The sequence below is a fragment of the uncultured Mobiluncus sp. genome (assembly GCF_947087965.1).
In the GTDB taxonomy this organism is placed as follows: Bacteria; Actinomycetota; Actinomycetes; order Actinomycetales; family Actinomycetaceae; genus Mobiluncus.
The window spans coordinates 1-115,343 of record NZ_CAMUES010000001.1 but is presented as its reverse complement, the minus strand read 5'-3'; the positions used below and the strand labels follow the sequence as shown (position 1 = coordinate 115,343).

Genomic DNA, 115,343 nt, shown 5'->3' with positions numbered 1-115,343 from the left:
ACCGCGGCTTCAAAATACAAATTCGCATCTGTGCGGGCGGCGGCCTCATAGAGCTCCGGGCCGTATTGCGCGAGAACCGCTTTGTTGCCGGTCACCACCGTTTTGCCCGCCTCCAAGGCTTTCAACATGGCACTGCGAGCCGGCTCTAGGCCTCCCATCAGCTCGATGACCAGGTCGGCGGAGTCAATCACCGCATCAATATCGGTGGTCAACAGATTTCGGTCCAGGCCCTCCCGAACCTTGCTGGTGTCGCGGACCGCAACTCCGCTGAGCACCAGGTTTGCTCCCGCCCGTGCCGCGAGTTCCTGCTGTTGGTCGTGCAAAATGCGCGCAACTTGCAGTCCCACCGTGCCAGCACCCAGCAGTCCAATTTTTACGTCTTGCTTTTGCGCCATCTTTGTTTCCCTTTCGGTGTCCCTCTATACGTTCACTGTACCAGCAGGGTGGGTGTCTAAAAATTTGCGGTACTGCGGGTCAAAATGAGCCAGCATCGTATCAACAGCTTCCGGTTCCAAAAGCCACTTTGTAATGACCGTTCCACTGTTGTCTTGATCTACTCCCAGCACTCCCGGGCGCGTAAACCAGTTATAGTTCGAACTCATGGCCCACCCATAGGCTCCTGCGGCGGGTACCGCCAGCAGGTCGCCCTCAATCAAGTCTGTAGGCAGGGCCACGTCTTTAACCACGATGTCACCTGATTCACAATGAGAACCCACCACTCGGCAGGCCGTCAGCGGGGCCGTTGAACGGCGGTTGGCCAAAGCAATCGTATAGTTGGCACCGTACAGCGCGGGACGAATGTTGTCGCTCATTCCACCGTCTATCGACACATAGCGACGATAGCTGAGACTGCCGTCTCCATGCTGACCCACCGGCTGATCCTTGATATTGACCACTCGGTACAAAGTAATGGTGCTGGGACCAGCAATAGCCCGTCCCGGTTCTACGGAAACCCGCGGGAAGGATTGTTCTAACTCATAGCAGGTATTTTGTATCACTTGGTACAGTCCAGCGGCGAAGTCGGCGGCACTAGGAGCGGGGGCATCGGCGGAAGTATAGGCTATGCCGTAACCGCCACCCAAGTCGATTTCTGGAATGAGATAACCGGTCGTTTGTTTGACCAGACCCCGAAACTCCAGAATTTTCCGAGCCGCGGCGCAAAAACCGTCAAGATTCACTATCTGGGAGCCAATGTGAGAATGCAGACCGCTCAGCTCCAAGCGTTCATCAGCCAAAATGGAGTGCACTACGCGCCAGGCAGGGGAATCGAAAGCCGAGGTCGCACCACAGGGAGAATCGGAGCCATCGATAGGTTCCAAACCGTGGGCCCCAGGAGTGAGGGACAACCCGAACTTTTGGTCTTCGTGGGCGGTAGCAATAAATTCGTGACCGCCGGCGTGAACTCCTGTGGTGATACGCACCATCAGCGGCACCCGGCTTTGTGGCTTCAAATCGTCCAGGATGCGTTGAATACGCCGGACTTCCGCGGGGGAATCAACGATAATCCTCCCCAGATGCGCCTCGATTGCTTGGCGCAGCAGTTCAGGGGATTTCCCGTTCCCGTGCAAACCAATCAAACTCGGTTGACAGCCCGAAGCTAGCGCCAAAGCCATCTCCCCAGCAGAAGCCGTATCCAAGCCGAGTCCTGCCTCCGCCGCCAGCCGGGCTATTTCCACGCATAGGAAAGCTTTTCCGGCATAGTGTACCTGCACCTCATGCTCGCCAAACGCGGCGGCAAAAGCTTCGCGAAATACCTTGAGACGGTCTCGAAAATCCGCCAAGTCCAGCACAAAAATCGGGGTTTGCCCGCCCCGACCGTCCACCTGCGGAGCCTGGCTCAAAAGCTCGCTCAGGCTTTGTCCGTGCAGAGTCAGTTCTCCCCGTGAATCGCGCTGAAGCCCACTGGGCCACAAGTCCGCGCGCACCTGCGGGTCCGGGGCAACCCAAGTTCTTAAGCCAGAATCCCCCGGGTGTAAACGTGCTGGGTCATCAGCCGCCAAATCCACCGCCCGTTCCTTCCTTACGTGGCGCGGCTTCCTCGAAAAACGGCGCCGCTCACATCCGCTCGGGTGCGGTCACGCCCAACAGATTCAAGCCGTTGCGCAGGACCTGACCAACAGCGTTGTTCAGCGCCAGCAGCGCCGCGTGCTCGGCCGTCACCGGTTCATCACCAGCGGGGGTGACCCGGCGTTTGCCATACCAGGTGTGGTAAGCCCCCGCCAAGTTCTCCAAGTAACGAGGCACCAGGTGCGTGGCGTTTTCAGCCGCGCCTGTCGCCACTACGGACGGGAACTGCGCCAGAACACCGATTAGGGCCGCATCTGCCGGATCGCTGAGTTCTTTCGGGTCAAAACCATCCGCACAAGAAACCCCGTGTTCAGCAGCGTTCTTGGCCACGTTAGCAGTGCGGGCGTGCGCATATTGGACATAGTAAACAGGATTTTCGTTGGTATGCGAAGCCAGCACATCCAGGTCGATTGCCAGCTGGGTATCCATCGAGGAACGCACCAGGGCGTAACGGGCCGCATCGACACCTACAGCTTCGACGAAGTCCTCCAGCGTAACAATGTCTCCGGCGCGCTTGCTCATCCTTACCGGTTCACCGTTCTTAAACAAGTTCACCAGCTGCCCGATGATAATCTGCATATTCTCGCCGGGCTTGTCGCCATAAGCGGCGCACATTGCCATCATGCGTCCAACGTAACCGTGGTGGTCAGCACCGAACAGGAACACGGTACGATCTGCCCCGCGCCGGCGCTTGTCCTGATAGTAGGCCACGTCAGAAGCGAAGTAGGAGGCGTTACCGTCAGACTTAATGACCACACGATCCTTGTCGTCTCCATGCTTGGTTGTCAGCAGCCAGGTCGCACCGTCCTTCTCGACCACTTCGCCACGTTCCCGCAAGTAATCGAGTGCCTTGGTGACTGCCCCGGTTTCATAGAGGGAATTTTCGTGGAAGAACACATCAAATTCGGTACGGAAACCGCGCAGTGATTCTTTAATCTCATCGAACATCATCTCGACGCCGTGAGAACGGAAGTATTCTTGGGCGGCTGCATCGTCCAGAGTTACCGGGTCGGGGTCGCCCGCGGCTTTCGCTTCGGCTTGAACCTTGGCCGCAATGTCAGCAATATATTGCCCGCCGTAACCGTCTTCGGGGGTTTCCTGGCCGCGAGCCGCTGCCAGCAAAGAAACCGCGAAGCGGTCGATTTGGGAACCGTGATCGTTAAAGTAGTACTCGCGTGTGACTTTCGCACCGCTGAACTTGTACAGACGTGCCAAGGAATCCCCCACTGCTGCCCAGCGCGCACCGCCAATGTGCAGCGGCCCGGTCGGGTTAGCGGAAACATACTCCAGGTTGATATGGATTCCTTTGAGGTTTTCACCATGACCATAGTCGTTGCCGGAGGTCAGAATCTCAGCCACCAAAGCACCGGCGGCTCCGGCCTCAAGACGGATGTTGATGAACCCCGGACCGGCGACTTCCGCAGAAGACACACCGTCAATTTGGGCGATGGCAGAAGCAAAGATTCCCGCCAGTTCTCGAGGGTTGCGGCCCACAGACTTGCCTAACTGCAAGGCGATATTCGTCGCCCAATCTCCGTGGTCGCGATTCTTGGGACGCTCCACGCGCATTTTTTCGGCCAAGACGCCGTCTGCTATATCGATATTGTTTTCCGCTGCTGCGGTGCCAAGCTGCGCAATCATGCGCTGAGTTAATTCTTCAGGAGTCACCCCATAAGCCTAACGTTTTGCCTGGAGTACATCAAAATTAGCCCGTGTAGAGGGGCGGGAAATTCGGAAAACAATGCCGTGTCCATTAAGTGCGCGTATCGCACCTGATTCAGCGCCCCGGATGGGATTCGAACCCATGACCTTTTGCTCCGGAGGCAAACACTCTATCCACTGAGCTACCGGGGCTTGCTACAACCAGCTCCAACAGTTTACCGCTTTGCTTCCAGAAGGTAAATTTTAGCCACCTATCCCCAATGCCAACAGCGCTAAAAGTCCCAGATTTAGGGCAATAATCAGAGCAGCTACCAAGATGTTAATGGCCAGCAACCATTTGGGGTCAGCAAAAGGTCCCATAATATCCTTTTTTGACGTATAGATAACCAGGGGCAGCAACGCAAAAGGAATTCCTAAGGACAGCAGGGCTTGGCTGAGTACCAGTGCCCAGGTGGGGTCGAAGCCGAGCGCCAAGATGGCCAATCCCGGTATCAAGGTCACCACGCGCCGCGCTAGCAGCGGAACGCGAATATGCAGCAAACCGGCCATAATCTCTGACCCCGCATAAGCTCCCACCGAAGTGGAAGCTAGCCCCGAAGCCAGCAGCCCGACTGCGAACACCGTAGCTACCCCACCACCGAGAGCGCCGGCTATGACGTGGTAAGCGCCCTCAATAGTGTCCGTGTCCTCCTGTCCAGTTCCGGAGCCGTGCAACGAGGCGGCAGCCAGCAGTACCAGGGCAATGTTAACCGAACCGGCCACCAGCAACGCCCAGAATACATCCAGTTTCGTCGCCCGGAGGAGTCTGCGCTTGTGGTCGTCCGTGTGCTCTGAGCCGTGACGGTCTTTCGTCAGGGAAGAATGCAGGTAAATCGCGTGTGGCATCACGGTGGCGCCGAGCATGGAAGCAGCCACTAAAACTGAGTCAGCATTAGGGAATGTAGGCCGCAGTCCCGCCACGGCAGCTTGCCAGGAGGGCGGCGCGACCACCAGTCCCCCCACGAAACCCAGGGTGATGACCAGGAGCAGAGCGATGATGACCCGTTCAAACACAATCTGACCGGAAGTATTTTGTAAAAACAGCAGCCCTAGAGACACCACACCGATTATCAAGCCGCCGACCAGCAGCGGAGTTCCAAATAAAAGGTTGAGGGCGATGGCTCCGCCGATGACTTCGGCCAGGTCGGTGGCACCCGCCACGATTTCGGCTTGAATCCAAAAGGCGAGTCGACTCGGTCGGCGTAAACGATCGCCTAAGACCTGCGGCAGGGACCGGCCGGTTACTATTCCAAGTTTCGCGCTTTCGTATTGCACCAGCATGGCCATCAAGTTAGCCAGCACCAACACCCACACCAACGCGTAACCGTAGCGAGCTCCGGCAGTGATATTAGCAGCGACGTTACCCGGATCCACGTAGGCAACAGCGGCCACGAAAGCGGGCCCCATCAGGGCAACCAGAGACTTTTTAGGGGTTTTCTGCTCGTCAGTAAGGTAAGGCATACCTAACATCATACGCGAAACTGCTAGGCAGTGAAATCCCGATGGGAAACGCGTAGGTAGAGGTGGGAAACTTAGGCTTCAGTGTCCAAGGCTCGCCCCACCGAGCCGTTGCCCAGCATGGCGCGCATAGAAGTGAAAGTGGCCAAGCGATCATGTTGGCTCAGAGGTTGCGGACGACGCATCAGCAACTGATGGTTTTGGGTACGCGCGGAGGAAACAGAAGCCTGGTTTATCCGCGATTCAGCCAAAGTCAAAGCAAACAGAGAGGCAGAATCAGCACCCGGTTCAATAACCTCACCGGTGACGGATTCAATCAGGTCACGATCGCTTCGAGAAAGATGTGACAGTACCCACTGGGTGTGTTCATCGACAACGGTCTGCGCCCCGCGCAACGCATCGCTGCTTTGGCGCTGCTTAGCTACTACGGCTGCCAAACGAACTGCCGAGCGCTGCTGTTCCATTGCCTAACCTTTCATTGAAAGTATGTCGATGTCAGTAATCTATCAGTTACCTTCGTCAGTTCCAAGGCTATTCTTAGATTTCTCTGATATTTCATTCAGATTACGTTAAGTGTTCCTTGATATTTCAACAGTTTTCGCCGATTAGCTGGAAGATTCCTCAATGCCGGTTTGGGCTAATGTACTGACAATATCGGTATAAATCCCATCAACGCCGAGGGAAACTAGACGTTGATATGAGGAGGTGTCATTCACCGTCCACACATAAACCGGACAGCCTAGGGTGTGCGCGGCCGCCACAAACCGTGGGGTCACGATTTTCACCCCCCGGATGCTTTCCGGTACCGCCAGCGCACAGTGAAAATCCCTGAATAGACGCGGCACGATACCGAAGCGGTAAAGCCGTTCCAAACGGCGCTTTTCCGCTAACCCCGACATCACCCGGTGAGCGTTGACTTCGATTTGAGCCATTGCCGCGGTTCCCTGTTCCCAGGTCAAGAAAGTTTCCGGGGGAATTCCTACGCTGCGAATTTCCGGGCGGATTCGCCTCACCAAACCGGAGGAGGATCCCCCCCAGATTCGCGCAACGTCCCGCGCTCCCGGTAAATATCCACACACCGGTCCCAGGTGTCGGGCCATTCGCCAGACTCGACGGGCCGAAAAGGACGCTAGGGCGAGACGCCCCAAGTCACGACGCCCCTGTAAGACGCGTAGCGCACCGGGGACAACCGCATCGGTTTTGGCGTCTATATTCAAGTAAATGTCAGGGTATCGGTCCAAAAATTCTTCCAGATTCAAGGGCCGTTCGCCGTTAGGCAGTTGATGGCGACACAGTTGCGCCCACGTGACTTCGGTAATTGCCACTTCCCCATCGACCGCGTGCCACATCGGGTCATGGCTGATGACAGGAACCCCGTCGGTGGTGGCATGAATATCAGTTTCCAGCCCAGCTACCGACCTGCAAGAAACAGCCCAGTCAAAGGCAGCTCGTGAATTTTCCGGAACCGAACACCCCACAGCCGCGCTGGCGGACACTGCTGACCCACGATGAGCCAACAGCACCGGCCGATGACGCGAAACAGGAAAAACAGGAGCGGGTCGCAAAATTGGGCGTGAGTCTAGGAGCAAATCTGATTGACGAACCGGGCACCATGACGCTTCATCCAGCCCATCGGATCTACAGATTCCTTGTCTGAATTGCGAATCTCAAAGTGCAAGTGCGGCCCGGTAGAGCGACCGGTCGAGCCCACCCCGGCAATAACATCTCCGGCTTTCACCTCATCGCCTTCATGCACGTAAATCCCGTTACCGTACATGTGCAGGTAGCGAGAGTAAAAGACTTCACCGTCCTGAACATGCTTGATAGTAATCATGCCGGTGGATCCCTGCATTCCTGATTCGGTGACAATCCCGTCCGCTACTGCGTAGATATTCGTACCAGTAGGGGCCGACAAATCAACGCCCTCGTGCAACAATCGAGTTCCTGTCACCGGATTGACTCGCATCCCCCACGGGGATGTAAACGTGTAACTTCCCGATGATAGCGGCCACAGCAAGAGATTTTTTTCCGGAGCGGCAGAAGCATCACCGTTAGCGGAGCCCTGCGCGGCACACTGGCCCAATGCGGTGGCTTCCACCACCCGGGAACGCGAACTAGCGGGAACCGCGTTTAAGTCGGAGTCATAATCGGTAGCGTCGCTGGCCTTAGCCACAACGGAGAGCAAAGTTTGATTGGTACTGAATTCAAAATTCGGAGAGGCAATAGATAAGTTGGGTGAAACTATCCCGGATAGAGGAGCGACCACGGTGATAGCTGAAACCACACCCAGCAACACCAGACGCGGAGCATTGAAAACTTGTGCTTCTTTACGGATACGCGCGGACTGGGCTCTATTGCGCAATTCGCGTGCTTCCCGACGAGTGCGAGGCCTTTCGCTTACCACGGATTACCTTCCGACTTTGGATAACAACTCGAACTCAAGTTTATAACAAGTAGATAACGATTTACAATTAAATGCGTGTATCAATTTTCACTTCAGTAACATTTGTTAACACCAAATACCCTTCCCCGACAATTTCCTGAAAGAAACGTGGGGGTTTAGTGTCAAATGGTGCCGCGCATGGTTGCACCTGTTCAGAGCAAATCCCGAACCTCACCGACCAGTTCCTCCAGGATATCCTCCAGGAAAATCACTCCAATCACCGCTCCAGGACTCACTGAATCGACCACCCCAGCCAGGTGAGTACCTTGCTTTTGCATCACCCGCAGGGCATCTTCCACTTCCATTTGCGGAGTCACAGTAATCAACGAGCGAATCCGCCAGGATTCCAACGATTTCTCACGAGATGCTTTCTCGACCGCAATAACATCTTTAATGTGCAGGTATCCGGTAATGCTCCCAGTTTCATCAACAACCGGGAAACGCGAGAACCCTGTGCGCGCCACAGTCTTTTCGGCTTCTACGGGAGTTACGTTGGTTGGCAAAGTCACCAAGTTCTCCAAACCGACCATCACTCCCGACACAACTTCCGCAGAAAACTCCAATGTCCCAGAGAGCAACCCCAAGTCGTCCTCCAAAACCCCTTGCTCACGGGATTTCTCGACGATTGACGACATCTCTTCGACTGTAAAACTCACCCCAACTTCATGTTGAGGTTCCAAACCGAACAACCTCACCACCGAGTTCGCAAAGCGATTCATGGCGCTGATAACGGGACGTAGCGACTTTTCAATCGCCACCATCGGGGGTGAGTAAATCAAAATGAGCCGGGTGTGAGCCGAAACCGAGGTATATTTCGGAATCATCTCGCCGACCACTACATGCAGATACAAAACAATCAGCAAAGCGACAACAATGGCTACGGAGTGGGCACTGACTGGGGGTAGACCCAACCGCAGCACCAGCGGTAATAGCAGGTGCGCGATAGCCGGCTCCGCCACTACCCCCAATCCGGTAGACGCCAAAGTAATTCCCAACTGACAAACGGCGAGCATCTCGGAAACATTTTCTACCGCGATGAGCGCAGAGGCCGCTCCGCGTTTCCCGTCTTTCGCCAGGGGTTCAATCTCGGCTTTACGCGAAGCCGTAAACGAGAATTCTGCCCCGACAAAGAAAGCATTGATGGCCAGGAGTACCACCATTAAAACTAAGGCAACCCAATCACTCATGCGTCACCTCCGGGGAATTCAGCGGCTCGTCAGGACTCGGGTTGCGGGTGATGCGAACCCGGTCGATACGCCTACCGTCCATCTGTTCGACACGCAAAAGGTATCCGTTGACCAGGACGGTCTCACCTTGCGAGGGAATGTGGCCCAGTTCGTTCATAATCAAGCCCCCCAAGGTTTCATAGGGGCCCTCATCAGGCAGCTCCACTTTGGTTTGAATCAACAGTTCATCGGGACGGATTAGCCCCGGAACCAGCCATTCGCCTTCCACGGGATGATTAATTCCGGCAGCGTGTTGATCGTGTTCATCCGCGACCTCGCCCACGATTTCCTCAACTGCGTCCTCCAGAGTGACGATTCCCGAAGTGCCTCCGTACTCATCGACCACCACCGCCGTTTGGCTGCCGGCATCGCGCAATAGCACCATCAAATCCGCCAGTCCCATCGTTTCGGGAACCCTGGGTACTTCATACATCAGCGAGGACGAAGTGACCACGACGTCACTGCGGCGTTCATAAGGGACGGATACGGCACGGCGGAGGTTGGCGAATCCCAGGATGTCGTCCAAACCGTCCGGTCCAATGACCGGAAAACGGGAATGGCCTGTTTCCCGCGCTTTCGCAATGAGGTCATCCGCAGTTTCATTCTGGGTCAGATAGTGCACCCGCCCACGGTCAGTCATCACATCTTTTGCAGCCAAGCCGGAAATATGCACCGAACGGGTAAACAGGGAAGCGGTTGATAAATCCAGCAGCCCTTCCTCGGCGCTTTGGCGCACCATCGCCACGAGTTCCTGAGCTGAATGAGCCCCGGACAGTTCTTCCACAACTTCCACGCCCATCCGATCCAACACGAAGTTCGCCGAAGCCTTCAGCGCCACAATCAGAGGCTTGAAAATAAAGGTGAATGCCCGCTGCGGACGCACCACAAAAGCGGCCGCTTTCATGGGGTCAGCCAGCGCCATGTTCTTGGGAATGAGCTCGCCAAAGACCATGGAATACAGGTTCGTAATGACCAGGGCGACCACCGCACCCAGGGCCGTGGCCGCGGCTAGAGCCATCCCGGTGTGTCCCAAACCACGTGTCACCAGGTTTGCGATGGCTGTTTGGGTGGTGTAACCCACCATAATTGTGGACAGGGTAATGCCCACCTGGGTACCAGACAGCTGGGTAGACAGATTAGAAATAGAGTCTTTCACGAGGGCGGCCCGCTTGTCGCCGTTAGCCGCGCGCCCCGCAACTCTGGCGGGGTCGACAGCAAGGAAGGCAAACTCAGTGGCTACAAAAAAGGCCGTGACCAAAGTCAGAATCAGCCCCACCGCCACCAACAGCCAGTCAGCCACGACGGGACTCAACCGACCCACCGTCCTTGTGCAACTTCAACAAAAACCGGGCAGAAAGAACCGAAGCAATAACGGTGCACTTGACCAGGACAAGGGCAAGAAGATAATCGCGGGGTATCTTGCAGTTTAACCACCGTACTTATTTGCCAGCTGTAGCGGTACGGATGATTTCGCGGCGAATCCGCAGAGACGGCTGGCCGTTACCATCAGCCAGAACCATTCCTAGGCCTCCCGCTAGAGAGCCTCCCGCGACCAAGCCGCGCGTATACTCTTTGCGTTCCTCTGTGGAATTAGCTGCCCAAACCGGATTGTTTACCACGCTGATAGGAAGATTCACCACCGCCAGAATGAGAGCGCAAATCCGGGGGGATTTCCCCAGAGCCAAGCCTATTGCAGTCACCGCCGTAGCCGCTCCGGCCAGGCGAGACAACAATTTTGCGTCCGAAGTCAGCATGGGAGGCAGGCCAATCTTTTCCAGGGTCGGCTCCATCTTGCGGAAACGTTCCACGTGGTCTGCGGGGTTACGCAAAGCGTCGAGACCGTCATGAATGAAAACCGCTGCCAGCAGCGGGCGTGAAATAATACGCAGCAAAGTTCTCATAACACTATTGTCCCCATTTTTCGACCAGTTAGCACCTTTTCAAAACGTTTTTGGGTAGCACGGAATAAAAACCACCCTTTATGGTTAGAACAGATGTGAGACAAACTTTAGAAAAAACTCTCGCAAAGCCTGCTCGTGCCAGGAGCGCGACAAACCGGACGCAATCTGTCCCGCCCGTGCCCTGCACAGGTCTAGACTGGGCAACGATGAGCGAAACAGTAAACTCCGCACCCCCTGGGATGCCGAATGAAACTGAGCAACGTTTTGAAACGGAAGTCATGCCGTTTTTGAATCAGCTCTATTCCGGCGCGCTGCGTCTGACCAGGAATCCACACGACGCCGAAGACCTGGTCCAAGAAACCTTTTTGAAAGCCTTTCGAAGTTTCGATTCTTTTCAGGAGGGAACGAACCTCTTGGCATGGCTTTATCGCATCATGACCAACACTTTCATCAATTCTTATCGCAAGAATCAGCGTCGGCCGCGCACGGAAACTATGGATGAGATTACGGATTATCAACTGGCTCAAGATGATTCCAATCGAGAAGCCCGTTCGGCGGAGTCTCTAGCTTTGGATCGTCTGGGAACTCAAGATATCCTCGATGCCCTCGACGCCCTACCCGATGAATACCGCGAAGCGGTGTATCTGGCCGATGTGGAAGGTCTAGCTTACAAAGAAATCGCGGAAATCCTCGATATTCCCTCCGGGACGGTCATGTCCCGTTTGCACCGGGGACGGGCGAAGCTGCGGAAAATGTTGAGTGAACGTCTGGAAGCTGAGGTGAAGGTGTCATGAGCGAAGAAAACCTTGATTCACAAATGCCCCCCGAGTCTAAGTTCGACTGCAACTGCGATACCGTGACGCAAAATATGCGTGAAATCATGAACGGGGAAATGGACTTGCACACTGCCCAACATTTCCACCAGCATCTGCGCCACTGTCCGGACTGCCACGAGGAATCCCTGCGGGTGGAGCGTTACATCACGTTGCTGCGGCAATCCTGCCGCTGTGAAGCCCCGGTTGAGCTGCGAGAACGCATCATGATAGAGATTCGTAAAATCGGTTAGCCGTACGGATTTTTCGAAGCGCCACGACTTCTCCGGGTTTGCGGGAAGGCGGGGAATGTGTGAAAATAGGCAGGTTGATTACGAACTTCAGAAGGAGGCTGTTATGTCGAAACGCGGTCGCAAGCGTCGGGCGCGGTCCAAGAGTGCCGCTAATCACGGCAAACGCCCCAATGCTTAAAGCTTGAACGGCGGGTGCGGGATAGTGAAAACTTCCCCGCACCCGCAGTGTTTTTTAGACTGAAAGACCCAAAACGCAGTTTTCCCCGGAAGAAACGACATCTTCCGGGGAAAACTATGACTGCTCTTAGCGGGCGAAAGCGCGCGACACTAGGTCAGCGGCCTGCTGCTTGTGTACGGAAGCCAAACCGGTAGAGGGAGCGGCCATTGCCGGGCGAGACACCACGCGAATCGGACGGTCGCCGATGAAAGCATCCTGGTGTATCTTCAGGAAGCTCCAAACCCCCTGATTTTCCGGTTCGTCCTGCGCCCACACCAGTTCAGCGTTGGGGTACTGTGCCAAGATTGGCTTCAAATCCTCGTGTAGCGGGTAGTACTGTTCCAAACGCACGATTGCCGTAGTTGTGTCCCCTGTCTTGGCGCGTTCGGCCGCCAAGTCGTAATACAACCGGCCAGTGCAGATTAGCACGCGAGTCACCCCATTGGGATCCAGATTACCCTGGTCGCCAATGACTCGTTGGAACTGACCGGAGGTGAAATCTTCGACCGAAGACACCGCCGCTTTCAAACGTAGCAACTGCTTGGGGGTAAAGACGACCAGCGGGGTCCGCGGCCGGCGATAGGCCTGCTGACGCAACATATGGAAGTGGTTAGCTGGAGTGGAAGGCTGGACAATCCACATATTGTCTTGGGCAGCCAGACTCAACCAACGTTCAATACGCGCCGAGGAGTGGTCGGGGCCCTGGCCTTCAAAACCGTGGGGCAACAACAGCACCAGAGAGGAGTGCTGATGCCACTTCTGTTGAGCCGAACAGATGAACTCGTCAATCATGGTCTGGCCGCCGAACGAGAAGTCGCCGAACTGGGCCTCCCAGATGGTGAGAGCTTCCGGGCGTTCCACCGAGTAGCCGTACTCGAATCCCATGGGTGCGTACTCGGACAGTGACGAGTCGTAAATCATGAACTTGCCCTGTTTTTCACTTAAGAATTCCAGCGGGGTCCATTCCTCACCGGTATTGAAGTCGTGAGCAACCGCATGACGCTGCACGAAAGTTGCACGACGAGCATCTTCACCGGACATCCGAATGGGAGCTCCCTCCATCAGGATTGACCCGAACGCCAACAGTTCGCCGAATCCCCAGTCGATATTGCCTTCACGAGACATCTGTTGACGCTTTTCGTAGAGCTTTTTAATCTTGGGGTGCATGGTGAAGCCTTCGGGGTAATCCACGTGCGCATCACCGATAGATTCCACCACATCCCGCGGAATAGCTGAGGTCCAAGCAATCATATCGTCGGACTCGTCGGTCTGAGCGGCGGGCAGAGTCCAATCCCAATCGTTGCCTCCCTGTTCGCCTTGTCGCGTCGGGGTGTAGCCCTTTTCCTTGGTTTCCTCAAAAATCTTTTCCAGTTTCTGGTGGTAATCCTCTACCGCCGCTTGCGCTTCCTCATCCGAGATATCGCCACGGCCAATGAGATTATTCATGTAAACAGTACGGGTGGTTGGATGGGTTTCAATGAGGTGATACATCACCGGCTGAGTCATCGACGGATCGTCGCCTTCATTGTGTCCGCGGCGGCGGTAACAAATCAGGTCAATGATGACATCCTTATGGAACTTTTGCTGGAAACGGTAAGCCAAACCAGCCACCCGCGTGACCATCTCAGGATCGTCAGCATTCACGTGGAAAATCGGCACCTGCAAACCTTTAGCTAGGTCAGTGCAGTAGTTTGTGGAGCGGGCATTGGTCGGAGAAGTCGTGAAACCAATCTGGTTATTCACGATGATGTGTACCGTCCCGCCAGTGGCGTAGGCCTTGAGCTGGCTCATGTTCAGCGTCTCATAGACGACGCCCTGACCGATGAAAGCCGCGTCGCCGTGAATCAACACGGGAAGGTAACCGTAGTCGCCCTCGATACCGACTTTATCCTGTTGAGCTCGGACAATGCCTTCAACCACCGGGTTCACGGCTTCCAAGTGGGAGGGGTTGGCCGCGATATAGACGCTGGTAGTTTTGCCTTCGTAAGACTCGTAGATGGACTCGGTTCCTAGGTGATACTTCACATCCCCGGAGCCCTGAACTGAACCAGGATTCATGTTGCCTTCAAATTCGGCGAAAATCTGGTTGTTAGTTTTGCCGGCCACATTCACCAGCATGTTCAGCCGGCCACGGTGCGCCATCCCGATGGTCACCCCAGCCAAGCCATCGTGAGCGGCATCGTCCATAATCCGCAGCATCAGGGGGATTAGCGATTCGCCTCCCTCCAAGCTGAAGCGCTTTTGGCCGACATACTTGGTCTGCAAGAAGTCCTCGAAGGCCTGAGCCGCATTCAAACGGTTCATAATGGCGTGACGGACTTCTTTGCTCGGCGGCTCGTAGGGCCGCTCAATTTCCTCCTGCATCCACGTGCGCTGTTCGGGGTCTTGAATATGCATGTATTCAATGCCCGCAGTACGGGTGTAGGTATCGCGCATCTGGGTCATGATGTCGCGCAGCTTCATGTTGACGTTGTGTTTGTCACCCAGTCTTCCTACGGGGAAATACCGATCCAAATCCCAGATAGAAAGCCCGTAGGCGCCGAGTTTCAAGTCTGGATGGCGACGCACCCGATAATCCAGGGGATCCACATCCGCAATCAAGTGCCCACGGGAACGGTAAGCGTGGATGAACCGCGTGATTCGCGCGTCTTTGGACAGCTCCCCGGGCCCGCTGTAATCGTTGTTACGCGCCCAGCTGAAAGGTGCGTAGGGAACCTTCATGGAATCAAAAACACGTTCATAGAATCCGTCTTCGCCTTTGAGTTTCTTTTCGATTAGACCCAGGAAAGAGCCGGACAAAGCTCCCTGAATGACCCGATGGTCATAGGTCGAGGACATGTGCATAATCTTGCCGATACCGGCCTGAGCCAGCTGTTCTTCCGAGGCGCCAGCCCATTCTGCCGGGTAATTCGTCGCCCCGACCCCGATGATGCAACCCTGGCCCTGCACCAGGCGCGGCGATGACATAAGGGTACCCAAGGTCCCCGGATTGGTCAGGGTCACCGTGCAGCCGGAATAGTCTTCCATTCCCAGCTTGCCGTCACGAGCCTTTTTCACGAGTTCTTCGTAGGCGCGGACGAATTCTTCAAAAGACAGGGTGTCGGCATTGTGCACGACCGGCGTGACCAGTAGACGCGAACCATCGTCCTTGGGCAAGTCAATCGCCAGTCCAAAACCAACGTGCGCGAAATGGTCAATATACGGTTTACCGTCCTCCAGACGGTAACGAACGTTGACGTCAGGAGTTTCCACCAAGGCTTCCACGATGGCGTAGCCGATCAAGTGGGTAAAGGATACTTTGCCGCCGCGAGTCCGCTTCAGGTGGTCATTAATCTGGGTACGATTCTCAATCAACACTTTTGCCGGAATCTGGCGGTAAGACGTTGCGGTCGGCACTGACAGCGAAGCATCCATATTTTTCGCAATCGCGGCGGGGATACCCTTCAGCCGTTCGGAACGGTCTTCCCCTTTGACGGTGGACTTTGCCGCATCATAGTGCTGCTTTGCCACCATTGCGGCGTAGGGCGAAGTCGGCGCGTGAACGATTGAACGCGGCAGTGGCGGGCGATCAGAGTGTTGGGCATCAAGACCGGTAGGCCGGGATTCCTCACCAGATTCAGCTGTTTCGCCGGCTTCTGTGAGCTCGGAGGCGGTGCCAGCGGTGGCACCTGGCAGCAATCCCAGGCTTTCCATCTGTTGGAAATACGACTGCCATTCGGGGGGAACTGAACTTTTATCCGCAAGGTATTGGGCGTGAAGCTGTGCAATAACTTCTTCGGAGGCTGAATTATTCGACGACTGTGTCTCGGCCACTGTATTTTCCCTTTCAAGGTCATTGGAAATTTTTTCCGTTGTGCTCTTAATTTAGGACTTTTAGCCTAGGAATTTCACCTTATTTCTCAGACCTTGACAAAGATTTACTATAGTTCGAGTTATCCTTGGGGATTTGCGGACTTTCCCTTTTCAGTAGGCTGACGGAATCTCGGTCAAGAGGCTTCGGAAGGACGCCAAACGCAGCGCTAGTTCCGGGTGTTCATCCAATAGGCAATCCGGGGAGTCCGCGGCGTGGGTGCAGCCTCGCGGACAGTCCCGGGCTATCGCGTAAAGTTCCGGGAATCCGCGCAGTAATCCCGCCGCATCAACATGTGCCAAGCCAAAAGAGCGCACTCCGGGAGTGTCGATGAGCCACCCTTGTGCAGCCACCGGAAGGGCGACCGCCGAGGTCGAAGTGTGCCGGCCTTTACCGGTTACTTCGTTGACTGTCCCGGTTGCCCGATTTGCACCCGGCACCAGCGCGTTCACCAGGGTAGATTTGCCGACTCCCGAGTGGCCGAGCAGGACCGTGATTTCACCGGTCAGCTGTTTCTGGAGCGCCACCAGTCCCGGGGCGACAGCAGGGGCCGGTGCGGTCTGGGGGCATGTCTCGGTTAGCGCTAGCACCGGAACAGCGGGCTCGTAGAGGTGTCTGTTCAGGGAAAATACTGTTATTCCGATAGCTTTGTAGTCTGCGATAAGTTCCTGAGCGGGATCCAAGTCCGTTTTCGTCACCGCCAGCAGCGGGGCGACTTTCGCGTCCAGAGCCGCCGCTATCGCCCGGTCAATCATGCCGCGTTTCGGTTCTGGGTCACGCGCTGCGACCACGATTAGCATCTGGGTGGCGTTGGCGACTATGAGTTTTTCGCGTGCTCCGGCATCGGATTCGTCAAAGCTGCGGCGTAGGACGGTTTGGCGATCTTCCAGGGTGACGATGCGAGCCAAAGTGTCGGGAGTGCCGGAAGTGTCTCCTTCCACCCCCACCCGGTCACCCACGATAACACCCTTTCTCCCCAATGCCCGCGCCTTAACGGCTTGCACTATGCGGTTTTCGTCAATCGCTACCGTAAATCGACCCCGATCCACGGCGACGACCAGACCGGGCTCAGCATGTGCAAAACTAGGACGTTTCTTAGTGCGGGGCCGGCTGCCTTTCCCCGGACGCACGTGTACTCGCGGATCATCCGTGCCAATGTCGCGGCGACTCAAGAGGCTGCTCCCAACAGACGTTCCCACATTTTTGTGAAATCCGGCAGAGTTTTGGAGGTGGCGCCGATATCATCAATTTGTACCGGATAGTACAATCCTAGGAGCGCCGCAAAGGTCGCCAGCCGATGATCCCCATAGCTATGCAGCAGTAGCGCGGGAGATTCCGGGTCTTTATTCACAAGCACGGAGGGGCTGACACCGGTAATCACGAGGTCGTCCTCCGGGGTGATTTCGCAAGGAATCCCCACGGTCTTGAGTTCGGCACGTAGCGCTTCGAGACGATCCGTCTCATGACCCCGCAGGTGGTGCAAACCACGCAATCGGGAAGTTCCGGGGGCGAAAGCAGCCAAAGCGGCCACGGTGGGAACCAGCTCGCCCACCGCGGTGAAATCGGCGTCTATCGGCCACAGCGGACCTCGACTGGAAACCGTCAATACCCCGTAGTTCCACTCCACATGCAGTCCCATTTTTGGCAAAATCTCCAGCCAGGCCGCTCCTGCCTGCGTGGTGTGCGCGGGCCAAGTGGGGATAGAAATCCGCCCCCCGGCAATACCTGCCAGAGCTAAGAATGGTCCCGCGTTCGAGAGATCCGGTTCGATGCGGACGTCCTGGCCGATAACCGGCTCTGAGGCCACGTGCCAGAACGGCTTGCCGTCCTCGGAGCGTCCCGGTACAACGGTAACTCCATGTTGAGACAAACACTCTAAGGTCATCTCGATGTGCGGTAGCGAAGGCAGCGCCGCAGTTTTGGAACGAACGGTACAACCATCGGGTAGCAGCGGAGCCGCCAGCAACAGTGCTGATACGAACTGTGAGGAAGCCGTAGCGTCTATGGTGACTTCCATAGCGGGGCTCCCCACGGGAGGATAAATAGTACAGGGAAATACGCTCCCATCCGGGGATTCGTACTCGATATGGGCTCCGAACTGAGTCAGAGCATCCAACAAAGGCCGCATCGGGCGCGTATTTGCTTGTGCATCGGCGACCAACCGCACGGCGCGCCCCTGCGCCACCGCCACGGCGGGGATAAAACGCATGACGGTTCCTGCCAAACCGCAATCCACTGTAACGGGAACATTATCCCCAGAGCCTCCCGGAGAAACTGTGGAAGTTGACTGCGACCACAGGTGGGGCAAAGGCGTAATCTGTACCGGTTGATCCACAACTGGGGGCCACGGCTCGATAACCGCCCCCAATGAGCGCAGCGCTTGCACCATGAGTTCCGTATCACGAGCATACAGAACTCCCGTGAGAGAGGCCTCGGTATCGCTGATGGCACCGAGCAACAATTCTCTGGCACTCAAAGACTTTGACCCCGGCAGGGTCACCGCTCCAAAAACGGGACCTCTCGCGCGAGGAGCCTGCCAAACTGTTGCTTGCATAGGTTCAGCTTAATGGAAAAATCGCGCCGTTGACCGTTTTACAGCCCTTCAAGGGATAGGTTTAGAACATGAGTAGTCGCTGGGAAGAAGATTTACAGTTAGCCCTGATTATGGCAGACCAGGTAGACGCCCTGACCACCAAGCGTTTCTTGGCTCCCGATTTGGAAGTCAGCGATAAACCGGATTTGACGCCGGTAACCGATGCGGATAAAGCTGCTGAAAAACTCATCCGGCGGCATCTGTCACATTCACGCACTCGAGATGCCATTGTGGGTGAGGAAGAAGGCAGTACCGGTTTGGCAGCCCGGAAATGGGTCATCGACCCGATTGACGGCACCGCGAATTTTCTCCGCGGGGTTCCGGTGTGGGCTACTCTCATTGGGCTGATGGAGGATGGCAAGATGGTGATGGGGGTGGTTAGTGCGCCCGCCCTAGGGTTTCGGTGGTGGGCCGCCGCGGGCAGCGGGGCATGGACCGGCCGGTCGCGTACCTCGGCGCGTCAGCTGCAAGTTTCACGTATTTCTAACCTGAATCAGGCTTCCTTTTCCTACGCGCTCATCGGTGAATGGGCCGAGGCTCGTCGTTTGCGGGGCTTCATGAATCTCTCTCAGCAGGTATGGAGGACTCGTGCCTACGGCGATTTTTGGTCCTATATGCTGCTGGCGGAAGGCGCGGTGGACGTTGCGGCGGAACCGGACTTGAATCTGTGGGACATGGGGGCGCTGTATCCCATCGTGACCGAAGCTGGCGGTAAGTTCACGTCCCTCACCGGTGAGGATGGCGTGAACGGGCCGGGAGCAGTAGTTACTAACGGCCGTCTGCATTCCCAAGTTTTGCAGTATATCGGCTCGGAAACAGACTAATTTGTGAGGTTTGCAAAACTCTTAAATTTTCGCCTTCGGGGTTGCTCTTATGCTTGAGTCATGAAGTTTTTACATACCTCTGATTGGCATCTCGGCCGGGACTTTATGAACTATGACCTAGCCCCCTACCAGGACTACTTCCTGGAGCAAATCCTGACGCAAATTGAAGCGCACCGTCCTGATGCTTTGCTGATTACGGGCGATGTATTGGACAAGCCCAATCCGAGTGACGCGGATTTGGACAAACTGTCCGGTTTTTTGAATGAGGCACGACAAATGACTCGAATCATCCTCATTGCCGGTAACCACGATGGAGCTTCCCGGCTCGGTTTTGCCAAGGGATTCACTCTGCCGGAAGTCAATATCGTGACTAAAGCTGCCCAGGTTGGTACCGCTATCGAGGTTCCAGGACCCGACGGTGAACTCGGCGCGCTGGTCTACCCCATCCCTTACCTGTCTCCCTTCCAGAATCGCGCGGAGCTATCCACGTGGGTTGATTATGACGGAGTTCGTCATCTTGATGACACTTTGAAGCAGCCCGCCAGCAAAGACGACCCGGAACCGTTGCTGGCGGGAAAACCGGAAGTACTGTTTGGCGCGGCACTGCGCCGCATCGGGAGGGATTTGGAACGGAGGAACACGGACGTGCCGATTCTCGCGATGGCTCATGACTATGTAACACAGGTAGATCCGAATAAGGAAGTGGAACCGCTGGGAAATCTCTATCCGATTCCGGTTTCCCTGTTGGATGAGCTCGCCGGTGGACTGAAAGGGGGCCGCGGCATTGACTATCTAGCTCTGGGACACATTCACGGGGCGTATCCGATAGATGGCACTGAAGTCACGGCCTGGTACGCGGGGTCTCCTCTGCCTTATCGGGTTAGTGAGAACAACGAGAAATGCACCCTTTTGGTCGAGGTTCACCCCGATCACCAGGTGGACGTCGAGAAGCTACCCTTGATAGTGCCTTATAAAGTGACACGACTTCAAGGCATTATCGAGGACCTCACGAACCCGGACGACTCCCGCTACCAGTCCTGGCATCAGGCCTTTTGCAGCATCAACCTGACTGAAACGACCTTGCCGCCAAATGCTTATAACCGACTGAAAGCGGTTTTCCCGCGAATGTTGAAGCTCACTCATTCCCAGGGCACTCTGAACGGGACGCCGCAATCTGGCGCAGAGTTTCGGGAGCTTTCTGAGTTAGAGATTGCCACCGAGTTCTTACGTACCTGCGGCATTGACGCGGAGGAAGACCTCGCTTTGCTGACCGAAATATATGAAGACACCGTTGGGGGGACAGAGAAATGAAATTCCATAAACTTACCCTTGAAGGGGTGGGGAGTTTTTACGAGCGCACCACCTTGGACCTGGATGCATTGGCCGAGTCGGGACTGTTCTTAATTACGGGCAATACCGGATCGGGAAAGTCCACTATCCTGGACGGAATTGTCTACGCTTTGTATGGAGACGTAGCCGGTGAGAGAGATTCCACAACAGATCGTATTCTCTCCTACTACTGGGACAAGGACTACCCTCCTGAGGTCGTACTGGTGTTCTCAGCCCACGACAAGTTCTATGAGCTGCGTCGTACGGTAACCTTTACGAAGCCAGGGCGTAAGTCTTTCACTCAATCCATAGCCCAGCTCAAGGTCTCAGATACCCCGGATTTTGACAACGTTACCGAACCCATTGCGATAGGTAAAGACGTAACGAAAAAGGTAGTGAGAATCCTCGGCCTGGAGAAATCACATTTTCTGCAGACGGTCATACTTCCCCAAGGCCAGATTCAGCAGTTTCTGACCGCAGGGGCTGCCGAACGGCATGAGGTTTTATCCAATCTTTTCGGGGCGGAATGCTTTATTGCCATGGAAAAAGCCGCTAAGGAACGCGCCTCTCAAGGCAAGGAAACCACCAAAGAGTACACCAGGCGCCTAGGTGAGCTTCTCACAACCGTGTATGCGGATCTTTCCAACATTGAGATTACTGGTGAAAATGAAACCGCTTGGAGCAAAGCATTGGAGGAATTTGCAGCGGCAAAGGGCGGGGCGGCGCAGTCGATTTCCGCCTTGGAGCAAGCTGGAGAGCCTCTCTTTGCTAGCACCGCAAAAATTTTGCGCGAAGAAGCCACTAAGGTTACAGATGCCGCCGAGCAAGCTCAGAAAAATTACCAAGCGGCTCAGACAAAACTCACTACAGCGGAAACCGAGCAGAGCGTCATCTCAGAGGCACGACGGATGACTGAAAGACTTGCCGAACTTTCCGAAAAGACAACCGAAATTGAACAACTGGACCAACGCAACCAGAAAGCCGCGCATGCCAACGCCATCTTGGACACCGAGAAAGCAGAGCAGAAACCTTACCGGTCAGCTGAGCACCAGCGTACCAGTATTCTTGCTACTTTGACTCAGCTGGTCGATAACGATACGGATTTAGCCGAATTTAGGGACCAAGTATCCAAGCTGTCGGACACAAAATTGCAAACCTGGTTAGAAGGGGAGGAACCCAGCACCAATTTGTCTAACCTGCGCGATGAGATGAGCGAAAAGATTAATGACAACCAAAAGAGGCTGGAGGACATCAAAGCCAATCTCTCCCTTCAGAGTCAAAAAACTACCGCTGCCAACAGTAAGGAAGAACAGCTGAAGTCTCTGCGCAGTCAGATTAGCCAGCTCAGCGACACTGCTAAAAAAACCACAGAAGCGCTGGACAAACAGCGCCAGATACTGCGAGAACAGAAGCAGCTTGCGGACGGGTTGCCCAGCCGGCAGACAGAGCTGAAAAATGCTCAGGAGCACCACGATTGGGCAAAATCGGCTGAAAAGTTAGCCAAGGATTTGAAAGCTGCCACGAAAAACGCTGCCCGTCTGCAAGAAAGCTACGACCGGGCACAGGAAAACGCCGAGTCCGTTTTGCGAAAATGGTCTGATACAGCGGCGTCTCGCTTGGCGGCACAGTTGCAGGACGGGGAGTCCTGTCCGGTCTGCGGTTCTCTGGATCATCCGCATCCCGCAGCCGAAACGTCTGACAAAACAACCTTTCAGGACTATGAAGCAGCTGCGAGCGAAGCCAACAAAGCTCACGACAAGCTCTCTGAGGCAAACAATAAGGAAACTGAGATTAGCACCAGATTGCAAACAGTTACGGATCAGCTCCAGGGCCGGGATATAAAGTCCTTGGCTGCTACCCTCGCTGACGCCGAGAAGGCCGTCAATGAATCCGCTGCAGCTAGCAAGCAAGTACCCAAGTCGGAAAAGAAAATTTCCGAACTGGAAGAATCAGACAAACAAAACCAAACCGAGCGTGAAAAACTCATCAAACAGGAAGCAGGATTAAGCGCGGAGGTTGAAAACCTCCACGGGGATATTCAGTCACTTGCTGACAAAATTCGAGCGGAGTTGGCAGATTTTGATTCCGATTCCGACCCGCAAGACTTGTTAGATACGAACCTGCACAGTCTGGAAGCGGTCAAACAGCTCGCCAAGTTTTATGATTCCTGGCTGCCAATCCGCCAAGAGTGGATTAGCGCTCATGAAACGTTGCGCAAGTCATTGACAGACCACGGTTTCGAGTCAGTAGCCGAAGCCCAGACCTACGCCAAGCCTCGCCAGCTTCTGGAGACTGACCAAGATACAGTTTCTTCTCACCGTAACGAAGTAGCTGAACTGCGCGCGAAACTAGATACCGACGTGTACCGAAACAAAGCTGCAGTCAAGCCTCCCGACCTGGAGAGCCTTCGAGCAGCTACCGAAGCCAGCAAGCAGGAGTATCGCTCTCTCACCCAACAGTCGGCGTCTTTGGACAGCTCCCATCAGAATTTGTGCACCCACAAGGAAAGGTACGAACAGACCAAACAGGAATGGGACGCAAAAGCGTCAAAGATTGCCGGCTATGAACGCTTATCTCAAGTACTCAATGGTGAGAACACAATGAAAACTACTTTGAGCGCTTACTACTTGAGCAAGCGTCTGGGACAGGTGACTTTTGTAGCTAACCAATTGATTTCTGATGTGTCCGGGGGGTACTACGAAATCAGGCATAACGAAAACTATGAGTCGGACCGCAATCAGAAATATCACGGACTGGGCATCGAAATGTACAACGGCGCTCAGGACAAGGTGGTACCGCCAAAGTCGCTGTCCGGGGGCGAAAAATTTTACTGTTCACTCGCTATTGCCTTGGCGCTTTCCGAAGTCGTGCAACGAGAAAGGGGCGGCATCACCCTGGAAAACATTTTCATCGATGAAGGTTTCGGCACCTTGGACAATGACACCAGAGAGGCAGTCATGTACACGCTGCATAGTCTGCAGAAGGAGGGAGGACGTTGTGTAGGAATCATCTCACACGTCAGTGAACTGCAAGAGGAAATTCCCCTCCAGGTTCAGGTGCGAAACTACCACAGCGGCAACACCACGGAACTGAAACCAGGCGGGAAACGCAAGATTGGCTCCTACCTACAAATCAACGGTTTGGATACGGTCTAGCTCAAGCCCAGGAATTCTCGCAGGACCTCGAGTTCGGAGCCGTCGAACCACAACAGTTCCGGAAACTCTAAGTCCTGGGGGGACTCCCCCGCCCCTGCCGCACGGGCGGCCTGCCCCGCACGTAGCTGCGCCAGTTTTGCCACTTCTGCGCCAGCCGCCGGCTCGTCTACATGGTAGGAAACCACTTCAGAATACTGAATCGGTCTGGTCAGGATGTATCCTCCAGCCAATTCCGGGTGGCAGGGTTGTAGGTCCGTGTCCGCGACTTCCGCCACCGCCACCACCCGGAGCGGCTGGGAGCTTTCGGTTTGCGCGTCTAAAGATTTCAAAGCGGCGGCGTGTAAAGCCTCGTCTTCCGCCACCTCTCGATCCTCCCCGTGCAGCTCGCTGGGAGCAGGAAAACCGGCAGCGGCGCACCAGGCCCTGTCCACGACCGTGACCAGCGCACCCTCCCAGGTCTTGTCCTGTAGGGATTGGGGACACAGCGCGATGTAGGCACGAATCGTTTTCGTCCGTTGGAGGGCTTCACTCATTTTCTGGTTCCTTCTGTTCGCCACGTTTGAACTTCAAAAGTTTGCTCTCCCGAATCCTGCTCCGTCCCGAGCCGCGCCGAGGAAGCAAACCGAGTTGTTTAAAAATTTCATTCTGCAGCCCTTCCAGGTCCTCCAGAACCGCAGCGTGAGGATTCGCCGTCATCACATCACAAGCAGCCACCAGAGCACGGTCAAAATCTTCTCCAGCTTCTCGCACCACCGTCACCGGCAGGTTTGAAACCGAAGCGGACACCACACGAACTATGGAATTGCGCCAGTTCGCCCCTCCCACGGAAGCCCTCCCGCGATTCACTACCGCCAAGGTCGGGCAGCTCCAAAGTTCCTGTTCACGAGCCCAATTATGGTTGACCAGCAGCCGGCGAATCCCCACCGGGTCAGCCAGACCAACTTCCACCACCAAGTCGGCAACGTCAAACGCTCCTAAGGCAGCCCCGTAACGAGTCGGCCCCATAGCCGCCAGCAAATCCGACTGGTCGTCTGCACCACTCGCCAAATCCACCAGAATCCAGCGGTAGTTAATCCGAGCCATCTCTAAAAGAGCTGACAACGCGTGCTGGCCGACCTCACGCCACCGCTCCGCCTTGGTCAGTCCGGTCAACAAATCAACTCCGAAGCCCACCCGCGTCACCAGCTGCGGAAAACTTTCTGGCTTTAGCTTTCCTTGTTCCGCTAAACGACAACCAGTCACCACCCCGGAAGTGTCTAAAGCAATCCCCAGCATCTGTACCAGAGACGACTCGACCGTATCGGCATCGACCAACAGGACCCGTCCAAAGTTACGTAAACGCGAGGCGATGTTCAAAGCTAGCGTAGACTTTCCCGGCGCGCCCACCGGACCCCAAAAAGCGACAATCTGACCTATTGAACCGGCCAATTCAGCATTATCGTTACCAAATTCCTCGCGAGGATTGGGGGGCGGCGGAGGCATCAGGGTGGACATCATCTGTTCCAACAGACGCGCTGCCTCACTCTGTTCAGGCTCTTCCACTCGGGGATCCGCTTTGGCTAAAACCGAAATCCCCCCGTGGCTGTTCAACTGATCCAAGTCCTCTAGAGGGGCGAAGGCAATGATAGCAACATTTTCAGCGGCTAGTTCCTGGACGGTGGCCCCTTCCAGTTCCAGCATCTCGGTATCCACCGCTACCAGCTGCACCAGGTGCGCCTTGGCTATCGATAATAGCTCCGTGGCGTCACGGCAGCGCCGGATGACTTGCAGGGGCAGAGAATCTGACTCAATGGTCCTGATGATGTCCGCTTCCAAATCCGGATGCAGGCAAGTCGCCACCCCGATGAAACTCATGATGCCACCGGTATCGCCATCAGCGGGGTTTTTGTACCGATAGCAGCCAAGATAGGCGACAAGTCCTCTTCCGGTACGCTAATTTCTACATTCGTTTTATTTTTCGACCCGAGCGCCGTTTCCGAGCTTTTTTCCGCCAGGAACACGGCTTTATCTGCCAGCTTTTGAGCATTTTTCAACGGGAGAGTCTTGTCAAAGACACTGGCGGATTTTTCGTCAGGGAGTTGCCATATTTCGAGGTAATCTCCCTTTTTTACACTACTTGGCAGGGGTGCTGCTAGCTCAAGAACAATCCGTTTGTTGTAGGGTTCGGTTTGGCTCAGAGAGGTTTTGGGGAGCAACTGTCCGCCGGCAATAGTTTGCACGACCACGCTGCCTTCCTTTAGCTCGCCTTCACGCAGGTACAGACCCGCTGCCCGCCCCGGGTTTGCCGAAATAACTTCAACATCACTGGATTGCACGGTATGTCCTGCAACGAGGGTTGTTTTTGCCACCAAGTAACCTTCCAGGTGGCTGGCCAGCCGCACCGTCACTATGACCAGGATTACAGCCAGTACCATCAGACCGATTCCCAGTGCGGTACGCCGATTCAAGTACCGAGATTTACTTGATATTTCCGAACCAATGGGCATACAGGCCTCCCTGAATTCTCCTTAATAGGCTTTATATCATTAAATTATCGAAGCATAGGAATGTTTTTGTTGTGGTTTTGTGTCATTTGATGTACCATAAACTCATGGGATATAATTTTTACACTATTGCTGATGTTGCTGACATGCTGAAGGTTTCTCACGGCGCAGTGCGTAACCTCATCAATAACGGAGAGCTCAAAGCTATCCAGATTGGCGGGCGCGGCCTCTGGCGCATCGAGGAATCTGCAATGGAGGAATATATCAAGGGACAATACGCCCAAAGCGAGGAAAAAATCGCTTCCGGGGCAGCCTTGGTGGACTAGCCCTTTCTTTCGCAGCCCCCGCTTGATTAACCGCTCCTGGTTACACACTTGGCGGGGGCTGACGTTTTTTATTCCCAGTAGTGCTCCTCAACGCGGGCAAGAGACATAGAGAAGTCCAGACAGTGCAATGGCTTCATGGCGACCGTGATCGACAATATCCACAAAGTCCGCACCAACTCTCTCAATGTAGCCTTTCAAAGTCTGGTTGTGAGTGGTGAATTGGACTTCGCGGCGGGTGGCGGCAAACTCGCGCAGCTTCACTGTGCCTGGAATTCTCGCTTCAACCAAAGTGGGCCATTGCGGTACGGTCCCCAGGCCGGAAACGACTTCGATGGCCGAGTACCTTATGAAGATATCCATACGCAGCAAGCGCAGTATCAGCCAACTCGCTGCAGCATCAGCGACTTCACCACGCAGCGATTCCCCATTGATGAGCCTAATCTCGACCGCAGTGCCCTTACTAGCTAATAAACGGCCAGAGAGCGTCACCTCCGCTGCATCCGCCGCTGACAACTCAGTCGCTTCGGCTTGCCGCTGTACGCGCAGCTTCGCCGCAAAATCAGCCGAGAGATCGTCAAGATAATCGTCATGCTCCACGCACTGTAGTCTAACTCACCCACCGTAGCGAGAGTAGCAAAACATATTTCTAACTACCAAAAATGCTGTAAACAGCCTTAAAAAGCCGGATGTTGACAAAGAAACAAAAAAAATCTTAGGATAAGGAATCAAACGCTATCAAACGTGTAATAACTAAATAAAACTCGCTAACAAAGGGAAATACTATGAAAACCGCACTTCTTGAACCCAATACTGTCGAAACCAATGACTCTGCTGAGGCGACTCGCCCTACGCCTAGCACCGCCCCCGCATCCGTACCCTCAATATCCCTCTCCTCTGACGTGAGCTCGCAGCCGATAGCCACCGAAGTTACCGAAAATCTACTGATGGAAACCGAACGGGGATTCCAGCAGGAGGTCAAGCATCATGAGTCTGGCCAAAATGATCTGAAGCACGCCGCCGCACTCGTGACGAACCAGCGACTCCAGCCAGTAGTCGGTCCCGCCTTGAAACGCCGTCAGGTAGCCAAGCCGTCCTTGCGGAGTTTGGTCAAGGCAACTTATGCCCAGAGGGGTCAGACATGGCACTCGATAGATCCGCAACACCGAACAGAGAAATCCGGACACCCCGGTACAGCCCCAGACCCCGTAAGGACCCAAGGGAAATCTTTCATTGAGGATGTCCAACATTCCCCTCGAGTTTGGGCCGCTCAGATGGCTCGGTGCGGGCTAGAAATCATTGAGGGCATGCGCCCTTTGTCCCAAATGACTCGCTGGGCCTCGCCACAGGCTTATCGTTACCTCGAACAGCGCCGAAACGCTATTGGTTCCAAACAAAAGCCACAGCCGGGACTCATCGGAGGTAAGACACGCCGGGTGTCACCAGTGAGGGTGCTCAGTGCCCACAGCCGGGCTACCTCCGCGACCACCCACGAAGCGGTTGTCGTACTCAATGATGGCCAGCGGACTCGTGCCGCCGCGCTAACCTTAGAAAATCATGGCAATCAATGGATGATTGCCGCGATTCGCCTGGGCTAAAATGAGACCCTCAGCCCCGCCGTTTTGCCGCACGACGCTGCGCTCTGTTGCCCTGCGGAGCTTGTTCAGTGGAGCCATCGCTGGAATAAGAGATTTGTGAGTTCATAGCCTGATGTCCGGTATCGCCCATAACCGTGCGATTCGCGGATACCGATTTCAGACCGGCTCTGCGCCCGGATTTCTTAAAGTTGCGGGCTTTCTTTTTTGCCGCGCTCTTAGAGAGAGGCGCTTTGCTGTCCGGTGTCGGCTCTTCCGTTACTTCCGCCTGGCCTTCGCCAGCCTCCCCAGCTTCCTGAGCTGCGGCTTCAGCGCGCTCCAGGGCATCGACAAAGGCCTTGACGTACCCAAATACATTCTGGACAGTCTCTTCCTTAATACGTCCCATCATGGCGCTGAACATGAGGTAGCCCTCAGTCTTATATTCCACCAGGGGGTTGCGCTGGCCCATCGCCCGCAGCCCGATGCCTTCCTTCAGGTAATCCATCTCGTACAGATGCTCACGCCACAGCCGATCCACCACCGAAAGCAGAACTCGCCGTTCCAACTCCTTCATCGGTTCATCGCCCAGCTGGGCTTGCGCAATGGGATTTTCCGCCAAAGACTTACCGGCTAGCTCATACTGCAACTTGGCGTCATCAACCAGCTGCTCGGTGATGAAATCCGTGGTCAAAGCCGATTTACCGCCCACCGCGTTTTCCAAATCCTCCACCGAAAGCGACACCGGGTAGAGATTCTTTAGCCCCGCCCACAAGGTCTTTAGATCCCATTCGCTGGTATCGGGAAGGTCCGTGGCCTGCGCAACCGCATCCGCAATTGTGCCCTCGATGAAGGAGTCAACCGTGGCCGAGAGGTCCTCCCCACGCAGCACTCGTCCCCGTTCCCCGTAGACAGTTTCGCGCTGCTCAGTCATCACATCGTCGTACTTCAAAACATTTTTACGGATTTCCGCGTTACGACCCTCCACCTGGGTTTGCGCCGAACGAATCGCGCCGGAAACCATCTTAAACTCCATGGGAATGTCCTCGGGCAGACTCGAACGCATCACGTTGCCGAGCCAGCCTTGGTTGGCAAAACGCATCAGCTCGTCTTCCATCGACAGGTAGAAGCGGGAGCGGCCGGGGTCTCCTTGACGTCCCGCACGACCGCGCAGCTGGTTGTCGATACGGCGCGACTCGTGGCGTTCCGTGCCCAAGACGTAGAGTCCACCAAGTTCCACAACCTCGTCGTGTTCCTGAGCCACCTTGGCTTTGGCATCCTTCAAGGCTTGGGGCCAAGCAGCCTCATATTCTTCAGAGTTTTCCTCCGGATCCAGCCCGCGGTCTTTCAAATCCTGTACCGCCAAGAATTCGGCGTTGCCGCCCAGCATAATATCGGTACCGCGTCCGGCCATGTTGGTCGCGACTGTGACCTGACCCTTTCGGCCAGCCATCGCCACAACTGCAGCTTCACGTTCGTGCTGTTTCGCGTTCAACACCTGGTGGGGAATCTTCCGCTGGTTCAGCAGGTGCGAGAGGTATTCGGATTTCTCCACCGAGGTGGTGCCGACCAGGACAGGCTGGCCGCGGTGATAGTTTTCTTCGATGTCCTCAACGACCGCGTTGAATTTCGCTTCAGCGGTTTTGTACACCACGTCGTCTTTGTCCTCGCGAATCATGGGTTTGTGCGTGGGAATCGGCACCACGCCCATCTTGTAAACATCGTTAAATTCGGCGGCCTCGGTCTCAGCGGTACCGGTCATGCCAGCACGCGAACCTTTCGGATAGAGACGCACGTAGTTCTGCAGAGTAATCGTGGCCAAAGTCTGGTTTTCAGCCTTAATCTCTACGCCTTCTTTAGCTTCAATCGCCTGGTGCATCCCTTCGTTGTAGCGCCTTCCGGGCAGGACACGCCCAGTGTGCTCATCAACAATCAGCACTTCCCCTTCCGGGGTGACAATATAGTCTTTATCCAGCTTAAACAGCTCTTTAGCCTTAATGGCGTTATTCAAAAACCCAATCAGGGGCGTGTTGGCGACCTCATAGAGATTGTCGATACCCAGGTAGTCCTCAACTTTGTCAATACCGGGTTCCAAGACCCCCACGGTACGTTTCTTTTGGTCCACCTCGTAGTCTTCTCCGGGGTGCAAATCCTGGACAATCTTGGCGAAATCCGTATACCAGTGGTTGACATCGCCCTGGGCGGGACCGGAGATAATCAGGGGGGTACGGGCTTCGTCAATCAGAATGGAGTCCACCTCATCGACGATGATGTAGTTGTGTTCCCGCTGCACTAGGTCTTCGACTCGTTGTGCCATATTGTCGCGCAGGTAATCGAAACCGAACTCATTGTTGGTGCCGTAGGTAATGTCGCAGTTGTACTGTTTGCGGCGTTCCTCGGGATCCATCTGAGCCATGATGATGCCGGTGCTCAGACCCAAGTAACGGTATACGCGTCCCATCAATTCGCCCTGGTAAGACGCCAGGTAGTCGTTCACAGTGACAACGTGTACGCCTTTGCCGCTCAGCGCCCGCAGGTAACACGGCAGCGTAGCTACCAAAGTCTTGCCTTCACCGGTCTTCATTTCGGCAATGTTGCCCCAGTGCAGGGCCGCCCCGCCCATAATCTGTTCCCGGAAGTGACGCAGCCCGAGCACTCGATCGGAAGCTTCGCGAACGGTCGCGAAAGCCTCAATCATGAGGTTGTCGAGTTTCTCACCCTCTTCCAGGCGCTGCTTGAACTCGTCAGTCTTCGCTTTCAGTTCGCTATCGCTCAACTCGCGGTATTCGTCTTCAAGCAGGTCCACCGCATCAGCTACTTTCACCAGCTTTTTAAGGACTTTACCTTCACCGATGCGCATGAACTTATCAAGTAAGGACACGTTTTGCCTTCCTTTTCAGGTCTATGGGATGGCCTTATGGGGCTATCCATTGAGGTCAACAGCCTTTTATCGACGATTGTCAGGGGTTTGTCCCGACCGTGACGACTCAGCCTTGACCATTTTAGTTGAAAGCGCCTAGCTTCGCGAAAGCGAGGCGCGAAGCTCCGTTTTTTTGGGGGGGGGAGCAGTTACTTTGGCTCACCGAAGATAAATAAAGAGGGACCCTGGGACTGCGTCCCAGGGTCCGGCCTTAAACTTAGTCGTTCAGCTTGCAGGTTGCGTCTAGGCGAATCACGCCATAGGTCCAGCCTTTCCGGTGGTAAACCACTGCCGGCTGCGCAGTCTCGGAGTCAATGAACAGGTAGAACGGGTGACCCACCAATTCCATCTCATCCAGGGCATCCTCAACACTCATGGCCCGGCTTTCGTGTAGCTTTTCACGCACAATGACGGGAGAATCACCCAACTGCTCCTCGCGAGACTCACCCAGTTTCAACGGCGGCTTGGCGACGGGAGCCTCAGCCGTTTCCGGAATCTCCACATCCAATTCCACGTCCGGTGGAATCTCATATTTGCGGTGATCCTTAGCCCGATCCCGAGCTCGACGCAAACGCTCAAAAAGTTTTCCGGCGGCAATATCCACAGCGGCGTAGCGGTCTGACGAAGACGCCTCCGCCCGCACCACCGGCCCTTTGCCGAGAACAGTCAGTTCGATACGTTCCGCAGTATCAGCTTGTCGCGGATTCTTTTCATGCGTCAGTTCCACATCGACACGTTGCGTACGGGGAGCCAGCTGCTCCACCTTGGCCATTTTTTCCTCGATATATTCCCGAAAATTCGGGTGGATTTCAGCATTACGTGCTTTCACGGTGATTTCCATGAGGGCCTCCTTAGGTTAGGAATTGGGTTCCAACTATCATTTGCTGGGACGGAGTGTTCGGTTCTCACCTCTTTCTCACGCAAGTGCACTCCGGTGTGTCACCTGCGATTTTTGCATGTGCTTTATATTTTAGAGCACACCGCAAAGCCGTGCAGGACTTCCACTTACTTTTCGGAATTCTCCGTGGATGATACTGGCATTTCGCGCCGTGATGAAGCGAAAACCAGCCCCGCAAGGACGGCTGCGTCTAAACCGGACAAAACGCGAATCATTTCTCTCAAAGTCGCCCCGGTGGCGCTGACATCATCGATTATCAGCAGGCTCTTGCCGGCAAGTTCGCGTTTTGCCACCGCTGTACTGCCACGAACCTGCATTTTGCCGTGCCGATTCAAGTTGCGAGATTCCCACCCCAAACCAGCTTGAGTCGTGGAGCCTGCCTGCAGTTCCAGGATTTCCAGCACCGATGCCTGGCGACACAGCCCCGCTCGCACCAGTCCCCGCACCGCACCCTGAGCGAATGAGGCGGCAACCGCAGAAGGATCACGAGGATGGGTGGAGGGGGCTGGGACTACGAACATCTCCTCCCAGATTGTACCGTCCGTTCCAGATTTGTCCCTAGCTAGCAGGCCTTCTGACACCAAGCCCTGCACTGCCGATTGACCCGCAGCGGTGAAATACCGGCGCAAATCCCGCCGTTTATCATGCTTACCAGTCAAAACCACGCGTCGCATCGGGCCGTCATATTTGGCGATGGCAAATATTGGAACGTTTGTTACATTTTCTTCGTCCTCAGCTATCTGCAGCGGGAACGGCCGTCCCAGCATCTGCGCCAAACAGGTGTCACAGATTTCTTCATCCCAAGCTCCACAGCCGACGCATTCCGTGGGCAACAATACCTTTCCCAGTTCCCCTGCGGCGTCCCAGAAACCCGAGAAAACCACCATAGCGCGTTCTCTCCCTGACTATCCGGGGTAGCTGGGATCGGCGACCCCGTTGAGGACTTGCTGCCAGTTCCTACCGGAACGCTTGTATAAATCGCCACTCATAGTAATCAGATAAATCTGGTTTTCTTCCTCGCCGGCGGCCAAATCTACAGCGTTCTTAACCCCCGGCAAAGTTGATACCGGTCCAAAAAGCGGAGCAATTCGAACGGTAGTGTTGTCTCCTGAACCAGTCAGCAACACCAGGGAATCTCCTTGCAACCATGCAATTGCGGGAACAATCTCATTCCCGGCCTGCAACGTCACCGGAGCGGAAAACGATTTCGGAGCGCCCGAGCCGTCCCGAATGACCACCGCGACACTCACAATGTCTGCCTGAGCTACGTGGCGTACGAAGGCGACCCGTGTTCCGTCGGGGCTAACGGTAAAGGCATGGACCGGGTCTCCGGTTTCCCACGGCACTTCCAAATTCGTCCTGGTTCCATCGGGACGCAACGCAATAACTTGGCGCGGATTAGCTGTATCCAGAGTCCAAATCCAACCGTTTCTATCGATGGAAGCAGCCAACAGCTCTCGACCGTTATACAACTTCGTCACCGCACCGTGCCCCCACATATAAAGCCGGCGATAACTGGAATCTGTAAAGACGATTTCGTTGCCAGCGGTAGAAATAGCCGGGTTCGTGATATCGCCGGAAGCCACCACCCCGGCAGGCACCAGGACCTCGGTGGCTCCGGAGTTCAGACGCACCACGTTGCCGTCTTTGACCATAATGGGGAATTGCGGCGTGGTACTTTGCGTGATTGGATTCGTGTTCTCCAAAGGCACTTTGCCGATACTCAAACTGACGGTAGAGATTCCCGAAACATCGCGCAGTGTCGACTCTATCTGCCAATACGCCAAGTTAATCGTGGTGGGATCGCTGAAAGCATCCGGGACATTTAAAGACACGTTAGCGACCCCGTCAAAAACATCGACCGCTCCCCCTGCCAAAGTGCTACCGGCGGGGAAAGCAGAGCGAACCGCCCCTTTAAAGCCAGCTTGCGGCCCCGCCAAGAGCGCATTAACCAGGTAGGTAGGCAGCCGTCGACGCGGATACCAGCGCAAATCCGGGACCAAAGCTCCCGCATCGTTGGTGAGGAAGTACACGGGAGCCGAAGCGTAAATCGAGCTGAAAGCCGATTGGGAAAGCATCACTCCGTCCTCCAAAGCCGCGATACGCCACTGATTGTCGGCGGGCTTCACCAGAGAAAACACAGTACGAACCCTCTCGGAGGGACCTGCCACGGTATAGTTTCCATGCTCGTCGACGCTTCCGAGCGCGCGAGCGGTCACTTCGACAGAGCCATCGCCCAGTTGACGAGTCTCCAGCGCGGAATCCGTATCGAAAATTTCGACTTGAACATCGGGGCGCCAGTCTATCGCCGCTTTGGGAGCGAGGAACGAACGTGCCACGGTGAAGTCATCGGAATATCCCGCCGAACAGGCACGAATAAAACCGGTCACAATTTGTTCCACGGTTGCGTTCGGGACGGGCCCGGGGGCGCTCAAGCCTAGCAGCGGCTGATTCATGCCGACTCGTACTTCAGAATCATTGACAGGACCGGCAGTTGGTAACGCGGCACAACCGACCAGGCTGAGGGCAGAAATGCCGCCGAGGACAGCGCCCCACCACGGAGTTCGATGTTTGTTTAACATGGCTACACCTCCCCATTTTTCCCCAGAGCGTCCGACACGTTCGCAGGCGTTATTGCTTTTTCCGGCACAGGTTGAGGCGGAACGTAACTATCCAAGGTAGGTTCCACATAGTCAGTAATATCCAGAGGCGAAGGGCCAATCTCCATATCGTGACGCCGTGGCAGGGTCAGCAAGAACGACGAACCATAGCCGGTTTTGCCCCATGCCTGCAGAGTGCCCCCAGACAGGCGAGCATCCTCTAGAGAGATGGCCAAGCCCAACCCGGTACCGCCCGTGGTCCGCGCTCGTGCCGGGTCAGCACGATAGAAACGATCAAACACTCGGCTGGTCACTTCCGGTGACATCCCCACCCCGTGATCAGAAACCCGCAGAGCCACGGCAGTTTCGCTGGAATCGGTAGTAATTACTACGGGATTTCCTTCGGAGTGCTCAATGGCGTTAACCAGCAAATTCCGCACGATACGGGTCACTCGGCGGGTATCAAGCTCCGCTGCGCAAGGGTACTTTGGCGGGTTAAAGATGACCCGGCACCCCACCTGTTCAGCCAAAGTAGCGTTATCCTCCACAACTTGCTCAACGAGTTTGTTCAAGTTCACCATCTCAAAATCGAGCCGGGCAGACCCGGAGTCAATACGCGAAATTTCAAGCAAATCCGCCAGCATGGCATCGAACCGATCAATCTGGTCATGCAGCAGTTCCGCGCTTCGCAGCGCGGCAGGGTCAAGTTCTTCGCGGGCATCATAGATGACGTCATCGGCAATCCGCATCGTGGTCAACGGGGTGCGCAACTCGTGGGACACATCGGAGACAAAACGCTGCTGTAGCCGGGACATCTGGCCCAGAGTATCAATCTTGGACTGCAAGGAATCCGCCATTTTATTGAAGGAATCAGCCAGTTGCGCGGTTTCATCCTGGCCTTGTGAGAGTACACGTGCGTTCAAGTCCCCAGCTGCCAAGCGTTCCGCCGTGCGCACCGTGCGGCGCACCGGCACCAGCACGGAATAGACCACTACCCAGGTCATGCCCGCCACCAGCACCAGCACAGCGAGGCCGCCACCACCTAAAACCCCCATCACCAGGTTGATTGCCGCCTGTTCGTCAGCCAGAGAGTACACCAGGTAAAGTTCGTGCGCCCCCGCTAAAGGCAGGGTCACAGCAGTTCCCACCGCAATACCGGGATGCCGCTTGCCTTGTGCGTCCGTAATCTCAATAGACTGCCAATGCTGGCCGGTCTTTTGCTGTACCGCCTCACGCAGTTGGGAAGTAATGACTTCCCGCATGTTTTGGGTAGCGATTTCGTTAATGACAAAGGAGGAGGTTTCGCTGGGGTTGCGCAAAATCAGCACGGCGGGGGCACTAGAACCGGAAGTGAGGGTGGAGATTGAGGTGACTACGTCCTGAGCAAGGGACTGTACCTGTTCCACGGTCGAGGCCGGAGCCTGGTCGAAACGATTTTGCGCCGTCCTCGCTTGGGTGGCAGCCTCCTCCAACACCTGATTCAGCCGCTCTTGAAAGATGCCGTTTTTGATGGATGCGGAAGCATAAATCCCTACCGCGAACAGAATCGCAAATGTTGCGACCAGCATGATACTAGCCATCCGCAGAGCCAACGAACGCCGGAGTCGTTTCGGCACCCACGTCGCTTGAGTAACTCCAACTAAATAGCGGGTGGCGCTACCGAAGAATTGCGAGATTCTTCGCTGCCGGCGAGTCCGGCGAAACACCGTGTATTGCGAGGAACTCACTGAGGTTCAGTCCCGATTCGATAGCCCACCCCACGGACTGTGAGAACCACAGTAGGATTATCCGGGTCAAGCTCTACCTTGGCGCGCAACCGCTGGACATGCACGTTGACCAGACGGGTATCGGAAGCGTGACGCAGCCCCCAGACCTGTTCCAGCAATTCTTCGCGGGAAAACACCCGCCCGGGCTTTGTGGCGAGGGCAACCAGGAGGTCATACTCTAGCGGGGTAAGGTTTAAAGGCTTTCCGTCCCGGCTCACCTCGTGAGATGCCAGATTAATTTCCACCCCTGCAGCTTTCAGAATGTCATGTTCTGCCGCTTCTAGGTTGCGCAGCCGGGCGGCGACTCGCGCCAGCAGTTCTTTGGGCTTGAAAGGCTTAGGAATGTAGTCATCTGCACCGGCTTCCAACCCCGCAACCACATCAGTGGTGTCGGATTTTGCGGTCAACATAATGATGGGCACATTCGAGAATTCACGGATTCTACGACAAATCTCGATACCATCCATTCCTGGCAACATCAGGTCAAGCAGCAGCAAGTCAGGTTCAACTTCCCGGAACTTGTCCACGGCTTTTGCGCCGTCGGCACAAAAACTTGGCTCATAGGCGGATGATTCCAAAATAATGCCAATCATCTCGCTTAGGGCTTGGTCATCATCTACTACCAGGATTTTTGCACTCATATTCCTATTTTGTCACGATTTCACAATTTGCGGGAAGACCCGCAGAGGAGCTTGGCATTGCTATAGGGTTTTTCGGTTTAAACGAGCGCATCTGCGCGGTGTCGTGGCAATATTAAGTGAACGAGTTATTGGAAAGGCATTATGAGCGACAACTCTTACCTCAATCAGAGTACCCCCCCGGAGAACAGCCGTGGTAATGTTCCCCAGACGCCGGGTCAGAGCAGCCCGGTGCCGCCGGAACCTTCATTTACGCCTCCCCCCACGCCCGCCCCAGGCAGTTTCAACACGGGCTCGTGGACACTGACCCCGGAGGACAGCACCGGTAAGCCGGAGTCCCTCCCGAATCCTCTTCCGTCCGGATACCCCGCCGCGGCCGCCCCGCAAGCCTCCGCCCCCAACTTTGGAACGAGCAGTACAAACAGTTTCAACGGCACACGCACGGCAAACAGTACCGGATTCGACCCTTATGGTTTGAACTATCAGCAGGTCCAGCCCGGAATTATTCCGCTGCGTCCGCTGAAACTTGGGGATATTTACAACGGAGCATTCTCCGCGATTCGCCAGGCTCCTTCTGTCATGTTCGGTCTGGTTTTGGCTCTCTGGGCAGGACTTGGCGGGTTGATGGGAGTGCTGCTTTATTTCCTCGCTCCTGACCTCAATACCTACCTGGCTAACGACTTCGATTTTGACGGCACGGAAGCCACGGTGGACAGTTTTCTGGAATTTACCGAATCAACGATACTCATTGGTGTCATCACCGGTCTGCTCCAACTATTTATCGTCTTTCTGACTTTGGCAATTTGTGTGGCCGGATTGGGACCCTTGATTCTGGGACGCCGCCCCACGGTAGCCGATGCGTGGCAGACTTTGAAAAGCCACCTCTGGGGCATCATCGGCTATTCTTTGTTGCTCATCTTGGGATCAGCCCTGTTGCTAGGGCTGGGCCTGCTTCCGCTGGGCGGGCTTTTCCTGATCAACATCAAAGATTTCGGGGCCTCTCTGGGCTTGTTGGGTCTTACTTTCCTCACCCTCATTGCCGTTGCCGTGTTTTCCACCTGGATCTACGTAAAACTTGTTTTTGCCATCCCCACGGCCATCATGGAAGATATCGGCATCGTCCCCGCTTTGAAACGCTCCTGGACGCTGACCAAAGGCAGCTTCTGGAAGATTTTTGGCGTCGTCTTACTAACTTCCCTCATAGTTTCGTTCCTAGCCAACGGATTGAACACAGTGATTGGCTTGATTCTCTCCGCAGTGCTACTGATAAACCAGAATGTAACGATAGTAATGACTATCTCCGCCTTTTTGGGCACCATCATTACCGGACTGACCATGCCGTTCTACGGGGCAGTTTTAGGTCTGCTCTATATCGATACGCGGATGCGCCGTGAAGGTCTGGCGGTAAGTCTGCTCCAGGCGGTCCAGCAGGGCTGACGAACGGTACCACAGAAGGGATTCTCGGGTAGGTATGCTGAACATTTCGACGCAATTGGAGGGCTTGCGGCTCCATCACGTTGATTTGTGCTGCCTAGTGTTCTCTGACGTGTCGGACCGGGAGGGGCGCGACACACTCGAAGAGGAACTGTCCAAACCGATTTACCAGGAACGACCCTCCCTACTGAAAAAAATTTGGGAGTGGTTTGCCGAGATTTTTTCGTCCGCAAACGTCAATCCCGTCTTGCCTTCTTGGCTGTGGCTCATCGCCGCCTTAGTCGTAGCTATGCTGGTCATCATCATCATGATTTTGTTTTCGGGTAACTGGAAGTTCCGGGAACAGGTCAAGCCGACTCTCACTGATGATGCTGCGGTTTTCGAGGATAACCGCAGCGCGGTGCAATATCTGGCAGCAGCCAAAAATGCCCTCTCCCGCGGGGACTACTCCACGGCTTTCTTGGAACAATTTCGCCATCTGCTGCGTCTTTGTGAAGCCAACGAACTGTTGGTAATCACCCCCGGACTCACCGCCGGGGAAGGCAGTGCTGCCTTGAGCCGCGTGATTCCTTCAGAATCAGAGGAATTAGCTTGGGCGGCCGGCGTGTTTAACGCACTGCGGTATGGGCGACGGCAGTCGGACAACACCCAGGTGCAAAGATTGATTGCCCTGGATTCCCGCCTAGAATCTTTCGTTTCGCACTCCCGCACCCGTGTTAACCCCACAGATTCACCACGGGACGCGCTGGTGCAGGCGGGAGGTGCGCTCCAGTGAGCAGTACGACTCCACCTACAGCCACACCGCGCATCTCGGAAGCAATTCTTCGGGGCCGCTGGGTCATCGGCGGTCTGGTGTTGCTGGCAGTTTTTTCTTTCCTCAGCGCCGTGCTGCGTACTCCCACCGACGAAATCAGTCTTTCTATCCGCAACCCAAAAAGCAGCGGGGCGATGGCTCTGGCCGAAGTGCTTCGCCACGAGGGCGTGCTGGTCGGTGAGGCATATTCCGTACGTGACCTGGAGTCCTATAGTTCCAAGGACACTGTTGTCATCACCAATACCAATGAAATCGACGATGCCACCCTGCGAGAAATCCTGCACACCCCCACAAACCTTTTGGTTATAGGGACTTTGGCACAAGGGAAACGTTTCGACCCCTATGTGGAATCTGTACCAACGGGTTCTCCCCAGGAAATCAGCGCTCAGTGCGATTTTCCTGGTGCGAAAGCAGCCCGAACAATTTCTTCTACTCGTGGTTCGCTCCGCCCTTTGCGGCAGCCCGAAGCCGCGTGTTTTCCGATTCAGGATAACGCTTTCGCGTACGTATCGTTCAAACGTCCCGAAGGCTTCCGCCTAGCCTTGCTTTCCGAGGACAGCCTGGCGCGCAACGACACTATCACCGAGGCCGGCAATGCCGCTTTGCTGTTGAATCTGTTGAGTTCCAGCCCTCGGGTCGGTTGGGTCAACGGCACCACATTCCAGCAGGGTTTTGACGAAAACGGTGAGGCTCAGCCTCTGTTACCCGATTTCTTCCTCATTGCCCTAGTGTATTTATTCGTGGCAGCTTTCGTGTTTACGTTGGCACAAGGGCGTCGCTTGGGTCGTGTGGTTCCCGAAGAGTTACCGGTCGTGGTGCATGGCGCCGAGGCAGTTTACGGTCGCGGGCGCCTCTACGAAAAATCCGGGGCCGTCTCGGTAGCCGCCCACAAGGCTCGGGAGTACACGGCTCGACGTTTAGGTGCCGCTTTGCATATTCCGACCCCGACGACCCCAACTGTCATGGTGCGAGAAGTGTCGCGATACACCGGGGTTGGCGAATCTCAGGTCTATGACCTCCTCTACGGTGAGGTGCCCGCCACCGCTCGCGGGTTGGGAAACCTATTGCACGACTTATACCTTCTGACCAAAACAAATCCGCGAAAGGAAAGCTAAATGGATATGCAAGATCCGACTTTGCGCAAGCTCATCGCGTTGCGTACCGAAATCAACAAGGTGGTGAAAGGCCAAGATGCGGTGGTAACCGGGCTGGTAATCGCGTTGTTGGCGGAAGGGCACGTGCTCCTGGAAGGCGTCCCCGGAGTCGCCAAGACCCTGCTGGTGCGGACTTTGGCAAAGTCGCTAGACCTGAGCCACAAGCGGGTGCAGTTCACCCCGGATTTGATGCCTGGCGACTTGACCGGTTCGCTGATTTTTAATGCTCAAGAGTCTTCGTTTACTTTCCGGGAAGGTCCCGTTTTCACAAACTTGCTGCTGGCGGATGAAATTAACCGCACCCCTCCGAAAACTCAAGCTGCCTTGCTGGAAGCCATGGAGGAGCACCAAGTCACCGTCGATGGGGTGAGCCGCGCTTTGCCGGAACCGTTTACGGTCATCGCGACCCAGAACCCGGTGGAATACGAAGGAACTTATCCCCTCCCCGAAGCTCAGCTGGACCGGTTTTTGCTGAAACTAGACGTGCCTCTCCCAACACGGGAAACGGAGTTGGAGGTTTTGCAGCTGCATTTGAGTGGCTTCAACACTCACGACCTCGATGCCGCGGGAGTGAACGTGGCTGCCAACGCGACAGACATCGCAACGGCTCGCCAGGCCGTCAAGGAAGTCAAAGCCAACAGTGAGGTGTTGGGCTACATCGTCGACCTCGTGCGAGCCACTCGCACGTTACCGCAGGTAGAGTTGGGAGTGTCACCCCGTGGCGCGACGGCCCTGCTGTCGACTTCCCGGGCTTGGGCATGGCTGTCTGGACGCGACTACGTCACTCCAGACGACGTCAAGTCCCTGGTCCTGCCCACATTCCGCCACCGTCTCCGGCTGCGTCCCGAAGCCGAAATGGAAGGCGTCAACGCCAAGACCGTCCTGGACAGCGTCCTAGCTACCACTCCGGTGCCGCGCTAAACGCAGCGTAACCCGGTTTCCACAGTCGAAGAGTTATATAGGGGAGACGAAAAATGGCGGTTTCCAAACGCCTGGCGTTCTTAATCGCGCTGGGTATTCCGCTGGTGCTGCTGACTCACTGGAACTCCGGCGCCTTTTTCTGGCTGCTGGTGTGCCTGCTGGTATGGCTGTTTGACGTCATCGCCGCACCCAGTCCCCGCCACCTCACAATAACGCGTTCCCTGCCCCACACACTACGTCAACGCACTGAAACGCCCTACACCGTGAGCGTGAAAAATCCCACCAAGCGTAAATTCCACGCCCACATACGCGATGCGTGGCCGCCTTCGCTCCAAGCCCTGCCACGCCAGCAGCGTCTGACACTGGACGCACAAAGCTCGACCACTTTGCAGGCCAGTTTTACCCCGCAACGCAAAGGTACTCTGCGTAGCGATGCCGTTACCGTACGCTCTTATGGACCCCTGGGACTGGGCGCCCGCCAATTCTCCGCCCCCATCGTGCAGGAAGTGAAAGTGCTGCCGGAGTTTCGTAGCGCCAAGTACCTGCCCTCACGCCTGAAAACATTACGCCGTTTGGAGGGCAACTCCCTGGTCATGCAACGCGGGCAGGGCTCGGAATTCGATTCCCTGCGGGAATATGTCCCCGGAGATGATGTGCGCGATATCGAGTGGCACTCTTCCGCACGCCTGCGCACCCCGGTGGTAAAGACTTGGCGCCCCGAGCGCGACCGCAACGTTATCATTTGCTTGGATTCCTCGCGCAGCGCCGCGGTGCGACTTGATAAATACCCCCGGTTTGATGCTTCTATGGAGGCGGCCCTGTTGCTCGGGGCGTTGGCTGGCAGTGCCGGGGATCGGGTACACCTCATCGCGTTCGACAATCAGATTCGTTTCCATATTCAACCCGACCGAGGTGTCGGACTCATCACCGAGATGGCGCAGGCCTTGGCTGATTTGCAGGTTTCACTCACCGAAGCGAACTGGTCAGGGCTGAGCCACACTTTGCTCTCCGGATTGCGGCAACGTTCTTTGGTTGTGATTTTGACAGGTTTGGAAGGCAGCGCGGAACGGTCCGGCTTAATGCCGATGGTAGAGGCGCTGTCCTCCCGACATCACGTGCTGGTGGCGAACTCTTTGGATCCCGAGTTGACCCGTTTGGCTGAACTGCCTGGCCAATGGAATCTCAATGATGCCAAGCAGTCGCTGGGTCGGTTCAATCCCGCGGATGCTTTCCTGGCGGCAGCGGCGATGGCGGAGTTAAACGAACACGAGGAAGCGGGGAATCTGTTGCCTCTGCTGGGGGGACATTTGTTGAACGCCACCCCTGAAAAGCTGCCTCCCAACTTGGCAGATGCCTACATTTCGTTAAAACGCCGCGGGCAGATTTGAGACACGGTTTACCAGTAAGGGTCGATATCTTCCGGATGTTTGCCGATGAGCTGGGAAGATTCCTCCAGCACCACTCCGTGAATGAGGGAACGCAGATCATCCGTGGAGCGAGCACGCTGCTCCAGGGGACGGCGATACACCACTACCTGGGCGGGCAAACTTTTGCCTGGGTCAGAGCCGAAACCTCTGCCCAAGACCACTGACTCGCTCTCCCAAGGTGCCGGGTCCGAAGGCGGAACGTCCTCCACCCCGTACTGGATAGCAGCAAGTTCTGGGCAAGCCGCCACCAGGGAGCGAACTTCCTGAATGACCAGTTCATCAAAGGTTTCTCGACGGGTTCGGTAACGCGGCAGCATCGCTGGAACCAAGACTCCGCGATTGCCCCGGCCATGGCGATCGCGGCAGACATAGGCACGCCGCAGCCGCGGCCCGCTGCTGACATCCCAGCGAATCTCGCCGCCCAAATCCAAGACACGAACCCGATTGGTTCCAGTAGTTTTTTCACTCATTGCTCCTAGCTTATCCCGCGGTGGCACTCGGGTCGAGGATGTCCCGTACAAATCGCCGCGAACACCCGTCAAGCCCTCAATCCCCACTCTCTCCCGGCCCGGAATCGGCGTTAACAAGCGAGCCTGACCGCATCTGACATTGGTCGGCAGTATGCTGAGATGGTGACTTATACGCGCCGTTGTTCCAAACCGAGCTGCCCTAATCCGGCGGTAGCGACGATGACTTTTGACTATCGGGAGCGCAGCGCAATCATTGGTCCACTCTCCGCCCATCGGAATCCTGGAGCATACGATTTTTGCCGTGAACACGCCGAAAAACTGACAGCGCCACGGGGCTGGGAAATCATCCATTTGACGAATTCCTTTACACCCCCACCGCCCAACGATGAGGAACTGATGGCTTTGGCCAACGCGGTGAAAGCAGCAGCACAAAATCCCACCCCCCGCCAAACAGTGCATCCTGAAGGCTATCGTGGTCCCCTGGGGCGGGAAACCCTGCCGTCAGTCGGATTGGGTAATACCGCGTCCGGAACGCCCGACACCGCGGGGAAACGCCACGGTCACCTGACTTTAGTGCCGCCCCCGAAACAAGTCAGCTAAAACATTAGACCGGCCAACTTAGCTGTTGACCGGTCTAAATGTGATTCGTTCACAAGTGAATGTAGGTGTGCGCGTTCGGGCCTTCCTTGTCACGGAAACGCTTCCACGAGGCGTGAATTTCTTTCTCCGCTTCTTCCCGGCCGACCCAGCTGGCTCCTTCCACCGACTTGCCAGGTTCCAGGTCTTTATAAACCTCAAAGAAGTGCTGGACTTCCAGGCGATGGAACTCCGAAACATCCTCGAGCTCGGTGCGCCACGCAGCGCGCTGGTCGGTAGCGGGAACACACAGGACTTTATCGTCGCCACCGTGTTCGTCAGTCATGCGGAACATCCCCAATGCCCGACACTTGATGACACAGCCAGGGAATGTTGGCTCTTCCAAAAGGACCAAGGCATCGAGCGGGTCTCCATCCATCCCTAAAGAGTCATCAATGAAACCGTAGTCATCAGGGTAGCGTGTAGAGGTGAACAGCATTCGATCCAAAACAATCCGACCTGTCTCGTGATCGACTTCGTACTTATTGCGATTCCCCTTTGGGATCTCAATGGTCACATTGAACGTCAAAAAATCTTCAGCCATTATTTTCTTCGGCATCCTTACTTTTGTGCCACCGGTGTCTCCGGATTGGCATTGCTTTGCATCGATGTCACCTGCTTTGGCGAGCATCTCTGTAAAACCATTGTGCCACACCCGCACCCCAGAGCGACATCTTCTATACTAGATGGGGTTGTTTCCGAACAAAAAACCGTTTGACAGGGGGGGTCGGTGCGTGCCAAAGGACGACTAAACGCAACGATAATCGCAGGCGCCCTGATTCTCGGGGGTGCTTACGTCGGTGCTGACGGAGCGGATTTAGTGCCGGGTTTTTTGACCTCCAAACCACCTCTACCCCGAGTGGTTCCATTCCCTGACTCCCCTGAAGTCAATCCCGAACCTACCGAGATTCCTCTCTTTGCCAAATCCACCGATTTTGATGCCAATACTTATAAAACCCTAGTGCGCCAATTCGCCACGGATTACCGCCTCGCCAACGCGAAACTCTCCTTCTGGGTAGGCGACCGGGATGGCGTGGAATTGGCCTCTCATGAGCCCCAGAGCGCACTGACTGCTGCTTCTACGACAAAACTACTCACCGCGATGGCGGCGCTGCACGAATTCGGCTCGGAGGCGCGAGCTCGCACGGTGGTGGCCTGGGATAACGATAAGCGCAAGCTGTTTTTAATCGGCGGCGGCGATGCGCTGCTGGGGTTGGGGGCGGACGCACCACGTTCCATAAAAGGCTACGCCGGCCTAGACACTCTCGCGACTGACACGATAGTGGCACTTTCCTCCCAAACTCCAGGGAAAGCTGAACATCATGAGGCCTCCCCCACCAGTAAATCGGTGGTCTCGGGCACGAACACACCGACCTCGGGAAACAATGCCCCCACGGGCAGCCTGTTGAATGGAAAGCCCTACACGTTAGTGTTGGACACCTCCTGGTTTGGCTCTGAAAAAGCCTCTCCATTTTGGCGTGAGGGAGACGACCGCTGGGTCGGTCCTATTCAAGGCATGGCCATCAATACCGGTCTAATCGATCCAAAATCTGACAATGGATATCACCCGGATGCCGCACTGGTTGTAGGTCAGGCGTTTGCCGAGGCTTTAAATCGGCTAGGCGGGGCGGGACCGGCCAAAATCGAGGTAGGAAAATCTGGCTTGGCCTCGAATAAACTCCTGGATCCGCTTTCCGAGCTGCCGCAAATCTCTGCTGAGGTTTCCACCAGTCACGGTCCAATCCCGATTGCCTACGCACAAGGGGCCCCGCTCGCTCAGGTGGAACGGCAAATGTTAAAAGTCTCTGATAATACTTTGGCTGAAAGTCTGGGTCGGCTGGTAGCGCTGCACCGTAAGGCAAAACCGACCTTCGCCGCCTCCGGGGCGGCGGTCATGGATTCACTGCGGGAATTGGGCTTGGACTTGGGTGAAACTGAGTTGAAAGGCTGCTCGGGGCTGGCTTATGACACCCGGATACCTGCCCGAGTTTTAGCGGATGCGGTGCGGTTATCAATGAGCAATGACCATCCTGAACTGCACTCCGTTACTGCCAATGTCCCGGTGGCCGGGGCGGACGGTACTCTGGAACACGTTTACCAGGGAACTCTTGCCGCGGGTGTGGTTCGCGGCAAAACCGGCACGTTAGGGATTACGAATTCTCTGGCAGGGACATTCGTGCGCAATAACCAGGAGTTCGTCTATGCCCTGGTCATCTCCGGTTACCCGGAGTCTCAGGGCGGACCCAGCATTCAAGCTAAACAGATGTTCATCAACGGTTTACTCGGCGCGACAACATCTTTCTCTAACGTCGACCCGAAGAGCCAGCCGTCCGCCCCTGGTACAGATGCCCCCGCGCCGGCGAATCCGGCTGCTCCCGTCGACTAAAAACAGCCGCATTCCGCATTCTGAAATGCCGGTTTCGCTTTTTTGCTGCGAGATTGCTACAATCGCAACATGACTAAACGAATGCCTCGCTGACGTGCACGTCAGCCTCTAAACGTCCAGCACCACGTCCGGTGCTGAGCATTCGTATCTTCATGTTCCTGCGTGCCCGTCAGAGTCAAAATCTTTGGGACAAGTTTGTACAGCCATAACTCACGCAAAGGAAACTACGATGTCTAAAACCACTATTGGACCCAACTGGGTCGACCACCCCGAATGGGGTTTCGATACTCTGCAAATTCATGCCGGCTACACCGGTGATTCGACCACGGGCACGCAAACGGTGCCAATCTATGCCACGAACGCGTTTCACTTCCCAAGTGTGGAATCTGCGGCTGCCCGTTTTGCCCTGCAGGAGCTGGGACCGATTTATTCCCGCTTAGGTAATCCCACCAACGATGCTTTGGAAGCTCGGATTGCTGCGCTGGAAGGCGGGGTCGGGGCGATTGCCACCGGGTCGGGTCAAGCTGCCATCACGCTAACTATTTTGACTTTGGCATCGAAAGGTCAAAATGTGGTGGCCTCAAACTCGATTTACGGGGGCACTTTCAACCTCTTGGGCCATACTTTGGAACGCCTCGGCATCGAGGTACGTTTTGTTGACAATCCTCGTGACATTAGCCAGTGGGCGGACCGCACGGATGCGAACACGGCCGCTTACTACGGAGAGCTGGTACCCAATCCGCAAGGCGACGTACTGGATCTCGAACCGTTAGCCCAAACCGCACACCAAGCCGGGGTTCCACTCATTGTCGACAATACGGTGCCTACCCCTTACTTGTGCCGTCCCATCGAGTTCGGGGCGGATATCGTAGTGCATTCCGCCACCAAGTACCTGGGCGGACACGGGTCAGCCATGCTCGGTATCGTGGTTGATTCCGGCCGTTTTGATTACGCTGCGGCGAAAGCAGCCACACGTTTCCCCGGTTTCAACACTCCCGACCCTTCCTATCACGGGGTCGTCTATGCCCGCGATTTCGGTGTTCAGGGCGCATTGGGGGCGAACTTGGCGTTTATCTTGAAAGCGCGGGTAGAAGGCCAGCGGGACTTGGGTTTCGTGGCTTCACCTTTCGCGGTGTGGACAGTCGGGCTGGGAGTAGATACGTTGAGCCTGCGGATGGAACGCCACATTGCCAACACTCGTCTGGTCGCTGAATTCCTGGAGTCTCAGGTGGGAGCGGGCTTAGTGGAGACGGTGCGGTGGTCCTCACTACCTTCCTCCCCGTTCTATGCCCTGGCCCAAAAATATACCCCGAAGGGGTGCGGTTCCCTGCTGAACTTTGATTTGGCCGGAGGTCTACAGGCCGGTAAAGCATTTATCAATTCCCTGGAATTACTGGCAAATGTCGCTAATATCGGAGATGTGCGTTCCCTGGCTATTCACCCGGCTTCCACCACTCATGCTCAGCTAACTACAGCCGAACTGTTGGCGCAGGGCATCACGCCCGGTACCGTCAGGCTGTCGATTGGCACCGAGGATCCCAAGGATATTTTGGCTGATATTGAGCGCGGTCTGGCCGCGGCGCGGCAGGCGAATGCCGCGTAACTGGATGAAACTATCTCTCGCTTAGGAAAAACGATGACTATCAAAGACCTCTACGCGGCTCATCGCCCCGCGCTATCGCCTCCCGGTGAAGCTGGCTCCGCCCCTCACGGGGACGGGTCAGGGCGAGACTTGCGGGTATCGTACGAGCTGTATCCGCCGCGCAATGCCCGCCCGACTTCCCAGGCCTGGGCAGGCATAGACCGGCTTTTAGATTCTCGTCCCGATTACATCTCCGTAACTTTTGGAACGAGTGGTACAACACCGGATGCTTCACAATCCGTTCTCTGGCACGCTTTGAAACGTTCGGGACGGCCTGTCCTGGCTCATCTGACCTGCGTGGGGAAAACTCGCGCCAAGCTGGTGGGAATCATTCAAGACATGATGGACTTGGGAGTGCGCGATTTCCTCGCACTGCGCGGAGATGAGGTACCGGAGGATGCGCCAGGAGAAACGGAGTCGGGTGAATTTGACCGAGCGTTCCAACTCGTGCAGCTGATTCGAGAAGTTTCCGCTGATTACCTTGGGGACGAACACGCAGTGAGTATCGCGGTGGCCGCCTATCCGGCGGGTAGCATTCAGACCCGTACGGATGCGGTTCAAGCTCTGGTACAAAAGCAGGCGGCCGGCGCTAATTTTGCTATCACTCAAGTGTTTTACCAAGCCAAGGACTATGCCGAGTTGGTTCAGTCAGCAACGTACCAAGGTGTGACGATACCCATTGTTCCGGGAATCATTCCGTTCACAGATGTGCGCCGTCTCCAGCGTCTCGAGGGCCTCACCGGAGTCCCGGTGCCGGAAAGGATTATGACCTTAGCCAATATCGCCGATCCCGCCGAGAGAATCTTGGAGAGCCTGGGTGCCACCCTGGATTTCGTCAATGACCTCATCGAAGCCAACGCGCCCGGTATTCACTTTTACACGTTCAACCGACCCCGGCCGGTCTTGGATTTGGTGGAGCACCTGCGTTCTCGCGGATTTGCCCACGTGGACCGGGAAGATTCGCACAACCTGCTCGGCCTGATGAATGCCGCCATGCACCGCCTCTCTCCCTGAGTTCCGTTGCTCGATAAACTCGGCAGACCGAACCAAACCGAACTTAACAGATAAAAACACACATTCGAACCTATTGAAGGGAATTATAGAAAATGACTGAAAAGCAAGCTTTTCCCGCCGCGACCGTAGCCGGTTACCCCCGGATTGGCGCAAACCGCGAACTGAAGCGAAGCCTGGAGCACTACTGGGCTCAAAAAATCGACCGCGACACTTTCGACACCCAGATAAAACAACAGTTGGCGACCCGTATCAGCCACCTGAAAGACTTGGGATTGAACAAACTGGGAGCCAATCCTGCAGACTTTGTCCTCTACGACCAGGTCTTGACGCTGACCTGCGCCCTAGGTGCGGTACCCCAACGTTTTGGTAACCTGGTGCGCCCCGACGGTTCCCTAGATGTGGACGGAGAGTTCACCTTGGCCCGGGGCATTGACGATAAACCCGCTTTGGAAATGACCAAGTGGTTCGACACGAATTATCACTACCTGGTCCCCGAAATCGGCCCGTACACTCAGATTTCTGCCGTAGCCAATCCGTGGCTGGAACAGGTGAAGGCCGGGGGCAGCGCGGTGCGTCCGGTCCTCACCGGTCCGGTTACCTATCTGTTGGGTGCGAAAGCCAGCGCGGACGCCCCCGCTCATTTCCATCCCCTAAAACGACTGGACGCGGTATTGGCTGGATTCGAGGTTTTCCTGAGCCAGTTCGCGGCGGCAGGCGTAACTTGGGTTCAGTTTGACGAGCCGGCTTTGGTGTGTGACACCTGGTCGACTTCCCGCGAGGAAGTGCTGGCGGCAGCTCGTAAAACCTATGAATTCCTGAGCAAATTGACCAATCGTCCCCAAATTTTTGTCAACGCCCCGTACGGACCTTTGGGCCTCGATGGGCTAAACGTACTGAGCGCCACCGATGTGGAAGCTATCGGCCTGGACCTGGTCGCCGGCCCGGTACCCAGCCGCGAGGACCTACAGGCCCTCGGGGAGAAAACCCTGGTGGCAGGCATCGTTTCCGGCCGCAACGTGTGGCGTACCGACTTGCGACAGGCCCTCGAGACTTTGCAAGCAATTCACCAGGTCGTCCCGAACCTCAGTGTGTCGACCTCGACTTCGCTACAACATGTCCCTCACGATGCAACCAAAGAAACATCCCTGGACCCGCAGGTGCGTTCCTGGTTGGCTTTTGCGGACCAAAAGATTGCCGAGGTACAGACTTTGGCGCGCGGCTTGGCGGATCCCGATTCCATCGCCACTGAGCTGGCGGAAAACGCCGAAATCTTGGCTTCCCGCGCCAACCATCCGGGAGTGAAACGAGCCGAGGTGCGTCAGGCTACCGCGGCCGTGACGGCTGCAGACCGGACTCGAGCCCCCTATCCGCAGCGTTTGGCGGCACAAGCAGAAATTTTGCGGTTGCCCCTGCTGCCCACCACCACGATTGGTTCTTTCCCGCAAACCACCGAGATTCGCCAGGCGCGAGCCGCTTTCCGCCGCCACGAAATCAACGAAGCTCAATATGATGAGGAAATCCGCAACGAGATTGCTCGGGTGGTGAAGCTGCAGGAAGATCTCGGTTTGGACGTGCTGGTGCACGGGGAAGCTGAGCGCAATGACATGGTGCAGTTCTTCGCCGAAAACCTGGAAGGTTTCGCTACCACGGAACACGGCTGGGTGCAATCCTATGGTTCGCGCTGTACTCGACCCTCAATCTTGTGGGGGGACATCACGCGTTCCCACCCGATAACGGTCGAGTGGTCGACTTATGCCCAATCCCTCACCACAAAGCCGATGAAAGGGATGCTGACGGGCCCTGTCACGATTATGGCGTGGTCTTTTGTCCGCGATGATGAGGCTCGTGCGGAGGTCGCGGATCAACTGGGATTGGCGCTGCGGGCCGAAATCGCTGACCTCAATGCGGCTGGCATTAAGATCGTGCAGGTGGATGAACCGGCAATCCGCGAACTGTTGCCGCTGCGCGCAGCGGGACGGGAGAAATATTTGCAGTGGTCCGTAGGAGCTTTCCGTTTAGCCACCGGCGGGGCTCCTAAAGAGCTACAAATCCATACTCACCTGTGCTACTCCGAGTTCAACGTGGTGGTGGACGCGATTGATCACCTGGATGCGGACGTCACTTCGATTGAAGCTAGCCGCTCCAAGATGGATATTTTGCCGGCTGTGCATGAGCACGGTTTCGAGCGCGGGCTGGGACCGGGGATTTGGGATATTCACTCTCCCCGAGTGCCTAAACTCGATGAGGAAGTAGGGCTGCTGGAAAAGGCTGTCGCCGCTTTGGACCCCCACCAAGTTTGGGTCAACCCGGACTGCGGGTTGAAAACCCGCGCCTATCCCGAAACGGTGGCCACCTTGGAGAACCTGGTCGGAGCCGCGAAGGCGGTGCGCGCGAAGCTCGAAGCCTAAACCTGAAAACCGTAGATCATAAGGATAGCGATGCCGCAAACCAGTGAGTTGATACCGGTCAGTGGAGCTTGGAAACCCACAGACCCCAAAGGAAACCGCCAGTTCGCCGCTCTGGGGATGCTGAAACTCGAGGGCGGGTCTACCCTTCCGGGCGCCCGGCTCGCCTTTGAGACTTTCGGCACTTTGAATGCGGACAAGTCCAACGCTATCCTCATAAATCACGCCCTCACCGGAGATTCTCATGTGTACGGTGAAGCCGGGCCGGGCCACGTTACACCAGGATGGTGGAACGAGGTCGTCGGGCCCTGTGCCGCGGTGGATACGAATCGGTGGTTTGTGGTTTGCCCCAACGTGTTAGGCGGTTGTCAAGGTTCTACCGGCCCCGCTACTTTGGCTCCGAACGGGCGCGCTTGGGGGTCGCGTTTTCCCCTGCTGACGACCCGCGATCAGGTAGCGGCGGAAAAAATCCTCATGGATCAGCTCGGTATTCCCCGCTGGTTTGCAGTCATCGGCTGCTCGCACGGGGGACACCGGGCACTGGAGTGGGCGGTGACTTATCCCGAGCAGGTGGAGCGGCTGGTGGCGGTGGCTACCGGCTGCGCCACCACCGCTGAACAGGCCGCTTGGTGCCACGTACAGATGCATGTGCTGGAGCTGGACACGAATTTTCGCAACGGCGACTACTACGATAATCCCCCTGGTCAGGGGCCGTTCCGGGGGTTGGCTTTGGCGCGGGAGGTCGCGCACACTACCTATCGCAGCCCCAAGGAACTGCAAGAGCGGTTCGGGCGCGATCCGGGTTATCGTGAAGATCCACTTTCAGGAGGCCGTTTAGCGGTGCAGTCTTACCTGGACTATCACGGGGTGAAGCTGGCGAAACGCTTTGACGCCGGGTCCTACCGGGTGCTGACTCGCTCGATGCTGACTCACGACGTGGGGCGAGGCCGGGGCGGATTAGAAGTTGCGCTCTCTCGGGTACAGGCTCGCGTCCTGGCCCTGGGAGTGGACTCTGACCGGCTATTTTACCCTTCTCAAACGCAGCAGCTGGCTAGATTAACCCGCCACAGCGAGGCGGTCATAATTCATTCCGATTCCGGTCACGATGGCTTCTTAATTGAAAATGAACCTGTCGGTCAGGCCATCGGTGAGTTCCTCGCCACATAGTACGGCGCACTGAATCTTGATGGTCTCAGCGGAGACCTTGCGAGATTGCGTTTCAACTGTGCCGCTTGCACCGCGCATACCTTGAGCAATCAGCCATTCTCCCGCCGCAGCACACGAGGCACGTTAGAATTCGAGCATGCGATACCTTCCTGATGTACTGGGTCCCGGATTCGGCGCCGCTAAACTCCAGTTGGAACCTGATCAGATTTCCCCGCGTTCCGCTACCCTAGTGCGCTACACTCCCGCCGAGGATCCAAAATCACAGCTACCCGACCGCATAGTCCCGGTCAATGTGAAACCGGGCGGAGGCTCCAACCAGGGCAGTTTCCGGATTCTTCCGCCCTCAGCTAGCCCGCAGCAGCGTGCAGGCAGCAACTCTCAGCCTAACGCGTCAGCGCAGTGGGAAGATTCACTCGTCCGAAACCTGGATTACCTGCAGGATTACTTAACTCCCGAGCTGCGGGGTCGCGAAATTGAAGTTCTTGACGAGCTTGATGCACCCTCAGCTCCGCAGTTTATCGCCGTCTATGTCCACGGATGGAATGACTATTTTTATCAAGCTCATCTAGCCCGGATGATGACCCATTTGGGCGCCGCTTTTTACGGGATTGACCTGCACCGTTATGGTCGAAATATGCCGCGACGCTCCGGCTTAATTCCTTTCAACTGCTACGAGGACGATTACACAACCTATGACCGGGAGCTAGATTGGGCCATCGCCACGGCTCGCCAGGAACACCCTGATTTGCCCGTAGTCGTGATGGCACATTCCAACGGTGGTTCCGTAGTTTCCGGGTGGGCGTCACGCCACCACGATGCCTATGACGGTCTCATCTTTATTTCTCCCTGGGTGGTGCAAGACGTATCCGGAATCCCCGCCGGAAATACTGTAAGAACCATCATTTCCAAATATTTGAAGGGGCTGCACTTACCGATGCTTGGCCCAGGTTCTACGGTTTACCAGGATTCTTTGGCGGGATATGCCACGATTGGTTCTCCCCTGCCCCGCCGCTTGGTTCCCTTTGGTAATGATCCAGCCGTGTGCGGCTGGATCACAAACCCGCAATGGCGCATTACGGAAGGAGCACCCATTCTATTTGGATGGCTCTCAGCCATCCTCAGCACCCAGCAATGGTTGGTGGATCATGCTCGTTTTTCCAACCAGCCGGTCCTCTGCCTGACCGCAGCACATGACCCGGATGATTTTTATCATCCCGAGATTGCCCGAATTGACTCTCTGATGGCTAAAAAATGGAAGTCTGCCGGGAAGACGTCGCTATACCGTAACTTGGAAAAGCGTCGTCTTTATCTGTCAACCATGTCAAGGCATATTTTTGGGCATGACAACAGTTCTGAGCGAGAATATCCTTATAAAACCGCCTTAGTAGACTGGAGCGAGGCGGCGCGCCATACTGACACGGTATTGAATGGAAATCTCATCGAAGATCGGATTAATACCCTTTACGGTCGGGTGGGCGGCGGATTAACGCTGCAACAGATGTCCGGTTTGCATGATTTAACACTGTCTCAACCTCTAGAACGTGCTGAGTTTTTCGCGGAAGTGGCGGCTTGGATTTCTCACTCCGGCATCCTAAATAAATAAGCAAATCTGTTCCCAAACGCTTATTACCTGGATTTATATCCTTATTTAAAGCTGACTTAGAGGACAGCCAACACAGTGAAGACGCTGTTGGTCACTCATGGCGGTTACTTCTCCCGGCACGCAAGCCCCGTGAGCACAAGACGTGTTTACGGAGTTGTTTCGGTTCGCCAACATTCCCGCGCGATGCAGGTGCTCTAAAAGCAGCTGCCTGTGTTCCACGCTCAACCCGCTGCGTCCCACCGCCGCTAAGAAAGTAGAACCTTGGCTCAGAGAGTCGATAAAGACCGCGGCACGAGAGTCACCAGGCGCGCTCCGTAATGTTTTGCCCGCGGCCTGCATTGCGTATTTAGGTTCATCAGCGCTGCTCATAAGGTTATCTCAAACGAAGAGGCGGCCCACTTGGAACACTGCTACCGCGAGAAGCCAGGCGATAATCAGCTGTCCACTTACCGCCGCGAGGACACGCTTCGCCCCCAGCTGACGCCACTGTTCGGCGACGGTAGCCAGACACGGGGTGTAGGTCAAAACAAAAATCAGGAACGCTAGGGCAGCCACGGGGGCCGCCACTGCGGAGCCTGCGGAATCGGTGAATGTTTCGCTGGTCAGTTCGCGCATAGTCGGGGTGGGGCTTCCGGCGTCTTGGGCAGCAGCTACGTCTTGTTCGGGAATATCGGCATCGGTGTAGGTTGCCGCCAGCGCGCCCAGCATGGTTTCTTTCGCGACAAAGCCAGTTATTAGCAATCCCGTGAGGTGCCAGTCGCCGAAACCGGCGGGCGCAAACACCGGAGCTATTGCCGAAGCCGCCACCCCGTAAGCAGATTCATCGGCAGGCAGGACAGATTATCCGCGTCAATAGCCTCATCGCTCTGTGCACCCCCAGCGACTTATTAAAACCGGTAAAGACTTCTACCGTGGTTCCGGGTGCATTCACGACCATTTGATGCATTCCGGTCAGGGTGTTAAACAGTGAAGATTTCCCCACATTGGGGTTTCCTACCAAGACCACGTTGGTGGTGTCGCGCTTGGGCAGGTAAACGCGATGTGTTTGCGCGGCAGCCATCGTGGTTGAGAGATTGGCAGATTCGGGTGGTAGCGGATTGCATTTGGGGCAACTCATCTGATGTTTACTCTCCGTTTTCTGCCGCGAGGGTATCTTCCGGGGAGTCCTCGAGGTGCGCCGCGATGCCACAGGCCGCCAAACGGGGCGCGAATTGCGGCGAAAGGTCGTGGAGAGCTAACGCGGCCTCGAGGGCGGCCTTTTCCTGGTCCAAACCGAGCTTTTGCGCAAACTGGATGTAGGGCCGCGCCAAGGCGGTCTTGGCAAAACCGCGGTCGACCGCCAAACGAGTCCCGCGCACGAAGAGGACGCGACCCCCAAAAGCACCCTTTTGCGTGACTGTGAAACGCGTGCCTGGACGCAGACCCAGCTCGTGAATCCGCCCACAGATTCTGTTGTCACACCCTAAATCCACCATAATCATAGGGATTCCAACGGGGCATTCACACAATTTCTCAAAATTAAGCCTAACCTGGCTAAAATCTTTTTTCAACAATTGTCTTTCGTTATTAAAAACCGTCTTCCCTAAAACCGCTGGTGCCGAGCCCTTGACGGAACCCGGCACCAAAAATGCGTTTTATTTAATTGGAGGCTGCGGACTACTCCACACCTTGCGTGGCGGACTCGTCCCACTTCAGATGTTCCGCAGCCGCGCGACCCGCCTCGAGACGCGCCACCGGCACCCGGAACGGCGAACAGGACACGTAATCCAGACCGACCTGGTGGAAGAAGTGAATCGAAATCGGATCGCCACCGTGCTCACCACAGATACCCATCGGCAGATTAGGTTTGGTGGACCGTCCGCGCTTCACGCCTTCGGCGACTACGCGGCCCACCCCGTGGGTGTCGATGGATTCGAACGGAGAAACCCCAAAGATGCCGGCTTCCACGTACTGCGGGAAGAACACACCTTCCACATCGTCACGGCTAAATCCCCAAGTAGTTTGGGTCAGGTCGTTAGTGCCGAAACTAAAGAATTCGGCTTCCTTGGCGATGGTTTCAGCGGTCATGGCAGCACGCGGCAGCTCAATCATGCAGCCCACCGGAATGTCAAAGGTAACGCCGTATTCACCCTGAACCTGAGCAATGATTTCCTCGGCTTCATCACGCACCAGCTGGAGCTCACGAATGGAACCGATTAGCGGAACCATAATCTCAGGATGTGGATCCAATCCGTCTTTCTTCAATTCGCAAGCCGCTGAAACCAGCGCCTTCATCTGCATCTTAAACAAGCCCGGCAGGTAGATACCCAAGCGAACACCGCGCAGACCCAGCATCGGGTTTTCTTCATGCATCCGGCGCACGGCAGCCAGCATGTGCTGGTCCTCCTCCGAGAGCTTTTCACCCTGTGCTTTTGCCACCGCGTTCTTAATTTCCAGAGTAGTCAAGTCCGGCAGGAACTCGTGCAACGGCGGGTCAATGAGACGAACAGTCATATGCTTGCCGTCCATAATCTTAAGCATTTCCTTAAAGTCGCCCTTTTGCAGCGGCTCCAAGGCATCCAGAGCATGCTGACGTTCATCGGATCCCTCTGGGGAGAGAATCAGTTTCTCTACCAGAGGTCGACGATCGCCGAGGAACATGTGCTCGGTACGGCACAAGCCGATACCCTCCGCACCGAAGTCCAAAGCCCGCTGCGTATCAGCGGGAGTGTCGGCATTGGTGCGCACCACCAGGCGACGAACCTCATCGGCGTGGGTCATCAACCGATCGACCGCCTTAATCAAGTCTTTTTCATCTTCAGTGGTCGAAGCATCCAAACCGGCCTGCAAACCGTGAGAAAGGTAAGTGGTCACCGGGGAATCCTGGACCGGAACCGCACCGAGGAACACCTCGCCGGTACCGCCGTCAATGGAAATCTCTTCTCCCTCGTGCAGAACGGTGTCTCCCACGGTGGCGGTCTTAGCGGCTTGGTCAACCACGATGGTTTCCGCCCCGACCACACAGGTCTTGCCCATGCCACGAGCCACTACCGCGGCGTGGGAAGTCTTGCCGCCGCGACTGGTCAACACGCCCGCGGCGGCAACCATACCTCGCAGGTCGTCAGGGTTGGTCTCGCGACGTACCAGGATGCACGGCACTCCCGCGTTAGCGGAAGCCTCGGCAGCGTCGTTATCGAACACAATCTTGCCCACCGCAGCCCCGGGAGACGCAGCCATACCCTTGGTGAACACCTCCGGCTTACCGGACATGTCAAACATCGGGAACATCAAGTTTTGCAGCTGTTCGCCAGTGACTCGCAGCAGAGCTTCATCGGTGGTAATCAAACCTTCATCAACAAGCTGGGTGGCGATTCGGAAAGCCGCGGCCGGGGTGCGTTTGCCCACACGCACCTGTAGCATCCACAGCTTGCCACGTTCGATGGTGAACTCGATATCGCACATATCCTCGTAGTGGGTTTCGAGCTTCCGCATGATACCCAACAGTTCGTCATAGGACTTTTTGTCGTGTCCCTCCAGGTCTTTCAGGGTTTCGGTGTTGCGGATACCGGCCACCACGTCTTCGCCCTGAGCATTCATGAGGATGTCACCGTACACCCCGGGACGACCCGAAGAAGGGTCACGAGTGAAGCACACTCCGGTGCCGGAGTCCTCGCCCATATTGCCGAACACCATGGTCACAATGTTTACGGCGGTGCCCAAGTCGTGGGGAATCCGCTCACGGCGACGGTAGATACGGGCGCGTTCAGAGTTCCAGGAACGGAACACGGCTTCAATAGCCATGTCCATCTGGGTGCGCGGATCTTGCGGGAACGGCTTGCCGGTCTGCTCCTTAACGATTTCTTTGAACTGCGCGGTGAGTTCTTTCAGGTCGCTGGCATTCAAATCGGTGTCTGCCTTAGCTCCGCGGTTCTTTTTCATGTTATCCAACGCATCGGAGAACAGATCGCCATCAATATCCTGCACGGTCTTGCCGAACATTTGAATCAAGCGGCGGTACGAATCCCAAGCGAAGCGGTCACTGCCGGCAATCTTGGCCAAGCCTTCCACGGATTTGTCGTTCAGACCGACGTTCAAAACGGTTTCCATCATGCCGGGCATGGAAAACTTTGCGCCAGAACGCACCGACACCAACAGCGGGTCATCAGCCGCACCCAACTCGCGGCCAACGGTTTCTTCTACTTCACGCAAAGCCTTGGTGACCTGCACGGTAGTTTCCTCCGGAACTTTACCTTCCTTCAGGTAAGCCCGGCAGGCATCGGTAGTAATCGTAAATCCCGGGGGGACCGGCAACCCGAGGTTGCTCATCTCCGCCAGGTTTGCACCTTTGCCACCCAACAGGTCCTTCTGATCCTTATTGCCTTCTGCAAAACGGTAAACGAATTTGGGCATGTGTTAAGCCTCCAACTTTTTCGAACTATCTGCGCACCACGCGCCACAACCATCCTAGCAATTTTTCCCTCCTCACTCACACCGCCCTATTTGCGCCCCCTCACGGGTTTCGCCACGTCTCAAGCCCGGTACGGCCCAACTTCCTGACCGGTTTAATCGCCCCTTGGTCGCGCTGCAAAACGGGAACACTGGAAAATACGGCAGGTTCCCCTCCCGCGAAAACGGGCGAGGAACCTGCTTGATTGAAAGGAACAAATATAAAAGTTTTTGAACGGGCTTATTCCGCTACCGCCAAGACGGTCCAGACCCGCCCCTGAGCGTCAGTCAATAGATAGACCGGCATGTCCAGGATGGAACCGTCCTTTTGCTTTACTGGCTGACTAATCAGTCGGGCACTCACCAAGTCGATTTTGCCGTCAATCTTGGCTGGCAAACCCTTTTGGTTGCGTACATCCAAAGGACCATACTTCGGATCGTTGAGGCGCTGCACTGCCTGAGCCTCAGAAATGACCTTGTACTCACCAATCTTCGTTTCCTTACCCAGATTGGCGCGAATCGAAGCCACTCCGGTTTCTGAAACCACGGCTTTCCAGTTTTGGGCTTGTGCCTGACCGGGCATCTTAACCGGGATGCTCACCGTGGTCAGACCATCTTTCTGGCTGGTTCCTGCCGCATGGCTCATCACGGTAGCACCTAGGGAAGCCGCCACCTTCTCGACTTGGGCAATGGCTGTCTCAGAAGAGGGCGCGTTGCCCACCACTTTCATGACACAGGGTGTCGGGCCGGGTGAAGGATTTTGGGTCGATTGGGGCTCAACGGACTCCACTGGGGAAGACCCGGAAGAATCCGTAGTTTCAGTCACAATCAGCAATACCTGCAGTTGCCCGACTTCGACAGCCGTCCCCAGCAAGTTGGCAGTATCAGAGGTTTCCACGTTACGCGGAGCCCCCACTGTGTTCGGGTGGCTCGGTTCCGGTCCATCAGGACGCACGGCCGGCGGAACCGTCTCCGTCGGAGTTTCAGTCGGAGTTGGGGTCCATTTCGGTGTCGGTGTCGGGGTGAGCTCAATCGGGTCACTAGGTTCCGAAGGGGTGGTACTGGGAGTACTAGGGGTACTCGGGGTAGCAGGGTTATTGGGGTTCGGAGTTGCGTTACCCGAGGGATTCTTGGTCGCGTCGGGATTCGGTAGCTCGACAGTGCCGTCTCCAGGTTTCACCGGCACGCATTCCATCCGCACCGCGGAGGGATTATCAAAGCTCAAAGAGGTCAGCTGGCCCACGGTGACCGTCAAGGTCGCACCTTTGGTGTCAGTAACCGTGAACCCGGCACCGCTCTTTTTAACGGAACCTCTCATCCCCAAAGAGTCTGCAACTTTTTGGACTTGACCAGCGGATACTTTGGCACCTTTGCCGACCCGTGAAATCGGGGCTTTGGTAGGAACTGTGGAAAAATTGCCCGTCGCTACGAACTCAACATCACCGATGTGTTCCAAACGCTGACTGGCTCCGGGAATCACAGTCCCAGAACCTGCGGCGATAATAAGCGGCCCATCCGTAACCACGACACCGTCGTCTTGATTGGGCAATTCACCCGGTTCACCAGGGGAAAGCACGCTCCACCCGGTGAAACCTACCACTGTCGCAGCCGCGGCCGCGCTCAAACCAACCAGCCAGTTGCGCCGCACTGCCAAGGTGTGACGCCGTACCGCCAAAGAAACAACTTCCGCCACCGGGGCCTGGGCATCCACCGCTTCCACCGGAACCACATGCGTGGGCGGCTGAGACTCAAAGGCCAGGCCTTCGGACTCCATTTGCGCAGCAACCTTAGCGCGCAAAGAATCCAAATTGACGGACAGATTCCGGGCAGGGTCGAGTGAGCGCAGAGCCTCCAGCCCGCTCATCTCGTTTTCGTGGTTGTCCACTTCCCTGTCCTTCTTCTGGGCGATAATCGTTGCGATTACCGTATTTTGTCGTTCTCATTTATTCAAGATTGGCTGGTCGAAACCGTCCTCAGGCCCGGCGCAGTTTCGACCTTGCAACATATACATGTAACTGGCCTGGCGTTTCTTACACTTTTTTAAGAAGTATTTTTTTCAATTGCTTCCTCCAGCCGTTTCCGTGCCCGAGACAAGGCTGCATCCGCGGCCGAACGGCTCACTCCCAGGTACTGCGCTAAGGCAACTCCGCTCAACCCTTCCCACGCGACCGCCAAGATAATCTCGCGGTCGCGTTCGCTGAGATTCAGCAGGGCAGCTCGCATTTCCTGATTCTCCACGACGAGTTGAGACGGGTCGGAATAATCGGTTGAATCCAAGTTTTCCTGGTTATCACCCATCGGCAGGGACTTCTTTTTGCGGTACCAGTTAGCCAAGGTTAAGCCGGCGGTTTTGTACAGCCAGGGCAGTTCGGCTCCATCGGGAACCTCGGTTTTCTTCTTCCACATCACGGTAAAGACTTCGGCAGCGAGGTCCTCAGCATCGCTATAGGCTCCGCGTCTATAGAGGAATCGAACTATGGCCGTGCTGTGTTCCGCAAATACCCGCTCAAACCACTGTTCATCGTGGATAGCGGTGGACATACGTTCGGCCTCTCCCTTGACGCTGCACAATCAAATAGTTAACTCATACGAATATACCCCGTAACGCCCTCATCCAGGAACCCATCACAAGTTTCAATCTGAAAAGACTCTGGCCTGGCGTTGGAGATAAATGCTTCGCGGGCCCGCCGGGGCGGACCCGCGTGTTGGTATCGAGGCGTTTACGAAGCTGGTTCCCTATCCGGGGATTCTTCCGCTTCCTTAGCCGCTAGTTCGGCCTCCCGAATCGTCGCCGCGGTCACATCCTCGAGCTTGCGGCGCTGTTGCGCCCGGCCCTCGGGCAGACCGTCCTCACCGGTAAACTTGAACTCGGCGTCGTCGGTGAACTCCCAATCCGTCCCGTTGAGCTTGTCCGCAGATTCGTGCTTGATGAACCTAGGCTCGACATCGACCGTGACGGTCTGGCCTTCACGCAGTTCAGAGAACAAAATCTTTTCAGACAGGACATCCTCAATTTCGCGCTGCACGGCCCGACGTAACGGACGCGCCCCCAACGTCTTGTCAAAGCCCTTGTGCGCCAACAGAGCTCGCGCCGAGGGTGTCAGCTGCAAAGCCATACCCTGATCCAACATCCGGTCGTCGAGCTTGGCGACCATTAGATCAACAATCTGGAGAATCTCGCCCTTTTCAAGTTGCGGGAACACCACGATTTCATCCACACGGTTGAGAAATTCGGGCCGGAAGTGCTGTTTCAGTTCTTCCTGAACCTTGCCCTTCATCCGCTGATAGTCCGTGGACAGTTCACCGCTGGCCTGGAAACCGGTCAGCACCCCCTTGTTGATTTCGCGAGTGCCGAGGTTCGTGGTCATGATGATGATGGTGTTCTTAAAGTCGACCAGGCGACCTTGTGAATCGGTGAGGTGGCCCTCCTCCAACACCTGCAGCAAGCTGTTAAAGATATCCGGGTGGGCCTTCTCCACTTCATCGAATAGCACTACGCTGAAGGGTTTGCGGCGCACCTTTTCGGTGAGCTGACCGCCCTCGTCATAGCCGACATAGCCCGGAGGCGAACCGAACAGTCGGGAAGCCGTATGCTTTTCCGAGAACTCGGACATATCCAGCTGTACCAGGGCGTTCTCGTCTCCAAAGAGGAATTCTGCCAGTGCCTTGGCGAGCTCGGTTTTGCCCACCCCGGTCGGGCCGGCGAACACAAACGATCCGCCGGGACGCTTTGGGTCTTTCAGACCAGCGCGGGTGCGGCGAATGGACTGGGACACAGCCTTGACCGCTTCGTCCTGACCGATGATGCGCTTGTGCAGCTCGTCCTCCATCCGCAGCAGTTTCGAGGATTCTGCCTGAGTGAGTTTGAACACCGGAATACCGGTGGCCATCGCCAAAACCTCGGCGATTTGTTCTTCGTCAACCACCGACTCGGAGGTGTCTTCACCTTGGCGCCACTGGGATTCCTTAGCCGCGCGTTCTTCCGTCAGATTCTTTTCTTCGTCACGCAGCTGGGCAGCCTTTTCGAAATCTTGCGCGTCAATAGCGGCTTCTTTCGCTTGACGGGCCTTGGCGATTTTCTCGTCAACTTCTTTCAGTTCGGGGGGTGCCGTCATCCGCTTGATACGTAGGCGCGCCCCAGCTTCGTCAACCAGGTCAATCGCCTTATCCGGCAAAAACCTGTCAGAAACGTAACGGTCAGCGAGCTGAGCTGCGGCAGCGAGGGCCGCATCAGTAATCATGACCCGGTGGTGGGACTCGTAACGATCCCGCAACCCCTTGAGGATGGCAACGGTTTCTTCCACACTGGGTTCTTCGACTTTCACCGGCTGGAAACGTCGTTCCAGAGCCGAGTCCTTTTCGATGTACTTGCGGTACTCTTCAATGGTGGTAGCACCGATAGTCTGCAGCTCGCCACGCGCCAGCATGGGCTTCAGAATCGAGGCAGCATCAATCGCGCCTTCTGCCGCCCCCGCACCGACCAGGGTATGAATCTCATCGATGAACAAGATGATGTCCCCACGGGTGCGGATTTCCTTCAGTACCTTCTTGAGACGTTCTTCGAAGTCGCCGCGGTAGCGCGAGCCCGCCACCAAGGAGCCCATATCCAAGGAATAAAGCTGTTTATCTTTCAAGGTTTCCGGGACGTCGCCGCGGACAATACCCTGAGCCAGTCCTTCCACCACGGCGGTTTTACCCACCCCGGGTTCGCCCACCAAGACCGGATTGTTCTTGGTGCGCCGGGACAGGATTTGCATGACGCGTTCCATTTCCTTGGTCCGCCCGATGACCGGGTCAAGTTTGGACTCGCGCGCAGCCTGGGTGAGGTTGCGTCCGAACTGGTCCAAAATCGCCGAGTTGCCCCCCGCGTTGGGGTTATCCGCTCGTCCGCCGCCGACACCCACCGTGTCGCGACCGCTCTGTTGAGGCTGGCTGCCTTGGTAACCGGACAGCAGTTCAATGACAGTCTGGCGCACATTGTTCAAATCAGCGCCGAGTTTAATGAGGACTTGGGCGGCGACCCCGTCGCCTTCCCGCAACAGCCCCAGCAGGATATGCTCGGTACCGATGTAGTTGTGTCCCAGCTGCAGGGCCTCACGCATAGAAAATTCCAGCACCTTGCGGGCGCGCGGCGTAAAGGGAATGTGGCCGGTGGTAGGCTGCTCACCTTCACCGATAATCTCAATGACCTGAGCGCGCACGGCCTCCAGCGAGATACCCATCGTTTCCAATGCCCGCGCCGCAATACCGTCGCCTTCGTGAATCAAACCCAGTAGCAGGTGTTCCGTGCCGATGTAGTTTTGGTTCAGCCGGCGGGCTTCGTCTTGGGCTAACACCACAACCCGGCGGGCTCGGTCGGTAAATCTTTCAAACATACGCACTCCCTTTTACACTCGTAACCAATTTATGCCCCCGCGTCGTGAAAACGCGACCGTGTTCACTACCGGCTAATTCACACTTCCAACAGAATCGTGAAAGGCCCGTCGTTGGTGAAACTAACTTTCATGTCTGCCCCGAAAATTCCCCGTTCTACCCGTATACCTTGAGCCTGCAACGCTGCCCCCACCGCATCGACCAGGGGTTGAGCGGCCTCTCCCGGTGCCGCTGCCACCCACGAGGGACGATTGCCCTTGCGAGCGTCTCCGTAGAGCGTGAATTGGCTAATCAACAGCACCGGCAGACCCAGCTGAAGCGCAGAAACTTCCGCACCACGCGCTTGTGCCAGTTTCTCAGACCCGCCGGTCGAATCGTAAGCCCCCGGGGCGTCAAAAATACGCAGATTCGCAATCTTGCGCGCCATCTTTTCGACCTGTGCCGTACCGTCGGTATGCGTGACCCCCAGCAGCACCACCAGTCCAGGTCCGACAAATTCGCCGGTAACCTCACCGTTAACCGCGCATTTTGCGTCTGTAACACGTTGAATCACTGCCCGCATGAGTTTTCACTCTCCTATTCTGTGCCGTTTTGGTCGGTCTGTTCCGAGTTCACCAGGGCGTAGGGGGACGTTGGCCTGTTCCTCGCGAGTTCTTGCCCCGCCGGCGCCACGAAGCCACGGCGGGACGCACATCTGCCAGGTAAACCGCGGGAATAATCAGAGCCATCATCACTCCGAACAAGCCTACGAAACCGTTAGGCGTCAGCCCCAGAAAGGAAATCACCAGCGCCAGTAGGTTCAGTAAAGCCCAAAAGTTGCGAGTTCGTTTACCTTCCGTTGGAAAAGCCTGGGCGGGGGTAGTCAGGGCGTGTATCAAGGCATACAGGCTCATTCCCACCACAACCAGGACCAATCCCAGCACCAGTAACGTTTGCACCGAGTTGATGGCCGCGAAAACATTCGACATTTTATTTCCTCGCTTTCAAGCCCAGTAAGCCGCCCAGTTGGCTGTCATCCAGGCGGCGCGGGTTTTCCCCGCTCGGATCCACGATGATGCTTGGGGCGGCACGCATTCCTTCCACCAGCAGCATTTCCGCAGGGTCAACCTGACGTTTGACCAAACCCAGACCGATTTGCCCGTCCGTGGGGTGGTACGCCACCGAGGTCAGCACCCCAACTTCGCAACCGTCAGACTCCAAAGTGAGAGGGGAACCTATGGCTGGCAATTCCTCGCGTGACCCATCTAGGTCCAGAAACGTGAGTCGGCGCGGAGGACGTCCCCGGTTGGTTAGTTTCGCCACGGTTTCTTGACCGGGATAGCAACCCTTTTGCAAACTGACGGCGACACGCAGCCAATCCAACTCATGAGGGAGGGTTCCCGGTTTGCCTTCCCGGCCCAGGCGAGGGCGCCACAGGGCAATTCTCACGGCTTCCCAAGCACCCAAGTCCGCTTTCACCAGACCGCTCACGGCCGCTTTGGCCTCGAACTTGGGCAGGTCTAGACGCGAAACTACCGCCAGTTTACGGTGCGGGGCTGCGGGGTCGTCTCCCGGATGGCTGGTGCCCGCTGTGGTGAAAGTAGTTGTGTTTCCCACCGGACCTGGCCACGGATCAGTCCAGGTCACAGCGGAATGCTCGCTCCAGAACAGGGCCGCTGGGGAGGTAGCATCGCCAGTGTTCAGATAGCCCAAGACGGCAAAGTCTGCGCTCACATCGACAATTTCAACACGGGAACGAAACCGCATCGACTGGAAAAACTCGGCGGCACCATCCGGTTCTTCAGTCAAAATCCATACGGCGCTGTCATCATCGACTGCGAAAAAACTCAGCTCGACGTGTCCGGTCGGGTCGAGGATGAGGGCTTCGCGCGGCGAGGCAGGTTCCCAGTTAGAAAAGTCCTGGGTGCTGATAGAGTTCAGCCAAGCCCAGCGATCCGGCCCGGAGACTTTTAGCACTCCCAGAGGAATAGCGGCGTAGCCACGGCCTTTGAGCAGTTCTGTGCCGTGATTCCAGCCCGCCTCTATCGCCGTTCCCGGCCAGGTCCGGTCGATACTCGGATAGGTGACCTGCATTCTTACCCCCTGTTCACCACTTTGGACGCTGACGTGAGAAACAATCCCTCAAGCAAGTGTAGGGCCCTGCCCCACTAAGAGCCGCGCCAGAATGTATAGCGGAACGGATGCCGCCAGAACGGGAATGAAAGCCTGGCTCACCGCGGCCGAAACTGTTGACGGAGCCAAGTCTCCGCTGAAAAGCGCGGTCAATGACGCGAACGCGATTCCAAACACCACTCCCAACAGCAGGCCGGAAACCAGGGCCACGGTCAGGCTGGGAAGGTGGCCTCCAGCGAAAAGCACCAGCTGATCCCGGGAGGTTCCTTCCATCACAAGGATGGCGGCCCCGGCTGCCAAACCGAAAATTACCGAGAACAGAATTCCCGTAAAAACTCTCCATTTCAACTGCCAGTTAGCGCTCATCGCCATCCCGATGCATCCTCCGATGAGAGTGACTGCTCCGGGCACCAAGAGGAAGTACCACAGCGTTTCTGTCTCGAGCATGACCCAAGCCCCGGCAGTGGAAACGATGAGGATTCCCGCCACGTTGCCCGCAACTGAGTTCAGCAAGTCCTCCCGGGGGTGACGCACCATTTCCGCGATGAAGGCACCAAGGACTCCTAATCCCACGACTTCTGCCACTATCGAAAAATCTCCAAAGATTCTTCCCGACAACAAAGCCAACACCCCGAATACGGTCAGCAGAATGAAAGAGGCTCGCGGGGCGGGTAGATGGGCCAAATGCGCCCAGCCGTAAGCAAAACATACCACTGCGATGGCCGCAGCTACGGTCAAACAATCAGAAGGAAGCAAAAAAATCAGGGACATTCCCAAAGCGGCCAGGGCGGTAATAATCTCGGGATGGGCACAGATAACGCGCCCTATCAGGGACTCAGGAACTTTCGGTAGCTTTTCAATCTTTTCTGCCTGATGTTCCTCCCGCCGCACGCGGCGCGTAATTTTTACCGTATCGGTCAGCGAAGGATTCGACATCTCCGCGTTGGGCTGGGAAGTCATGTTCCGATTCTCTCATAAGTTGGGGAACTCTCAGGAACTGACCGGATTACGTGTTCCGAGAGGGTTAAACTTTGAAGGCTCCGACGAGCGGAGCCTTCAACGACACCGAAACCGTAAAGCGCCTGTCGGCGCGAAGGCCGCTCGTAGCGGCAGTATATGGAGCCCGGGGCTTCTACGGACATCGATGTCTTATATTTAAGTTACCACACCCGCGAAACCTTGTCTCTAGATTTAAATTAAATTTCTCTTTAACTCCCCTTTAACCTGACAAAGCTCCAGTCGATGCCCTCAGCGCCGCGCACATTGCTCCATAATTTACGCCGTTTTTACAATGAAGGCTCCGAACGGATAAAGTAATTAAGGCTGACAAAACGGACTCTGCCAGAACTGTTAAAACCGGTTCTCAATAGTCCCCAAATTTGCCAAATCCATCACAAAGAAGGGTGAAAAATGGGTCTGTTCCATCGCGCCAAAGACGAGAGATTTTTCGAGCAGCTCACCGAAATTGCCGGCAACTTGATTGAAGGTACCGACATCTTGGCAAAGTTGATGGCTCTCCCCCCCGCACAGCGCGACGCAGAGCGCAACGACTTGCACGCGGTTGAGAATTCCTCCGATGATTTGACCCACGCGTTCATGAATAAAATAAACCAGACTTTTGTCACCCCTCTGGATCGTGACGACCTCAGCGAACTGGCTTACCGACTCGATGATTGCATGGATTTGATTGATGAAGCTGGAAACCTCATCGTGGTCTACCAGCTGCATGAAATCCCCGAGTGCCTGCACAAGCAGGCGGCCATCCTCCAAAAGTGTGCCGCGGTTACAGCCCAAGCTATGCCCCGCCTGAAAACTTTGGACGAGCTGCGCGAATACTGGGTGGAAGTCAACCGCTTAGAGAACCAAGCCGACCAGGTGTATATGCACTGCCTGTCCGACATTGTGAATAATAATCCAGACCCGATAGCGGTCATCAAACTAAAAGACGTCACCGAGCGGCTGGAGGATGCCTGCGATGCGTTCGAGCATCTGGCTGCTCTGGTCGAAGGCATCGCGATTAAAGAATCTTGAGGGTTCTCCTAGATGGACATTTCTCTGGTACTGGTTGTTTGCGTCGTTATTATCGCAGTTACCTTCGATTTCACCAACGGTTTTCACGATGCTGCCAACGCTATCGCCACCGCAATTTCCACACGAGCTTGGGAACCACGCACCGCCTTGGCTATGGCCGCGGTTATGAACCTGGTGGGATCTCTGCTGGGAACTGAAGTGGCGAAGACCATCGGGTCTGGAATCATCGATATGTCTGGATATGCTACGGCAGTTTCCCACGCTGAAAGAGCCCACGGCCTGTTGATTATTCTTGGTGGCTTGATTGGGGCCATTTGTTGGAACATTATCACCTGGTATTTCGGATTACCTTCCTCGTCCTCTCACGCACTGATTGGCGGCTTGGCGGGAGCAGGTTTAGCTGCGGGCGTCACGGTGAACTGGGCGACGATTACTTCTCACGTCTTGATTCCGATGGTGGTTTCCCCGCTCATCGGTTTCACGTTTGCGTATGTGCTAATGAGCCTGGTCATGGTGGCTATGAAGAACCTGGCTTACCGCCGAACCATGCGTAAATTCCGGGCTGGTCAAAAGTTTTCCTCCGCGGCTCTAGCCCTGGGTCACGGTTTGCAGGATGCCCAAAAGACCATGGGGGTTATTTTCATTGCTCTGGTAGCTTCCGGTCACGTCGACTTGGACGACCCCATTCCGCTGTGGGTCAAGTTCGCGGCGGCTATGGCCATTGCGGCCGGCACTTTCGTAGGCGGGTTTCGCATCATGAAAACCTTGGGTTCGCGCGTGATTCACGTCGATCCGGCCAATGGTTTTGTCTCCGAGACGGTTGCTGCGGGAGTGCTGTACTTCACGGCGTTTATTTGGCACGCTCCGATTTCCACCACTCATACCGTAACCACCGCCATCATGGGGGTGGGTGCGACCCGCAGGCTTTCCGCAGTGCGCTGGGGAACAGCCGGAAACATTGTGGTGGCCTGGGTTCTGACTCTCCCCGCCGCCGCCGCGGTAGCAGCCGCGGTCTACACCCTGTTGGAATTCTTGTTCCGGATTTAGGCAGCGCCACCCACCGACAACCGAGAGAACTCGAAAAACCGGCCGAATAAACTTGTGATTACCGAAAAATCACATTAATCCAGCACGTAACCGGCAGGTGGTTCGGCTCCCGCGCGCTCGGCGGCAATGAGCTTTGGGCTGCCCTCGGCGTCTGAGATTACGTGAACAATCAAGGATTCCCCGGTTTCCAGGGGCACCAGGGTTTCTTCTAAGAAGTCGTTGCCCAAAGCCCGAATCAGCGGAATCAGGACGGGGGCATGGGAGCACAGGGCAGTTGGGCCTTCCGTCAGCGTTGCCTTGAGCTGTGTACGCAACAGTTCCAACCCGCCATAAGGATTGGCGGCAAAGCCATCCTCGCTCAACACATCCGGATATTCACACCTAATCCCGCTGGCTTTCAAGTAGGGGCGTACCGTTTGCTCGCAACGTTTCCACGGCGAACAGAACAGCCGAGAAATCCCGAATGCGCTCAAGGTGGAGGCCAACGCCGCGGCCTGATGCTTACCGCGTTTTTTCAAGGGACGCAGCGAATCATCGGTCTTCCACTTCAGTCGATTCTTGGCTTTTCCGTGGCGAACCAACATAACTGGAGTCGAGTCACACCACCCCTGCGACAGACATTGCTCCGCGTGGGCTACCAGATTGCGGTCGTATTCTTGAGTCAAAAGCTCCTGCGCCTGGGCCTGGTCGACCCACCGGGTTTCGTTTATCTCGTGCGGCGAGGCCGGTTCCGCATAGGGGCGGGCCAGTATCGCCGCGCTGTGGCGCACCTGAGCCAACCAGTACGTCACCTGTTTCTCGGCACCCTCCACCGGGTAAGTCGTGACCCCAAGCTGGGGGCCCAGGCATACCTGCACTCCCGTCTCCTCGGCAATTTCACGTACCGCACAGGCAGGTAGCAGTTCGCCGGGTTCTAGTTTTCCTTTCGGCAGGGACCAATCGTCGTACTTTGGGCGGTGGACGACTAAAAATTCATAAGGGGTTTGGGTGGGTGTCCCTTCCAAGGCAGGACGTACTTCCCCACCGCGCCAAACCACCCCGCCGGCTGCTAAAACTTTGCTCATTCACTTCCCTTTTCTATGTACCCAACTCTGTGAACACTACCAACCGGGCTTTTCCGTACCGCTCCGACACGGTCTAGCCTGACTCATTACTTCACAACTCGAATACCGCGGCACGTCGACCTCAATGCCGGGAGACGCCGCCACGTCCCGCTACGCGAGAGGAGGCGCGGCTCATCAAGGTTTCCTGGATGTCCTCCAGACGCAACCCAGCCTCATTCGTATTGACCCGCACCCACTGCTGGTCGGGCATCAACCGCCACGAAGCGGTAGTGTCTGCCATGCCGTGTTTGACCAAATCAACCAAATATTGAATCTGTTCCGGGTCCACAATTTTCACCAGCGCCTCGACGCGGCGATCCAAGTTGCGGTGCATCAGGTCCGCAGACCCAATCCAGACTTCCGGATCCCCATCGTTCTTAAACGCGTAGACTCGCGAATGCTCCAGGAATCGTCCCAAGATAGAAACGACCCGAATGTTATCGCTGAGGCCGGGGATACCTGGCTTAATGGAACAAATTCCGCGGACCTGAATCATCACCGGAACCCCCGCTTGGGAAGCCCGATAGAGCGCATCCGTCATACGTTCGTCGACAATCGAGTTTATTTTGAACAGGATTCCCGCTTTCTTGCCCGCTTTCTTGTTAGCAATTTCGCGGTTAATTCGCTCAATCAAGCCATCACGAATGGAGCGGGGCGCAACCAGCAGACGGTGGAAAGACGAACGCGGCGCGTATCCGCTGAGCTGATTGAACAAACGCGTCAGATCCTGGGCAACCTCGCGGTCGTCGGTCAGCAAACCCAAATCCTCGTACCCGCGAGCTGTCTTGGGGTGATAGTTGCCGGTGCCAACGTGGCAGTAGCGATGCAGCCCATCGGGTTCCTGACGCACCACCAAACACAGCTTACAGTGCGTCTTGAGCCCGACCAGGCCATAAACCACGTGAACCCCAGCGCGTTCCATCTTGCGAGCCCAGCCGATATTGGCTTCCTCATCGAAACGCGCTTTAATCTCGACGATGGCCACGACCTGTTTACCAGCGCGAGCCGCGTCAATCAGGGCCTGAACAATCGGGGAATCGCCCGAAGTTCGGTACAAGGTCTGTTTGATTGCCAAAACGTTCGGATCTTGAGCCGCCTGCACGATAAATTGCTGCACCGAGGTGGCGAAAGAATCATACGGAAGATGTATCAGCACATCGTGATTACGAATAGAGCTGAAAATATCCGCGGTTTTCGATGATTCTTTTTCGGCCAGCCCGGCCGGGGTCACGGGAACATAGGGAGGATATTTGAGTTGGGGAATATCCAGATCATGCAGGTCGTTGAGACCGCGTAAGTCCAGCGGCGCGGGGAGCCGGAACACGTCAGAAGTCCCGATTTCGAGGTTTTCTTTTAGAAAATCCAGCAGGAACGCCGGCATGGATTCCGCCACTTCCAGACGTACCGCCGGCCCGAAACGCCGTTTCGCGAGTTCAGATTCCATTGCGGTCAAAATATTTTCCGCATCATCCTCCTCGACTTCCAAATCTTCGTTACGAGTCACCCTGAACTCGTGGGCTTCTTTAATTTCCATACCGGGGAACAAATGGTCCAGGTGCGCAGAAATAATCTGTTCGATAGGCACGAAATGGACCTTTTCTCCCGCCAGAATCACGCTGGAGGGGTCATTTTCGACGCCGTTTTCGGTCACTGCCACGAAGCGAGGCAGGATGGGCGGCACCTTAATCCGGGCAAAGTGTTCTTTTCCGGTGTTGGGGTTGCGCACAATTATCGCCAGGTTCAGCGACAGTCCAGTGATGTAGGGGAAAGGGTGCGATGGGTCTACTGCCAGCGGCGACAGGATAGGAAACACCTGGTTGCGGAAATAGCGGTGCAGGATTTCGTGATGGGTTTCGTTCAGGCTATCCCAGTCGGTGATGACCAAACCAGCTTTATCCAAGGCCGGGCGAATCTCGTCTTGGAAATAACGGTAGACGTTACCGGTCATCTCATGAGAGCGACGGCTGATTTCGCCCTCCAGCTGACGCGGCGTCAACCCCGAAGCGGACACTGTCGCGAACCCAGCGGCGATGCGGCGCTTCAGACCCGCGACACGCACCATATAGAACTCGTCCAAGTTGGAACAATAGATAGTTAAGAACCACGCCCGCTCCAACAGGTGCAGGCGCGGGTCTTGGGCCTGTTCAAACACGCGTTGGTTAAAGGCCAGCCAGGACAGTTCCCGGTCGGCGAAACGTCCTTTGGGTAGCTTCGGCAACCCGTCGGGGGTCAGTCCGTCTTCTTTCTTAAGCGCCAGAGGCTTGTGGTCGGATTTCTTTGACGATTTGTTCTTTTTGACCTTCGAGCCCAAGGCATCCGCACGGGCAATCACCACCGGGTCAGGCAGATGTTCGGGCAGTTGTTCCTCTCGGTGTGTGTCCGGTTCCGTGAAGTCCGCGTCATCGTATTCTTGGGAACCACCTGCGTTGAGATCTTTTTTCGGGAACATTTCCTCGGCGGTAGCTCCCTCGAAAAGGGATTTCTTTACTTCCCCGGGCCAGGAAGGAGGAGTCGGAACTCCTGTCCCATTTTTTTCCTGCATTTCTTGGTTTTCGTGGTTCTCAGACACCTTATGTCCCCTCAAATTTTTCGTTAATTTTGCTCAAGTATTGCCTGGTTGCACGGGTTTTTGTCCCGCCGCTAGATGCGGCGAGTGGCGCAGTCGTCAATCCAAACGGCCTTCGCGATACATTGTCGCCGCATCTAGCAGTTCATCGGCGGTAGCCAACAAAGCGTTGTCCCGCAGAGTTACCGCGTTGGCCAGCACGTCCTGAGGATTTTCCTTCATCCAGACCGATTCACTGGCTGCCAGCACCCGTAGCACAGCTTGGGAAGTATCCAGGAAATCGGCGAAATTACCGACGAAACTGCCTCCCAGGATTTGTCCCAGCTGTTTTTTCCACACTGGAAAATCCAAGGAATGAGCCCCTTCGATATCAAGGTGATCAGACAGTCGCGGCGAATTTAAACCCTGCTTAAAGCGGGTATTCACGCCTTCCGGGTAACGTTTCACCCATTGGTCTATCAACAAAAGCCGCCATAAAACCCCCGGCAAAGTATTGACCGGGGAACGCGACCACAGCTCAGCCAGTTCGTCTACGCCGTTATCCTGCATATGTTTCAACAGGCGTTCCTTGGTTTCTGGATCGGGATCAGACCACTCCCCATTGGGGGATTTCACCAATATCCGGGCCGAGGTGTGAGCTGATTCGCTGGACAGCGCCGGGTCTTCCTCGCCTTCCAAGTATTCCAAGGTTTCTGGTTCGATTATGGCCGGGCGTCGCGGTTTCCTGGTTTCCATGGTTCCTCCCTGTTTGATTCACCTTAATTATCCCCGTTCACCCGGGATTTTGTGTGGACTTGGTAATACTTCCCTGCGGACTTGACCTAACTGCTGATAATATGACGAACCCCACTGACAGTTGCAGAGCCCGCACCAAAGCCGCAAGTTAAGGCCGGAATACGGGACAATCCGTTGCTGGGCCTGAGTTCCAGAATGAACCAGCCGCTCAGTTGTCGTTACGCAGACTTTTTACCTATAATCTTTCCTACGGGCCTATAGCTCAGTTGGTAGAGCAGCGGACTTTTAATCCGTGGGTCGAGGGTTCGAGTCCCTCTGGGCCTACTTGTTTGAGTGGGATGGGCTTTGCCCATCCCACTCAAACATTTAACACGGTTCTGGGGACTCGAACCCTCGACGCAGTCGCGCGCTGGCAGCAGCCGCAGGCTGCGTGAGCCAGCGCGTTACAGCGCGAAGGCGTTAAAAAACGGCACCGATGTGCCGTTTTAGCCGAAGCACCAAACAGAAAAAGTCACTCTGGGCCTACCTGCACCCCAGAATTCAGGCAATCAGCAACATTTGTGCCTCATTTTGCCGGTGTCTCGTCAGTGAACGTTTCTAATCGGTGATTAAACGGAGGTAGGTGGCCATATAGACCAGCAACCCCGATTTAATCACCGATTTACTACACGATTACCCTCGAACCAAGATTAAGCGTCGACGCCCACCATTACAGAAGATGCTTTCACGATGGCGTAGGCATCTGAGCCTTCAGAAAGTCCCAGATTATCAACCGAAGTGTTGGTAATGGACGCCGCGAAGCAAACCCCAGGTGCAACTTCAATCTCCACGATTGAATTGACTGCGCCGCGTTCAATGTTCTTTACCTTGCCCTTGAACTGGTTACGTGCAGAAATTTTCATGTTCATACCTCTTCTATTGTCTCTGTTCCAGCCATCTGCGGGACTCCATCAACTTCCAGGCAATACACCCCTGGATCCACCCCATTTTATCATGGCACTATCTCCGCATTTGCTTGCAAATACAGCACTTTAAGCCTCTGGTGCTGCTCGGCGGGTCTGTCGAGAGGATGGATCTGTCGGGGACATAGCGACCGGCGCATATTGGTGAAAATTTCTCGCATCCCGAGCGTAACCCTTACCTGTCGTTCAGCGCATTTCTTTTTTCCCAAACTGCGTGAGTGCAATGAACCACATAATCGCTGTAATGAGAACGGCAATGGGCAAAAATGGCCAGAGGGTAAATCCTGTACCGATGGTGAGTATCGTATCGCTGTGGAGAGAGAGTGAAACCAGATACCCGCTGTAGCAATAGGGATAGAGCAACCATAGTGGTGTGTTTGCTATGAGGATGCCTGGTATGACCAGAAGTATATTTATACCAATAGATAAAAACAACTTGTCAAACACTACCGTAATCGCCCACATAATCGTTAAGCTGGGAATCATGGTCAGGAAAAGCGCGCCGCACCATTTTAATAGAAACACGAGAGGGAGCGATTCTTGAATTCCCATACTAAAGGTCGCCATCCATCCGGCGATTACGAAACAAGCCATGAACACGACCATTTCCAGAAGCAAATAAGCGAGCAACACGCAAAATTTTGCAGCTGAGAGAGCATAGCGGCTAATGGGAAGTGCCAACATTTTTAGTATTCCATTATGGTCTGTTTCGCGACCCGCAATCATCACACATACTACAATCATACTCAATGGGAGCAGATAATAGGAATAGATTAATGCACTTTGGATGAACATCGCTGCCCAAGCGTTAGAATACTCAGGCGATAAATAGCTACGAAGGCTTGCCACACCGGAGCTAACGACGAGCAACGGGGCTATAAAGAGCAAAAGGGTAATGTGGCTGCGTTTTATTTTCAAAAATTCGATTTTGAGCAATTCCGAAAAATTCATTGTAATTTCCCCTATTCATAACGCAGATGACGAACACACCAGAGTCCGGCTGCGAAAAACAGAATGGTTTCTATCAGGGATACGAGTACTACCACTGTATCCGGTTGGGCGCTCATCGCGACAGCGGGTTTGAGCATGACCACAAAGGGTGACACCAGGCTTAGGGCTATGTCTGAAGTTGCCAAAGCCATCCCACTCAGAAATCCCACCACCCCAATTCCGAGAGTGATCCATACATTTTTAATTCTTGACGAAACAAATAGCATAAAGGACAGAACGGGCAACGAGGTGAGAAATGAATAGCCTGCGAACGAAATCAGGATTCCGAGGTCGAATGCACCGGTGGGCAAATCAATCGCTCCAATAGCTGCAAGTGCCCAGTTTTGCAGGCAAACAGCTATCGCGAAAAGGATGCTCATAATGGTAAATTTGCTCACATATACCGCAGTGACACTGACTGGAAGCATATACAATTTCTTTACCGCATTTCCTTTAAATTCCACATTGTATATGATGCAGGCTGCAGCAATCAGACCGAACATATTTAATACCATAATCATGCCATAAAGCTGGGTTAACAGGATATCCATCGGGGCGAGGGGCAGACTCAATAATGTTTCTTTGCGTAAAGTGAAATTTAGAAGCGCGTAGGCGGCACCCAAAATACCCACTGCCAGCATCAGGGGGAGAAAACCCGTCCTTTTGCATTTCTTAAGTTCAATTGCCAGTGCTGTCATAGTTTTGCCCTCTGCTTCCGGCGCTCATTGTCGGTTTCAATCATGGACAAGAACATTTCCTCCAAATTGTCTGTAGCGTAACCGGATTTCACGGCATACTTTCGCAATTCGGCCAGACTTCCTTCAAACAGCATGCGACCGTGGTTAAGTATTCCGATGTCATCCGCCATCAACTCAATTTCAGAGAGCATATGAGATGAAATCAGGACCGTGCAATCATATAAATCTGGCAGTGACTTTATCAGATTTCGGATTTCGTGTATTCCCGACGGATCTAGACCATTTGTCGGCTCATCCAAAATCAAAATCGGGGGTCTGCCGAGCAACGCTCCAGCCAGCCCTAACCGCTGCTTCATGCCAAGGGAATACTTTTTTGCCAAACGGTCACCGAACTCGGACAGCCCGACCAAATCTAACGCATCATCAACTGCACCTTTCGGTAATCCCAAAATGCGGCGAATAATTTCAAGGTTCTCCTTACCGGTCAGATTTGCATAGAAAGACGGAGACTCAATGAATGATCCGATTTCTTTCAGTATGGATATACGGTCCCCAGGAAACATTTTTCCATCTATCGTAAAGGTGCCCCCGCTGGGAGACGTGAGGCCTAAAAGCATCTTCATGGTAGTAGATTTACCTGCCCCATTCGGACCCAGGAAACCGTAAATACTTCCTTTCCGAATATGCAGTGACACGGTGTCAACAGCAACAAATGATTTGTACTTTTTTGTTAACTGTTCCGTAGCAACAATATAGTCATGAGCAATTTTTTCGTCCATGGTTTTACCATAGCGCCCTGTCCTTACGGCAAAATTCTCTCTACCTTACATTTACCTTACTTTTTAGATCCGGACGCCCCGCTTCCCCACCATGAACTCGGCAGCCGAGTATCGTTTACTTGGAGCTAATGCCACCAGATTCCGGTATCTCACACAAATGGCAGGGATACGATGACGTGCAGAATAGGTGCTCAGGAGGCGTGACCATGAATCAGGATGTTTATTTACAGGACAAGCACATACTCCTCGTTGATGACGAGCAAGAACTGTTAGACATGGTTTTGTCAATTCTCAACGAATCCGGCTTTCGCCAAATTACTACGGCTAGATGCGTGAAAGAAGCCCTCGAAGTGGCTCAGAAGGTAACACCCGAATTAGCAATCATCGATGTGATGCTTCCCGATGGCACCGGCTTTGGGTTAATGAACAAATTAAAGCAATGTGCCGATTGCCCTATTTTGCTGCTCACCGCATGTGGTGAGGATGAAGATAGGTTTAAGGGGTTTAGTTTAGGTGCAGATGACTATATCGTAAAGCCATTTCACCCTAAAGAGTTAACGTTTCGCATCATGGCTATACTAAGGAGAAGCTACCGCGGAGAAAATCCCATAGTGACACTGAGAAATAGTCAGATTGATTTTTCCTCGGCTGAAGTAATAAAGGATAATGAACGTATCCCCCTGACTGCTAAAGAACATGACATCCTCTCCGCCCTATACCGGAACGCCGGTCGTATCGTAACGATTGAAGCATTATGTGAAGCCGCCTGGGGTACCAATCCCTTTGGGTACGAAAATTCCTTGATGGCGCACATACGGCGCATCAGGGAGAAAATAGAACGTTATCCTTCACAGCCCGTTTCCTTGGTCACGGTAAGGGGACTGGGCTACAAGTTGATTCTAGAGGAGAAGTAGCATGAAAAGCGTACCGAAGCTCATACACCGGTTCATAAGCATTTTTCTGCTCAGCTCTGTACTCATAATTTTACTGAACATTATTGCGTTTGTCGTACTCGTAGCAAACTACGCCCCCAGTGAAGATGCCTCCCCCTACACCATCGCCCGGGCGACTGGAAAAGCCTTACAGGTTTCTCCTCACGGGGAATATGCCTTATCAGATAGCATGTCCACAAAATTAACCGAGGCGAGAGCGTGGGCGTTTTTAATAGATAACGAGACATTAAAAGTCATCTGGAGAACCCCAAACACTCCTCAAGCCATTCCAAATTCTTACACATTGTCAGATATAGCTGATTTGAGCACCGGGTATCTTGACGGCTACCCTACCTACACCGGCAGAAATAATCATGGCGTGGTTGTAGTCGGATTTCCACATCATAGTTTTTGGAAACATTCCCAACCGAGCTGGAACTACAGTTTCATTTCTAACTTTCCGCAAATCCTCCTGAGCATATTATCTATCAACATTCTGTTGATCCTCGGAATTTATCTAACTGCTAACACCAAGTTCCTCAAGTCCGTCAACCCAATCACCAAGGGCATACAACAGCTTTCCAAGGGAGAGAGTGTCTCTATCCCTGAGACTGGAGTCCTTTCGGAACTAGCCGCAAACATCAACTCTGCTTCTGACATATTGCAGCAGCAAAAAGAACAGTTGAGAAGGAAAGAAACCGCTAGGGCGAACTGGATTGCCGGGGTTTCCCACGATATCCGGACCCCGCTCTCGATGGTTATGGGCTTCGCTGGTCAGTTAGAAAATTCACCCCAGCTTTCGGTTCCAGACCGTAAAAAAGTGACGATGATTATCAAACAAAGTGAACGAATGAAGAACTTAATCCGAGACCTCAATCTCGCATCCAAGCTCGATTACAATATGCAACCACTGATGATTCAACCGCACAATGTTGTTGCCATCGTTCGACAGACAGTCGTAGATTTCATAAATATGAATCTGCCAGATGGATTTTCGATAAAATGGCTCACTGACGAAAATCTAGCCTCTTGCAATGTCAATGTAGACCAGGATTTACTGCAACGAGCCCTCTCAAATCTGCTCTATAACAGCATCTCCCATAACGAAAATGGCTGCACGATATACGTATCCGTCTCTGCGCAACACAATAATTGCATTATCTGCGTCGAGGATGACGGAATAGGCGTTTCCGCTCCAGAATTAGAACAGCTCAACCATACTCTGCATTATATGATTTGTGACACCAGCACCGGTGAACAGCGACATGGCTTAGGACTGCTCATCGTGCGACAGATTATCGACGCCCATAAAGGAACGCTCACGATAAGCCCCAGCACACATGGCGGCTTAAAGGTGACTCTATCAATACCGCAACAGACTATTTAGTGCCCCTCCCCTACTTTCACTATTCGCTACTCGGCACCCACTTTGGTTTCATTTGTGTTCCGGCACCATCACCATCCCACCGGGCAAGCAGCAGGCATGTCATCCGCACTTTCCAGGCGTACTGCGGGTTTTGGCGGCATAGAGAGCAAAGAGGTGCGAGACGATGGCTGCCTCATCACTCTCAGTCGGCAGACCGTAGGCTGACTCGACCGCGCGGTCGTTTTCGCGGTGTGCCACCCTCAGCTCCGCTGGCATCAAGTCGGGGTCATAGAGTGTGGCGAGGGAGGCATCCGGATAGTGAGAACGCGCCTCTAAAATCCCCTGCGCGGTTTGCTCGATGCGCTCGCGCTCGGCGGGAGCAGCATCGGGCCACACCAGATTGTTATACACCGTCGTGTTGCCGTAGCTGTAATCGCTTTTTAGCCGACCGGCAACCGCGCGCATCCAGGCATTATGCGCCCGCGAAACCAAAACTCCGAAAATATAAAGTGAGTCGGTCGGCACGAAATACAGCTTGTCGCCGGGAATCATGCCGTCAGTGACAAAGCCCATCGGAATATAATCACGACGCTCAGAGGACACCTTCGGCACCCCGATATAGGTGCCATCCTGGAATTTTCCGCACGGGTGCAACAGATGCGGTCGGTCGGCAAGTTTGTAGGCGTCTCCAGTCTTTACCTGCGCCAGACGCCAAGCTCGGCAGGATTCCACTCGTAAACGCGGTTTCGGTAAAGCAGCCAGTTCATTAGGGGTAATACCCTCCAGCCACAAACAGTAACGATCCTCATCCCTGACGAACTCCGCTCCCATGGAAAACTTCCGCACCCAGCGCTCGGCGCCAGGCTCGACCGCCAGCAGTGCCGCGCGTTCTTCGGGTGACAGCAGCAGAAATCCATTGTCAGTGGGCTGAAATCCCTTTGACATTTCCGGCACGTCACACAGCGGTTTCATCTGGCGCTCCAAGAACGCATCCGGCGCATCCGCGAGGTATCCGTTCAAGCGACTCACCACACGTCGCACCCCCACGCCTCCCCGCCTGGTGCGTCTCGGTGCCGTGTCGCGCGCCGCCGCGTCACCCGGCGAAGGAGCCTGTGGGTGCTCGTAGTTTCTCTTAGCAACTTCGTTGCTTAGAGAAACAGAGCAGGACCCCACCAAGCTCCGAGACGCGGTACCCCCGGCGGTGTCACCAGGCCAGACAGAGCCTAGCGCGACTTCTCTTCCAGGCGCGCTTGTACGACCGGGTCAGCACTAAGAGGGGTATGCGGCTTGCCCAAGTAACGTTTGTCCTGACGCCACCACGGCATGATACCCAACCAGCCGTCATCCGGGGGAACCAAGGTGTCTGGCTTAAAGCCCAGCTCCATGGGGGTTTGCGGGATTTGGTCGACGATGAAGTACTTGTCTTTATTGTCAAAGTGGGTCAGCATGACCTTGCGGAACGCCCCGAGTTCACAGAACAGAACTCCGGTAATCGGATTGCGTTTCTGTCCGATGATTTTGTACAGCCAGTAGCCAAACAGAGCCACATTGGAAATCAGCGCCAGCCAGGCACACACGATGTTGGCCACCGGGTTCATCGTCGCGTAGTTGAACATCCCGGAGGGTTGCACCAGCAATTCGGGCAGGATGTTGTTCGCCGCAATCCAGAACATGAGTGTGAAACACCTAAACCAAATCCACTGACCTTTTGCCCACGTGAAAGCGGGAATGGTACAGGCCAGCAACAGGGCGAACGTACAGTACCAGGTGTAATCAGCCAGCGAGTTGTACAGGAAAGCGTGATTCCACAGGTCGTAGGCGATAATCCAGGGCCACACCATATCCACCCAGATGAGTCCCTTAACCTTTTGCTTCGGATTTGAGGTGATGGCAATCTTGCCGAGGCCGGTGATGGTGATGATGTTGAGCACGCCCGCCAGCGCCGAAAGCAAGTTCCAGTACCCCCCGATGGTGCGGAATCCGGTTGCGGGATCGATACCGATGTGGGCTTGGGCAAAGTTGGCAGCCACCGCCTGATACCACGCCTCGGTTCCCACTGCCGCCGCAACGCCGCGAGTTTCGGGCAGTCCCGGAATCATGGGTATGCTGTGCGCTTGGTCGATAGCCTGCAGGCACTGCCAATCAGCGGCACAGGAATAGTATTCGCTGGCTTGCAGGAATATGGTGACATCGCGGATATTGGCTTCCATGATGTTTACCGCCAGCCCAATCCACAGCGCGAGCCCGAACCAGAAAGCATAGCGGTGTGCCTTGAGCGGATGACGTTTCCCGTAGAACAGCAGGAATCCGGTCATGGTCGCGGTTAAGACCATGATGGTGAATTTTCCAAAGGGGAACCACCCCACCATGGGAATGCCGTGGGCAATCACATAGGGCATGACCGCAATTCCCCCCACAGTCCACAGGACGAAAATCGTCCAGTTCCAGCGACGGTTTATCTCCGCTATCGCAATCTGTGCCAGCAAAACCACGATCCAGAACAAATAGACTCGCGGAGTTCCGATTTCCCACAATCCTAGAAAGGTATTCACCACTGCTCCTTTGTAGCTGTTTATTGGCTTATAGTGTAGAACCACTATTCAATGTTTTTATTAGGACGTTGGTCCTGAAATGTGGTTTTATAAATTTCTCAACCAAAACGGGCACATTTTTCACAATAGTGTGTTAGTTTCCTCTCAATAGGTGTTCGTACTCGGTATGTCCCCAGAGCGAATTCTTTTAAAAAAATCTGTCAGCTTCGTCCTCTCGGTGAAAAGCCCCGAGGAGTTAGGAACTCGGTGATTGAAATGAATACTTCATCAAAAAGCCACATTTTCTGGAAACTTGCAGGTCTTGCGACCCTTCCTATATTCGGGGGAGTATTCGCGTTTTCGCAGCTTAGTGGTAAAGCAACTCGGGCAGAACAAGACTGGGTCTACCCTGCCGATGACATTATTGACCTAAACTACACGAATGGTAAATCTTCTACTTATGCTATCGACATTGACGCCCCCGCATATGCGGTTTATCGTATTCTGAAACAAATCGGGGTACAAAAATCAGGCTCATTCAGCAGCGAGTTTCTCGAAAGAACTTTCGCACGTCTCCCATTTTATAATCACTATGAAATCCAGGAAGAATTCCAAACTCCGGACGCTATTCAACCTGGCGATATTGCTGGTTTTGATTACCACGGTATGTCTATGGAATGGGCCGATGTCGTTCCCGGAAAATACCTGGTGCAATGGGTTGATACTAAGAACCCACCCGCTGCCCCCGGCAGTTACGCTTTCCGATTCCCCTTCATGAAGCACTACGCTTCAGCCTGGTGTTTCTACGTTATCCCTCTCAAGGGCGAACGCTGCCGTCTGCTCAACCACTGGCGAGTCGGTTTTGAACCCGATAATCTCTACACTCGTGTCGTCAACTGGCTCAATATCGAACTGGTCGGTGGGGTGATGGCTCACATGCAAAATATTTACGTCAAACGCGTTGCGGAGTTCCGCAAGAAACAGCAGTGGCACGGCAAATTCATGCGCGGAGCCTTGGGTGGACGCTTCTTCCGCTCCGAAACTCCCGCCGGCCGCTGGGACGGAACCCCCCTGTTCGAAGACACCTATACGCAATGGTTCCGCTACGGGAGGCGCAGCCCGGCGGTGGCCGAAATCCGTCCCCCCGTCACCGACAACCCGAACTGGCCGCCCACCGAACCGGGCAACCCGTGGGAAGATACTGTTGACCCAGACTATTTCGTAGACTGGAGCGAGCCGGAGTTCAGCTGGGATGAACAGATTCGCCAAAAGCGCGAACGCACCTACCTGCCCGGCTGGGGCAAGCATCAGTCGAAAGAGGGTGACTAATCATGTCCATGCCGCTCGAGGCACCCAACCTGTTCTTTTTTGAAGTCGGGCAATGGTGGGATTTCGCGATGCTTTTCCTGGTCATCGCAGCGTTAGCCACCCTCGCCTGGCTCGCGATTCGTTTCAAGTGGGCTGCCATAGCGCTGTTCATCGTCATACCGGTGTTACTCACGATTTTCTGGTGGCCGCACTCGATTCCGGGTACCCAAAGCGAGGGCTGGTTCGCGATTGCCAAACAGTATTCGGCACTCGCCGGCTCACTTTGCTTGGTCGCCTTGCAGTACTTCCCGAAGCTGCGCCGCAACCGCTTCTACCTGCTGATTCCCCCAATCATTCTGTCAATCAACATCCTCGAAGCCGTGATACGTGACTTCCAATGCTATTCCCTGCACGGAAATGTCAACAACGGCATGTGGGTCTGGGGCGGTCCGTGGAACATCATGAACGGGATTGCAGGGATTCTGAACCTGCTGATGATTGCCGGCTGGACCGGAATCTATGTGTCGAAAACGAATCGTCACATCATCTGGACTGACCTCACGATTGGCTGGATTATCGCCTATGACCTGTGGAACGTGGCCTATTGCTACAACTGCCTGTCGGATCGAGCCTGGTATTCCGGCGTGGCGTTGCTGCTGTCCTGTACGATTCCGGCATTCATGGTGATGGGCAGAGGCGCCTGGATTCAGTACCGCGCCTACACCCTGACTTTCTGGTCAGCGTTCGTGCTCTCATTCCCGCACTTCACCCAAGACTCCATGTTTAGCCACGTGGCGAGTCAAAATCACGGCGCGCTGTTCCTGCTGTCTTTCCTGGCGTTGGCAGCCAACGCGGGACTGGCCATCTACCACGTGTGGAGGATTGTAAAGACAAAGCGCAATCCGTTCAAGACCGAGCTGTACGCGGATTTGCCCCAAAACGTTAAGATTATCCGCCGCACCGCGACTGATGAAGTCAAAGAGCGTATCGCAACTCGTTTAGGAAAGACGCCCCAGGAGCTGGGGTATCTGGATTAACTAGGCTATCCGTAACCGGTTCGAGGGTACGCTCTCGAACCGGTTACACTTTGCCCCCCGAGATGCTCTCCAGCACAAAAAGCCCAGAGAATCAGTCATCTTCTTTGAAAGCGTCAGCGCTGGGAATCTCATCGACCCCGGCCTGCGCCATTTCTATGCGCGCAGCTTGACCGAGCTCAGCCGAAACCGGGACAGTGAGGTCCTCAAGAACTCGTGTCGGCCAACCCAAGTCTAGGGAATCCAAAGCGGTGTCTTTCACACAGTGTGATTCCGCGATACCGACCACATCCACGTCGGTAATGTCGGCACGACGCAAAATCTCTTCCAAGGTATCCCCCGCCTTGTTCACCCCTTCAAAACCTGAATAAGCCGCCGCGTACTGACCTTTCTTAACGGAATCATCAAAAGGGAGGGCGGCAATAGCGTCGTGTAGTTCCGCTTCTGCGGTACCCGCCATTCCGTGAGGCGGCCAGGTGTCGATAAAGTCTGGATGGTCGGAGAAATGCTCTCCCGGGTTAATATGCCAATCCTGAGTAGTGACAATAATCTCGTATTCGTCCTCATGCTCAGTGACAAAGTCCGCAATCCGCTCGGCAACATCGTTACCGCCCACCACTCCTAAGGATCCGCCCTCGCAAAAGGTCGGCTGGACATCAACAATCAGCAGTGCGCGTTTCATTTCGGCCATAGTTCCTCCGTTGTCTTGGGGATACCTCTATTATGACCTGGAACAGCCGTTAATCTAATCGAAGTGTAAAAACCAAAAGTCCCCGCTTGACGCGAGGATTTGGTGGCTCCGACCGGCGTCGATCCGGTGACCTAACGATTTTCAGTCGTTCGCTCTGCCAACTGAGCTACAGAGCCAACGTTCGTCTTAGCTTGTGGCCATCGACGAACTGCGACCCTGACGGGACTTGAACCCGCGACCTCCGCCGTGACAGGGCGGCGCGCTAACCAACTGCGCTACAGGGCCATTCAAAGCGCAAACCCGAAGGTTTACATGTACTCCCAACGGGATTTGAACCCGTGTTGCCGCCGTGAAAGGGCGGAGTCCTAGGCCGCTAGACGATAGGAGCGTCGCCTAAGCCCAGGGGGCTAAGGACTTGAAATAGTTTAGGTGAAAAAAGCCGAGAGTGCAAAACTTCCCGTCCCCCCGGCCATCCCGAGCGCGATAACCTATGCTAGAGACATGAGTTTTGTGTTCAGCCAGACCCCGGAACCGAATCCAACTCCGGATACCGCTGTTAAGGAAGTCCTGGAAACTTCCCTGGACATCATGGCAGTTCTGGCTGCCAGTTTGGTCTGCATCCTAGCTTTACTGGTGGCTTCCCAGGTAGTCGGATTTTTGTTACGTCGCTGGGGACGCAAACACCGCCTGATTAAATATCTGGAGCGTCGTTCCCGGGTGGGCGGATTTCTGACCTGTGTTGCCTTGGGGGCGACTATCGGATGGCATTGGACAGTCCGCAACCCCAACGTTCCTGGTTACGACGTTATTTCGCACAGCTTGCTGATTTTCATGATCATTGCCGTGACGGTGTGGATGATTAAACTGTGCGCTGTCCTGGAGGACATGACCCGGACGCAGCTCGAGGGCGGGACGAAACCAAATCGCCTGGTGACGCAGGCCCAGGTCATGCACCGGGTTTCACAAGTTTTCTTCGGCGTTTTCGGGGCTATCGCGATTGCGTTGACGTTTCCAGAAGCGCGTGCCGCTATGGGTTCGGTGCTGGCTTCTGCCGGCATTATCTCCCTGATTGCTGGTATCGCGGCGCAAGGGGTGTTGGCCAACATGTTCGCTGGGCTCCAGATTGCTTTCTCCGACCCGATTCGGGTGGGTGATGTAGTCGTTGTACAAGGCCAGCAAGGCACGATTGAAGAAATCACGCTGACGTATATTGTCATTCATTTGTGGGATGAACGCCGCCTCATCCTGCCGTCCAAGAAATTTACCGAGGAGCCCTTCGAAAACTGGACCAAACGGGACACCAATTTGTTGGGGATAGTGGAACTGCGTGTGGATTGGCGTATGCCGTTGGCGGCATTCCGTAACGAAGTGGACCGATTGCTCTCAGAAACGGATTTGTGGGATGGTCGCACCGCCAGTGTGCAGGTCACAGATAGTTCCGAAGAAACCATGCTGGTGCGTTTGGTGGCGAGCGCCGCAAACTCCGGGGATTTGTGGGATCTCAAGTGCTTCCTGCGAGAGCGCCTGATTGAGTGGATTCAAGGCGAAGCCTCCTACGCCCTGCCGCGCCGCCGCATTGAAACCGACAAAGTGACGGAAGTGCATCTCCCCGTAGACGAAATCGAGATTGAGAAACAGGCTCGCGAGCTGGCTATCGCCGCAATCCGGGAATCAAACAGCAATCGCCACACCGCGGCCGCCGCGAAACAAGAGCACGAAGCTGTCCCCACTAACCCTTACGGAGAGCCGCTTTTGGATCAGTATGCCCGCAAAATTCAGGAAAAACGCCGCTCTTGGCGCTTTAAGGCACGACGTCTGGATGAAACCCAGAGCGAAGCTCCCGGACAACTTCTTCCCTCCCAAGATGCCCTGCAAGATACCAAGTTGATGAGTACCACCGCCACCATGACTTGTGACCGGCTCTATTCCGGGACTCCCGATGCAGAGGAACGCCGCAAACTTGTCACAGGTCCCAAACAAACTGACCACAAGCCAACTGCTGACAGTGACAACACAACTAAAGACACCATCCCGCCTTCTGAGGAGACACAGAAATGAGCCGGAGTAAACACTCTCGAAAAGCCACTCCCGCTCGAACCCGCTCTATCACTCAAACTATGCCAAATCCGGGTTATCTGCGGATTATTACCTGTAATTTGCAGTGGGGTACCCCGGCGGAGGGCTGGCCTGATATTCAACAGGCGAATTCGCGGGTGGAGGCGTTTATCCGGGGCTTGGGGGAACGCTGCCGCAGTCTGTTCAAAACGGGTTCGGTCAATACTCGCACCCAGCTGACTGAGGAAAATCTGCGACAGACTGCCCTGGTACTCAAGCGGTTGAAACCGGATGTTTTGGCGTTGCAGGAAGTCGACAAAGGACAACGACGTTCTGGTTACGTCCGCCAGGCGAGCGTGCTCGCGCAATCTTTACACCTGCCCTACTGGCGTATCGGAGCGTCTTACGCGGGCCAGTCCCAAGTCCTGCACCGCCGTCCTTTGGACAGCGAGTTAAAGGCGGAAAGCGGGTACGGTATCGCCCTGCTCTCCCGCTGGCCGGTGAAATCTTGGCATTTTAAACGGCTTGGCAGAGTCCGGGCCCGCATCGTGTGGGGCAGCGACCCCTGGAAAGGATTTTCTCACGGCTTTCTCGAGGGATTACGCGACCTTCCCGTTGCTGCAAAAGGGACCGGGATTCGGTTTGGTCAGATGCGGGTGCTGTTGGCGGCCCGGCTGGCTACTCCGCTGGGGACCGTTGCGCTAGGCACAACTCACCTCGAAATTCACCGCCCCACGGCCGCTTCTCAGCTGCGGCGTGCTTGGCGTTCTCTCTACCACCTGCGTTCTGAATCATGCCTGCTGGTGGGGGATTTCAACCTGCGCGATTACCAAATCGACAAAGTGCTGCAGCCTTTGCCCGCGGAGCAGCACCCCGAACTGCATGCGGCGATTCCGTCGTATCCGGCGGATAAGCCGTGGATTGCCCTGGATCAGTTGCTGGGCAACGGTTGGGAGTTGGTGGGCGAACCGCGAGCTTTGCGTCTGCCCATCTCGGATCACCGGGCGGTCATCTACGATTTGCGCCCCGTAAAGGCCGCTCAATAACCTTTTGGCATCACAGTAGAGCCATCCGGGAGGAAGCTCGCGGGCCCTAGCGTGTAAAAAGTTTCCCAGGCTGATGATGACACCAGCCTGGGAACTTATGGAAACGAAATGAACTTAGCCGCGGAAGCGCGGGAATGCGGACTTACCGGCGTAAACGGCGGCATCGCCGAGCATATCCTCGATACGCAGCAGCTCGTTGTACTTGGCGACGCGTTCGGTACGAGCCGGGGCGCCAGTCTTAATCTGGCCGGCATTGGACGCTACCGCCAGATGTGCAATCGTCGTGTCCTCGGTTTCACCCGAACGGTGCGAAGTCATGGTGTGGAATCCCGCCCGGTGAGCCATCTCGATAGCTTCGAGCGTTTCGGTCAGCGAACCAATCTGGTTTACCTTTACCAGCAGAGCGTTTGCCACGCCTTCCTTGATGCCGCGCTCTAGGCGTTCGGGGTTCGTGACGAACAGGTCGTCACCCACCAGCTGCACCTTGTCGCCAATGGCGGCGGTGAGTTTCTGCCAGTCCTCCCAGGCTTCCTCATTCAGCGGATCTTCAATGGAAACAATCGGATACTTTTCGATCAGTTCCTCGTAGTATTTCTCCATGTAAGCCGCGTCGCGGGCTTCGCCCTCGAAGTTGTACTTGCCGTTCTCGTAGAACTCAGAAGAAGCCACGTCCAAAGCCAGCGCCACGTCCTTGCCGGGCTTGTAACCGGCCTTTTCGATAGCAACCAGAATCAAATCCAGAGCTTCCGCGTTAGACTCCAGGTTCGGCGCAAACCCGCCTTCATCGCCCAAACCGGTGGCCAGACCCTTGTCCTTCAAAACGGACTTCAGGCAGTGGTACACCTCAGCGCCCATCCGCAACGCTTCGGCGAACGTCTCGGCACCAATCGGGGCAATCATGAACTCTTGAATGTCCACGTTGGAATCCGCGTGGGATCCACCATTCAAGATATTCATCATCGGCACCGGCAAGACGTGAGCATTAGGACCGCCGAGATACTCGAACAGTTCCAGACCGGCGTCCTCGGCCGAGGCCTTCGCCACCGCCAGGGACACGCCCAGAATCGCATTCGCCCCTAGCTTGCCCTTATTGGGAGTGCCGTCCAGGTCCATCATCGCCGCGTCAATACTGCGCTGTTCGACGGTGTCAAACCCTACCAGCTCGGGAGCAATAATGTCATTTACCGCCTTGACCGCCTTTAGCACGCCCTTACCCTGGTAACGTCCCTTATCACCATCGCGGAGTTCCACCGCTTCGAACTGGCCGGTCGATGCACCAGAAGGAACCGCAGCGCGAACCATACCCCCTTCGTACTCAAGCTCGACTTCGACCGTGGGGTTACCGCGGGAATCGAGAATTTCGCGACCGTAAATACTTTCGATGATTGCCAACTGAGTCTCCTTATGTGACAGGTTGTTATTTTTCCGCCGCTCCGCCCGAAAGAGGGCACAGGCAGCCACTACTATTCTTTCGTAAAAATGCGCATTTGTCCGGGGATTTCTCCCCGGACAAACAAATTTTTCTCGATTTAACTTTCCAGTTCTCGCCGCAGTTTTTGCTTACTGCTGGGCCTGACCCATCATCTGCATTTGCGCGGCACGTTGCTGAATCAGCTGAATAGTTTGATTCATCCGATTCGACAGCTTCGCATTCTCTAGGTCGAAACCGGCCTGGTAAGCCTGTTCAATCTGGGCCGCCAACTGCGAATTGACCGGTGACACGCCCAGCTCGTGGGCAACCCCCTGATCTGTGGCAGTGGCGCACAGCAGCAGTTGCATGACATCGCGAGTTTCGGGGGACATCTGTGCGGGGTTCACCTTGAACAAGTCGGTTTTAATCTCATCAAGCTGCGGGCACTGCGAGAGCAAATCCTTGCCACCTTCGTTGAGAGTCCGTAGATAACGTAGGGCATAGATGCGTGCGGTCTGCATATCCGGCGTGTCGTTGAGGTTAATTCCCGCTTCGGTCAGTTCTTTGGTGACCGTTCCGATTTGCGCTTCGGTGACAACCCATCCATCACCATAGGCGGCTACTCCTGGTTTTGCTTCGCATCCGCTCAGCAGTCCCCCCGCGAGCGCCAGCGCGGCAACGCCCGTCATCAGCTTTGTTGCGGTTTTTGTGGTTTTGGTCACGAGGGACTGTTCCGCCATCGTTTTTCCCTTCAATAGTCCGGCCCAACGTTCCCATCTTAGCTTTTCTTTGACCGGGGAGGGAATTTTAAACCAGGGGTTTGATGATGCCGCGAACGACTTTCTGTACCCATTCCATGAGCTCTAGGTCTACAATCGGAGTTTCGCTCAACCCATTTTTCCTGGTTGGGGCGGGTATGAACAATTCGCGCGTAGTCAGTTTCAGCCGCGCCCCCGGATACAGGCGCTGCAGACGTGCCATCTGCGAATCTGCCAATTCAACGGGAGCAAAGCGAATGAATTTGCCCAAGACCTTGATTTCCTGCACCTTTTGAGTCCGCGCCAGGTTACGCAGTTTCGCGACTGCCCCCAAGCGTTCCAACGGTTGCGGAGGTCGTCCGTAGCGGTCGGTCATTTCCTCCAGTAACTGGTCAATCTCCGCGTCAGTGGTTGCCGAGGACAGACGCGTATAGGCATCGAGACGCAGCGACTGCACATCCAGATAGTCCTCGGGAATGTAGGCATCTATGGGCAGCTCAATCGACACACTGGTATCTTCGGGGGCTTCCTGACCCTTATAGGCTGCCACCGCCTCGCCCACCATGCGCACATACAGGTCAAAACCTACTCCAGCGATGTGTCCGGACTGTTCGCCGCCCAATAGGTTACCGGCACCACGAATTTCCAGGTCTTTCGTAGCGATAGCCATCCCGGATCCCAGCCCGGTGTTGGTTCCAATCGTTTTCAGTCTCTCAAAAGCCGTTTCGTTCATAGTGGTACCAGGCGGATAGAGGAAGTAAGCATAGCCGCGTTCCCGCCCGCGGCCGACTCGTCCGCGAAGCTGATGCAGCTGGGACAGACCAAAGCGATCCGCGTGGTCCACGATGATTGTGTTGGCGCTGGTTACATCCAACCCGTTTTCGACAATCGTCGTGGACACCAGCACATCGAATTCTTGGTTCCAGAAATCCACCATGACAGATTCCAGCTGTTTTTCCGACATTTGCCCGTGGCCCACCCGAATCCGCGCTTCGGGCACCAGCTCGGCTAGGTGAGCGGCAATCCTGTTGATGGATTGCACCCGGTTATGTACGAAAAATACTTGACCGTCACGCAAAAGCTCGCGCCGGATAGCGGCCGCAACCTGCTTATCCGAGTAGGCTCCCACGTAGGTCAAGACCGGGTGGCGGTCCTCCGGCGGGGTGGTGAGGGTGCTCATACCACGAATGCCGGTGATTGCCATTTCCAGGGTGCGCGGAATCGGGGTGGCGCTCATGGTCAAAACGTCAACGTTAGCACGCAAAGCCTTGAGGGCTTCCTTGTGCTCCACCCCGAAACGTTGTTCTTCGTCAATCACCACCAAACCCAGGTCTTTAAACCGAACATTGCCCGACAGCAGGGCGTGGGTTCCGATTACGACTTCGATGGAACCGTCTCTTAACCCGGCTTTAATCCGAGTGGCCTCTTTGGCAGTAGTAAAGCGCGACAACGCCGCTACCGTCACCGGGAATCCCGCAAAACGGTTCGTAAACGTTTCCGCATGCTGGCTGACCAGCAGGGTCGTCGGCGCGAGAATTGCCACCTGCTTGCCGTCCTGGACAGCTTTAAAGGCCGCGCGGACTGCAATCTCGGTTTTTCCGTAACCCACGTCGCCGCAGACCAGCCTGTCCATCGGAACGGTTTGTTCCATGTCGTGTTTGACTTCATCAATGACCGTGAGCTGGTCGGGAGTTTCCACGAACTCGAAACTATCTTCCAGCTCGCGTTGCCAGGGGGTATCCGGGCTGAAGGCATACCCGGTGGTGGCTTGGCGAATAGCGTAGAGACGCACCAGTTCGCGAGCGATTTCTTTCACCGCTTTCCGGGCTCTGGACTTGGTTTTTGCCCAATCTGCCCCGCCCATCTTTGACAGCGCGGGGGATTCTCCGCCCACATACTTCGAGAGCAAGTCCAGGGAATCAGTAGGCACCCAGAGCTGATCAGCGGGCCCGTTGCGTTTGCTGGGGGCGTATTCCAAAACCACGTACTCTTTCGAGGTGGTTTCTCGACCTCGTCCCATGGTGCGCTTCGCCAGTTTTACAAAGCGTCCGATGCCGTGGTGCAGGTGAACCACGTAGTCTCCCTGGTTCAGCGTGAGTGGGTCAATAGCTTTGCGTCGTCTGGCGGGGAGGTTGGCCTTATCCGAGGAGTGGCGGGACTTCTTTTTGCCCAAGACCTGTGCCTCGCCCACCACCAAAAGTTGCGCTGCGGGGACCTGGTACCCCTCGTCCAGGGATGCCACCGTAATCTGTACCGCGCCGCTGCTCGGCACGGTAGCATCCGCAACCACCTTCGCTGGGACATCCACCTCGCTGAGGACATCCCGCAGACGGTTTGCCATCCCCCTACCGGTCGTAGTAATCACGACATTCCAATTTTGTGACACTAAATCGCTGATTGTACCAATCAGTCCAGTTTCTCCGGCGGGAGGCTCCATCACGATTTGCGCCCCCACGTTCTGGGCGTTTTCACCTACCGCAAAAGGAGAGACGAACACGGTTTCCATGCGCGCCTCTTGGGCAGCGGCATGGAGCTGTTCCAAGGTCAGGAACGAAGCTTGTTCAATCTCCAGGGGCACTTCCCCGCCGCCTGCAGCCGCTGACCAGGAAGCCGCCAGGAATTCTTGGGTCGTTTCCACCAGTTCTTTCGCGCGTGCTTCCAAACGTGGACGATCGGTTGCCACCAGACGAGCTCCGGGCGGTAGCAGGGAAAACAGGGGCACCATTTCCGCGCCCAGCAGCGGACTCAAGGATTCCAAGCCTTCGCCGTACTTACCATCGGCTGCGAGATTCAGTATTTCGACAGCTTGGGGCATTTGGTCGGCCAGGCTGGCGGCTCGCTCTCGCGCCGCGTCGTCAAGGAGTAATTCGCGGCAGGCCGGGGCGACCAGTTCCCGGATGTCGCCACCGAATGTCCGCTGATCCGTTGCCGTAAACGCCCGGATGGTGTCTACCTCGTCGCCAAACAGTTCGATACGCACGGGATGGGCGGACGTGGGTGAAAATACGTCAATCAGGCCCCCACGTACTGCAAACTGACCGCGCGCCCCGACCATATCAACCCGTTCGTAACCCAAACGCAACAGGTCTGCAGCCATGGTGTCACGTTCATAAGTGTCTCCCACCCGTACCGTAAACAGGGGATAGTCAGCGATATGCGCGTTCACCGGGGCTAGAGCGGCTCGCATGGGCATGACCAGGAAATGCACCACATCTGACGGATGGGGATGCGTCACCCGATGCAAAGCCCAAATTCGGCGCGCCATCGTGTCTACCCGAGGGGAAAGCCTCTCGTGCGGCAAGGTTTCCCAGTCAGGAAACAGCTCCACTCCCGTAGTGTAGGCTCCCAGCTCACGCGCCAATTGGGTAGCGGCACGAGTACTCGGCGCTAGGACCACGGTTAGACCTTCGCCACCACCGGGTAAACCCGCAATGAGTGGGGCATAAAATCCGGGTGGTGCCACGTATTCGCACGCCGAACCCGCCTCGTCAGGCTCCAGCCCTGCCAAAGCAGCCCCGGTCGCCTCCAGTAAACCGTGCAAACTCATGAATGAACCTGACTCTCTCAGCTCAGACCAGACTTGGGAACGCGCCGACCCTTACTTGGGGTTGCCCAAATGTAACCTGGCTTGAGCTTTCGCCAGTCCGTTTTCCGCAATATCCGTCACACATTGTACCGCTCGGTCCAAAACCTCATCGAGGATACTTTGCTGTGACTTCGGAATACGTCCTAATACCCAGTTGATGACCTCAGAACCCCCGCCGGGCATTTTGACCGGACGCCCGATACCGATCCGTAAACGCGCAAAATCTTTTGTACCCAAAGACTTTTGGATGGATTTCAACCCGTTGTGCCCGCCATCGCTGCCGCCAACTTTCAGCTTGGCGTAACCCATTTCAAGGTCTAATTCATCATGAATCACCAGCAGGCGCTCGGAGCCAAGCCGATAGTAATCCAGTAATTCTTTCACCCCCGGACCAGATTCGTTCATGAACGAGCCGGTGTGAGCCACGATAATCTTGGGGGCATCGACCCCGTAGCCCAAGCTCACTGTCGCCACGCGCGCCACCACTCCCGCGCGCGTCAGAGACTGATTCCGATACGTTTGGCCAGATTGTTTTACGAAGCAATCAGTCACCATATATCCGCAGTTGTGCCGGGTTCCGGCATATTTTTCACCGGGATTGCCGAGCCCCACCACGAGCCAGGTTCCCTCCTTGTCTACCAGACGAGAGGGATCCAAACGTGGTTCGTGAGTGGGGCTCATCAGCAATCCAAGCAAGTATCACAAAACCGCTACTACTCAGCGGATTCTTCGGTTTCTTCTGCAGCTTCAGCCTCGGCAGATTCTTCTTCGGCCGCCGGCGCCTCGGGAATTTCAACTTCCTGCGGAGCGGCAACACTCAAGACAATCGCTTCCGGATCGGTCTTGGCTTCCACGCCCTCAGGCAGCTTGATGTCGGCCACGCTCAACACTACGCCGTCTTCCAAACCGTCCACGTTGACCTCGATCTTTTCCGGAATAGCAATAACCGGAGCGAAAATTTCCATGTTCAGCAGGTCTTGGTTGGCAACCAAACCAGCCTTAGGCTCGCCGATGATTTCGATAGGCACTTCCACGTCCACCTTTTCATCGGCCTTCACCAGCAGCAGGTCCATGTGCATAATCTGGCGCTTTACCGGGTGGCGCTGAATGTCCTTGACCAGGACCATCACCGGGTCTTTCAGTCCCTTCAGGGAAATAACGGCGTTCGCGTTGTCCTTCACCAGCAGGAAAGTGTCGTGGTAGGGCAGCAGCAGGTGCACCGGATCGGTGCCGTGACCGTAGAGAACTGCCGGAATCTTGTCAGCGACCCGAGCGCGGCGAGCAAAGCCCTTGCCGAAATCCGTGCGCTGTTCGACTTGCAAAGTGGGGTTATCAGCCATGTTTTGTATCCTCCAAAATATATAATCAGTTGGTGTTTTCCCGGGAGGACCGCGGAATTCTGTTGCAGGACTGCCTTTCCGAAGTATCGTTGCTCCCCTCACGGGTGGGCAGACGACTCCGTTTCCTGCCAGGAGACAGAAAAACCCGCCATGCTCAAAAAGCAAAAGCGGGCGAAGGGCATCCAGCAAAGTTACCGGGCCGCGTCGATAACGGTTCACGCCGCGGAATGACCGCCACGTTCCCCCTCGCCGAGGCAACCCGACAATAATAACGAAAACACCGCAATTATGCTAATTTGTGAAAACACTCACCTTCTCTGTTTCTCGCCGGTCAAATAGTAATCTGGCCAGATTCTATATTTGGGTATACCTAAAGGTTAAATGTGAAACAATAGATTTATGAATGAAACCATCGATGTCCAGCTCAAGCATCGTACTATTCGTGAGTTTAAATCGGATCCTATTCCCGAGGACACTTTCCAAACTCTGATAGACGTAGCCATGCGCACTCCTTCGTCCCGCGGGATTCAAAATGCCTCAATTATTCGAATTAAGGATCAAGTAAAACGCGAAAAAATGGCTGAAATTGGTGGTCAAGCATATGTTGCCCGCGCCCCGGAGTATCTACTGTTTATTGCAGATTTAGCTCGGGGCGCAGCCATTCTGGAGGAAATGGGCTTGTTTCCTCAATCGGCTGCCACGATAGATACATTCCAGGAAGCCTTTACCGATGCGGTTCTCATGGTTCAAAACGTGGTGGTCGCAGCCGAGTCGCTGGGGTTGGGGGCCAATATTTTAGGCAATATTTTGAATGACCCCAAGGCGGTGGTCACGGCTATCGGGCTGCCTCCTTACACCTTCCCGGTACTGGGCCTCACCTTGGGATATCCCAACGAAGAACCGCAGCTCAAACCGCGGATGCCCAAAGAATTCCGGGTCATGACCGATACATATGTGCGTCCGGATTCCTACCTGGAAGCCCTCAAGGATTACGACGCGCAGATGCGCGAATACTATGACCTGCGCAATAAGGGCAGGCGTGAGGACAAGTTTACGAATCAAATCTTTCAGAAGCTCGGCAAGGTACGCAACCGCCGCGCGTCCCTCCTGGATGATATCGAGTCTCAGGGATTCCTCATGCACCCCTAGGTTCCAGGGAACTCACGCCCGTTTTATTCGAACAGGGCGGTCACGGAGCCTTCCTCAAAGACCTGGCGAATTGCCCGGGCCAGCAACGGCGCAATCGGCAGAACCTTCAGTTGCGGGAAACATTTATCCGGAGGAATCGGCACCGTATCCGTAACGATGACCTCGCGAGCTCCGCATTCGCTCAGCCGCTTTGCCGCGGGATCAGAAAACACCGCGTGTGTAGCCGCTACCAGCACATCCTTTGCCCCGGCGTGTTTCAAGACCCCCACGGCTTCCGCAATGGTGCCGCCGGTATCAATCAAGTCATCAACCAGCACACAGGTGCGTCCTTCAACATCGCCCACCACGCGGTTGGCGACAGCCACATTGGGACGGGAGGTATCGCGAGTCTTGTGCACGAAAGCCAGAGGGTATCCGCCCAGGCGGTTCGCCCACTTTTCAGCCACGCGAATCCGGCCCGCATCCGGGGACACCACGGTTACATTGTTCAAATCCACGCGGGTGCGGACATAGTCAATCAGCACTGGCATCGCCTGGAGGTGATCCACCGGGCCGGTAAAGAAGCCCTGTTCCTGCGAGGCGTGCATATCGATGCTCATCAAACGAGACGCCCCGGCGGTCTTGTACAAATCCGAAATCAAACGCGCTGAAATCGGTTCGCGCCCCTGGTGTTTCTTATCTTGACGGGCATAGGGATACAGCGGGGCGACCACGGTGATGCGCTTGGAGCTGGCTCGCTTCAGGGCATCAATCATGATGAAGTGCTCCATCAACCACTTAGAGACATTGCCAGAAATGGACTGGATACAGAACACATCGCAGCCGCGGACCGACTCGTTGTAACGCACATAGATTTCGCCAGAGGCAAAGTCGTAAATCGTCGTCGGCAGCACCTCCACGTCAAGTTCTTTGGCGACTTGTTCAGCCAGTTCGGGGTGCGATCGACCCGACACAATCACCAGGCGCTTGCGCGGGGTATCAAACAACTCTGCCATTTGTTTTCCTTCTTTTATCGGAGTTTTTCTGTTGTTGCAAAGGTTTTCATAAGGGTGGTTGCCCTCCCTTTCATTCACCGGGACTATTTCGTACCGTCTGGTTTGTCTGGGGAGTTCCCTTCGGCTTGTTTAGCCCGCATCGCCTCGATGGCGGCGATAGTTTCGGGACGATTCTGGGCGACCCAGCCGGGAATTTGGCGCATCTGGAAGTCGTTGACCGCCAAGTTCCCCTCCGGGATATCTTGGCGCACGATGGTTCCTCCACCGGTATAAACGCCGTCTCCGATATTGACCGGGGCAATGAACACGTTATTCGCGCCCGTTCGGCAGTGCGACCCAACGTTGGAGTGGTGCTTATGTACTCCATCGTAGTTTGCAAAGATGGTGGCGGCGCCGATGTTGGTGCCTTCCCCGATAGTGGCGTCCCCCACATAAGACAGATGAGGAATCTTGGTGCCTCGCCCGACTTGAATGTTTTTCGTTTCGCAAAAGCCTCCGACTTTCGTACTTTCCGACAGGATGGTTCCCGGACGTAGGTAGGTGAAAGGCCCGATATAGGAATGGGCGCCAATTTCGGACGATAGGCCATGAACCCGAAAGACTTCCGCGTCGTCTCCGACTTTCATATCGATAAGCGTCGAGTCCGGTCCGATACGGCAGTCCTCGCCAATGCTGGTGTGGCGGCGCAGCTGCGTATTGGGGTAAATCGTGGTGTCCTGACCAATGGTCACATCGGCATCAATCCATGTCGTCGTCGGATCGATAATGGTGACGCCCTGCAGCATCCAGTACCGAGTGCGGCGGCGATTGTATTCGGCTCGCAGCTCGGCCAACTGAGCCCGGTCGTTGCAGCCTTCTGCTTGCGCCGTGTCAGCCAGCAACACCGAAGAAACTTTTAATCCTTCCCGACGGGCAGCCTTAATGGTGTCGGTTAGATAAATCTCCCCTTGGTCGTTATTTGTCGACAGGGTCGGTAAGCAGCGATTTAAGAATTCGGCGTCGAAAGCATAAATCCCCGCGTTAACTTCTTTGATTTGCTTTTGAGCATAGGTTGCATCACGTTCCTCGACGATGCCGGCGACATGTCCGGCCACCCGCTGAATTCGCCCGTAGCCGAAAGGATTGGAAATCTCGGTAGTCAGCAAGCACAAGGCCGCCCCTTCGTCCTCGCGAGTTTCCGCCAGGGACAGAATCGTGGAGGAATCGAGCAGGGGCACATCAGCGGAGGTCACCACCAAGGTTCCCGTCGCAGCCCCCAGTTCCTCGAGCTTTTGTAAAGCACACCACACCGCCCGGCCGGTACCGGGCACATCGTCCTGGTGAGCGATTGCAATGTCGGGATTGACTGCTAGAGCTTCGGCGGCTACGGCATCAGCCTGGTGACGGACCACTACCACGATACGTTCCGGTTCGATTTCCATAGCGGTGTGGATAGCGTGAGAAAGTAGGGTGCGCCCTGCGAAAGAGTGCAAGACCTTGGCCTTCTTAGACTTCATACGGGTGCCTTGGCCTGCCGCCAAGATTACGATGGTGCTGACGTTGGTCATGTTCCTATCCTAACGCCTTGCCCGCCCCTAAAAAGCAAAACGTTCCGCCCCCAGGATTCGAACCCAGACTAAAGGTACCAAAAACCTCTGTGCTGCCATTACACCAGGGCGGAATGCGCCGCTGACTGGAGTCGAAAACAGCGCCCGTTCATTTTGCCATTTTTCAACTTTTTTAGAAAGTTGAAACCGGGGCTTAGTGTGGCCATAATCTGCAAGCGTGACACAGTTCCGCGATTCCCTTGAAGTTTTACGGCCACTCCCCGCAACAGACCGCCGGTAACCGTCACGGAAAATTTCACTAAGTCACAGCGCTTTTCTCCGCGACAAAGAATCTCGACCTCGAGTATTATTAAAAAAATTTTCCCTAATAGGACGGTGCTATGGTTCTCCCCTCCGCTTTACCTGAAGGCGACGAAGTCGACGGCATTCTCAAGGCTTGGCGTTCCCTGCTTCCCCGCGCCGATTTAACTCCACTTTCAGTGTTCTCCCGAGTTTCTCGGCTGGCTCGCCACCTTGACCAGGCACGTCGTGAGGCGTTCTCCTCAGTAGATTTGGAGCCCTGGGCTTTCGATGTGCTTTCTGCCCTACGCCGGGCAGGAGAACCATTCTCCCTGACGCCCGGCGTACTCATGCAGCAATCGCTGGTGTCCTCCGGAACCATGACGAACCGCATCGATCGACTGGAAGAACGCGGACTGGTACGCCGCTGCGCTCACCCGGAGGACCGCCGTGCCATCCTGGTGGAACTCACCGAGGACGGAAAAAGGCACGCCGATGCCGCGATAACCAAGCTGATGGCTACGGAACGGGATTGGCTGGGCGACCTTTCCGAAGCGGATGTGAATGAATTGGCGCGCCTGTTGCGAGCCGTACTCCTCCCTTTCGACGCCCAGTCACGCTAGGAGACCTGCGAGGGTTGTTTCTCCTCGACCCGCGTCACCACTTTGATAGGGTCAGCCTGGGGAACATCGTCAGGAGCTACAGCCAGTACAGATTTCGGCTCGATTCGCAGCGCCACGCGTTGTCCCTTCGTGACCATCATGGATTCCGAAGGGGTAATCTGAGCCGTCAACGTGATTCCCGATGGCATCTCTACCTCAACTTTCGCGGTCGATCCCAGGAAAGTCAGGTTTTTCACCACTCCTTGATTGGCTAATCGGGGGGCGTGTGGCTGCACCATCTCCAGCTGTACAGATTCGGGACGCACCAAAATCGTGGCCTCCCCGTTGGTGCGTTTCGTTGAGGCTTTCAGAATCGGAATTTCTTGGTCTCCTACGAAAGCCGAACCATTCCGTATCACAGCGGGAATACGGCTGGATTCACCGATGAAAGTCGCCACAAATTCGTTGGCGGGTTCGTTGTATAGCTCCCAGGGCTCAGCGATTTGTTGCAACTTGCCGTCTTTCATCACACCGACCCGGTCGGCCACAGCCAAAGCCTCCTCCTGGTCATGCGTCACGAACAAAGTTGTCAAACCGGACTGCAGCTGAAGCCGGCGGATTTCTCCACGCAACTGCACCCGCACTTTGGCATCCAAAGCCGAGAGCGGCTCATCGAGAGCCAACACCGCGGGCCGCAACACCAACGCTCGCGCCAGGGCCACCCGCTGCTGCTGCCCTCCAGACATTTGATGAGTGTACTTATCAGCTTGGTTAGCCAGACCCACCATCTCCAGGGCGTCCATAGCCTGGCGAGCCCGACGTTTAGAGTTGACTTTGCGTACCGTCAGACCGAACTCCACGTTCTGGCGCACCGTCATATTGGGAAACAGGGAATACTGTTGAAACACCATGGCCATATTTCGCTTTGCTGCGGATGTGTGGGTGATGTCTCGCCCGTTGACCACAATCTGGCCCGAATCAATCTGCATCAAGCCTGTCAGAGCCCGCAACGCGGTCGTTTTCCCGCATCCTGAGGGTCCCAGCAGCACGACCAGTTCTCCACTGTGGAATTCACAGTTGAAATGATCCAGAGCCTTGGTGTGTCCGTATTGTTTGTTAAGGTCCCGAAGTTCAACCTCGGCACCGACAGCCTCATTTGGCATTTTTCTCTCTCTTCTTTTTCAATTCGTAGCTCACGATTTCCAACATCATCAACACCACGATGCCAAACACCATGGTCAACAGAGCCAGTGCGGTAGCGGTCATAGAGTCGTCTTGCCCCAACTGGAATATGGCGACCTGCAGGTTGTTGCGGTTCAACAGCGATGCAATGGTGAACTCTCCCAGCACCACGGAAATCGTGATGAAGGATGCGGCTCCAATGGCTCCACGAAGGTTGGGGATAATGACTTTGAACATGACCGTTGGCCACGGCGCCCCTAGGGAACGCGCGGCTTCAACCAGAGTCTTTACCGGAATCGTCGAGAACCCGGCATCGAGCGCCCGATACGCGAATGGCAGCGCCAAGATGGTGTAGGCAAACGCCAGCCAGATTGGATCCGTGTTTAGCACGTTAATCGAAATAAAGCGGTATATCGGTCCTAAACCCACCACCAGCACAATGGCCGGAATCGCGAGGGGAAGCAGACAGATAAACTCCACTATGCGAGACAGCTTGGAAGGTCGGATTTTTAGCGCCAGCATAGTTGGTAACAGCAACGCCAACATCAGCACCACGGTAAATACGCTCAATCCCAAGGAATTTAGCACGCCATTCCACAAAATCGACATATCCGCCCCGGAGGCGGTGGTTCCTGACAAACTAAAGATAGACTGCCAAGCCCCGCCTGACCACGCCCCGGTAAGCGGAAACCGCACCGAAAAAATTAACATACCTAACAGTGGTATAAATAAAAACAGCAGTACGGCGACGAGGATGACCCACTGGTAAATGGCTACGCCTACGTCTGCAGGCCGCTTCCGGCTTGTGCGTTGAGGCGCAGCCTCGAGAGAGGGCACAGTCAACGCATCCTCCGGCTTAGAATCTACGGAATCCATGAGTTTCACTCCCATTTCGCCGTCCTCTGTTGCAGTTGCGCATAAGCTGTCATCACCACAGCCACTACGATTACCATCAACAGGGCGAGAGACTGCGCGAACCCGTTTTGACCGACATCTTGCTCGTTGCGCAGCGCGCTTTGAATCATCAGTGGCACCAGGATGGAGCGCTGCGTAAACAGTGCTGCCGCGGTCGCGTAGGCGGAAAATGCGTTGGAAAATAGCAGCAAAAAGGCGCCGAGGAATCGCGGCCACAGAATCGGTCCCGCCACCCGGAACCAATAATCCCAAGTCGAGCCGCCCAAGTTCAGGGTTGCTTCCTTCCACTGGGGACGCAGCGAGTCCATCGCCGGCAGAAACACGATAATCATCAGGGGAATCTGGAAGTAGCAGTACACCAATACCAGTCCCGGCAGAGAGGCCAACCAGTTAGGATTGAGTTGAATTCCTGTAGTCGCAAACAGAATCTGAGTACCGATACCGTTAATCCCGATAGTAGCGATGAAGGCAAACGCCAGCATGACCCCGCCGAACTGAGCCAATACCGAAGACACAGCATTGATTAAGCGGCGCAGCAAACCGGTTTGGCTGGAACGAGCCACCAAGGCGTAGCATGCCAGTGCCCCTACCACGGCTCCAATCAGAGCCGATGCGATAGAAACAAAAACCGAGGTACCCAAGGATTCCAAGGTGTTCTGTTCTCCCAAACGAGCCAGGTTTTTCAGAGTGAATCCCCCTTGCGCGCTGGTGAAAGCTCCCGAAATCACGATAGCGGTGGGCGTGAGCAAGAATATCGCCACATAGAGGAAAAACGGGATTGTGACCAGGTTCGTGGACTTGCGCCGCCGCGCTGACGAGGGATACCAGGTCTTTGGCTCGGCTTGTAACTGTCCGCGCCAGTCAGTCTCTTCGTTGACCTCTGACTTCTGATTCGTAGGCACGAGCCGGGAGCCCGGATCGGTATCCGAGCTCCCTGGCCGTGTATCTTCTTGAAAAGACTTAGTTGCCAATAGCCTTGTCCCAGTTCTGCTGCAACCAACTGGTGATTCGAGCTGAATCATCTGGGCTGTAAGTCAACGGAGGTTGAGAGGTTTCAATCAAGGTGGCTTTAGCCTCGGCATCAATAGTGCCGTCCTTTTCCATCTGTTCCATCAGCACCGGCATTGCCCCACCCTTCATCCACAGGTTCTGGGCTTCCGGAGTGTAAAGGAATTCCTGCCACAAACGTGCGGCCGCCGGGTGAGGAGCTTCCTTGTTGATGGCCTGCTGGTAGTAACTGCCGACCTCGGTGCCGGGGAACACGATGACGCTCCAATCAACTCCCTGACCCTTTAAGCGGTCACGAGTCGAAATTTGGTTATAAGACCAGTCGAACACCGCGGCGGTCTGGCCGGAATCGATGGTAGCCGAGGTCACATCAATGGTGTTCAAGTTGCCGATGCTCTTGAGTTCTTTAAAGAAATCCAGACCCGGCTGGAGGTTTTGCAAATCCCCACCATTGGCCAGATTCGCCATAATAAAGCCATTGAATGCCGCCCCGGCTTCCGCGGGTTTGCCGTTGAGCGAGACGACGCCGGCAAACTTCGGGTCTTTCAAGTCCTCGATGGACTTGACATCACCGTACTTGGTCTTATTCCAGCCCAGAGACATCACACCGGTGTAATCAGGGGTAAAGAGCTTGTCTTTATTCTTAAGTTTCGGATCGATTTGTGCCGCCCCTTGAGTTTCATACGCCGCGAAATACTGGGTGGAATCCACTGCTACGGCTAAACCAACGTCAACGGTGTCCGGAGCTTTATCCGTCCCGGCGTTCGTCTTAATGGCATCAATTTCTTCTTTCGAAGACGCGTTGGGGCTCTGTTCGTTTACGGTGATTTCGGGATATTTATTTTTGAACGCCTCAATCACTCCCCCCCAGTTTGACCAGTCGTGCGGCAACGCGATGAGGTTCAACTGACCTTCTGCCTTCGCTGCTTTTTCCAGTCCTTCCATTCCGCCAAAATCATCGATGGAAACGGCTGCCTGGTACTTCGTCTTGTCTGCGGCGCTTTCCGCATTTGCCGCGCTGCTACCGCAAGCCGTCAATCCTAACGCGGCGCTGACCAGGATTGCAGTGCCTGCCATCAGAGAAAATGTCTTGTTCAAGGGTTTTCCTTTCCTGAAACTTTATTAGCGTCTCTAGGTTAGGAAACTCGCGTTAGGACTTACCTGCTTAATTTGTTAAAACTAGGTAAGTTTACCTTTTCACTGGTTAAAACTCGCGGATTCAGAGTCTGGGGTATCCCCTCTTGCCGGCCCGGTAGCACTGAAAACTCGCGCTACCAAAGGGTGAGCGCCAAGCCTCGCCGCTACGTTTTCTTGGGAGGGCGCGTCTGGGCACAGAGCGGCGATGGTCGGACCAGAACCTGAAACTATGGCTTTCAAAGCTCCGGCCTGCTCTGCCGCGGCGATAACTTGTGATAGTTCAGGGAAAATGCCGAGGGCAGCGGCCTGCAAATCGTTGTGGAGGTATCCGGCCAGCTCGGCGACGTCCCCGTCCAGTGCAGCCACAAAGTCTGGTGAGAGCGTAGCGGGCAGCGGTTGCGGATCAGGAATCAACCGGTCGAAGGCCCCAAAGACTTTGGGGGTGGACAGTCCCCGGGGGAAAACCGCCAAGACCCAATAACATTTTGTACCGCCCGGTAAACTCAGCATTTTATCTCCGAAGCCGAGCCCCAAGGCATTTCCACCGGTTAACCCGAAGGGCACGTCCGCACCTAGTTTCGCCCCCAGAGACTGCAGCTCAGCGAGGGTGAATCCCAGTTGGTAAAGCGCGTTCGCCGCGTAGAGCACGCCGGCGGCATCGGCTGACCCTCCAGCCATACCTCCCGCCACCGGAATATTTTTCTCAATCTTAATGCTGGTGGGGGGCACTTCGGCACCGTTTGCACGCAAGGCCTGAATCGCTTTGAGTGCCAGATTTTGCGGCCCGTCCAGGTTCTTCGGTCCGGTCAGTCCCGGCGCCAACACAGTCTGAACCACATCCGTTTTGCCTGAAATACGAGACCTCACAGTCAAGCACTCTCCAAGATCCAGGCCCTGAAATACCGTCAATATCTCGTGTCGGGGCTGGTTCGGGGGTCGCTCCCCCACTCGGAGCAGCAGGTTGACCTTTCCAAGAGCAAAGACTTTGAGACGTCGCCCCGGTTCATTTTCAAGGATTCTCACTCCACTCATTTTGTATCGCTCGTTCCATAAAGTTTTGCAGCCGCGATTTTCGTGAAATCTGTGACACTGAGGCGTTCGGCGCGTAATCCGGGCGTTACGCCAGCTGCCTCGAGTAAAGCCGCGGCCGCATCAGGGGAACCGGCGTATTTAGCCAAAGACTGCCGCAAGGTCTTGCGTCGCTGTGAAAAAGCCGCGTTTACCGCCGCGAACACTTCCTTCCGTAACGTTTCGATTGCCTCATCCGTCAAGCCTGCTGCGCTCAGTTTCAGGTCCTCCTTGAGTCGCTGACGAACCTCTAAACGCTGAAAATCCACCACGGCTGAATCCACATTCGGGGCCGGATAGAACACATTTCGCCCTACTTTGAAAGCACGTTTAGCACTGCCCCACCAAGCCAGTTTTACGCTCGGCGCCCCGTACGCTGCGTCAGCGACTCCAGCCACCCAACGGTCAGCCACTTCAGCTTGCACCATGACCAGAGCACCTTCCAGACCTGGCAATACTTCCAAAAAATGCAGCAGCAGGGGGGTGGCCACATTGTAGGGCAGGTTCGCGACCAACTGGCGCGGCACAGCCCATCCCTCGGGGAGGTCCAGGTCGGATACGCCGCTAATCTCGAGAGCGTCTTGCGTCATGACGCACAAGTTTGCGCTATTCGCACCGTGTTGTCTCATTGTCACCGGTAGGGCGGCAGCCAAGCGCGGATCAATCTCAATGGCGATGACTTTGCAATCCTGTTCCAACAAAGCCAGGGTCAAAGAGCCCAATCCCGGACCAATTTCCACCACAGTATCGCCTGGGGTAACTCCCGCTGCTGCCGCGATACGCCGCACAGTTCCGGGATTGGTAACGAAATTCTGACCCTTTTTCTTGCTCGGAGACACCTCTAGAGCAGCACAAAGCTCAATGATGTCGCGCGCACCTAACAACAGCACCTCGAAATTTTAGCGCAGACCGAGCTTCCTGGAGCACGCCGGCCACTGTCCCCAACCGGAACGCGCTTGCAGAATCTGAGCCCGGTGAGTCTGTTCCTCCGCCGAAGCCTCAGACGGCAAACCAGAACCCCCTACAGATCGCCAAGTCGGTAGCGTGAACTGGTACATTCCGTAAAAACCATTGCCCGTGTTCGTATCGGGACGCCCGCCAGCTTCGCAAAATGCCAGTTTGCTCCAGACGTCGCCGGTCGCAGCGATAGGTTGAGAGGCGGGACGTTTCTTGGTGCCGACCGTAACTTTTTCGTTAACCGGTTGGGTCACGATTTTTTCGCTCAAGGTTTCTTCGGAGGAAACCACACCGTCAATACTGCGCACCTTCTTGGTGATTTCTTTTACCCCGGCAACGCCTTTTTGTGTCACGACCTTCTCGTCAGTGAACTTTGAATCATCATTGGTGGTTTCGGTTTCAAACTGAATCGGTTCGCTGGTCGTGACGTTTTCTTCCGTGATGCGCTGCACCTGCACAATCGGCGCCGCACCGGGATTAAACAGCACTTGGACGACATCCAAGCCAGTCAGCTCCACTTTGTTGCGAGCGAGGATGTCCTCTGGGGTAATGTCGGACTTCGCGGCTTTCATCTGGGAGGTAGCCCCATCGTGAACCAACTGATAGACCTCGCCAGGAGCAAAGAGAGCCAGGGGCATACCTTGTAAATCCTTGCCGCTGGTGCCCACAAATTGCACCGCTTGCCCCTCCCAAAGAGCCTTAATCGCCGCGCTCGCCGATTTTTCGGTCGTGTCTACATCTTTCCTGACGTCATTAACGATGACGGTTAGCCCCCGAGAGCTTTCGATAGTAATCTTCATCCCGTTCTTGACGGCGGTTTTAGGTTCGGGGATGATGGAGTCTTTAGCACTGAAATTCACGCCGTTTTCAGTCAGTAAATCGGATACGGTTGCCCCCCAGCCCCCGAGTTCTTGGACTTTTCCGTCTGCCACCACGGTTGCGGTTTTATGCGCCATCGCAAATGCAGTGCCGATGCCCGTACCCAATACCAACGTGGCAACCAATGCACCAACGAGGGGTGCAAAAAACTTTCGAGGACCTCGAACCGGCTTAGCTTTGAGGTGACGCGGGGCTCGTTTGGGGGATACGCTCATAATCGCAGTGTTCTCTTCCATCAACAAAAATGTTATCGATTCGTTATATTTTTGTCCAGCTCGTTATCTATTGTACACCTTTAGTTGACAAAAACCACTACTTTCACAATTTTAACTTTTCTAACATTAAGGAGCTGACCTGCATAAATCCTAAAACTCGTAGACCGCGGCGGCGTTACGAAAAGTTTGTTCTCGCAGTTCCTCGCTCGTGACCTGAGTCAGTTCCGCCAAGAAGTCCGCGGTGTGTCCAATCAGATAAGAAGCGTTGGGCTGGCCTCGATAGGGCTGTGGTGTCAGATACGGGGCATCCGTTTCTATGAGGCGCAGATGTGCCGGCATTGCGAGGGCTCCAGCTTGGATACCTTGGTTGGCATGGTAGGTAACGTTCCCCGCAAAAGACGCATACCAGCCATTTTCTGCCAAAGTTTCGGCCAACTCAGCGTCTCCGGAAAAGCAATGAAAAACCGTTTTTCGTGGCGCCCCACAGTGCAGCAGCATTGCTACGCAATCCCGATGAGCGTCACGGTCATGAATTTGCAGGGGCAGATCCAGAGCCTTCGCCAACTCGATATGCGCTGCAAATGCTTGCTTTTGCGCTTCCTTGCCCGTTTCGGCAGTGCGAAAATAATCCAAGCCGGTTTCTCCGATGGCTACCACTGCCTCGGGAAAATCACGGGCTGCTCGTTCCACCGCCGCCAAAGCGTCGTCGAGGGGCGTTTCCTGCCAGGGTTCACGCGTTTGTACCACGTTATCCGGTGCCGTATCCAAAATCCCCAAGTGACGCGGGGCGTCGTTGGGGTGAACCGCCACCGCAAACCGCACGATTTCAAAAGCGGAACCGGAGAAGCGTTCGCGGCCATCACTCAGCACCTGAACTTCTGGAAGGCTGCACAGAGAGACGACGACACGTTGAACTCCGGATTGTACCGCCCGTTCCATTTGTTCTTCTGCACTGAGCCGCACCCCAGAGGAATCGCTGACATAGTCCCCCGGCAGCAAAGGTAGGTGCGTGTGATTGTCAAACAATCTGCCAGTACCAAACGGCCTTTCTCCGCCGTCAAAAGGCTGGCCGCTCACCGGTACGGGCGGCCACACCTTTGGCTTTGACTTGCGTTTACTCACCAGCGTCCTCGCAACTTCGTATTACTTATGCAGCAGATTCGCGTAACGTTCGTGTTCTTCCTCAACGACAGACTCGTCTAGCTTCTGGAATACCGGGGCCGGTTTCGGCACCGCTTGCCCCACCTGTACCGGATGACGCTCCCACGTCGGTGCATGGCGATAATCTCCGGTAATGATTGGGTAAGTGCGGTCGCTCCCGTCCTCGTTTTTCACATCCAAGTCGACGACTTCCTCGATACGCGGCAGTGGCGCCACCTTCCCGGCTCCACCCAGGACTTTGTCGATGGCGTTGGATGAAGTCGGCAAGAATGGCGACATCATCAGGTTCAAATCCGTCACCACCTGGGCTAGAACGTGCAGAATTGTTCCTAGCCGTTCCCGCTGTGACTCGTCTTTTAGCTTGAAGGGTTCAGTGGTGGCGACGTAACGGTTAGCCTCCCCCACCAGACGCATAATCTCCGCTAGAGCAGCCTTTTGGTGATGGCTTTCGATGAGGCCACCCACCGTTTCGAATCCGGCACCGACAGCATCTAAAAGTTCCTGATCCTCAGCCGTAAAATCACCGGCCGGAGGAATCTCGCCAAATTTCTTTGAAATCATGGACGCTGTGCGGTTTACCAGGTTACCCCAAGCAGCCACCAATTCAGAGTTCGTACGCCGCACGAACTCGCTCCAAGTAAAATCAGAATCCTGATTTTCCGGTCCCGCCGCAGAAATAAAATACCGCAACGCATCAACTTGGTAGCGGGACAGCATATCGCGCACATAAATGACAATTCCACGCGAGGAAGCAAACTTCTTGCCTTCCATAGTCAAAAATTCTGAGGAAACCACCTCGGTGGGCAGGTTCAGAATTCCTAAGTCCCCAGGTTGACCGCCCAAGTCTCCGCGCCCGTTGTAACCCAGCATTTCGGCGGGCCAAATCTGGGAGTGAAACACGATATTGTCCTTGCCCATAAAGTAGTACGACAGGGCCTCGGGGTCATTCCACCACTGCCGCCAATCTTCCGGGGACTTACCAAAACGACGTGCCCACTCAATGGAAGCCGAGAGGTAACCGATTACCGCGTCAAACCAGACATAGAGACGCTTAGGCTGATCCTCCCATCCGGGAATGGGGATACCCCAGTCAATGTCACGAGTCATAGCTCGCGGTTTAATGTCTTTTAAGAAGTTCTTGGAGAACTTGATGACGTTGGGCCGCCAATTGCCATTCTTTTCCCGGTCATCGAGCCACTCGTTCAAGGCTTGGGCGAGAGCCGGTAAATCCAAGAAATAGTGGTCGGTCTCAACGAATTCCGGAGTCTCGCCGTTAATCTTGGAACGCGGGCGAATCAGGTCGGTGGGATCGAGCTGGTTGCCGCAGGCATCGCACTGATCCCCGCGAGCTCCTTCCGCCCCGCAAATGGGGCAAGTTCCCTCAATATAGCGATCGGGAAGGGTTCGACCAGTGGAAGGAGAAATCGCGCCCCGGGTAGTCTGCACCTTCATATAGCCGTTATCTCGTACCACTTTGAACATGGCACGAACAGTCTCGTAGTGATTGCCCGTGGTGGTGCGAGTAAACAAATCGTAAGACAGACCCAGCTGACACAAGTCCTCGACAATAGCCCGATTGTTCTTGTCCGCCAATTCCCGCGGGGTCAGCCCGGCAGCCTCGGCTGCAACCAAGATTGGCGTGCCGTGTTCGTCTGTACCGGACACCATCAGGACATCGTGACCACGCATCCGCATATAGCGGGAAAAAACGTCTGAGGGGATTCCGAAACCAGCAACGTGTCCAATGTGACGCGGGCCATTAGCATAGGGCCAAGCGACGGCAGAAAGTATATGAGTCATGACTCTATCCTAACGCCGCCGGTAAGTTCCTCAGATCCAATACGCCCACTTCATGTTGGGATTATTGAGCCACATCCGCCACCCATAGTGGTCTTCGGGAATAGGCATACCAGTCCAGATAGGGAAAAAGAACACTGCTGCCAAGGAAATAAACACCACAATCACCAGGGCAGTGATGAACTCGCCTGATGAAACCTGACTAGAATCTGGCACCAGATTGTATCGACCGGTCCAATTTTGGTCTTTGGTGATCCGCCAAGCCCCCATCAGCAAACCCAACAGGTACACCACAGCCATAATCATGAAAGGAGAGATAACCACCGTGTAAAAGGTGAATATGGTCCGATTTGAATACACCAACCAAGGCAGCCAAGTGGCCATATAACCAGCAAAAATCAGCCCCGCACGCCAGTCGAGGAACCCGAAAGCCGCCACAATAATCAGGAAGAACGCCACAAATCCGACCCACCATAGCACCGGGTTACCCAAAGAGTTGACCGCCTCAATGCATCTGCCGGATCCACAGTCTCCCGGCACTTCTTCGTAATAAAACGAGGTGGGACGCAGCTGCAAAAGCCAGCCCCACGGGTTAGCCATGTAGGGGTGGGTGGCGTCTAGGTTGGTATGGAAAATGAAAATTTGGCGATGATAATCGAGCCAATCCGCTACCAAACCGCGATTGGTGTGACCCCACGCTTGAGAATGGGTAAACCATCCCATCCAAGAAATTACGTAGGTTAGGAAGGCAATCGGCACCAGGTTCACGAAAGCAGGAATCCCTCCGGTCAGGACAGACGACCCAATCCATCGCGGTTCAGTGCGCCACCTGGCGGATAGCTCTCTGATAAATACGAAAATCCCAAAGACCGCCACGACATAGAGCCCCGACCATTTCACACTCATGGCCAACCCGAAGGCTATGCCCGCCACGAAAAGCCACGGCCGCCACCAGTAGCTCGGCCCCCAAGACAGCGCAAAGCGAGAAAAGTCCGGGGCGATTCCAGAGCTGGATGTCCGGCGCTTGCTACCGGGCGAAGTTTTTGCTCCCGCAGTGTCCCGCGGCCGTCGACGCAACTGTTCAGTGTGTCTGGCCGCATCGATGTCTTGGAGGGCAGCAATGAGTCGGGGACGGTAGCTGAGTTGATCGCGAACGACGCACAGCACCCCCAGAAGGATAAACATTTCCAGGATAATGTCGAGGATAGCGGTGCGGGACAGAGCAATTTGTACTCCGTCTAAACCCATCAGAACGGAGGCGAGAGTGGCCATTTTGGCGTTACCAAACAGCTCCCAAACGATGCGCCCCACCAGGTAGACCGCCACCGCGCCCGCCACGCAGACCGCGATGCGCCACCCAAAAGGTTGATTGCCGAACAGCTTAATTCCCAGTCCAATCAGCCACTTTCCCACGGTGGGATGGACCACGAATGAACCTTCCAGCGGAGTTTTGAAGTTCCCGGTGATAAAGGTGGCATCGTAATCTTTGGGCCACTGCACTTCGTAGCCGCGCTTAATCAGGCCGTAGGCGTCTTTGACATAATAGGTTTCGTCAAAAACCAGGGTTTTGATTGCGCCCAGACGTACCACTCGAGTCAAAAACACCAGAAGAGCCACCACCAGGGGTCCCAGCCAACCCCAGAGGTATTCCCGCTCCCCGCGTTGGGGCCGAGCTCGGAAAGCACGACCCAAGAAGGCCGGTCGGTTCCTCCCCGGACGCAGCAGCAGGGCCAGGCCGGATGCGGGAGCGTTTCGGTACTCCGTGGGTGCGGGTCGAGGTGGGATATTCACGCCCTCAAGTTTAATGGAAGAATGGAATGGTGAGCATGGATTATCCCCCGGTGTTTGAGGAAGTAAACCTGGTTTTGGCCGGAACTCCAATCGGAAATGTCGGCGATAGCTCACCCCGTCTACGCGAGGCGCTTCGCACCGCTGACATTGTGGCTTGTGAAGATACCCGTCGGACCCGCGACTTAACTCGCCGCCTGGGAGCCGAAATATCCGCCCGCCTATTGGCTTACCATGAGCATAATGAAGCGGCGATAACCCCGGAATTGTTGAGCCTAGCCCGCGATGGTAAACGGGTTCTGCAGGTTTCAGATGCGGGAATGCCGGGAATTTCAGACCCCGGGTTTCGCCTGAGCCAAGCTGCCGCAAAGGCTGGAATACCGTTTACGGTTCTCCCCGGGCCTTCCGCTCCGCTCCTAGCTTTAGTGGGTTCGGGTTTGCCTACGGATTCTTTCACCTTCGTGGGATTCTTACCACGCAAAGCCACCGCTTTGTACCAGACGTTACAATCTCTTGCGGCTCGCAGCGAGTCCCTGATTTTCTTGGAGTCGCCCCGCCGGACCATCGAGACGCTGGACGCTATGGTCCAGGTTTTCGGCCCCAATCGGCCAGCTGCACTAGCGCGAGAACTGACGAAAACTCATGAAGAATTCATCAGGGGCACCTTGGAAACTGTGCATTCCGAGTTGTGCTCACGCCCCGAGGTTTTAGGCGAAATCGTTATCGTCGTCCAAGGGGCACCCGCCGGGGGCCAGGCTGAACCCCCGACACAGCACCTCGAGAAAATGGAACAGCTGGTACACCAAGGGGTGAAGGCGAAAGCGGCGGCCAAGCTCATTGCGACCTGGTTCGGGGGTTCCGCTAATGAACTTTTTTCCTCATATCTTGAGGGGAAACGCGACTAAGCCCAGACTCCGGGTATGACGGCTGCGCAGCGGGGACATTGTCCCGACTCTCCAACCGTGTTTTCGCAAACATCAAACCAGTCCCGCACGATGAGTGCAGTTCCGCACCCGGGACAAAACGTGGTTCCCCCCTCACGGTCGCGTATGTTGCCGATATAGACAAACCGGACTCCTTCGCTTCGCGCAATTTCCCGCGCTCGTTGCAGTGTTATTGCCGGGGTTCGCGGCACATCGCGCATCTTCCAGTCGGGATGGAAAGCCGAGAAATGCAGTGGAACGTCCGGTCCAACATTGTCTACTATCCACTTCGAAAGCTTTTGAATTTCCTCGTCATAATCATTGTGACCAGGGATTAACAGCGTGGTCAGTTCCACCCAGCACTCGGTTTCGTTGCATACATAAGCGATAGTTTCCAACACGTCGTGCAAATGAGCGCCGGTCAAATGCCAATAGAAATCTTCAGTAAACCCCTTTAGATCGAGGTTCGCCCCATCCATTTCCGCATACATCTCCCGCCGTGGCTCGGCACTGATATACCCGGCGCTCACCGCTACTGTCCGCAGCTTCTCGACGTGGCAGGCCCTGGCGGTATCTATGGCGTATTCGGCAAAAATCGTGGGATCGTTGTAGGTGAAAGCGACCGATTGTGCCCCGTAGTGCACCGCCAAATCCGCGATTTCCCCAGGACTGACAGCCGTGGTTAAACGGTCGTTTTCCCGGGCTTTGGAGATGTCCCAGTTTTGGCAAAACCGGCAGTTCAGGTTACATCCTGCCGTTCCGAAGGACAGCACTTGAGAACCTGGCAGGAAATGGTACAGCGGCTTTTTTTCGATGGGATCGAGCCCCAAACCGGAACAGCGCCCGTAGGTATCCAACACCATTTTCTGACCTTGAGCCATCCGGGTATAGCAAAATCCTCTTTGTCCATCGCGCAACGTACAGGCACGGGGGCATAAGTTGCAGCGAATTCGGCCGTCCTCACGCAAAGTCCACCACTTTGCGACTCGGTCTCGACTTTTCGTGTCAGTAGTTTCAGACCCATCGTCCATAAATCAACCTTAGACTGAAACCATGAAAATTTTTGCGCACCGAGGTCTGAACCGGAAAGCACCGGAAAACACGATGACCGCCTTCCGACTGGCTCACGAAGCCGGTGTGGAATGGATAGAAACTGACGTCGATATTCTGGGAGACGGCACCGCTGTTATCCTGCACGATTCCACGTTGGACCGCACCACAGACCACAGCGGTTCAATGTATGACCTGAAGTTCTCGGACCTCGGTGAGATTTCTGCGGGAGCAAAATTCGGTGACGGCATCAGTTACCACCACGAAAGAATTCCCCTCCTCACCGACCTATTGGCGTTCCTCAGAGAAACCCATATGAAGTGCAATCTGGAAGTGAAATCTAACGAGGCTGGCGGTGCGATGTCTCGTCTGTTGATTGACACTGTTTTACGCGAAATCCGGGACGTACAGCCTGAAGATTTGTTCATCAGCTCGTTCAATCACGTATTTCTGTACCAGATTCACCAGCAACGTCCCGATCTACAGCTGGCCTGCTTATTTACTAAAGAGTGTCTGTGGTATGACGCGATTAGCCGCTGCGAACAGGTCGGCGCCACGGCGATTCATCCCGAGGACAGCGGACTCACCGCCGAAATAACTCGGCGTCTCAAGGACGCGGGGCTACAGATAAACGTTTGGACCGTCAACGATCCTTCCCGCGCTCGTGAACTCGCCAGTTGGGGAGTCGATGGAATTTTTACTGATATAGCTGATGAGATGCGCGCAGCTTTGGACCACTGAGTGACCCTGAGTTACCCTTCCGTCAGGCTCCCAGTAAATCCGCCAAAGCGGTCAAGCATTGGGAAGCTCCGCCTTCGATACGCAGGTCCGCCGCCCGGTCGTACATGGTGCGCCCCCGATTGATGATGACCAACGGAGCTCCTTTTGCTAATCCGGCCTGCATCACATAAGTCGCCGTCCCCACTACCAGCGAAGAACCGACTACCACCACTACGTCTGCCTTTGCCGCAGCTGCATATGCCTGGGACATCACATCTGCGGGAAGTAACTGCCCAAAAAACACGACAGCCGGTTTCAGCAATCCGCCGCAACGCTCACAAGGCACGGTTTTGAACGTGCAGGCCTCAGCGGCTTTCCGGTCCGCCACCGCCAGAATAGCGACGTGTGCGGGATCCAGGTCAAGTGGATAATCCGGGTTTGCTTCGGTGAGTCGTTCATGCAGCGCCTGCCTGTCGGTCACTTCCCCACAATCCACGCATTCCACGCGCACGAAAGAACCGTGCATCTCATAGACTTCCTGGCATCCAGCTTTCAGGTCTAGGCCGTCAACGTTTTGGGTAGCGATGCCGGTCAGCAGCCCGGCACGTTCCAGTCTCGCTTGCGCTAGATGTGCAGGAGCAGGGTCAAGGGACAACATGGTTTGCCAAGTCTGGTGGTTGCGAGCCCAGACCCAGCGCTGCCACACCGGGTCACTCACAAACTGGTCGTATTCCACCGAGGGAATCTCGGTGTTGCCTTTACCGCGATAATCAGGAATGCCGGTGTCGGTGGACATGCCCGCCCCCGTGACCAGCACGGTCTTTTTCCCTCTCATCCATCCCGCCAAAGTTTCCAGCTGTTGACGTGTCATTTCATCAAGATTGTCGAGGTTGCTCACGTTTCCATCCTACGCCGAGCAGCTCGCTCCGAAGCCGGGTTGGTGGGGTTCTCTAGTTGGGGTGGGTGTTTAAATGGGTTTCGCCCCCC

General features: G+C 55.3%; 96 protein-coding genes, 6 tRNA genes and 1 pseudogene (1 of these 103 running past the window's edge). 32 read left to right on the top strand and 71 right to left on the bottom strand.

The window, feature by feature from the left end:
• From Q0V70_RS00515 to Q0V70_RS00465, 11 genes are all read right to left on the bottom strand, one after another.
• Positions 1-395, bottom strand: the 5' end (the start) of a protein-coding gene (locus Q0V70_RS00515) for a homoserine dehydrogenase (protein WP_295026493.1). The gene continues 910 nt to the left of window position 1, outside the view; only the first 395 of its 1,305 coding nucleotides appear in the window; the start codon lies at positions 393-395; its stop codon lies beyond the left edge, outside the window.
• Between the two features lie 24 nt (positions 396-419).
• Positions 420-2,006 carry a diaminopimelate decarboxylase gene (locus Q0V70_RS00510; protein WP_297587188.1) on the bottom strand — a complete coding sequence of 529 codons (1,587 nt, stop codon included), beginning with the start codon at positions 2,004-2,006 and terminating at the stop codon, positions 420-422.
• Positions 2,007-2,055: 49 nt separating this feature from the next.
• A complete protein-coding gene (gene argS / locus Q0V70_RS00505; protein ID WP_297587186.1) occupies positions 2,056-3,735 on the bottom strand; it encodes an arginine--tRNA ligase in 1,680 nt (559 codons plus the stop codon).
• Positions 3,736-3,848: 113 nt separating this feature from the next.
• Positions 3,849-3,921 (bottom strand) — tRNA-Arg (locus tag Q0V70_RS00500).
• 51 nt (positions 3,922-3,972) lie between these two features.
• Positions 3,973-5,229: an Nramp family divalent metal transporter gene (locus tag Q0V70_RS00495; RefSeq protein ID WP_297587182.1), complete on the bottom strand. Its 1,257-nt coding sequence runs from the start codon at positions 5,227-5,229 to the stop codon at positions 3,973-3,975.
• Positions 5,230-5,300: 71 nt separating this feature from the next.
• Positions 5,301-5,690, bottom strand: coding sequence for a hypothetical protein (locus tag Q0V70_RS00490; RefSeq protein ID WP_295026485.1), 390 nt, complete (start codon positions 5,688-5,690; stop codon positions 5,301-5,303).
• Positions 5,691-5,831: 141 nt separating this feature from the next.
• Positions 5,832-6,722 carry a glycerophosphodiester phosphodiesterase family protein gene (locus Q0V70_RS00485; protein ID WP_297587180.1) on the bottom strand — a complete coding sequence of 297 codons (891 nt, stop codon included), beginning with the start codon at positions 6,720-6,722 and terminating at the stop codon, positions 5,832-5,834.
• An 83-nt stretch (positions 6,723-6,805) separates the two neighbouring features.
• Positions 6,806-7,588, bottom strand: a complete 783-nt coding sequence (locus Q0V70_RS00480) for a M23 family metallopeptidase (protein WP_297587178.1) — start codon at positions 7,586-7,588, stop codon at positions 6,806-6,808.
• 233 nt (positions 7,589-7,821) lie between these two features.
• A complete protein-coding gene (locus Q0V70_RS00475; RefSeq protein WP_297587176.1) occupies positions 7,822-8,856 on the bottom strand; it encodes a hemolysin family protein in 1,035 nt (344 codons plus the stop codon).
• Positions 8,849-10,216, bottom strand: a complete 1,368-nt coding sequence (locus tag Q0V70_RS00470) for a hemolysin family protein (protein WP_297587174.1) — start codon at positions 10,214-10,216, stop codon at positions 8,849-8,851. Before Q0V70_RS00470 ends, Q0V70_RS00475 begins: the two co-directional genes overlap by 8 nt.
• Before the next feature lie 118 nt (positions 10,217-10,334).
• Complete coding sequence (locus tag Q0V70_RS00465) at positions 10,335-10,796, bottom strand: DoxX family protein (protein ID WP_297587172.1); 462 nt, start codon at positions 10,794-10,796, stop codon at positions 10,335-10,337.
• A 206-nt stretch (positions 10,797-11,002) separates the two neighbouring features.
• Here Q0V70_RS00465 and Q0V70_RS00460 point away from each other — a divergent pair, with 206 nt between their 5' ends.
• Entirely contained in the window at positions 11,003-11,590 is a 588-nt protein-coding gene (locus Q0V70_RS00460) for a sigma-70 family RNA polymerase sigma factor (protein ID WP_297587170.1), read from the top strand.
• Positions 11,587-11,862, top strand: coding sequence for an anti-sigma factor (locus Q0V70_RS00455; protein ID WP_297587168.1), 276 nt, complete (start codon positions 11,587-11,589; stop codon positions 11,860-11,862). Before Q0V70_RS00460 ends, Q0V70_RS00455 begins: the two co-directional genes overlap by 4 nt.
• A gap of 304 nt (positions 11,863-12,166) precedes the next feature.
• Here Q0V70_RS00455 and Q0V70_RS00450 read toward each other — a convergent pair whose 3' ends face one another.
• The 3 genes from Q0V70_RS00450 to aroA form a co-directional block, all read right to left on the bottom strand.
• Positions 12,167-15,892, bottom strand: coding sequence for a multifunctional oxoglutarate decarboxylase/oxoglutarate dehydrogenase thiamine pyrophosphate-binding subunit/dihydrolipoyllysine-residue succinyltransferase subunit (locus Q0V70_RS00450; protein WP_297587166.1), 3,726 nt, complete (start codon positions 15,890-15,892; stop codon positions 12,167-12,169).
• Between the two features lie 150 nt (positions 15,893-16,042).
• Positions 16,043-17,101: a ribosome small subunit-dependent GTPase A gene (locus Q0V70_RS00445; protein ID WP_297587164.1), complete on the bottom strand. Its 1,059-nt coding sequence runs from the start codon at positions 17,099-17,101 to the stop codon at positions 16,043-16,045.
• Positions 17,098-18,483 (bottom strand): 3-phosphoshikimate 1-carboxyvinyltransferase, encoded by a 1,386-nt coding sequence (aroA, locus tag Q0V70_RS00440; protein WP_297587162.1) that lies wholly within the window; start codon positions 18,481-18,483, stop codon positions 17,098-17,100. Before aroA ends, Q0V70_RS00445 begins: the two co-directional genes overlap by 4 nt.
• Positions 18,484-18,551: 68 nt before the next feature.
• On the opposite strand from aroA, the gene Q0V70_RS00435 reads away from it, so the two are divergent.
• Genes Q0V70_RS00435 through Q0V70_RS00425 form a run of 3 tightly spaced genes read left to right on the top strand, consistent with a single transcriptional unit; the run spans position 18,552 to position 23,830 of the window.
• Entirely contained in the window at positions 18,552-19,346 is a 795-nt protein-coding gene (locus tag Q0V70_RS00435; RefSeq protein ID WP_297587160.1) for an inositol monophosphatase family protein, read from the top strand.
• A 60-nt stretch (positions 19,347-19,406) separates the two neighbouring features.
• Positions 19,407-20,657: an exonuclease SbcCD subunit D C-terminal domain-containing protein gene (locus Q0V70_RS00430; protein ID WP_297587158.1), complete on the top strand. Its 1,251-nt coding sequence runs from the start codon at positions 19,407-19,409 to the stop codon at positions 20,655-20,657.
• Positions 20,654-23,830, top strand: a complete 3,177-nt coding sequence (locus Q0V70_RS00425; RefSeq protein ID WP_297587156.1) for an SMC family ATPase — start codon at positions 20,654-20,656, stop codon at positions 23,828-23,830. The genes Q0V70_RS00430 and Q0V70_RS00425 overlap by 4 nt, the downstream gene beginning before the upstream one ends.
• On the opposite strand, the gene Q0V70_RS00420 is transcribed toward Q0V70_RS00425, so the two are convergent.
• Genes Q0V70_RS00420 through Q0V70_RS00410 form a run of 3 tightly spaced genes read right to left on the bottom strand, consistent with a single transcriptional unit; the run spans position 23,827 to position 26,316 of the window.
• Positions 23,827-24,363: a DUF6912 family protein gene (locus tag Q0V70_RS00420; protein ID WP_297587154.1), complete on the bottom strand. Its 537-nt coding sequence runs from the start codon at positions 24,361-24,363 to the stop codon at positions 23,827-23,829. The genes Q0V70_RS00425 and Q0V70_RS00420 overlap by 4 nt on opposite strands.
• On the bottom strand, positions 24,356-25,684 hold the full coding sequence (locus tag Q0V70_RS00415; protein ID WP_297587152.1) for an ATPase: 1,329 nt from the start codon (positions 25,682-25,684) through the stop codon (positions 24,356-24,358). Before Q0V70_RS00415 ends, Q0V70_RS00420 begins: the two co-directional genes overlap by 8 nt.
• Positions 25,681-26,316, bottom strand: coding sequence for an SAF domain-containing protein (locus tag Q0V70_RS00410; RefSeq protein WP_297587150.1), 636 nt, complete (start codon positions 26,314-26,316; stop codon positions 25,681-25,683). The genes Q0V70_RS00415 and Q0V70_RS00410 overlap by 4 nt, the downstream gene beginning before the upstream one ends.
• Before the next feature lie 104 nt (positions 26,317-26,420).
• On the opposite strand from Q0V70_RS00410, the gene Q0V70_RS00405 reads away from it, so the two are divergent.
• A complete protein-coding gene (locus tag Q0V70_RS00405) occupies positions 26,421-26,639 on the top strand; it encodes a helix-turn-helix domain-containing protein (RefSeq protein WP_282922157.1) in 219 nt (72 codons plus the stop codon).
• 87 nt (positions 26,640-26,726) lie between these two features.
• Here Q0V70_RS00405 and Q0V70_RS00400 read toward each other — a convergent pair whose 3' ends face one another.
• Complete coding sequence (locus Q0V70_RS00400; RefSeq protein WP_297587148.1) at positions 26,727-27,236, bottom strand: hypothetical protein; 510 nt, start codon at positions 27,234-27,236, stop codon at positions 26,727-26,729.
• 185 nt (positions 27,237-27,421) lie between these two features.
• Here Q0V70_RS00400 and Q0V70_RS00395 point away from each other — a divergent pair, with 185 nt between their 5' ends.
• Positions 27,422-28,234 (top strand): Rv3235 family protein, encoded by an 813-nt coding sequence (locus Q0V70_RS00395; protein ID WP_297587146.1) that lies wholly within the window; start codon positions 27,422-27,424, stop codon positions 28,232-28,234.
• 10 nt (positions 28,235-28,244) lie between these two features.
• On the opposite strand, the gene secA is transcribed toward Q0V70_RS00395, so the two are convergent.
• The 6 genes from secA to mtrA all read right to left on the bottom strand — a co-directional run bounded on the left by secA (position 28,245) and on the right by mtrA (position 37,035).
• Positions 28,245-31,091: a preprotein translocase subunit SecA gene (secA, locus tag Q0V70_RS00390; RefSeq protein ID WP_297587144.1), complete on the bottom strand. Its 2,847-nt coding sequence runs from the start codon at positions 31,089-31,091 to the stop codon at positions 28,245-28,247.
• A 256-nt stretch (positions 31,092-31,347) separates the two neighbouring features.
• Positions 31,348-31,971: a ribosome hibernation-promoting factor, HPF/YfiA family gene (raiA, locus tag Q0V70_RS00385; protein ID WP_297587143.1), complete on the bottom strand. Its 624-nt coding sequence runs from the start codon at positions 31,969-31,971 to the stop codon at positions 31,348-31,350.
• 164 nt (positions 31,972-32,135) lie between these two features.
• Positions 32,136-32,915, bottom strand: coding sequence for a ComF family protein (locus tag Q0V70_RS00380; protein ID WP_297587141.1), 780 nt, complete (start codon positions 32,913-32,915; stop codon positions 32,136-32,138).
• A gap of 18 nt (positions 32,916-32,933) precedes the next feature.
• Complete coding sequence (locus Q0V70_RS00375) at positions 32,934-34,610, bottom strand: LpqB family beta-propeller domain-containing protein (RefSeq protein WP_297587139.1); 1,677 nt, start codon at positions 34,608-34,610, stop codon at positions 32,934-32,936.
• Between the two features lie 2 nt (positions 34,611-34,612).
• Positions 34,613-36,355 (bottom strand): MtrAB system histidine kinase MtrB, encoded by a 1,743-nt coding sequence (gene mtrB / locus Q0V70_RS00370; protein WP_366126362.1) that lies wholly within the window; start codon positions 36,353-36,355, stop codon positions 34,613-34,615.
• Positions 36,352-37,035 (bottom strand): MtrAB system response regulator MtrA, encoded by a 684-nt coding sequence (gene mtrA, locus Q0V70_RS00365; protein WP_282922165.1) that lies wholly within the window; start codon positions 37,033-37,035, stop codon positions 36,352-36,354. The genes mtrB and mtrA overlap by 4 nt, the downstream gene beginning before the upstream one ends.
• 141 nt (positions 37,036-37,176) lie before the next feature.
• On the opposite strand from mtrA, the gene Q0V70_RS00360 reads away from it, so the two are divergent.
• Genes Q0V70_RS00360 through Q0V70_RS00340 form a run of 5 tightly spaced genes read left to right on the top strand, consistent with a single transcriptional unit; the run spans position 37,177 to position 42,743 of the window.
• Complete coding sequence (locus Q0V70_RS00360; protein WP_297587134.1) at positions 37,177-38,469, top strand: hypothetical protein; 1,293 nt, start codon at positions 37,177-37,179, stop codon at positions 38,467-38,469.
• A 34-nt stretch (positions 38,470-38,503) separates the two neighbouring features.
• A complete protein-coding gene (locus Q0V70_RS00355) occupies positions 38,504-39,241 on the top strand; it encodes a DUF4129 domain-containing protein (protein ID WP_297587131.1) in 738 nt (245 codons plus the stop codon).
• Positions 39,238-40,395 carry a DUF4350 domain-containing protein gene (locus Q0V70_RS00350; RefSeq protein ID WP_297587128.1) on the top strand — a complete coding sequence of 386 codons (1,158 nt, stop codon included), beginning with the start codon at positions 39,238-39,240 and terminating at the stop codon, positions 40,393-40,395. The genes Q0V70_RS00355 and Q0V70_RS00350 overlap by 4 nt, the downstream gene beginning before the upstream one ends.
• Positions 40,396-41,355 (top strand): MoxR family ATPase, encoded by a 960-nt coding sequence (locus Q0V70_RS00345; protein ID WP_297587125.1) that lies wholly within the window; start codon positions 40,396-40,398, stop codon positions 41,353-41,355. It abuts the gene before it with no gap.
• 53 nt (positions 41,356-41,408) lie between these two features.
• Positions 41,409-42,743: a DUF58 domain-containing protein gene (locus tag Q0V70_RS00340; RefSeq protein ID WP_297587123.1), complete on the top strand. Its 1,335-nt coding sequence runs from the start codon at positions 41,409-41,411 to the stop codon at positions 42,741-42,743.
• A gap of 8 nt (positions 42,744-42,751) precedes the next feature.
• On the opposite strand, the gene Q0V70_RS00335 is transcribed toward Q0V70_RS00340, so the two are convergent.
• Positions 42,752-43,252: a metallopeptidase family protein gene (locus tag Q0V70_RS00335; protein ID WP_282922171.1), complete on the bottom strand. Its 501-nt coding sequence runs from the start codon at positions 43,250-43,252 to the stop codon at positions 42,752-42,754.
• A gap of 162 nt (positions 43,253-43,414) precedes the next feature.
• On the opposite strand from Q0V70_RS00335, the gene Q0V70_RS00330 reads away from it, so the two are divergent.
• Positions 43,415-43,852 (top strand): DUF3499 family protein, encoded by a 438-nt coding sequence (locus Q0V70_RS00330; protein WP_297587121.1) that lies wholly within the window; start codon positions 43,415-43,417, stop codon positions 43,850-43,852.
• 49 nt (positions 43,853-43,901) lie between these two features.
• Here Q0V70_RS00330 and Q0V70_RS00325 read toward each other — a convergent pair whose 3' ends face one another.
• On the bottom strand, positions 43,902-44,417 hold the full coding sequence (locus Q0V70_RS00325; RefSeq protein ID WP_297587772.1) for an inorganic diphosphatase: 516 nt from the start codon (positions 44,415-44,417) through the stop codon (positions 43,902-43,904).
• Positions 44,418-44,618: 201 nt separating this feature from the next.
• On the opposite strand from Q0V70_RS00325, the gene Q0V70_RS00320 reads away from it, so the two are divergent.
• The 6 genes from Q0V70_RS00320 to Q0V70_RS00295 all read left to right on the top strand — a co-directional run bounded on the left by Q0V70_RS00320 (position 44,619) and on the right by Q0V70_RS00295 (position 54,105).
• Positions 44,619-46,274 (top strand): D-alanyl-D-alanine carboxypeptidase, encoded by a 1,656-nt coding sequence (locus Q0V70_RS00320; protein ID WP_297587120.1) that lies wholly within the window; start codon positions 44,619-44,621, stop codon positions 46,272-46,274.
• Positions 46,275-46,503: 229 nt separating this feature from the next.
• Positions 46,504-47,877, top strand: coding sequence for an O-acetylhomoserine aminocarboxypropyltransferase/cysteine synthase family protein (locus Q0V70_RS00315; protein ID WP_297587117.1), 1,374 nt, complete (start codon positions 46,504-46,506; stop codon positions 47,875-47,877).
• 33 nt (positions 47,878-47,910) lie between these two features.
• A complete protein-coding gene (locus Q0V70_RS00310; protein WP_297587115.1) occupies positions 47,911-48,930 on the top strand; it encodes a methylenetetrahydrofolate reductase in 1,020 nt (339 codons plus the stop codon).
• Between the two features lie 92 nt (positions 48,931-49,022).
• Positions 49,023-51,338 carry a 5-methyltetrahydropteroyltriglutamate--homocysteine S-methyltransferase gene (metE, locus tag Q0V70_RS00305; protein WP_297587113.1) on the top strand — a complete coding sequence of 772 codons (2,316 nt, stop codon included), beginning with the start codon at positions 49,023-49,025 and terminating at the stop codon, positions 51,336-51,338.
• 30 nt (positions 51,339-51,368) lie between these two features.
• Positions 51,369-52,502 carry a homoserine O-acetyltransferase gene (locus Q0V70_RS00300; RefSeq protein ID WP_297587111.1) on the top strand — a complete coding sequence of 378 codons (1,134 nt, stop codon included), beginning with the start codon at positions 51,369-51,371 and terminating at the stop codon, positions 52,500-52,502.
• Positions 52,503-52,638: 136 nt separating this feature from the next.
• A complete protein-coding gene (locus Q0V70_RS00295) occupies positions 52,639-54,105 on the top strand; it encodes an alpha/beta hydrolase (RefSeq protein WP_297587108.1) in 1,467 nt (488 codons plus the stop codon).
• A gap of 45 nt (positions 54,106-54,150) precedes the next feature.
• Here Q0V70_RS00295 and Q0V70_RS00290 read toward each other — a convergent pair whose 3' ends face one another.
• The 12 genes and pseudogenes from Q0V70_RS00290 to Q0V70_RS00235 form a co-directional block, all read right to left on the bottom strand.
• Positions 54,151-54,474, bottom strand: a complete 324-nt coding sequence (locus tag Q0V70_RS00290; RefSeq protein ID WP_297587106.1) for a hypothetical protein — start codon at positions 54,472-54,474, stop codon at positions 54,151-54,153.
• 9 nt (positions 54,475-54,483) lie between these two features.
• Positions 54,484-54,912: a nucleoside recognition domain-containing protein gene (locus Q0V70_RS00285; protein WP_297587103.1), complete on the bottom strand. Its 429-nt coding sequence runs from the start codon at positions 54,910-54,912 to the stop codon at positions 54,484-54,486.
• An 85-nt stretch (positions 54,913-54,997) separates the two neighbouring features.
• Positions 54,998-55,165 (bottom strand): annotated as a pseudogene (locus Q0V70_RS00280) (FeoB small GTPase domain-containing protein); the annotation flags it as partial.
• 64 nt (positions 55,166-55,229) lie between these two features.
• Positions 55,230-55,727 (bottom strand): FeoA family protein, encoded by a 498-nt coding sequence (locus Q0V70_RS00275; RefSeq protein ID WP_297587100.1) that lies wholly within the window; start codon positions 55,725-55,727, stop codon positions 55,230-55,232.
• A 34-nt stretch (positions 55,728-55,761) separates the two neighbouring features.
• Positions 55,762-58,494, bottom strand: coding sequence for a pyruvate, phosphate dikinase (gene ppdK / locus Q0V70_RS00270; RefSeq protein WP_297587097.1), 2,733 nt, complete (start codon positions 58,492-58,494; stop codon positions 55,762-55,764).
• Positions 58,495-58,771: 277 nt separating this feature from the next.
• Entirely contained in the window at positions 58,772-60,415 is a 1,644-nt protein-coding gene (locus Q0V70_RS00265; RefSeq protein WP_297587095.1) for a hypothetical protein, read from the bottom strand.
• Positions 60,416-60,570: 155 nt separating this feature from the next.
• On the bottom strand, positions 60,571-61,071 hold the full coding sequence (locus Q0V70_RS00260; RefSeq protein ID WP_297587093.1) for an RNA polymerase sigma factor: 501 nt from the start codon (positions 61,069-61,071) through the stop codon (positions 60,571-60,573).
• 179 nt (positions 61,072-61,250) lie between these two features.
• The gene (locus Q0V70_RS00255; RefSeq protein ID WP_297587090.1) at positions 61,251-63,905 is read right to left on the bottom strand and encodes an ATP-dependent Clp protease ATP-binding subunit; all 2,655 of its coding nucleotides are present in this window, start codon (positions 63,903-63,905) and stop codon (positions 61,251-61,253) included.
• Between the two features lie 77 nt (positions 63,906-63,982).
• On the bottom strand, positions 63,983-64,465 hold the full coding sequence (gene dtd, locus Q0V70_RS00250) for a D-aminoacyl-tRNA deacylase (protein ID WP_297587088.1): 483 nt from the start codon (positions 64,463-64,465) through the stop codon (positions 63,983-63,985).
• Positions 64,466-64,514: 49 nt separating this feature from the next.
• Positions 64,515-64,871 carry a DUF2516 family protein gene (locus Q0V70_RS00245; RefSeq protein ID WP_297587086.1) on the bottom strand — a complete coding sequence of 119 codons (357 nt, stop codon included), beginning with the start codon at positions 64,869-64,871 and terminating at the stop codon, positions 64,515-64,517.
• 1 nt (position 64,872) lies between these two features.
• A complete protein-coding gene (locus Q0V70_RS00240) occupies positions 64,873-65,976 on the bottom strand; it encodes a folate-binding protein YgfZ (protein ID WP_297587084.1) in 1,104 nt (367 codons plus the stop codon).
• Between the two features lie 48 nt (positions 65,977-66,024).
• Positions 66,025-66,975: a beta-carotene 15,15'-monooxygenase gene (locus Q0V70_RS00235; protein WP_297587082.1), complete on the bottom strand. Its 951-nt coding sequence runs from the start codon at positions 66,973-66,975 to the stop codon at positions 66,025-66,027.
• 450 nt (positions 66,976-67,425) lie between these two features.
• On the opposite strand from Q0V70_RS00235, the gene Q0V70_RS00230 reads away from it, so the two are divergent.
• Together Q0V70_RS00230 and Q0V70_RS00225 are read left to right on the top strand one after the other, a co-directional pair.
• On the top strand, positions 67,426-68,046 hold the full coding sequence (locus Q0V70_RS00230; protein WP_297587080.1) for a DUF47 domain-containing protein: 621 nt from the start codon (positions 67,426-67,428) through the stop codon (positions 68,044-68,046).
• Positions 68,047-68,058: 12 nt separating this feature from the next.
• Positions 68,059-69,093, top strand: coding sequence for an inorganic phosphate transporter (locus tag Q0V70_RS00225; protein WP_297587077.1), 1,035 nt, complete (start codon positions 68,059-68,061; stop codon positions 69,091-69,093).
• A gap of 74 nt (positions 69,094-69,167) precedes the next feature.
• On the opposite strand, the gene Q0V70_RS00220 is transcribed toward Q0V70_RS00225, so the two are convergent.
• The 3 genes from Q0V70_RS00220 to Q0V70_RS00210 form a co-directional block, all read right to left on the bottom strand.
• A complete protein-coding gene (locus Q0V70_RS00220) occupies positions 69,168-70,157 on the bottom strand; it encodes an NUDIX domain-containing protein (protein ID WP_297587074.1) in 990 nt (329 codons plus the stop codon).
• A 121-nt stretch (positions 70,158-70,278) separates the two neighbouring features.
• Positions 70,279-72,765: an RNA degradosome polyphosphate kinase gene (locus Q0V70_RS00215; RefSeq protein WP_297587071.1), complete on the bottom strand. Its 2,487-nt coding sequence runs from the start codon at positions 72,763-72,765 to the stop codon at positions 70,279-70,281.
• 96 nt (positions 72,766-72,861) lie between these two features.
• Entirely contained in the window at positions 72,862-73,497 is a 636-nt protein-coding gene (locus Q0V70_RS00210) for a hypothetical protein (protein WP_297587069.1), read from the bottom strand.
• A 251-nt stretch (positions 73,498-73,748) separates the two neighbouring features.
• Between Q0V70_RS00210 and Q0V70_RS00205 the strand changes: the two genes are divergently transcribed.
• Positions 73,749-73,821 (top strand) — tRNA-Lys (locus tag Q0V70_RS00205).
• A gap of 365 nt (positions 73,822-74,186) precedes the next feature.
• On the opposite strand, the gene Q0V70_RS00200 is transcribed toward Q0V70_RS00205, so the two are convergent.
• The 4 genes from Q0V70_RS00200 to Q0V70_RS00185 form a co-directional block, all read right to left on the bottom strand.
• Positions 74,187-74,399: a molybdopterin-binding protein gene (locus tag Q0V70_RS00200; RefSeq protein WP_282922196.1), complete on the bottom strand. Its 213-nt coding sequence runs from the start codon at positions 74,397-74,399 to the stop codon at positions 74,187-74,189.
• A gap of 246 nt (positions 74,400-74,645) precedes the next feature.
• On the bottom strand, positions 74,646-75,410 hold the full coding sequence (locus Q0V70_RS00195; RefSeq protein ID WP_297587067.1) for an ABC transporter permease: 765 nt from the start codon (positions 75,408-75,410) through the stop codon (positions 74,646-74,648).
• 11 nt (positions 75,411-75,421) lie between these two features.
• Positions 75,422-76,147 (bottom strand): ABC transporter permease, encoded by a 726-nt coding sequence (locus Q0V70_RS00190; protein WP_297587065.1) that lies wholly within the window; start codon positions 76,145-76,147, stop codon positions 75,422-75,424.
• On the bottom strand, positions 76,144-76,926 hold the full coding sequence (locus Q0V70_RS00185; protein ID WP_297587063.1) for an ABC transporter ATP-binding protein: 783 nt from the start codon (positions 76,924-76,926) through the stop codon (positions 76,144-76,146). Before Q0V70_RS00185 ends, Q0V70_RS00190 begins: the two co-directional genes overlap by 4 nt.
• Positions 76,927-77,054: 128 nt before the next feature.
• Between Q0V70_RS00185 and Q0V70_RS00180 the strand changes: the two genes are divergently transcribed.
• Together Q0V70_RS00180 and Q0V70_RS00175 are read left to right on the top strand one after the other, a co-directional pair.
• Positions 77,055-77,840 (top strand): response regulator transcription factor, encoded by a 786-nt coding sequence (locus Q0V70_RS00180; RefSeq protein ID WP_297587062.1) that lies wholly within the window; start codon positions 77,055-77,057, stop codon positions 77,838-77,840.
• Position 77,841: 1 nt separating this feature from the next.
• Positions 77,842-79,245 (top strand): sensor histidine kinase KdpD, encoded by a 1,404-nt coding sequence (locus Q0V70_RS00175; protein WP_297587059.1) that lies wholly within the window; start codon positions 77,842-77,844, stop codon positions 79,243-79,245.
• Between the two features lie 99 nt (positions 79,246-79,344).
• On the opposite strand, the gene Q0V70_RS00170 is transcribed toward Q0V70_RS00175, so the two are convergent.
• A complete protein-coding gene (locus Q0V70_RS00170) occupies positions 79,345-80,253 on the bottom strand; it encodes a type IIL restriction-modification enzyme MmeI (RefSeq protein ID WP_297587056.1) in 909 nt (302 codons plus the stop codon).
• Between the two features lie 194 nt (positions 80,254-80,447).
• Positions 80,448-81,779 carry a DUF5692 family protein gene (locus tag Q0V70_RS00165; protein WP_297587054.1) on the bottom strand — a complete coding sequence of 444 codons (1,332 nt, stop codon included), beginning with the start codon at positions 81,777-81,779 and terminating at the stop codon, positions 80,448-80,450.
• A 252-nt stretch (positions 81,780-82,031) separates the two neighbouring features.
• Here Q0V70_RS00165 and Q0V70_RS00160 point away from each other — a divergent pair, with 252 nt between their 5' ends.
• On the top strand, positions 82,032-83,084 hold the full coding sequence (locus Q0V70_RS00160; protein WP_297587769.1) for a hypothetical protein: 1,053 nt from the start codon (positions 82,032-82,034) through the stop codon (positions 83,082-83,084).
• A 2-nt stretch (positions 83,085-83,086) separates the two neighbouring features.
• Positions 83,087-84,100 (top strand): DUF5692 family protein, encoded by a 1,014-nt coding sequence (locus tag Q0V70_RS00155; protein WP_297587052.1) that lies wholly within the window; start codon positions 83,087-83,089, stop codon positions 84,098-84,100.
• 91 nt (positions 84,101-84,191) lie between these two features.
• Here Q0V70_RS00155 and Q0V70_RS00150 read toward each other — a convergent pair whose 3' ends face one another.
• From Q0V70_RS00150 to Q0V70_RS00135, 4 genes are all read right to left on the bottom strand, one after another.
• Positions 84,192-84,788 carry an isochorismatase family protein gene (locus Q0V70_RS00150; RefSeq protein ID WP_297587050.1) on the bottom strand — a complete coding sequence of 199 codons (597 nt, stop codon included), beginning with the start codon at positions 84,786-84,788 and terminating at the stop codon, positions 84,192-84,194.
• A gap of 100 nt (positions 84,789-84,888) precedes the next feature.
• Positions 84,889-84,964, bottom strand: a tRNA-Phe gene (locus Q0V70_RS00145).
• 35 nt (positions 84,965-84,999) lie between these two features.
• Positions 85,000-85,073 (bottom strand) — tRNA-Asp (locus tag Q0V70_RS00140).
• A 30-nt stretch (positions 85,074-85,103) separates the two neighbouring features.
• A tRNA-Glu gene (locus tag Q0V70_RS00135) sits at positions 85,104-85,176 on the bottom strand.
• 113 nt (positions 85,177-85,289) lie between these two features.
• Here Q0V70_RS00135 and Q0V70_RS00130 point away from each other — a divergent pair.
• Both Q0V70_RS00130 and Q0V70_RS00125 read left to right on the top strand, forming a co-directional pair.
• Positions 85,290-86,846 (top strand): mechanosensitive ion channel family protein, encoded by a 1,557-nt coding sequence (locus Q0V70_RS00130; RefSeq protein ID WP_297587046.1) that lies wholly within the window; start codon positions 85,290-85,292, stop codon positions 86,844-86,846.
• A complete protein-coding gene (locus Q0V70_RS00125) occupies positions 86,843-87,889 on the top strand; it encodes an endonuclease/exonuclease/phosphatase family protein (protein WP_297587043.1) in 1,047 nt (348 codons plus the stop codon). The genes Q0V70_RS00130 and Q0V70_RS00125 overlap by 4 nt, the downstream gene beginning before the upstream one ends.
• Positions 87,890-88,003: 114 nt before the next feature.
• Here Q0V70_RS00125 and eno read toward each other — a convergent pair whose 3' ends face one another.
• From eno to Q0V70_RS00100, 5 genes are all read right to left on the bottom strand, one after another.
• Complete coding sequence (gene eno, locus Q0V70_RS00120; RefSeq protein WP_295027734.1) at positions 88,004-89,281, bottom strand: phosphopyruvate hydratase; 1,278 nt, start codon at positions 89,279-89,281, stop codon at positions 88,004-88,006.
• Positions 89,282-89,449: 168 nt separating this feature from the next.
• Positions 89,450-90,040 carry a hypothetical protein gene (locus Q0V70_RS00115; RefSeq protein ID WP_297587040.1) on the bottom strand — a complete coding sequence of 197 codons (591 nt, stop codon included), beginning with the start codon at positions 90,038-90,040 and terminating at the stop codon, positions 89,450-89,452.
• A 67-nt stretch (positions 90,041-90,107) separates the two neighbouring features.
• Positions 90,108-93,605, bottom strand: a complete 3,498-nt coding sequence (gene mfd, locus Q0V70_RS00110; protein WP_297587037.1) for a transcription-repair coupling factor — start codon at positions 93,603-93,605, stop codon at positions 90,108-90,110.
• Positions 93,606-93,656: 51 nt separating this feature from the next.
• Positions 93,657-94,325, bottom strand: coding sequence for an aminoacyl-tRNA hydrolase (pth, locus tag Q0V70_RS00105; protein WP_297587033.1), 669 nt, complete (start codon positions 94,323-94,325; stop codon positions 93,657-93,659).
• Positions 94,326-94,357: 32 nt separating this feature from the next.
• Positions 94,358-94,984: a 50S ribosomal protein L25/general stress protein Ctc gene (locus Q0V70_RS00100; RefSeq protein ID WP_297587031.1), complete on the bottom strand. Its 627-nt coding sequence runs from the start codon at positions 94,982-94,984 to the stop codon at positions 94,358-94,360.
• Positions 94,985-95,383: 399 nt separating this feature from the next.
• Between Q0V70_RS00100 and Q0V70_RS00095 the strand changes: the two genes are divergently transcribed.
• Positions 95,384-96,133, top strand: a complete 750-nt coding sequence (locus Q0V70_RS00095) for an NADPH-dependent oxidoreductase (RefSeq protein WP_297587028.1) — start codon at positions 95,384-95,386, stop codon at positions 96,131-96,133.
• A 23-nt stretch (positions 96,134-96,156) separates the two neighbouring features.
• Here the strand turns inward: Q0V70_RS00095 and Q0V70_RS00090 are convergent, their stop codons facing one another.
• The 3 genes from Q0V70_RS00090 to Q0V70_RS00080 all read right to left on the bottom strand — a co-directional run bounded on the left by Q0V70_RS00090 (position 96,157) and on the right by Q0V70_RS00080 (position 98,788).
• Complete coding sequence (locus Q0V70_RS00090) at positions 96,157-97,128, bottom strand: ribose-phosphate diphosphokinase (protein WP_296179621.1); 972 nt, start codon at positions 97,126-97,128, stop codon at positions 96,157-96,159.
• A gap of 83 nt (positions 97,129-97,211) precedes the next feature.
• Positions 97,212-98,675 carry a bifunctional UDP-N-acetylglucosamine diphosphorylase/glucosamine-1-phosphate N-acetyltransferase GlmU gene (glmU, locus tag Q0V70_RS00085; RefSeq protein ID WP_297587025.1) on the bottom strand — a complete coding sequence of 488 codons (1,464 nt, stop codon included), beginning with the start codon at positions 98,673-98,675 and terminating at the stop codon, positions 97,212-97,214.
• A 42-nt stretch (positions 98,676-98,717) separates the two neighbouring features.
• Positions 98,718-98,788: transfer RNA gene (locus Q0V70_RS00080), tRNA-Gln, on the bottom strand.
• A 267-nt stretch (positions 98,789-99,055) separates the two neighbouring features.
• On the opposite strand from Q0V70_RS00080, the gene Q0V70_RS00075 reads away from it, so the two are divergent.
• Positions 99,056-99,577, top strand: coding sequence for a MarR family winged helix-turn-helix transcriptional regulator (locus Q0V70_RS00075; RefSeq protein WP_297587022.1), 522 nt, complete (start codon positions 99,056-99,058; stop codon positions 99,575-99,577).
• On the opposite strand, the gene Q0V70_RS00070 is transcribed toward Q0V70_RS00075, so the two are convergent.
• The 10 genes from Q0V70_RS00070 to Q0V70_RS00025 form a co-directional block, all read right to left on the bottom strand.
• A complete protein-coding gene (locus tag Q0V70_RS00070; protein WP_297587020.1) occupies positions 99,574-100,719 on the bottom strand; it encodes an ABC transporter ATP-binding protein in 1,146 nt (381 codons plus the stop codon). The genes Q0V70_RS00075 and Q0V70_RS00070 overlap by 4 nt on opposite strands.
• Positions 100,709-101,629 (bottom strand): ABC transporter permease, encoded by a 921-nt coding sequence (locus Q0V70_RS00065; RefSeq protein ID WP_297587017.1) that lies wholly within the window; start codon positions 101,627-101,629, stop codon positions 100,709-100,711. The genes Q0V70_RS00070 and Q0V70_RS00065 overlap by 11 nt, the downstream gene beginning before the upstream one ends.
• Positions 101,620-102,555: an ABC transporter permease subunit gene (locus Q0V70_RS00060; RefSeq protein ID WP_297587014.1), complete on the bottom strand. Its 936-nt coding sequence runs from the start codon at positions 102,553-102,555 to the stop codon at positions 101,620-101,622. The genes Q0V70_RS00065 and Q0V70_RS00060 overlap by 10 nt, the downstream gene beginning before the upstream one ends.
• Positions 102,556-102,613: 58 nt before the next feature.
• Positions 102,614-103,759 carry an ABC transporter substrate-binding protein gene (locus Q0V70_RS00055; RefSeq protein WP_297587012.1) on the bottom strand — a complete coding sequence of 382 codons (1,146 nt, stop codon included), beginning with the start codon at positions 103,757-103,759 and terminating at the stop codon, positions 102,614-102,616.
• A 99-nt stretch (positions 103,760-103,858) separates the two neighbouring features.
• On the bottom strand, positions 103,859-104,830 hold the full coding sequence (gene ispE / locus Q0V70_RS00050; protein WP_297587010.1) for a 4-(cytidine 5'-diphospho)-2-C-methyl-D-erythritol kinase: 972 nt from the start codon (positions 104,828-104,830) through the stop codon (positions 103,859-103,861).
• A complete protein-coding gene (rsmA, locus tag Q0V70_RS00045) occupies positions 104,827-105,756 on the bottom strand; it encodes a 16S rRNA (adenine(1518)-N(6)/adenine(1519)-N(6))-dimethyltransferase RsmA (RefSeq protein WP_297587007.1) in 930 nt (309 codons plus the stop codon). The genes ispE and rsmA overlap by 4 nt, the downstream gene beginning before the upstream one ends.
• A gap of 9 nt (positions 105,757-105,765) precedes the next feature.
• Positions 105,766-106,938 (bottom strand): resuscitation-promoting factor, encoded by a 1,173-nt coding sequence (locus Q0V70_RS00040; RefSeq protein WP_297587004.1) that lies wholly within the window; start codon positions 106,936-106,938, stop codon positions 105,766-105,768.
• 129 nt (positions 106,939-107,067) lie between these two features.
• The gene (locus Q0V70_RS00035) at positions 107,068-108,039 is read right to left on the bottom strand and encodes a TatD family hydrolase (RefSeq protein WP_297587002.1); all 972 of its coding nucleotides are present in this window, start codon (positions 108,037-108,039) and stop codon (positions 107,068-107,070) included.
• 21 nt (positions 108,040-108,060) lie between these two features.
• Positions 108,061-109,878, bottom strand: coding sequence for a methionine--tRNA ligase (gene metG / locus Q0V70_RS00030; protein ID WP_297586999.1), 1,818 nt, complete (start codon positions 109,876-109,878; stop codon positions 108,061-108,063).
• A 30-nt stretch (positions 109,879-109,908) separates the two neighbouring features.
• Positions 109,909-111,567, bottom strand: coding sequence for a phospholipid carrier-dependent glycosyltransferase (locus Q0V70_RS00025; RefSeq protein ID WP_366126471.1), 1,659 nt, complete (start codon positions 111,565-111,567; stop codon positions 109,909-109,911).
• Positions 111,568-111,701: 134 nt separating this feature from the next.
• On the opposite strand from Q0V70_RS00025, the gene rsmI reads away from it, so the two are divergent.
• The gene (rsmI, locus tag Q0V70_RS00020) at positions 111,702-112,568 is read left to right on the top strand and encodes a 16S rRNA (cytidine(1402)-2'-O)-methyltransferase (protein WP_366126469.1); all 867 of its coding nucleotides are present in this window, start codon (positions 111,702-111,704) and stop codon (positions 112,566-112,568) included.
• On the opposite strand, the gene amrS is transcribed toward rsmI, so the two are convergent.
• Complete coding sequence (amrS, locus tag Q0V70_RS00015; protein WP_297586990.1) at positions 112,565-113,617, bottom strand: AmmeMemoRadiSam system radical SAM enzyme; 1,053 nt, start codon at positions 113,615-113,617, stop codon at positions 112,565-112,567. The two genes, rsmI and amrS, sit on opposite strands and share 4 nt — an antisense overlap.
• 22 nt (positions 113,618-113,639) lie before the next feature.
• On the opposite strand from amrS, the gene Q0V70_RS00010 reads away from it, so the two are divergent.
• Positions 113,640-114,377 (top strand): glycerophosphoryl diester phosphodiesterase, encoded by a 738-nt coding sequence (locus Q0V70_RS00010; protein WP_297586987.1) that lies wholly within the window; start codon positions 113,640-113,642, stop codon positions 114,375-114,377.
• Positions 114,378-114,399: 22 nt separating this feature from the next.
• On the opposite strand, the gene Q0V70_RS00005 is transcribed toward Q0V70_RS00010, so the two are convergent.
• Entirely contained in the window at positions 114,400-115,227 is an 828-nt protein-coding gene (locus Q0V70_RS00005; RefSeq protein WP_297587765.1) for a Sir2 family NAD-dependent protein deacetylase, read from the bottom strand.
• Positions 115,228-115,343 lie beyond the last annotated feature (116 nt).

Bases quoted from the DNA above. Each gene is read 5' to 3' on its own strand.
- Q0V70_RS00495 (WP_297587182.1), bottom strand. From the start codon at position 5,229: ATGCCTTACCTTACTGACGAGCAGAAAACCCCTAAAAAGTCTCTGGTT.
- Q0V70_RS00490 (WP_295026485.1), bottom strand. From the start codon at position 5,690: ATGGAACAGCAGCGCTCGGCAGTTCGTTTGGCAGCCGTAGTAGCTAAG.
- Q0V70_RS00475 (WP_297587176.1), bottom strand. From the start codon at position 8,856: ATGAGTGATTGGGTTGCCTTAGTTTTAATGGTGGTACTCCTGGCCATC.
- Q0V70_RS00465 (WP_297587172.1), bottom strand. From the start codon at position 10,796: ATGAGAACTTTGCTGCGTATTATTTCACGCCCGCTGCTGGCAGCGGTT.
- Q0V70_RS00460 (WP_297587170.1), top strand. From the start codon at position 11,003: ATGAGCGAAACAGTAAACTCCGCACCCCCTGGGATGCCGAATGAAACT.
- Q0V70_RS00455 (WP_297587168.1), top strand. From the start codon at position 11,587: ATGAGCGAAGAAAACCTTGATTCACAAATGCCCCCCGAGTCTAAGTTC.
- aroA (WP_297587162.1), bottom strand. From the start codon at position 18,483: ATGCAAGCAACAGTTTGGCAGGCTCCTCGCGCGAGAGGTCCCGTTTTT.
- Q0V70_RS00435 (WP_297587160.1), top strand. From the start codon at position 18,552: ATGAGTAGTCGCTGGGAAGAAGATTTACAGTTAGCCCTGATTATGGCA.
- Q0V70_RS00430 (WP_297587158.1), top strand. From the start codon at position 19,407: ATGAAGTTTTTACATACCTCTGATTGGCATCTCGGCCGGGACTTTATG.
- Q0V70_RS00425 (WP_297587156.1), top strand. From the start codon at position 20,654: ATGAAATTCCATAAACTTACCCTTGAAGGGGTGGGGAGTTTTTACGAG.
- Q0V70_RS00420 (WP_297587154.1), bottom strand. From the start codon at position 24,363: ATGAGTGAAGCCCTCCAACGGACGAAAACGATTCGTGCCTACATCGCG.
- Q0V70_RS00415 (WP_297587152.1), bottom strand. From the start codon at position 25,684: ATGAGTTTCATCGGGGTGGCGACTTGCCTGCATCCGGATTTGGAAGCG.
- Q0V70_RS00410 (WP_297587150.1), bottom strand. From the start codon at position 26,316: ATGCCCATTGGTTCGGAAATATCAAGTAAATCTCGGTACTTGAATCGG.
- Q0V70_RS00405 (WP_282922157.1), top strand. From the start codon at position 26,421: ATGGGATATAATTTTTACACTATTGCTGATGTTGCTGACATGCTGAAG.
- Q0V70_RS00395 (WP_297587146.1), top strand. From the start codon at position 27,422: ATGAAAACCGCACTTCTTGAACCCAATACTGTCGAAACCAATGACTCT.
- raiA (WP_297587143.1), bottom strand. From the start codon at position 31,971: ATGGAAATCACCGTGAAAGCACGTAATGCTGAAATCCACCCGAATTTT.
- Q0V70_RS00380 (WP_297587141.1), bottom strand. From the start codon at position 32,915: ATGGTGGTTTTCTCGGGTTTCTGGGACGCCGCAGGGGAACTGGGAAAG.
- Q0V70_RS00375 (WP_297587139.1), bottom strand. From the start codon at position 34,610: ATGTTAAACAAACATCGAACTCCGTGGTGGGGCGCTGTCCTCGGCGGC.
- mtrA (WP_282922165.1), bottom strand. From the start codon at position 37,035: ATGAGTGCAAAAATCCTGGTAGTAGATGATGACCAAGCCCTAAGCGAG.
- Q0V70_RS00360 (WP_297587134.1), top strand. From the start codon at position 37,177: ATGAGCGACAACTCTTACCTCAATCAGAGTACCCCCCCGGAGAACAGC.
- Q0V70_RS00355 (WP_297587131.1), top strand. From the start codon at position 38,504: ATGCTGAACATTTCGACGCAATTGGAGGGCTTGCGGCTCCATCACGTT.
- Q0V70_RS00345 (WP_297587125.1), top strand. From the start codon at position 40,396: ATGGATATGCAAGATCCGACTTTGCGCAAGCTCATCGCGTTGCGTACC.
- Q0V70_RS00340 (WP_297587123.1), top strand. From the start codon at position 41,409: ATGGCGGTTTCCAAACGCCTGGCGTTCTTAATCGCGCTGGGTATTCCG.
- Q0V70_RS00335 (WP_282922171.1), bottom strand. From the start codon at position 43,252: ATGAGTGAAAAAACTACTGGAACCAATCGGGTTCGTGTCTTGGATTTG.
- Q0V70_RS00315 (WP_297587117.1), top strand. From the start codon at position 46,504: ATGTCTAAAACCACTATTGGACCCAACTGGGTCGACCACCCCGAATGG.
- Q0V70_RS00310 (WP_297587115.1), top strand. From the start codon at position 47,911: ATGACTATCAAAGACCTCTACGCGGCTCATCGCCCCGCGCTATCGCCT.
- metE (WP_297587113.1), top strand. From the start codon at position 49,023: ATGACTGAAAAGCAAGCTTTTCCCGCCGCGACCGTAGCCGGTTACCCC.
- Q0V70_RS00300 (WP_297587111.1), top strand. From the start codon at position 51,369: ATGCCGCAAACCAGTGAGTTGATACCGGTCAGTGGAGCTTGGAAACCC.
- Q0V70_RS00295 (WP_297587108.1), top strand. From the start codon at position 52,639: ATGCGATACCTTCCTGATGTACTGGGTCCCGGATTCGGCGCCGCTAAA.
- Q0V70_RS00290 (WP_297587106.1), bottom strand. From the start codon at position 54,474: ATGAGCAGCGCTGATGAACCTAAATACGCAATGCAGGCCGCGGGCAAA.
- ppdK (WP_297587097.1), bottom strand. From the start codon at position 58,494: ATGCCCAAATTCGTTTACCGTTTTGCAGAAGGCAATAAGGATCAGAAG.
- Q0V70_RS00260 (WP_297587093.1), bottom strand. From the start codon at position 61,071: ATGTCCACCGCTATCCACGATGAACAGTGGTTTGAGCGGGTATTTGCG.
- Q0V70_RS00255 (WP_297587090.1), bottom strand. From the start codon at position 63,905: ATGTTTGAAAGATTTACCGACCGAGCCCGCCGGGTTGTGGTGTTAGCC.
- dtd (WP_297587088.1), bottom strand. From the start codon at position 64,465: ATGCGGGCAGTGATTCAACGTGTTACAGACGCAAAATGCGCGGTTAAC.
- Q0V70_RS00245 (WP_297587086.1), bottom strand. From the start codon at position 64,871: ATGTCGAATGTTTTCGCGGCCATCAACTCGGTGCAAACGTTACTGGTG.
- Q0V70_RS00240 (WP_297587084.1), bottom strand. From the start codon at position 65,976: ATGCAGGTCACCTATCCGAGTATCGACCGGACCTGGCCGGGAACGGCG.
- Q0V70_RS00235 (WP_297587082.1), bottom strand. From the start codon at position 66,975: ATGACTTCCCAGCCCAACGCGGAGATGTCGAATCCTTCGCTGACCGAT.
- Q0V70_RS00230 (WP_297587080.1), top strand. From the start codon at position 67,426: ATGGGTCTGTTCCATCGCGCCAAAGACGAGAGATTTTTCGAGCAGCTC.
- Q0V70_RS00225 (WP_297587077.1), top strand. From the start codon at position 68,059: ATGGACATTTCTCTGGTACTGGTTGTTTGCGTCGTTATTATCGCAGTT.
- Q0V70_RS00220 (WP_297587074.1), bottom strand. From the start codon at position 70,157: ATGAGCAAAGTTTTAGCAGCCGGCGGGGTGGTTTGGCGCGGTGGGGAA.
- Q0V70_RS00210 (WP_297587069.1), bottom strand. From the start codon at position 73,497: ATGGAAACCAGGAAACCGCGACGCCCGGCCATAATCGAACCAGAAACC.
- Q0V70_RS00200 (WP_282922196.1), bottom strand. From the start codon at position 74,399: ATGAAAATTTCTGCACGTAACCAGTTCAAGGGCAAGGTAAAGAACATT.
- Q0V70_RS00195 (WP_297587067.1), bottom strand. From the start codon at position 75,410: ATGAATTTTTCGGAATTGCTCAAAATCGAATTTTTGAAAATAAAACGC.
- Q0V70_RS00190 (WP_297587065.1), bottom strand. From the start codon at position 76,147: ATGACAGCACTGGCAATTGAACTTAAGAAATGCAAAAGGACGGGTTTT.
- Q0V70_RS00185 (WP_297587063.1), bottom strand. From the start codon at position 76,926: ATGGACGAAAAAATTGCTCATGACTATATTGTTGCTACGGAACAGTTA.
- Q0V70_RS00180 (WP_297587062.1), top strand. From the start codon at position 77,055: ATGCCACCAGATTCCGGTATCTCACACAAATGGCAGGGATACGATGAC.
- Q0V70_RS00175 (WP_297587059.1), top strand. From the start codon at position 77,842: ATGAAAAGCGTACCGAAGCTCATACACCGGTTCATAAGCATTTTTCTG.
- Q0V70_RS00160 (WP_297587769.1), top strand. From the start codon at position 82,032: ATGAATACTTCATCAAAAAGCCACATTTTCTGGAAACTTGCAGGTCTT.
- Q0V70_RS00155 (WP_297587052.1), top strand. From the start codon at position 83,087: ATGTCCATGCCGCTCGAGGCACCCAACCTGTTCTTTTTTGAAGTCGGG.
- Q0V70_RS00150 (WP_297587050.1), bottom strand. From the start codon at position 84,788: ATGGCCGAAATGAAACGCGCACTGCTGATTGTTGATGTCCAGCCGACC.
- Q0V70_RS00130 (WP_297587046.1), top strand. From the start codon at position 85,290: ATGAGTTTTGTGTTCAGCCAGACCCCGGAACCGAATCCAACTCCGGAT.
- Q0V70_RS00125 (WP_297587043.1), top strand. From the start codon at position 86,843: ATGAGCCGGAGTAAACACTCTCGAAAAGCCACTCCCGCTCGAACCCGC.
- Q0V70_RS00115 (WP_297587040.1), bottom strand. From the start codon at position 90,040: ATGGCGGAACAGTCCCTCGTGACCAAAACCACAAAAACCGCAACAAAG.
- mfd (WP_297587037.1), bottom strand. From the start codon at position 93,605: ATGAGTTTGCACGGTTTACTGGAGGCGACCGGGGCTGCTTTGGCAGGG.
- pth (WP_297587033.1), bottom strand. From the start codon at position 94,325: ATGAGCCCCACTCACGAACCACGTTTGGATCCCTCTCGTCTGGTAGAC.
- Q0V70_RS00100 (WP_297587031.1), bottom strand. From the start codon at position 94,984: ATGGCTGATAACCCCACTTTGCAAGTCGAACAGCGCACGGATTTCGGC.
- Q0V70_RS00095 (WP_297587028.1), top strand. From the start codon at position 95,384: ATGAATGAAACCATCGATGTCCAGCTCAAGCATCGTACTATTCGTGAG.
- Q0V70_RS00090 (WP_296179621.1), bottom strand. From the start codon at position 97,128: ATGGCAGAGTTGTTTGATACCCCGCGCAAGCGCCTGGTGATTGTGTCG.
- glmU (WP_297587025.1), bottom strand. From the start codon at position 98,675: ATGACCAACGTCAGCACCATCGTAATCTTGGCGGCAGGCCAAGGCACC.
- Q0V70_RS00075 (WP_297587022.1), top strand. From the start codon at position 99,056: ATGGTTCTCCCCTCCGCTTTACCTGAAGGCGACGAAGTCGACGGCATT.
- Q0V70_RS00070 (WP_297587020.1), bottom strand. From the start codon at position 100,719: ATGCCAAATGAGGCTGTCGGTGCCGAGGTTGAACTTCGGGACCTTAAC.
- Q0V70_RS00065 (WP_297587017.1), bottom strand. From the start codon at position 101,629: ATGGGAGTGAAACTCATGGATTCCGTAGATTCTAAGCCGGAGGATGCG.
- ispE (WP_297587010.1), bottom strand. From the start codon at position 104,830: ATGAGTGGAGTGAGAATCCTTGAAAATGAACCGGGGCGACGTCTCAAA.
- Q0V70_RS00040 (WP_297587004.1), bottom strand. From the start codon at position 106,938: ATGGAAGAGAACACTGCGATTATGAGCGTATCCCCCAAACGAGCCCCG.
- metG (WP_297586999.1), bottom strand. From the start codon at position 109,878: ATGACTCATATACTTTCTGCCGTCGCTTGGCCCTATGCTAATGGCCCG.
- rsmI (WP_366126469.1), top strand. From the start codon at position 111,702: ATGGATTATCCCCCGGTGTTTGAGGAAGTAAACCTGGTTTTGGCCGGA.
- amrS (WP_297586990.1), bottom strand. From the start codon at position 113,617: ATGGACGATGGGTCTGAAACTACTGACACGAAAAGTCGAGACCGAGTC.
- Q0V70_RS00010 (WP_297586987.1), top strand. From the start codon at position 113,640: ATGAAAATTTTTGCGCACCGAGGTCTGAACCGGAAAGCACCGGAAAAC.
- Q0V70_RS00005 (WP_297587765.1), bottom strand. From the start codon at position 115,227: ATGACACGTCAACAGCTGGAAACTTTGGCGGGATGGATGAGAGGGAAA.